Origin of the sequence: Aquimarina sediminis, from assembly GCF_002895435.1 — a bacterium.
In the GTDB taxonomy this organism is placed as follows: domain Bacteria; phylum Bacteroidota; class Bacteroidia; order Flavobacteriales; family Flavobacteriaceae; genus Aquimarina; species Aquimarina sediminis.
This window is the reverse complement of record NZ_POYJ01000006.1, coordinates 57,672-173,014: the sequence shown is the minus strand read 5'-3', so window position 1 is coordinate 173,014 and position 115,343 is coordinate 57,672. Positions and strand designations below refer to the sequence as shown.

The following is a 115,343-nucleotide window of genomic DNA, read 5'->3' as shown; positions in this document are numbered from 1 at the left end:
ATTTACCATAAAAATGCCATGGAAAAAGAGTTTGAAAGCTTAAAAGAAGGAGATACAGTAGCTGTTGCTTTTTCTAGCACGGTGAACGGTGTTTGTAAAGCTAAAGGATGCTGGATGAAAGTTGCTTTGGGAAAAGATAAAGAAACCATGGTTAAGTTTAAGGATTATGGTTTTTTTGTACCAAAAGATATTGAGAATGACACGGTGATCGTGCAAGGAAAAGCTTTTGTGAGTATGGTGTCAGTTGATGAACAGCGTCATTATGCAAGTGATGCAGGAAAGAGTGAAGAAGAAATTGCAGGTATTACCACACCTAAGAAAAGCTATTCTTTTATCGCAGATGGTGTATTGATAAAAAGGTAATGGAAGATAAAATTAGACGAGAAATTATTACTACTGCAGATGGTTCTAAAACCATTCATTTACCAGAGTTAAATGAGCAATATCATTCTAAACATGGTGCGATCAATGAAGCTAAGCATGTGTTTATTAAAAGTGGTTTATACCATACTTTGGATATACGTTCATTTAATACCATTGATATTCTTGAAATAGGTTTTGGTACAGGTTTAAATGCTTTTATAACACTTCTTGAGGGCGAAAAAATAAACCAACTCATTAACTACGTTGGAGTAGAAGCATACCCTGTAGCGATAGAAGAAGCGCTGTATATGGGATACCCAGAAGTGCTTTCGATAAAAGAAAAGGAGTCTGTTTTTGAAGATTTGCATCAGTCAATATGGGAGCAGGCAGAAAAGATTACAACAAATTTTGTACTTACTAAACGTAGACAGTTTTTTATTGATATAGAGGATAAAAATAGTTTTGATCTTATATATTTTGATGCTTTTGGTGCTAGAGTACAACCAGAATTATGGACATCTGCTATTTTTGAAAAAATGTACGAAGCTTTAAAAAAGGGTGGAGTTTTGGTAACCTATGCCGCCAAAGGAAGTGTAAGAAGAGCAATGCAAGAAGTTGGATTTATAGTAGAAAGGCTTCCTGGACCACCTGGCAAACGAGAGATGCTTAGAGCAACAAAACCTGAATAGTACTGCTTTGTTTGTTGAAATGTTTGAGAAAGTAAACCTGTGTTAAACCTATAATAAAGAAATTGCTTTTATTAGTCGATGATGGTATTTTGCATTAAATTTTAACAAAATGAAGGTTTTAATTACTGGGGCAACAGGCCTAATAGGTCAGGAGATAGTAAACCTCTGTCATTTGTCTGATATAGATGTACATTATCTTACCACCAATAAAGATAAGCTATTGTCTGAGGTTAATTATAAAGGCTATTTGTGGGATCCTAAAAATAGAATAATTGATACCGATTGTTTTGATGGAGTAGAAGTAATTATAAACCTTGTGGGAGCGACTGTTGCAAAACGATGGACTTCATCTTATAAGAAAGAGATTTTAGAAAGTAGAGTAAATGCCGCTTCACTTATTTTAGAGTCCTTGAAAGAGTCAGAGCATTCAATTCGTCATATTGTTTCTGCCAGTGCAATAGGGATATACCCAGATTCTTTTCAAAATTATTATATGGAAGATTCCCCAGAGAGAGAAACAGGTTTTCTGGGAGAAGTTGTGAGTCAATGGGAAGGAGCAGTACAGCAGTTTAGTATGATAGGTGTACATGTGACCTTACTCCGTATAGGCTTAGTTTTGTCTAAAAAAGGAGGCGCGTTTCCTGAGATGCTTAAACCTATCAAACAGGGTATGGGAGCCTTTTTAGGGAATGGCAAGCAGTGGCAAAGCTGGATTCATATACAAGACTTGGCACGTATGTTTATGTTTGTGATAGCTGAAGAGTTGACAGGGGTTTTTAATGCCGTAGCTCCTAATCCCGTTTCTAGTAAAAAGCTAATGTCAACAATGGCAAAAAAATTAAATAAAAAAATTATGCTGCCAAATGTGCCAAGGTTTGTTATGAAATTGGTGTTGGGAGAGATGCATACGTTATTGTTTTCGAGTCAAAGAGTTTGTAGTGACAGTATCGTTTCTTTGGGGTTTGAGTTTGATTTTGATAATGTAGTTCTGGCAATGGATGCACTTATAGATAAACATGATAAATAAAAAAACCGATACCCTAGGTATCGGTTTAAAAATATGTTTAATGATAAAAGAAATACGATATTAAGCTTTGTTAGCTTTAACACTTATCTTTAACTCAATGTCATCATTGATAAATTTATCACCTAGATTTTCAAAAACAGACTTTGATCCATAGTTTACACCCCAATCAGTACGGTTAATAGTGAAAGATTCAGTGCTTAGTGTCATAACGTTACCTTCAACAGATGTAGTCGCAGGGAAAGAAATGTTTTTCTTGATCTCTTTAATGGTTAAGTTTCCTTCAATAAAAGTTTTCCCTTCTTTTTCTGATATTCCGGTTACTTCAAAAACAGCTCTAGGAAATTTTGCAACATTAAAGAAATGATCTTCTTTTCCTTCACCTTCACCTTTAAGGTGTCCTTCTAGCCCCGCTTTTTCATCTCCTTCAACGTCTAATACAGTAATAGAAGTCATATCGACAACAAAAGATCCACTTTCTACTACTCCTTCTTTTACTTCAAGTGTACCACTAGATAGTTTTAAAGTTCCGTTGTGTTTTTCTGTTGGTTTTGATCCGATCCATTCTATTGAGCTAGATGCTACATCTACAACATATTTAACAGCTTCTACTGGAGCTTCTTTTACTTCTTCCGCCGTAGTGGCTTCTGTTTCGTTCTTTTTTTCTCCTTTACAAGAATAAGCCGATATTACAAGTGCCGCAAGAGCAAATGCGCTAATAAATTTGATTTTCATAGATTCTTAGTTTTATAGTTTAAAAATGTTTTCAAAAATATTTTTTTTGCCAGAAGAATACTCTTAAATATATATTAAAAAAATGCAATGACATTATGACATTAAATCAAAAATGGCAGTACTTTTGCTTATTCAAAATGAAAACGTATAAAAGGTACGAGTTACATGAGTAAGAAAAATAAAAATACTGAAGATGTAAAAGATCAGGTAGAAGAAGTACTTGATACTCCTGTTGAGGAAACAGAGAAAGAAGTGATAGATGTAGAAACCCAGCTTAAGGAAGAGCTTGAAAAGGAAAAAGATAAGTTTTTAAGGCTTTTCGCTGAGTTTGAGAACTATAAAAAACGAACTTCTAGAGAGCGTTTAGAGTTATTCAAGACAGCAAGTCAGGATGTAATACAATCAATGTTGCCAGTATTGGATGATTTTGACAGAGCAACCAAGGAAATTGAAAAGTCTGAAGATAAAGACTTAATCAAAGGAGTAGAGTTGATCCATAATAAATTAAAGGAAACTTTAAAAAGCAAAGGGTTGTCAGAAGTAGAGGTATCTGCAGGAGATGTTTTTAATGCAGATAATCATGAAGCAATTACACAAATCCCTGCTCCTAGTGATGATTTGAAAGGTAAAATTGTAGATGTTATCGAAAAAGGATATGCTCTTGGTGATAAGGTAATTCGTTTTCCAAAAGTTGTTACTGGTCAATAAAAAATTATGAAGGAAGATTTTTACGACATATTAGGTTTAAGTAAAGGTGCAACAGCTGCTGAGATAAAGAAAGCTTATCGTAAGAAAGCTATAGAGTTTCACCCTGACAAAAACCCGGGAGATAAAACTGCTGAGGAAAAGTTTAAAAAAGCAGCCGAAGCATATGAAATTTTAAGCGATCCAGATAAAAAAGCTCGATACGATCAGTATGGACACCAGGCTTTTGAAGGTGGCGGCGGCTTTGGCGGCGGTGGAATGAATATGGACGATATATTCAGTCAGTTTGGTGATATTTTTGGCGGTGGCGGTTTTGGTGGTTTCGGCGGTTTTGGCGGAGGCGGAAGACAGCGAAGAGCTAAAGGAAGTAATCTACGTATCCATGTGAAGCTTACCTTAGAGGAGATTGCAAATGGTGTAGAGAAAAGGATAAAAGTAAAACGAAAAATCCAAGCATCAGGGACTACCTATAAAACATGTAGTACTTGTAATGGTAGTGGGCAAGTTACCAGAATTACAAATACAATTCTTGGAAGAATGCAAACTTCTGCGCCGTGTACAGCTTGTGGAGGATCGGGGCAAATAATAGATCACAAACCTGCAGGAGCAGATGCCCAAGGATTAAAAGTGGTAGAAGAAACCGTTAGTATAAAGATTCCGGCTGGAGTTGAAGACGGTATGCAACTTAAGGTTTCTGGTAAAGGTAATGAAGCTCCTGGAGATGGTATTGCTGGAGATCTTTTGGTCGCTATTGAAGAACAAGAACATGCAGAGTTACAAAGAGAAGGTAATAACCTGCATTATGATCTGTATATTAGTTTTTCTGAAGCAGCACTAGGTGCATCCAGAGAAATTGATACAGTGTCAGGAAAAGTCCGTATAAAGATTGAAGAAGGTGTGCAAAGTGGTAAAATCTTAAGATTAAGAGGTAAGGGTATTCCTAGTCTTAATGGTTACGGAAAAGGAGACCTTTTAGTACATGTTAATGTATGGACACCAAAAACATTAAATAAAGAACAACGAGAATTTTTTGAAAAAATGACTAAAGATGATCATTTTAGACCAAATCCTGATAGTGGAGAAAAGTCATTTTTTGAGAAAGTAAAAGACATGTTTTCGTAATAAAATTAGATGATTTTGAACATTATGAATCATTTAAAGCTATTAACGTTTGATTAAGAAAAATTCGTATATTTGAAACATCACTAGCGCATTTAGTGATAATTTTTCTTTTTCATAGCAATTTTTTTCCCATCCTTAATACACGTATTTAGGGTGGGTTTTGTTTTTTTGAGGTTTTGATTTTTGAGAATTTGTAAAAAAAGTAAAAGCTATTTTTCTTTTATTAATGTTAACATAATTAGTATAAGTTTTTAAGTTTTCGTATCATTCGGGTTTCATATAAACCACAATTATATTTTACTATCTATGGCTAATCTTTTAGAGGTACAGCAAGCCACAAAACGATTTGGAAATTTTACTGCATTACATGATGTATCGATTCAGGTACCTAAAGGAAGTATCTTTGGATTACTAGGACCTAATGGTGCCGGTAAAACCACTTTGATTAGGATTGTTAACCAAATTACCCTACCAGACGAAGGAAGTGTATATCTGGATAATGAATTTTTAAAACCTGAACACATTAAAGATATTGGTTACCTGCCAGAAGAAAGAGGTCTATATAAATCTATGAAAGTTGGTGAGCAAGCATTGTATCTTGCTCAACTCAAGGGGCTTAGTAAATCAGAGGCTAAAGAGCGGTTAAAGTATTGGTTTGAAAAATTTGATATCATACATTGGTGGGACAAAAAAATTCAGGAACTATCCAAAGGAATGGCGCAGAAAGTGCAATTTATAGTTACGGTGTTGCATAAACCAAAACTATTAATATTTGATGAGCCATTTAGCGGATTTGATCCTATTAATGCCAATGTTATCAAAGATGAAATCTTACATTTAAGAGATGAAGGAGCTACAGTAATATTCTCAACACATAGGATGGAAAGTGTAGAAGAATTGTGTGATCATATAGCGTTAATTAATAAATCCAAAAAGATATTAGATGGTAAAGTTACTGATATCAAAAGAGCATATAAGTCCAATACTTTTGAAGTAGGAATTTTGGCAGAGAACAATAACGAATTATATACTGATCTACAGACTAAGTTTGTTGATGTTGTACCTGCAGACTTTAAAGCTATTGATGACCAATTGAAGATGAAAATAACCTTGGGCAATAGTACTTCCTCAAATGAATTATTGCAATATTTATCCAATAAAGGACAAATCCTGAGATTTAATGAAGTAATACCTACAGTAAACGAGATATTTATAAAAACCATTACAGATATAGAGAATGAGTAACCTAAAATTAATTATAAAAAGAGAGTTCTTAGCTCGTATTCGTAATAGAACGTTTATAGTAATGACTTTTTTAAGTCCTTTGATCATGGTAGGAATGATCTCATTAATTGCGTGGCTTACTACTCTAAACAACGACGAGGTTCGAAAAGTAGCGGTTTTTGATGAAACCGGAATGTTTAATACAGATTTTGAGGACTCTGAAGATGTAAATTATATTGATTATAGTAAGTTAACGCTAAATGATGCAAAGGATTCTGTGGTACTTAAAAAACTACATGGATTACTCTATATACCCAAAAAAAATACGAATAAGGAATTAGCTTCATCAATACAGTTCTATGCAGATGAAGCTCCAAATATTTCTATTCTTAACAAAATAGAGAAAATTATTGGAGGTAAATTAACAGATCAGAACTTTAAGGAAAAGGGATTGGATCTTGTTGTTATAGAAAAAGCTAAAACCAAAGTTAATATCCAAATAGAAAATTTCTCTGGAGAAAAAACTTCAAAAATGTCTAATTATGTAAAGATGATTTTTGGAGGTGTAGCAGGGTATTTTCTAATGATGTTTATTATCATTTATGGTAATATGGTAATGCGCTCTGTGATCGAAGAAAAATCTAACCGTATTATAGAAATTATTATTTCTTCGGTAAAGCCACTACAACTTATGATGGGGAAAATTCTGGGAACCTCTTTTGCCGGAATACTTCAGTTTGTTATATGGGTAATTTTGGGAGCAGTATTACTCACTGTAGCAACATCAGTTTTTGGTGTTGATCCACAACCAGCAGGAGTTGATCAATCATTGGTGTTACAAGATGAGAATCAACAAGAAATACAGCTAATACTTCAAGATATTATAAAACTTCCTTTAGGAACACTAGTCTTATCATTTTTTATCTATTTTGTAGGAGGATATTTTTTGTATAGCTCAATTTATGCTGCAATTGGAGCGGCAGTTGATAGCGAAACAGATTCGCAACAGTTTATGTTGCCAATTATTTTACCGTTAATGCTAGGGATTTATGTGGGATTCTTTTCGGTTATAGAAAATCCTCATGGCACAGTTTCGGTAATATTTTCTATGATTCCTTTGACCTCTCCAATAGTAATGTTAATGCGAATACCATTTGGAGTGCCCTGGTGGGAAGTAGTTATTTCTATGCTTTTATTAATAGGAAGTATTATCTTTATTACTTGGGTTGCGGCAAAGATTTATCGTATTGGGATACTTATGTATGGGAAAAAACCAAGTTATAAGGAGCTTTTTAAGTGGATAAAATATTAAAACCATGATTCAGGAAGAAATAACAGAACAGGTTAAAGAAGTAATTCAAAAAAACGTTTGGGGTACTATCCAGGATTTTTTGAGTTATGAAATTTTTCATTTTGGCGATGACAAACACCCTATTATACTAACCGTAGGCTTATTACTTTTTGTAATTGTTATTCTTTTGATGACTTCATTTTTACTGAAGTTTTTTAGAAGGATTGTTTCCCGAAAACTCGATAAAGGAGACAGACAAAAATTTGAGTCTGTATTTTCATTCTCAAAATACTTTGTTTATCTCATAGTTGTCTTTTTTACTTTAGATAGTATTGGTTTTAATATTACTGCAATATTTGCAGCATCTGCAGCATTACTAGTAGGTGTAGGTCTTGCATTACAAACATTTATTCAAGATATTTTATCGGGCATTTTTATTTTTGTCGACAAGACAGTACATGTTGGCGACATTATAGAGTTAGATGGTAAAGTTGGAAGAATAGAAGAGATAAAATTGAGAACGACAAGGGCGGTAACTATAGATAATAAAGTTTTGATTATTCCTAATCATAAATACTTGTCCTCCATATTATATAACTGGACTCAAAACGGAACAGTAACTAGAGAGTCTGTAACTGTAGGAGTAGCATACGGAAGCGATGTAGAGTTGGTCAGAGAGTTGCTTACCAAGGCTGCGTTATCCAATAAGAATGTATTAAAGGAACCTGCCCCTTTAGTTCTTTTTACAGATTTTGCCGATAGCTCATTAAATTTTAAATTAATTTTTAGTATCAATGATAGTTTTCAAGCAATAATGCCGCAAAGTGAAATACGATTCGAAATTAATCGTTTGTTTAGAGAACACAATGTTAATATCCCTTTTCCGCAAAGAGAAGTTACTATTGTAAAAAAGTAAACTAAAGACATAAGAACAGGTATTACATATAAGCCCCTTATCCTAAAAAAGACAACGCTACTAGCTGTGGTAGTATTTCTGTGTACTTATGGCATAATAAAATCGCAAAGTACCAATTTGGCTAGAATCGAATATGCATATATACCTCAAGCTGATAGTGATAATGTATATAGTCGCTTTCGATTTTCTGCTAATTATCCCATTAAAATGGATGATAAAGGAACCTATTTTGTGGTAGGCACACAATATAGATTTAATAATTTACAGATTGAAGATGAACTGGGAATAGATAAAGAAGGTCTGGAAGGTTTTCATACTATAGGGGTAGAATTAGGGTATACTTTTAAAATGAAAAACAATTGGCGATTTGGGACTAAAATAGGAGTAGGGATTTCATCCAATTTTGAAGAATCAGGTGTAGAAGGAGATGATTTTAGGTATAGAGGGTCTTTATATTTTGTAAAAACATATAAGGGAAGACAAGAACCTAAAATGGCTCGTTTAATTGTAGGGGTGCAATATACAAATCCTGCAAGTTTGAATTTTCCACTACCTATTATTAATTATTTTAAGAGATTTCACCCAAGTTGGTCATATGCTATAGGAACACCTAAAACAAACATTAAATATTTTTTTAATGATAAGAGCACACTGCAGGCGTTTGTGGGTCTGGATAGATTTTATGGTAACTTACAGAAGAATAAGGTGTTCGTAGATAAAAATGGAGAAACTAAAGTAGTAGCAAATGCATCGATGCTTAATGTTATGGGAGCATTAGGATATGAGTATTATTTTACGGAACACTTATTGTTCTATACATATGCAGGATATACATTAAGTAATGAAATTCGTTTACGAAATGGCAATCAAGAGAGTGTACTAACCGTCAATGATGGTAATACCTTCTATTTTCGAGGCGGAATAAAATTAAAAATATAAATGGCAAAAATATTAGTAATAGAAGACGAAGCGGCGATCAGAAGAGTTTTGGTAAAAATTTTATCTGAAGAAAATAATAAATATGAAGTTTTTGAAGCTGAAGATGGACTTGTCGGAATAGAAAAAATAAAGGCAGATGATTACGACCTTGTACTTTGTGATATCAAAATGCCAAAGATGGATGGAGTAGAGGTGTTAGAAGCCATAAAAAAGATTAAACCCGAGATTCCTATTGTTATGATTTCTGGTCATGGAGATTTGGATACTGCCGTAAATACAATGCGATTAGGAGCCTTTGATTATATATCCAAACCACCTGATTTAAATCGATTACTCAATACAGTACGTAACGCTTTAGATAGAAAAGAACTGGTAGTAGAAAATAAAATGCTTAAGAAAAAGGTTTCCAAAAATTATGAAATGATTGGAGAATCAAAAGCTATTTCTGATATCAAAAATATTATCGAAAAGGTTGCAGCTACTGATGCAAGAGTTTTGATTACAGGACCCAATGGAACAGGAAAGGAACTTGTAGCTCACTGGATTCACCAAAAAAGCGAACGTTCAAAAGGAGCTATGATAGAGGTAAATTGTGCTGCAATACCTGGAGAATTAATAGAAAGTGAACTTTTTGGTCATGTAAAAGGAGCGTTTACGTCTGCTAATAAAGATCGAGCAGGTAAATTTGAAGCTGCTAACGGAGGTACTATATTTCTTGACGAAATTGGTGATATGAGCCTCTCTGCCCAAGCAAAAGTACTTAGAGCATTGCAAGAAAATAAAATCCAAAGAGTTGGTAGTGATAAAGATATCAAAGTAGATGTACGTGTAGTTGCAGCAACAAATAAGGATCTGAAAAAAGAAATTGCAGAGAATAGATTTAGAGAAGATTTGTATCATAGATTAGCGGTAATATTAATAAAAGTACCGGCTCTGAATGATAGAAGAGATGATATTCCTTTACTTATAAAATATTTCTCAAAGAAAATCTCAGTCGAACAAGGGTCTCCTGTTAAGAAGTTTTCTGACAAGGCTATAAAACAACTACAACAATATGACTGGACAGGTAATATTAGAGAGCTACGTAATGTTATAGAACGTTTGATCATTTTGGGAGGCAAAGAAGTGAGTGTAGAGGATGTTAAGCTTTTTGCGGCAAAGTAAGAAGAGTAGATTTACTTTATGTATTTAGAATAGCATTGCAGAAGGTTTTTTTGTAATTATCTATACCGCTTTTACGACAAATAGCAGATATACCCCAAACAATGAAAAGAGTTTTGTTTTTAATAGTATTGCTGTGCAATTTCTATATGTCCTTTGCTCAATATGATCCAGGTGCTACAAATTATGGCTTGGTAGCGGCAAAAAGTTTTGCATTAGAGAATGAGTTGGCGATAGGTGGTAGAGTTGAGTATGCATTTAATTGTTATACTACATTTATGGGCGAGTACAATCGCACATTTGCCTTAGGAGCAGATAAAGAGTACGAAGGGTTTAATGAATTGGCATTGGGAGTAAATTTGATTCTGTTTAATTGGTATCCTACAACGATAACTGCCGGGATGGGATATGTAGGAAACGACTCTAGCATTTTTAGAGATATTGAAGACGAGGCTTTTCTTGGATTTAGTACAGGGAACTTTAATCATGGAGCTCAGATCAAAATAAGAGCATTACATCAGATCTCTACGCCAGTACACATTTTTGCAGAGTTAAATGTTAAAAGTTTGGGAAGAAGATATGATACTTTCTTGATTGGGTTTAGTTATGATTTCTACGGTAGATAAGCTCATATCCCGTTTTTAAGAATTATATATCCTTACTATGTTTTGTTAAAAACACACCTATCATTTGTGTAATGTTAAACTACTTTTTTACAAGACCAAAACTTTAGTATCTTTCGGATGACAACATAAATCATAGTATGAAGAAGATAAATCATGAAGATTTTAAAGTGTCTAAGGCTATAGAATTATCCAAAATACCTACCACTTTTGATCTTGACGAAAAAGAAAATAAAATAGAGAACGAGCTAGAAGAAGTTCGAGAAAAGCTGGGAAAACTTCAGGATACTTTATATGCGCATGGTAAATACGCAGTATTGGTTTGCCTGCAAGGAATGGATACAGCCGGTAAAGATAGTTTGATAAGAGAAGTGTTTAAAGATTTTAATACACGTGGAATTATTGTACATAGTTTTAAAGTGCCTACACCGCTAGAGTTAGGGCATGATTATCTCTGGAGGCACTATATTGCCTTGCCACAACGAGGCAAATTTGGGGTCTTTAACAGAACACATTATGAAAATGTTTTAGTAACAAGGGTACATCCCGAATATATAATGGGGGAGAATATTCCTCATATTAATTCAACAGAAGATATTAACGATGCGTTTTGGGATCAGCGTTTTGAGCAGATTCGAAATTTTGAAAAGCACATTTCCGAAAACGGAACTTTAATCTATAAGTTCTATTTGCACTTGTCAAAAGAAGAACAAAAAAACAGATTACTACGCAGATTGGAAAAAAAAGAAAAAAACTGGAAGTTCTCTGCAGGAGATTTAAAAGAAAGAAAACTCTGGGATCAATATCAATTATGTTATCAGGATGCGATAAATAGAACATCATTATCACATGCACCATGGTATGTGATACCGGCAGATAATAAACCAGCTGCTAGGTACATTGTAGCCAAAACGTTATATGATACTTTAAAAGAATATGATGACATACAAGAACCTGAATTAGATACTAAAACAAAAGCTAATTTAGATTTGTATAAACAAGAATTAGAAAACGAATAAAAAGAGTAAAAAAACTAACTATGTTTAAAAAAATAATTATCCCTGTCATCTTTGCCATTTTATCCTTTGATGGGGTAGCACAGAATACCGCCAAAGAAGATGTTACAATATTAAAAAAGATATACGATACTTCTCTGCTTAATGGTAAGAGTTATGAATGGTTGGATTACTTATCTAATCAGATTGGGGGAAGGTTGTCTGGGTCTGTTAATGCACAATTGGCAGTAGAATGGGGAGAAAAAGAATTAAAGAAACTAGGGATAGATAAAGTTTGGCTTCAGCCTGTTATGGTACCTAAATGGACTCGGGGAGTAACAGAGTTTGCCTATATAGAAACAGGACCAGGAGTTACAACAAATGTACCTATATGTGCGTTAGGAGGGTCTGTACCTACACTTATTGGGGGTATTAAAGCACCAATAGTTGAAGTACAAGGATTAGAAGATCTGAAAAAACTAGGAGAAGATCAGGTTAAAGGAAAAATAGTGTTTTATAACCGTCCAATGCAAGCTGATCTTATTGAGACATTTAGAGCATATGGAGGATGCGTGGATCAACGATATTCTGGAGCAGCCGAAGCAGCCAAATTTGGTGCTGTTGGAGTAATTGTACGCTCTATGAATCTTAGATTAGATGATTACCCGCATACAGGCGCTATGAGTTACGGAGATCTTAAAGATTCGCAGAAGATTCCTGCTGCCGCGATTAGTACCAATGGAGCTGATTTATTAAGTTCTATGCTAAAATTAAACCCCAAGATTAAATTTCATATCAATATGAACTGCCGTACCTGGAAAGATGTACAATCCTATAATGTTATTGGAGAAATTACAGGAAGTGAATTTCCAAACGAATATATGGTAGTTGGCGGGCATCTGGATTCATGGGATCTTGGAGATGGTTCGCATGATGATGGAGCAGGAATCGTGCAATCTATGGAAGTATTACGATTATTTAAAGAAATTGGATATAAACCCAAGCGATCTATCCGTGTGGTCATGTTTATGAATGAAGAAAATGGACTAAGAGGAGGAAAAAAATATGCCAAGGTTGCCAAAGATAAAGGAGAAAATCATGTCTTTGCATTAGAGAGTGACGCAGGAGGGTTCACTCCCAGAGGCTTTTCTTTTGACTGTAATGATGCCAATTTTGCTCAGGTAGAGAGTTGGAAACCTCTTTTTGAACCTTACCTGATTCATTCTTTTACTAGAGGCGGAGGAGGAGCCGATATTGGACCTCTAAAAAAAGAAGGAATGGTTTTGTCTGGATTACGACCAGATTCACAGCGATATTTTGTTCATCATCATGCCAAAAATGATACATTTGATGCTGTGAATAAGCGAGAACTAGAATTAGGAGCCGCTACAATGGCTAGCTTGGTATACCTTTTTGATAAATACGGAATCAAGTAACAATACCTTTTTGGAAATTACTTGTTATATAAAACAGGTTTTTAAAATAATAACTTATTCTAAAATACCCCGGGAGTTAATTACTCTCGGGTTTTCTTTTTTATTTGAGATTTTAATTTGATTAATGCATGCTTTGGATGTTATAGAAAATATTCTTCTTTTAGAAAAAATTTAAATAACCGATTATAACGTTAAAAATACGATAAGAATCACTTAATTTATGATGGTTCTAATACCTTTGCGTCTTCAAAATTATAAAATGCTACAGCAGTACACCAAAGAGTTTCGATATAACCTAAAATTAGCCGCTCCAGTGATGATGGGCATGCTAGGGCACACCTTTGTTGGGTTAATCGATAATATCATGGTGGGACAATTAGGAACAGCAGAGTTGGCTGCTGTATCTCTGGGCAATAGTTTTATGTTTATAGCAATGTCTTTTGGGATAGGTTTTTCTACTGCAATTACCCCATTAGTTGCAGAAGCAGATGGAGAGAATAATTTTGTAAATGGTAAGTCAGCATTCAAGCATGGTTTGGTTTTATGTACCACACTGGGAGTTGTATTGTTTTTACTGATATTGCTTGCCAAGCCACTTATGTATCTTATGAAACAGCCCACAGAAGTGGTTGAATTGGCAATTCCGTATCTTGACCTGGTTGCTTTTTCGTTAATTCCTTTAGTGAGTTTTCAGGCATTAAAACAATTTTCAGATGGGTTGTCAATGACCAAATACCCGATGTACGCTACATTAGTTGCAAATTTGGTTAACGTTATTCTTAACTACGTGTTGATTTTTGGGAAATTTGGATTTCCAGAGATGGGAATAGTGGGGGCGGCTGTAGGTACACTTGCTTCGAGATTGGTGATGGTTATATTTTTATGGTTATTTCTTAAAAACAAAGAAAAATCGAATCCTTATGTTACTAAGATCAAGTTTTTTACTTTGGAAAAAGGGATGATAAATAAAATTATTGCATTGGGCTTCCCTTCTTCGTTACAAATGTTTTTTGAAGTTGCCATTTTCACGGCAGCCATATGGTTATCCGGGATTTTGGGCAAAAACCCGCAGGCAGCAAATCAAATAGCTTTAAACCTAGCCTCAATGACATTTATGGTTGCTATGGGATTGAGTGTCGCAGCGATGGTTAGAGTGGGTAATCAAAAAGGACTTCAGCATTTTAGAGATTTAAGAAGGATTGCTATTTCGATTTTTTTACTTACTTTTTTGATAGAAGCTGCTTTTGCACTGTTTTTTATTCTGTTTAATAAACTATTACCTCAGATTTATCTTGATGTAGATGTAAAGGATGTCACAAATCTAACAGATAATACCGAAGTAATTACTATTGCAGCCAAATTATTAATCATTGCGGCACTATTTCAGATTTCCGACGGAATACAAGTTACCGTACTAGGAGCTTTACGTGGTCTTCAGGATGTTAAAATCCCAACACTGATTACATTTATAGCGTATTGGATTGTAGGTTTTCCGATTAGTTATTATCTAGGGTTGCATACCGAATATAAAAGTGCTGGAATTTGGATTGGGCTGCTAGCCGGTCTTACGGTCTCTGCGCTATTATTATATGCAAGATTTAATCATTTAACAAAAGCTTTAATTCGCGAAAATAAAATTCAATAGCTTTGATTTTTCAGCAATGGCAGGGTTTTTGAACTGTTTTTGAAAAATTAAAGAAAGATAGGATACCATTTTTAGACTTATAGCGTTTATTTGGTATTAACTAATAATTAACTATCTTTCCAAAAAAACAGATTACAAAAAATGAGAGTCCCAAATTCTAAATTTTGTCTACTGCTTATTGTTTTTATCGTATTAAGTACTCAAAGTAGTAGAGGTCAATATTTCACCCATAGCCAAAAACAAAACCTTATACCTAATCCGAGCTTTGAATCTATTAACCCAGCTATTAAGAGATTGGATATGGAGATGCGAAATTTTGGAATTATCAAGGATTGGAAAGCTGCAATAAACTCTCCAGATGCGCATCACCCGAAATTAGAAGATATCAGATTTATACACAAAGCTCCTAATTTTTTGAAACAGTTTGGAGCACAAGAACCCAGAACTGGAGAAGGGAAAGTAGGAATGTATATTGCCGGGGGTGCCTACAAGGAAGGGGTAACCGCAAAATTGAAACAACCATTAACCAAGGGAAAGTACTATTATTTTCATATGTATGTTTCTTTGGCTGAAGGGATTTCAAATTCTTGTACATCATCTATAGGTTCTTACTTTACGGCAAGAAGCCCAAAAATAACAGAAACTTCAAAATTTCCTTTACACATAGAATCTTCAAAAATGATTTGTGATACCAAAGGGTGGGCAAAAGTATGTGGAGTATATAGAGCAAAAGGAACCGAAAAGTACCTCTCTCTGGGATATTTCTCTGATAGCCCAAAAGGAAAATCTGTAAAAGGAACTGGTTTTGATACTGCCTATTATTTTGTTGATGATGTTTTATTGATGGAAATGAGAGATCCAAAAAACCTTGTTCCTAATCAAATTTGTAATATGGCACTTGATTTTTCTCCTGTAGAGTTTTTGGTAGGAGAAAGCGAAGCGTATAAAGAAATTCAAAAAGAATTGGATACTTATATTCAGTATGTAACCATATTTAAAGTAAATTCAGTTAAAATTATTGGTCATGCAGATGATGCAGGCTCATCTTTTGAAAATGAAATTATGTCGGCCATGAGAGCCAGTAATGTAAAAAAATACTTTGTGGAGAAGGGTATAGACGAATCTTTGATAGAAGTTTTATATGAAGGTGATACTAAACCAATAGTTACTTCTGATTCTAATCTGGACCCTGAATCGAATAACAGAGTAGAAATTAAAATTGAATAGTAGATACATCATAATTCTATGGTTTACCTAAGAAAAGATAGTACCTTTGAGACTTTGTAATTTTTAAGTATTCATTATGGACTTTCCAAAATTCTTATTAGGGGATAATACTGATTATCCAGATGCTATTTTTGTAATTCATACCGAGTTTCCCAGATTTATTATTAATCTGCAAAACGATGAGGTAGAATGGCTTGAAGAGTTTGATAAAAGTGAAGAAAAAGAATTACTCGAAGAGTCAGAGAAACTTTTTCAATCTGCTAATGACTTTTATGATCGAGAAATAGAACGCTACGACGGTTAATGTATTTAAATCTTAGAAATGGAAGAACTTATACAATTTGACAAAGATCTTTTTTTATATCTCAATAATCTAGGGAACACTTCATGGGATGGGTTTTGGTTATTTATGACCAATAAATTTTATCAGATACCATTATATGCTCTTTTACTGTTCTTTTTTTATAAATATTATGGGGTTAGGGGTACGATCATTACTTTGGTGGTGGTAGCATTATTGATTACTGCAACAGATCAATTATCTAACCTGTTTAAAAATGTACTCTTTATGAGACCACGCCCTTGTAGAGCTGATGGCGTAGCAGAGTTTGCTAGGATTAAAGCAGAACGATGTGGGAGACATGGGTATTTTTCTGGTCATGCAGCAAGCTCTATGGCATTAGCCTTTTTTATAGGATTAAGCTTGAGGAAATACTTAAAGTATATTTTTCCTTTTATGGTGATATGGTCAATTACTGTGGGGTATAGTAGAATCTATCTGGGAGTACATTATCCAGGAGATGTAGTTACTGGTATGGCGATTGGTATTTTGTTAGGATTCGGAGCATTTAGACTGCATAGATTTTTAGTAAAAAAGTATGGAACAGTTGCTGAATAATATTTTTCTTTTGAAAAGAAATCTTTTACTTCTGACTTATATAAGACTTCTAAAAAACTCTCTTTTTCTTCTTTTTACCAAAAAGGCGTTTAAAAAAGTTATCTCTTTTTTCGGGTTTACAGTTCAGGTCTTTTAAAATCTGTTCTGGTATTTTCTCAAATTTACTTTTGGTATAAACATCAAAAGTAGTGTCCTTATTCATTTTTTGATATAGCTTGGCAAAAATCGGTAGGGCAGTATTAGCTCCCTGACCCAATGCGGTAGTTTTAAAACCTATATTGTAATTGTCATTTCCTACCCAGGTCACGGTTACTAATTTTGGTGTAATGCCAATAAACCATCCATCTTTATTATCTTGGGTGGTTCCTGTTTTGCCGGCGATTTCATTCTTGAGCTTGTAGGTTGTTCTTAAACGAGTAGCAGTACCTTCATCGACGGTAGATTTCATCATTTTTAATATGACTTGTCTGGTATAGTCACTATAGGCAGAGGAATCTGCTATACGAGGCTCAAAAGAGGCTATAAGCTTACCGTGTTTATCTTCGATTTTTGAAATATAATAGGGTTTTACACTTTTTCCTTTATTGACATAACTGGCATAGGCTCCCGCCAATTCTTTTAATTTGATACCATCTGTACCCAGTGCCATCGCAGGTTCTTCAGAAAGGGGAGTAGTCACTCCCAATTTTTTTACTTGATCTACTACAGTAGGTATCCCCACTTCGTTTAAAACCTTTACAGCAATGGTATTTACAGAGTTACTTAATGCTTTTTCGAGTGTAAAATTAAGATGAGGATCATTTTGTATTGAAGCATTTTTGGGAGTCCAGTTTTTCAAATTGGTATAGGTAATCTCTTTGGTAGAAAAATATGAACATGGTTTCATCCCGTTTTCTATAGCCGCTGTATATACAAAAGGCTTAAAGGTAGATCCGACCTGCCGCTCACTTTGAGAAACATGATCATATTTAAAATACCGATAGTCAATACCTCCAATGTATACTTTTACAGCCCCTGTCGTAGGCTCGATAGCTATCATTCCTGTGTTTAAAAACTTTAGGTAGTGTTGGATACTATCAAGAGAAGATGCTTTTTGGGTGATATTGTTATTCCATTCAAATAATTCAAGATTCTTTTTGATCGAAAGAGAATCTTCGATTTGAGTTTCGGTAAGACCTTGCTCTTTATATACATTATAGATGGTAAGGTTTTTTATAGCATTTTGTACGAGAGCTTGATCATTTTTCCATGGGGCATCGGTACCATAGGATTTTTCATATTGTTCTTGTAATACTGGCATATGTTCTTTCATAGCTTCTTCGGCAAGAGATTGCATTTTGTAGTCCAGAGTAGTATGTACAATTAAACCATCGTTATAGATATCATAGAGGGTACTATCCGGTTTTTTATACTTTTCTAAAATTTGGGAAAGTTCTTTTTTGACTTCTTCTCTAAAATAAGGAGCCAATCCTAGATCGTGATTAAAGTATTGGTAATCCAAGGTAATGGGGTGGCTCATTGCCTGATTAGAACGATGAGGACTGATATATTGGTATTTTACCATTTGTTGAAGGACAACATCTCTTCTTAATTGGCTTCGTTCTCTAAAAAGTCTGGGATTATAGCTATGATTTGCTTTTAGTGTTCCGATGAGTGTGGCAGCTTCAGAGAGTGTTAACTGGTATGTGGATTTGTTAAAGAATTTACGTGAGGCACTTTCAATCCCATAGGTATTATCAGAAAAAGGAACTGTGTTAAAATATAAGGTAAGGATTTCTTCCTTAGAATATATATCTTCTATCCTTTTTGCAATAAAGGATTCTTTTAATTTATTGATTACCGTACTAAACAGGCGATACTTTTTTCTACCAAATAGATTTTTTGCTAATTGTAGGGTTATGGTACTCCCTCCACCAGAGGATTTATCCTGTAATAAAATGGTTTTAAAAAAAACTCGTAACAAACTTGTGTTATCTACACCATCGTGCTCATAAAACCGTACATCTTCGGTAGCTATAAGTGCATCTATTAGATGCTGAGGTAGATCTTTGTAGGTTATGGGTTGTCTGTCATAGATATAATATTTACCAATTAGATGACCATCTTTGTCAAGTACCTGTGTAGCCTCAGCTTGTTTTAATGAGCTTAATTCTTCTTTACTGGGGAGTTTTCCAAAAAAACCAAAATAAATACTAAGGTAGAAGCAGATGCCTGTACATATGAATCCAATCAAAATAAAAACAGACCATTTTACCCCCCTTTTTTGTAATAATGTCTTTATCATAATCATAATACCGACTTACATAACGTTGAAAAACCCATATTATTTGGAAAGGTGTGTTTCTTGTTTTTTTATAAAGTCTTTAATAAACAATCCAATCATAGCAACCATTAATAATGCAAACGGTAAGGAGGTGATAATGAGTAATTTTTGCATGGCGATTAAGACATTAATATCGGTTCTGGAATTTCCTAATAAAACAATACCTACCGAAAAGATAACGAGTATAATACTCCATAAAAGACGATGTTTTTTTGAGGGTTCTTGTTTACCATTATCCGTAAACATGCTTAAGACAAAAATGGCAGAATCTAGTGATGTGATCAAAAAACTTATTAATAAAAGAATAGTGAGAGTATTAATAAACCCCTGAAAAGGGTAATTTTCAAAAAAGATAAATATAGAGCTAAATACGTTATCAAATTGACATTGATATTCACCAATATTTTCGATAATCAAAAAAGCAGATTCTCCAAATGTGGTAAACCAGAAGAAAGTACCTAGAGAGGGTACAAGAAGTACACCTATTATAATTTCTCTAATTGTGCGCCCTTTTGAGATTCGAGCAATAAAAATACCTGTAAAAGGCGCCCAGGCAAGCCAAAAAGCCCAATAATAATAAGTCCAATCTGTTAAGAATACTTCACCAGGATTATATTTGCCATATGCCAGACTCAACGGAATAAAATCAATAATATATTGATATAATGAAGCAAAAAACCGAGTTGTAATCGACAAAATATCACTTTGCAGGAATACAAAAAATAAAAGACCTATGGTTATATAAATATTCCAGGTAGAAATAATCTTAATGCCCTTGTTGACACCTCTATAAACAGAGATAAATGCTAAGATCGAAATAATGATAAGCATGATAATAGTGCCTTTAAGACCAAAATCTATATTAAATAAATGATTTAATCCACCTTCTATTTGCGTAGTTCCTAATCCAATGGCAGCGACCAGACCAAATACTGTGGTAAGAATAGCTAGGATATCGATACTACCGAGGATAGTGGTACTAATTTTCTTATTATTGACCAAGTGCTCTATAGAAGAAAAAGCACTACTGGACAGTACCTTTTTTGATTGTATAAATAAGTAGTACCCCACGGTAATGGCAAAGACGGCATAAAATGCCCAGGCAGTAAAGCCCCATTGATAGAAAGTGTATTCTAAAGCTATTGTTGCTGCATCAGCTCCATTATCGATAGGAGGATTATATCTCATAAATACAGGTTCTTGCACAGCACGTAGTAATATTCCTGCTCCCATTCCTGCACTGTATAACATAGAGATCCAGGCAAGTCTCGAAAACTGTGGTCGATCAGTTACTTTACCAAGCCGCCTTTTTCCCCAGGAAGAAAAAGCCATAACCATAAGAAGTAAGACACATGCCAACCCCAGCCATAAGTAAAATCTACCGAATAGTTGACGAATATAAACCGAAAAAGACTCAATCCCTTCATAGGTTTCTAGCGTAAAAAAGTATAAGAAAAAAGAAAAGAAAATTAATATCCCTAAAGAAATATACAGTAAGCTATTTTTCTTAAAGTCGACCTTCATATAGAATCTTTTATGCTCTTTTGATTATAATTATAAATGTCTTAAAAAGTTTTGAGAATAGTTTAGGATAGATGAGAAACTTCTAATTTTTAACAAGTAAAAAATCGAAAAAATAATTATTTTTTTAAATAGGATTTCAAAAAGTTTCAATTTTTTTATTTAGCTTGTAATGACAAATTACTCAGTGAAATAATTATATGCTCAATTGATAATTACCTGGGATAAACTGCTATATCCTAAGGCTTATAATAGAAAATGATACCATTTAGTATGATATACTAAATGTAGATAATGTTTGTGCTACTAACTATTAAACCTATATGCTCATGAGAAGAGTAATTGTTGATTACAAAAAATTGAATAAGAATATTTTAAATCTTCTTGTAGAAAAATTTCCTGACGGATATAATGATAACGATATCATTTCATTTAGAAACCAGCATAACGAAGCTATTGAAGCTGTAGAAGTAAAGACAGAAGATACTATTTATCTGGTTAAGATTAGCAAACGACTGGCCGATACGATGCAAAATTTTGAAGATGACGATGAAGATGATAATGATAATACTACTGCAGAAATCCCTGTTCCCGTAGACTCTGAGGATATTAATGGGAATGACAAGTGATACGTAGTGTCTTTATAGGTATATTTTGTTATTTGATAGATTATGCAACAATGGATTACATTACTGCAACGTCAGGTTATTTTACCGCAATGTAAGTTTACTTCGCTGCAATGTCAGGTTACATCACCATAATGTCAGGTTATATTATCACAACGTAAGGTAACGTTGTAGTAATGTATGGTTATATCACAGCAATGTCAGGTTACTTTACCTCAATGTTAGTTTATATTGCTACAATGTTAGGTTGTATTGGTGTAATGTAAGGTTACGCCACAATACACTTAAATAGAAAAAGTTTTTAATTGTGCTTATATCTACTTATATATCTTTGTTATACAGAATTATCTTAACATGACTCTAACTAATGATATATTAAGTAGTGTTAATCTCTTCAACGAACCAAAACTTCGAGAAGAAATTATGGCAAACTGCGAGCTAAAAACATTTGATAAGGATGAAGTAATTGTGAGAGAAGGGCAATTTGTAAAGGTGGTTCCTATTGTAGTAACTGGGGTAATAAGGGTATTTCAGACAAAGGAAGATAGAGAGATACTTTTGTATTATGTCAAACCAAAGCAAACCTGTATGATGTCATTATCTGCTAGTTTTTTCAATGATAAGAGCCCTTCTCAGGCTGTGGCGGTTGAAAAAACTGAAGCTTTGATTGTGCCCACAAGATATATAGCGCAATGGCAAAAAGAATATTCATCATGGAATGATTTTGTAATCAGAACATTTAGAAACAGGTATGATGAATTGTTAAATACATTTAAGAGTGTTGCCTTTGATCATGTTGATAAAAGAGTTTTGAGATATCTTGAATCCAAAGTTTTAAAGCAGCCAGATAATATGATAAGAATATCACATCAAGAACTTGCCAATGAGTTGGGAACAACAAGAGTAGTGATATCTAGAATCCTTAAACAGTTTGAACTTGATAAAAAAGTTAAACTTTATCGCGGATCGATAGAAATACTATCTACATTTCTCCTTATGTATCTTTTGATACCGTTTTGACTATTACTTATGAATTTACTTTGTATTGTAATTATAAAACAATACAAAAATGAGTTCAAAAGTATTAGTAACAGAGATAGAATTTGAAAAAACATCTACCCAGAAACTTCTAGAGCTTCTTCCAGAAGATAAACTCGATTGGCAACCCCATCCTAAAGCAATGACTCTAGGACAGCTTGCTTTTCATGTTGCAACAATTCCTGGGAGAATTGCAAAATTTGCAAATGACGGTATAACGTCGGCAGAAATACTAATAGAACATCCTTTATCAAAAAATAAGGAAGATATTGTAGGTAATTTTAACGAAAGTATTAAGAGCGCGTTAGAAATATTAAATGCTACTACTACCGATTGGGATTCCAAAAATTGGTCTTGTATGCTCGGAGAAAAAGAAATTATAAATTGGTCAAGACCAACATTATTACGTTTTTTGATGCTTAATCACTGGTATCATCACAGAGGACAATTAAGCACGTATTTAAGAATTCTAGGTGTAGAAATACCTTCGATATATGGCCCTTCAGCTGATGAAAACCCTTTTGCGTAATCCTATGATAAAAGTGAATTCTTTGGTTTTGATAGCATGGAGTATGATAGGAGTCTTTGGGGATTATGTGTAAAAAGTGATATTTACAGAATATTTAATTTAAAGGAGATCATTATCCCAATAGTGATCTCCCATTAACATTTTTTAAGGTTTTGCTATCCTCTCTAATCCTTCCCACAAGATTTTTAAATTAAAAAGTGCATTTTTTTCACTTTTATCAAAGCATAAATCTGTATGATATAAAGCAAAATCATGAATCATTTTTAATGATTTTATGAAATTATCAATTCCATGAAATTGGATATAATCAAAAAAATCTTCCTGAGTAGAAGTTAAAGGTGTTGAAGTTTTTGATTCAACTGAATCATTGACCGTTTTCAAGTGATTACCATTTTGGTAACTGTTTTGACCATTCTGTGTTGACATAAGAATTTGAATTATGGTTAATAAAAAGAAGGAAGGTCACCGTCAACACATTCCAAGCAATGCTTAGATTGGTCTCGGGACTTGCACCCGTATGCCTTCCCAATATCTTTTGTTTAAACCGATTTTGATTTTTTCGCATTGCGATTATTAAAATGTGTTGACGATCCAAATATACAATTTATCATAAAAAGAATATAACATGATCATCGTAAATAGAACATTTGTCGTTACCAAAAGTTTAGTGCTTTTAAGTACTGTGTCAAGACAAGTTTTGATGTTTCAAGTATTTGTTTTGGCTTGGTGCAAACGCAAATGATTATCGCTTTTTTTACCTTAGTGAAATAGTTATAAGTACTTTCTTTAATGACCAGGGTAACAATTATGAGGTTCGAGACATATACTTATCATAAAAAAAACTTAGAATGACCGATAAGGTTATTAACCCATCTATAGACTATGTTACGTTATAATTTTAAGAATATATTCAAGGCTCGCGGGATTGATAAGCCATACGCATATTTAGTCAATGCCGGATTTTCGTCTCGATTGGCAAGTAGTATGAATAGAAACGAAGTAAAAGTATTACGTCTGGATACTTTGGAGAAGGTATGTTTGACTCTTAATTGTACACCAAATGATCTTTTAGAATGGCATCCTGATCCAAACCAAAAAAATACCAAAAACTGTGCTTTACAGACTATTAAAGCAAAAGATGCATCCTATGCCACCAGGCTTAACAAGTTACTTCTTGACCTACCATTGAATCAAATTACAGAAATCGAAAACTTTATCGAAAAACAAAAAAAAGGTAATCCCAAAGAATAGAAAGTATATGTCAAATATATTTTTTGTTAAAAAATACGGAGTTAAAAGCTTTATGGTTTGAATAATTTTAATAGTTTTAACAAAAACTTCATAGATATGTTAGTTGGTGTTGTGTTGAGGTTTTTATTATGAGTAGAGTTTTTTGACCTGATATAAGTACTTGTATACCGTCTAAACATGCTCTAAGGGGATATTCTTATAAGTAAGGAAAATATAGATGAAGTATTTCAAATACTACTTGCTTCTATTTTTTGTTGGGATACATATATATGGACAGGAGCCTGCCGAAAAATATGATCATATTTTTATAGTACCAGAATTCTTGTTAGGTAAAACAATGGAAGCAAATACTGGTTTCCCTAAATCGAAGCTTCAAAAATCTTTTTTCGTTAGCCTCGGAAGCTATAATAATACAATAGATAAGCAATGGACCATTGGATTGAGTGCTCCAAAAACTGGTGTTTCTTTTGGAATAACAGATTTTGGAAATTCTGAAAAAATTGGCATGGCCTATGTATTGATGCCTTATATTGAAACAGGGCTGTTTAGAAAAAAATCTAGTAGATGGAATTTGAATGTTGGTATAGGCGCAGCATACATTGATACACAATTTGACCCAGAGCTTAACCCTCTTAATCAGGCGGTAACTACAAGATTTAATTGGTTTTTTAGGTCATTTTTTTATTATGATCTATTGAAAAGGCAATCGGTAAACTGGCGCTTGGGACTTGGATATACTCATTACTCTAACGGTCATACAAGACTACCTAATCAAGGGTTAAATTCTTTTTTGTTTAGCTTATCATCAAGTATAGGACGAGAACCAGACAATTTTGAAGAACAAATAAAAAAGAAAAGGCAAGATAAGAATAGATATTCCCAGTTATATTTTTCTTTAAGAACAGGTATCGGGCAAAATGTTCTTTCTCGTGTTTTTAATGATAAAAGAGAAGTGTATTCTGTAGCGGCTTCTTCTGGCAAGATTATTAATAGAAATTTTAAGTTTGGAGCAGGGTTTTATTATCGGTTTTATGAGCATTATTATAATTATATTAATGAGAATCTAGAACTTGTACAGGATCAATATTCTTTTTTTAGAGAAAATCCATATCGATATGCTACAAATTTTGGTTTTTTCACCACTGCCGAGCTTTTTATAGGACATGTAGGGATAGAGTTTGATATAGGTATAAATATTTACAAACCTTTTTATAAAGTGGATTGGCAACTTAGTCAGGGATATTTTTATAACAATGAATATGTTAGGTTAGGAGAGCTAAACTCATATTATAAAGTAAAACAAACTGTTTCTAGTAGGTTAGGGGTAAAATATTATCTTTTTAATTCGTACAAGTTGTATAAAAACAATCTCTTTCTTGGTGTGCATATTAATTCGAATTTAGGGCAGGCAGATTTTTCTGAACTTAGTCTAGGCTATGTGTATCGATTTAACCTGAAAAAACATAAAAAAGAAGAATTATAGATCATCCAAAGGAGGACTATTTCAAGTTAAGGATACACAAATCTAATGTATAGTTTTTTAAAATTTGAATATCAACTTATCGTAAGATAAAAACTGCTGGTCTATAGTAGTTTTCTTTTCAACGGAATATCTCTTCGTCAGGAAGAAATCCTACTTACTTTTGAGATATAAACCTCAAAAAAACCTATTATGAAAACCGGAATTATTATACCTTGTAACAATAAAGATAAGAGTTTTGATATCACTGTGTTTCTAAATTTTATACAAAAAGAAAATGATTTTCATTTATGTTTTGTAAACGACGGGAGCAAAAATAAATCCATAGATAAATTAGAAAATATTCAATCTTCTTATCCTCATAAAACCAGTATTATCAATATTAAGAAGAATTCTGCAAAAGCTGCAGCAGTAAGAGCAGGAGCTAAATATCTACAGAATAGAAACGACATAAGACTTGTAGAGTTGCCTTTGTAGTTTTTAGAACAGAGGGCTAACTTTATAAGAACAAGGTTTTTATGGAAATATAGCTAATGTTATTCAGTGTTTTTACGTTTTTTGTTTAAATCCAATAGGTGCCTAGCAGCTGCAAAAGGAGTGATTTTGTGTTGTTGTACGGCTTCGATCTTTGAATCCAAAATAGCTTTAACTTCTGGGTTATTATAAAAAGAACTCTTCAATTGTTCTTCTATAGTTTGTAACAACCAGAATTTGTTTTGTTGGATTCTGTTTTTGTTAAAGAATCCATTTTCAGAAGTGATTTTCAGGAATTTCATAATCATTCCCCAGATATCATTGATGCCGTTACCCTCTAGCGCACTACAGGTTAATACTTCTGGAGACCAATCGTTTTCTGAAAGAGGATAAAGATGTAGGGCTTTTCTAAACTGATTTTTAGCTTTTTGGGCACGCAGCAAATTATCACCATCAGCCTTGTTGATTACCAAAGCATCAGCCATCTCGATGATACCTCTCTTAATACCTTGTAATTCATCACCTGCACCTGCTAGTTTTAGCAATAAGAAAAAATCTACCATACTGTGCACTGCAGTTTCACTCTGACCTACGCCTACTGTTTCAATAATAATTACATCATATCCAGCTGCCTCACATAGGATAATAGACTCTCGGGTTTTTTGGGCAACACCCCCCAGAGATTTACCAGAAGGAGAAGGGCGTATAAAAGCTTCTGTAGACCTTACCAAAGATTCCATACGGGTCTTATCTCCTAAGATACTTCCGTGAGAGATCGTACTACTGGGATCTACTGCTAAAACAGCTACTTTTTTCCCTTGTTCTATTAATAGATTACCCAAAGCCTCGATAAAAGTACTTTTACCAACTCCAGGAACTCCCGTTATTCCTATTCGTATAGAGTTATTGGCATATGGGAGACACTTCTCGATAAGTTGTTGCGCTTTTTTTGTGTGATTCTTCTGGGCACTTTCTATAAGTGTAATCCCCTTGCTTAATGCAGCTGTATCCTTGGCAATAATCGCCTTAAAAATAGTGTCGATTAAGATTTCTTTTTGCTGTAATTTTTTAAACCGATTAATCGCTTGATTACTGGTGTTAGGCGGTACTTTTGAAGAAGGGTTGGTATGTTTGGTAGAATCTTTTGGCACAGAATTACTTTATGACAAAGTTATAAATTCATTTTAGAAACCTATAAAAATTATAGGATATGTAATGTATAGAGAATATTCCCTATAACTTAATAGGAATTGCAATAGCTGTTCTATCCCACGCAAGATACAATATGGTAAAGTCATTGGCATTTTCAAAATAGATAGAAAACTGCTCTACTATATTTAATAATGGTTGCGTGGGGACTTCAACAACAAGGGCGTCATATGTCGCGTCTCGTTTTGAAGTGCCGTCCATATGTACTCCCCAATCGTATTCTTTAGTATTAAAAATTACTTTCCACGACTTAGGATTAGGAATGGTCCATAATGAATACGTACCGGCTTTTAATATTGTACCATCAACAAGAACATCTTTATCGGTCGTAAATGTAGTGGGTTCATTGGCTCCTGTTCTCCAAACCTCATTATATGGAACTAAATCTCCAAAAATTTCTCTATTGTTTTTATAAGGTCTATTGTAGAACACAGAAAAAGTAGCATCTTTTGCGGTATGAGTAATTGTTTCTTCTGGACTATGCTTTTTGGTGTTTTGTTTCATAAAATAGATTCCTGCAAATCCAATTACTACTAGCCCTAATAAAATAAGAGCTGTTCGTTTTAAGAGTTTTGGCATCATGTTTTTTTTAGTTTTAAATATAACCCTTTTAAGGCTTAGGTACGTGTTTAAAGATTCATAAAATAATAGTCTTTAACTACAACAAATATTACAGATACTTCTTATCTACATATTAAGAATGCAATCACTTTGATAATAAAGCAGTTAAAGAAAAGTTTTTAAATGTTAATTCTTTGGTTTTCAGTATTTTGTTGATTAGGTACGATTTTTATGCATAATTTTGCAACAAGGAATATTTGTTTACGTCTATATAAATGAATACCATTTAAAACTGTTTTAAATATTAATCACTAACCCAAATAAAAGAAAGTTTGTTACAAAGCGAGCTAATAGAACAATGTAGAACTAACGATCGTAGAGCGCAGATGAAACTCTATAATAAGTACTGTGACGGTATGTATTATGTAGCATTGCGTTTTCTTAAAGATCCATTTGAGGCAGAGGAGGCTATGCAGGAATCTTTCATTAAGGCATTTACTAGACTTCATCAATTTACAGGAGATGTAACTTTTGGAGCTTGGCTTAAACGAATTGTAATTAATAAAAGCATTGATATGCTTAAAGCTAAGAAAATGAATATGGTTGCGATTAATGAACAAGTTATGACTACGGTTGAAGAACAGAATGACTGGTCAGTATCAGATTCTGTGACAGTAGATGAAGTAAAAAAGGCAATTGAAAAATTACCAGAAAAATATAAATATGCAGTAATGCTCTTTTTGATAGAAGGGTATGATCATAATGAGATTAGTGAAATCTTGGATATTACACCCGTTTCTTCAAGAACATTAGTGCATAGAGGAAAAAAACAACTACAAGAACAATTAAAACACCTGAGAGATGGCACAGGATATTAGAGAGCTATTGAAACAAGATAAACGGATTCCTTCTGAGCAAATAAATGAAGGACATCAACAACGGTTTATGTCTAGGCTAGAAAAAGAACTTCCTAAAAGAAATAGGAGTTCTACATACAACTGGCTTAAAATTGCCGCAAGTGTGGTTGTAATTTTTTCTGTATCCCTATTAACTTATAATCAGTTTGATAGTAATAAGGTAGAAGGAACAGAAGTGGTAAATGTTGATAATACAGTGAAGAACTCTACTGTATTACTAAATAAACAATCTTCGCCGTTGGCAGAAATATCTCCACAATACGAAACATATGAAAATAATATGTTGACTAGTATAAAGGTGCAATTATCAAAAATTACTATTGATGATACGAATAGAGAGTTAGTTGAAGGATTTATGGCAAGATTAGATAATTTGGATAAAGAGTATCAGCGACTTAATAAAGAATTGATTGATGTAGGACCAAATGTGCAAAGTGTAGAAGCTATGATGGAGAATCTGAAAATAAGATTATCTCTTTTAAATAGATTAAAAAATAGACTAAAAGAATTAGAGAGTATTGAAAATGAAAATTACAATGAGATACAAGCTTAATATTGTTGCACTAAGTGTACTCTGTACGGGAGTATTTGCTCAGGAAAAACAAAATAAATTAAGCGAACAACTTGCAGTAAATGATGATGTTGTAGTTACTCTTAATACGAGTCATACCAATATTATTTTTGAAACCTGGAATAAAAATACGGTAGAAGTAGAAGCTTATTTGGAGGGAGACCCTTCTAACGAAAATAGTAAGCGAATATTAGAAAGCTGGCAAGTAAATCTAACAGGAAATGATAAAGAAGTAATTATAAATTCTACTGCAGGTAATTTATGGAGTAGAAAAGTAACTGCTTCTAATGTTAGAATGGGTAGAAATGATTTGCAAGAATTAAGTAGATTAGAACCTGCTATAGCAGATATGTTAGGTCCTCTTATGGAGAATATTACAAAAAATCCTATGCCTAGTGCACTATCTGATAATCTTTCTAATGTAAACTATAGTAATGGAAGTAGTGCTCAAAAAGATGAGAAGTATATTCAACAATGGGAGAGTCAAATACGAGATAAATTTAATGATGATGTAAATAAGGAGAAACAAAAATGGGCAAAACAGTTTGAAAACAACGCTACAAAAGTACCATCAGGTAAGATGGAGATTCATTTAGAGACATGGGGAGAGCAATATGGTAAAAAAATGGATGCCTGGGCAGCTCAACTTGTAAAAGATGTAGAAAATCAACAAGATGGAGCCACTAATGTAACCGTTTATAGATATACAACAAGTAAAATAAATACCAAAGGTACTAGTAAAGTTATAAAAGTACATATGCCTGTAGAAGCCAGATTAAGACTTAATATACGCCACGGTGATGTACAATTGGCAGAAAAATCTAAAAATGTAAGAGCATCTTTGTCACATACTAAGCTCTCTGCGAATATTATTGATGGAGATCAAACTTTTATAAAAGCTTCTTATTCCCCTGTTTTTGTTCGTCAATGGAATAATGGTAGGTTGGTTGTAAATTATGTTAAGAATTGTAGAATACAAAATGCAAAAAACCTTCTTGTTAATGCTGATTCTAGTAATATTTTTATACAACAACTGGATGAAAATGGAGCAATTTCAGCAAGTTTTGGAGTAATTAATATAGCTAATCTAGGAGAGTCTTTTTCTACATTGGATCTAGTCGTTCAAAACAGCGATTTTAAATTAAATTTACCTGAGACAGCATTTAATTTGTCATATAGTGGAGCACAAAGCATAATTTCTTTACCCAAAACTCTCGAAATAAATACCAGAAAAAACTTTGGAAATGTTTTTGTTAATGGATTCCAAAATACGAGAAGTACAGATAAAATGATTACAATTAACGCTAAATATAGTGAAGTTGTATTAAGTAATAAATAAGTTTTTGTTCATAGTAATATAGTGTTAATTATAGAAAAGCTCTATCGGTAAAACTGATAGGGCTTTTTTAGTTTATGTTGATTATTGTAATATGAATTTTATTAATCTGATTAACAGGTTTTTGTTTTTCGAAAGAGTGAGTTTTATATAAAATTGTTACCAAATGTATTTGGGGAAATTTACTCTCTAGACATTTTTTTCTGTTTTATTCAACGAAGGGTAAAACGTAAGAAGAATACAGGATTAGTCTCTTAATCCAGTTAATCATGCCTTTTATCTGTTTTTCTTAACGTTTTGTAAATGTAAATAATTGATTTTTAGGGAATTAACGTTAAATAAATGAAAATTTAACGTTTTTTGTGTCTTTTATCGAAAATCGAAAACACTTGATCTAAAAGTCTGGTTTTTAATTTGTTTAACTATAATTATGTAATATTATTGTGTGGGAAAACCGTAATAAAGTACACAAAGGATGAGATTGATGACATTTTTTTTCAGTTTATTTTTAATTCTAAATAGTTATGCAAATGACTTAGACCAATCTTTAGAAGTAGAGATGGAAGGTCTTACAGTTATGGTTGTAGATTTTCAGGAAGGAGATAAAATTAAATTATTTGAAGTAGAGAGTGGTGATCATATTTTGTCTAAGACTCATGGAGAGATAGATTTAAGTCAATTGCCTATGGGATCATACTTACTTGAAAATAGTGAAGGGAGATCTGTAGTTATTGTTCGTCTAGAAGAAGGAATTGATATTCAAGGGGTGTTAGAAAATACAGAGAGTGAGTTTGTTGTAGAAAATGATAATGAGATTACTTATAGACCTGCAGAAATTAGTGTAGAACAAGAGTTTATTCATTATTATGAAAATGCAGAGACTAATCTTTTGGCAATTACAAGAGAAGGAGACTTTGTTACTGTAGATGAATTTGAGGAAGGAGATAAGATTAAATTGTTTGAAGTAAAGAATACAGTACACATATTGTCAAAAACAACAAATGTTATAGATCTTAGTCAATTACCAGTTGGTGTTTATGTACTAGAGAACAATAGAGGAGAATCTGTTGTTATTGAAAAATATGTAGATAGCGATGATCTTGTTGCAGATATGTAAAAAAAATAATATCAAATAAAAAAAGGTCTTTCTAGCTAGAAAGACCTTTTTTTGTTGTGTGAGTTTAGTGTTATTTATCCAGGTTTTTAGTCATATTAAAACCAGTAAACAACCCAATACCTGCCATTAAAAAGATGGTGCCAGGAAAAGCTATACTGTCTTCTACTCCTAAGGTGTAATGTAGAATCCCTGCTATAAAAATTCCTGTCCCTATTCCCATTAATAACAATGAAAAATTTAGAAACACAATTTTCCAGATAGGAGTTACTCTTTTTTCCTTGCTACTGTAAAAAATTGATGCATCTGCCCCTTTTTCTATCAAGGCCATACGTTCTTTATTTCTTGAAGAAATAAACAAATAAAAAATTCCAAAAATACATCCAAAAATTGCAGGTATAATAATAATTTCTGCTCCCATGTTTTTTAATTTAAAAGATTAATACTGTTCGTTTTCTTATTAAGACGAGCAATGATTTGAGACGGTTACAAAAATGATAAAAAAAATAATTGTACTTTTTATTAGTATTTATGTAACCGATAATTACCTAGTATCGTCATATGAAAGAATGAACCATCAATCAGATCAATATTATATTACCCAGGTGTTAGAGGGAAAAGTGAATGCTTTTTCGGTGTTAGTAGAACGCTATCAGGGCTTGGTTTATACTGTAGTATATCGTATGCTTAAAAATAAGGAGCAAGCAGAAGAGGTTGCACAAGATAGTTTTATTAAAGCATTTAAGTCTCTGAGTAAGTATCGCGGAGATGCCAAGTTTTCTACTTGGCTATATACCATCGCATATCGCAAAAGCCTAGATGCAATAAAAGTAAGTAAGCGAATGATAACTTCTGAACTTATTGAAGAAGTTAGTGAAGGAGAAATAGAGCGGGTGAGTGACGCTTTAAATTATTTACAAGAAAAAGAAAGAAAAAAAATTATTTCAGATAGCATCTTGAAACTTCCCGAAGAAGAAGCGGCTATTGTTACACTTTATTACTTTGAAGAGAAAAGTGTAAAAGAAATAGTAGAAATTGTAGGTTTAACAGCAGATAATGTGAAAATTAAACTATATCGTAGCAGAAAAAAACTATATTCGATATTAGGGCAGCACATTTTGCCAGAAATTAGTAATAAAAATGGAAGAGCAATATAAGGATATTAAGTATTTGGTTAAAGAAGCTGGGGTAGATCAGCCTTCTTCTGGGTTTATGAAAGCTGTGATGAATCAGATCGAAGTTTCTGAAGGACAACAAGTGAAGGCATATAAACCTTTGATTTCTAATAAAAATTGGCTTGTTATTGGGGTGATAACACTTATTTTGGTTGGGGTAATACCATTTTTACCAGATAATAAAGAGTCTTTTTTTACAGTAATTGATTTTTCTTTTTTTGATAAAGTGAACCTTCAAAACCCATTTTCTGATTTCACTTTTCATAAATCAACTATTTATGGTATTCTATTTCTTGCAATTTTGTTTTTTGTTCAAATACCAATATTGAAAAGAAGAATTGACAAGGATTATTCTCTATAGTTACTAGCCAGTATTATTGGTTTTTTACTTCATATGACTAAATGTAAATGCGATTGTCTGAGGGTTTATAGGATAATCAATTCTTTTTGTAAAACTACTTTTGATCTATAGTAATTATTGTCTTTTTTGAGTGATATTGAAGATTTTTTTACAATTATAAGTTGCTTAAAAGAACTTGATAAAGAATTCAAAATTATTTTTTAGCAAAACTCTAAATAAAAATCAAAATTGGTACTGTTAAACAGTAAGCTACGTCTTGGTATACTTATTTGGGTGGACTTATATACTGACAAAGGTCATATTTCTTGGGTGTAGTCTAAAATACTTTTGCGTTGCAAATCAACAAGAACCTCTCCTGAGTATTGGTGTAAAAAGCATACTCAATTACTTGTTGTTTGTTAAAAATAATAAACCATTAAATCTACCCAGATGAAAAGTAAAACACCCTCTTTTAAGTTTGTAATAATGTTATTTGCAATAGGATTAATACATATGAATTCGCCACAACTATATTCACAAAAAAGTAATGAATATGGATCACTATCATTTAATAATGCTATTAATGTTTCGGGTAAACAGCGAATGCTTACTCAAAAAATATCTAAAGCATATTTGTATCTACTTAATAATACTAATGATGCGCAAGCAAAAAGAGATCTACTGTCAAGTCAAATAGTTTTTGAAGAGCAAAACCGTGTTCTTATACAAAACTGTAAGTTCAAAGAAACTACTAGCCGATTAGTAAAAGTAAATGAGTTATGGAAAAGTTTTAAAAACCTTATTGATGATCAACCAAATTATGATAACGCAAAAAAGATAATAGATACAAATACAGATTTGTTAAAAGCGACAAACGATGTTGTAGTATCCATCATTTCCGAATCTAGAAATTCAATTCAAAATAGTCAAGATGGTATTGAGAAGTCTAGCACAATAGAAGATATATTAGAGTTAGAAAGTTTAATAAATATTTCAGGAAGACAAAGGATGTTGGCTCAACGCTTAGCATTTTATTATTATGCAAATAGAGTAGAACTTAAAAATAAAAACTCTAGCCAAATGCTTAGTAATGTTTTTCATGAATTGGATGGAGCTATTAATAAATTACTAATATCCAAGTTTAATACTCCTAAAATTGATGAGAAGATAGGATTAGCATTTTCTAAGTGGAATGCTATTAAGAAAAATACTAGTAAGCTAACCAATCAAGAGTTTGAAGAAGCAGAAGTGTATAAAATGAGTAATGAGTTAACCAAAGTATTTAATGAGATAACGTTGTTGTACGAAAGAATAAATATATAGCATGTTTCTATGTATTTAATGAAGTGATATAAAAACAAAACCTGAAGTAACTACTTCAGGTTTTGTTTTTATATATAAAGGAATAATTTTTTTAATCATTGGTAAGCACCCATTCTCCTTTTTCAATTAAAGGAATGGCTTGCTTGTATTTTACAACTTTGTTCTCTCCGCTCATTATATGTTTGATAGTAACTTTATCATTACGACCAATTTTTGGTTGCTCTCGAACAATAGTTTCTGTGACTTGAGGTTTTCCTTGCGTTTGCCCTGCAGCTCTATTTTGAGCAGCACGCTCATCCATATTCGGGATTTCCTCTTTTGATGTTTCTAGCTTTTCCTTTCTTCTTACTTGTCGAGCTTCAGAAATATCCTGAGTATTACCCGTAGGCAATTCTCCCTTAAATAAGAATGAAATTACATCTTTATTAACCTCTTCGATCATTGCTTTAAATAGCTCGAAAGCTTCAAATTTATAAATAAGCAAAGGATCTTTTTGTTCATGAACAGCTAGTTGAACACTTTGTTTTAATTCATCCATCTTACGAAGGTGTGTTTTCCAAGCATCATCAATAATGGCAAGCGTGATGTTTTTTTCGAAATCTGTAATTAATTGCTTTCCTTCAGATTCATATGCTTTTTGTAAATCTGTAGCAACATTTATACTTTTTACTCCATCTGTAAACGGTACCAGAATCCTTTCATAGTTACTAGAAGGATCTTCATGTACTTGTTTAATTATTGGATACGCAGTTTCAGCATTACGTTTCATTTTGTTTTGATAATGCTCATAAGCCACTTTGTATACTTCTCCTGCAATTTTTAAAGTATCTCCCTTTTCAAATTCTGCTTCAGAAATAGGGCTGCTCATAGAAAAATAGCGAATTAATTCAAATTCGAAATTTTTAAAGTCTTGAGTCATTTTGTTTCCTTCTGTAATGACTTCTACTGTATCGTATATCATATTGGCGATATCCACACGAAGACGCTCTCCAAACAATGCATGGTAACGACGTTTGTAGACTACTTCACGTTGTGCATTCATTACGTCATCGTACTCCAGAAGTCGTTTACGCACACCAAAGTTGTTTTCTTCTACTTTTTTCTGAGCTCTTTCGATAGACTTAGAGATCATAGAATGTTGTATCACTTCTCCTTCTTTTAGTCCCATTCTATCCATCATTTTGGCAATACGCTCAGAGCCAAATAGACGCATCAGGTTGTCTTCTAGGGATACATAGAACTGAGAGCTTCCTGGATCTCCTTGACGACCAGCACGACCACGTAATTGTCTGTCAACACGACGAGAATCATGGCGTTCTGTACCAACGATTGCTAATCCTCCTGCAGCTTTTACTTCGTCTGATAGTTTTATATCAGTACCACGTCCAGCCATATTGGTAGCAATTGTTACTACACCGGCATTACCAGCTTCGGCAACAATATCAGCCTCTTTTTTATGAAGTTTTGCATTAAGTACATTATGCGGTACTTTACGAATAGTAAGCATTCGTCCTAGCAATTCTGATATTTCTACAGAGGTAGTACCTATCAATACCGGTCTTCCTGCGCGAGATAGTTCTGTAACTTCTTCTATTACTGCATTGTATTTTTCTCGTTTAGTTTTGTATACGAGATCTTCTCTGTCGTGTCTGGCAATAGGTCGGTTGGTAGGTATTTCTACTACGTCTAATTTGTAGATTTCCCAAAGCTCACCTGCTTCGGTAACAGCTGTTCCTGTCATTCCCGAAAGCTTACCATACATACGGAAATAATTCTGAAGTGTAACTGTAGCAAATGTTTGGGTGGCATCTTCGATCTTTACATTTTCTTTAGCTTCGATAGCCTGATGTAATCCATCACTGTATCGACGCCCATCCATGATACGACCCGTTTGCTCATCTACGATTTTTACCTTATTATCCATTACAACATATTCTACATCTTTTTCGAATAATGAATACGCTTTTAGTAATTGACGTAGTGTATGGATACGTTCACTTTTTACGCTATAGTCTCTAAAAAGATCTTCTTTCTTTTCGGCTTCTTCTTCTTTGGATAACCCTCCGCCTTCAATTTTAGCGATTTCCATACCAATTTGGGGTAGGACAAAGAAATCAGGGTCATCCTTTCCAGAAAGGTATTCTACACCTTTATCGGTAAGATCGATCTGGTTATTTTTTTCTTCTATAACATAGTACAAGTCCGCATCAATCTTATGCATTTCGCGGTTGTTGTCCTGCATATAAAAGTTTTCTGTTTTTTGAAGTAATTGTTTTACCCCTTCTTCACTTAAAAACTTGATTAATGCTTTGTTTTTTGGGATTCCTCTATAAACTTGTAATAATTTAAAGCCCCCTTCTTTACTATCTCCTTCTTTAATCAATTTTTTAGCTTCGGCTAAAACGGTGGTAAGGTATTTTTGTTGTACCGAAACGATATCACTAATTTTTGGTTTTAATTGATCGAATTCATGTATATCTCCTTTTGGAATAGGTCCAGAAATAATTAAAGGTGTACGAGCATCGTCAATTAATACAGAATCTACTTCATCAATAATAGCATAATTATGTGGGCGTTGTACCAGATCTTCGGGTGCATGAGACATATTATCCCTTAGGTAGTCAAAACCAAATTCGTTATTAGTACCATAGGTAATATCTGCATTATAGGCAGCTCTACGTTCTTCAGAGTTTGGTCTGTGATTATCGATACAATCTACAGTCAGACCATGAAACTGAAAAATAGGAGCCATCCATTCGCTATCACGACGAGCCAGGTAATCGTTTACCGTAACTAAGTGAACACCATTACCAGAAAGTGCATTAAGATATACAGGAAGTGTTGCTACTAGAGTTTTTCCTTCTCCAGTTTGCATTTCGGCTACTTTACCTTCGTGCAGTGTAATACCTCCAACAAGTTGAACATCATAATGAATCATGTCCCATTTTACTTCTTTACCCGCGGCGTCCCAACTTGTTGCCCATATTGCTTTTTCTCCATCGAGTGTAATATGATCTCTGGTACCAGAAAGTTCTCTATCATATGCAGAAGCTGTAACTTCGATAGACTGGTTGTTAGCAAAACGTGTTGCTGTTTCTTTTACTACGGCAAAAGCTTCAGGAAGGATATCATTTAAAGCTTTTTCTGTAGTTTTATAAGCCTCTTCTTTTAAAGAGTCTATTTCACTATAGATATCTTCTTTTTTGTCTATATCCTCTGTGATATTAGCTTGTTCTTTAAGAGTTTCTATCTTAGAGTTAATTTCGGCGCGAGCTTCATTTATTCTATCTTTAAATTCAATAGTTTTAGCTCGTAATTCATCATTCGAAAGACCTTTAAGCGCTGTTTCTGCCTTTTTTATCAATTCGACTTTTGGCTGAATTTCTTTTATATCTTTTTTGGACTTATCTCCAACAAATACTTTTAATACAGAATCTAAAATTCCCATAATATATGGTTGTGTGTTTAATGAGATTTAATTTCAAAATGAAATTAACTGATCTTACCTTTTTTCAAGGCAATACTCGAGTAAGACTCCAATGTATGGACTCTACAAGTTATCTCATGACCTAAAGTGGTCATATTATACAATGTTTTGTGCAAAGTTACTAGCCTAAAAAAAGCGACGTAATTTACGCAAAAAAAAAGCCTCTTGCGAGACTTTTGATACTATTTGATTTATTTAATATTCATCCTCATTCCAAAGATAATCCTCATCTGTAGGATAATCTGGCCATATTTCCTCTATAGAATCATATGAATCTCCTTCATCTTCAATTGCTTGTAGGTTTTCTACAACCTCTAAAGGCGCTCCAGTACGAATAGCGTAATCAATTAATTCGTCTTTTGTAGCTGGCCAGGGCGCATCACTTAAATAAGATGCTAATTCTAAAGTCCAATACATATGTTTACTGGTTTAATTTTTTGCAAAAATAATTTTTTAGTTTAAAAAGTCAAGTAAAAAATTAATTATTTAGACAATAATTATAAGAACGTGATTTTTTTTGTTATCATTTATAAACTTAGCAGTAATTTAAGAAATTAAGAATTTTTTTTAGGAATCCATTCAATTTCATCTGCTTTTAAATCGTGGGACAACTTTCGTGCCAGTACAAAAAGATAGTCAGATAGTCTGTTTAAATACTGTAATGTAAACTCCTCAAAAGGCGTTATTTCATGCAGTGCAGTAGCCAAACGCTCTGCCCTTCGGCATACACAGCGAGCAATGTGACAGAATGACACAGTTTGATGCCCTCCTGGTAATACAAAATGTGTCATAGGAGGTAAGGATTCATTCATTTTGTCGATTTCTTTCTCTAAAAGTTCAATGTCCTCTATATTGATTGTTGGTATATTCAATCTTTTTTCACCATTTTTTAAAATGGCTTTTTCGGGATCAGTTGCCAAGACAGCTCCAACCGTAAAAAGTTTATCTTGTATATTGATTAATGTGTTTTTGGTAATGTTATCCACTTTTTGATCTCTAATTAGACCAATATGAGAGTTTAATTCGTCAACAGTACCATAACTATCGATACGAATATGATGTTTAGGGACTCGGGTGCCTCCAAATAGAGCAGTAGTTCCTTTGTCTCCAGTCTTTGTATATATTTTCATTTACATTTTATACTTTAAGAATGTTTCTTCTTTTTCTTTTTGAAGTAATTCTTCCTGTAATTGCGCTCATCGCGATTATAAAGTTTGTTTTTATTCTTTTTGGTATTTAACGAAACAAAAACAAAAAGGATAGCAATTGCTATTACCATTAAAATTAGCTGGGTTTCTTCAGAAAGAGCTTCTAGCATTGTTTTACTTTTGAAGTAAAAATAACAAAAAAAGCTTTCAACTGCATAGTAAAGATTATAGTAGTATTTATAAAGAGGTCTACATTAAAAATGCTAAATTTGTGGCATAATGGAATTTTCTTCAAAATTATTGGAAAACGCAGTTTATGAAATGTCTCAATTACCTGGGATAGGAAAACGCACTGCATTACGCTTAGTGCTGCATTTACTTAGGCAACCTCAAACGCAAACAGAGCATTTGACGAAAGCTTTAGGAGTACTTCGTAAGGATATAAAGTTTTGTAAAACGTGCCATAGTATTAGTGATGTAGATACTTGTGAGATATGTAGTAACCCTAACCGAAATAGAGAGATTATCTGTGTTGTTGAAGATATACGTGATGTGATGGCTATAGAAAGTACAGGGCAATATCGAGGTTTATATCATGTTTTAGGTGGGAAAATAAGTCCACTAGATGGTGTGGGACCACAAGAACTAAATATAAGTTCTCTTGTCGAAAAGGCTAAATCAGGTGTGATTAAAGAATTGATATTTGCATTAAGTGCTACCATGGAGGGAGATACTACTAATTTTTATATATATAAACAATTAGAAGGAGTAGATATAAAAACCTCTACTATAGCAAGAGGTATTGGAGTTAATGATGAATTGGAATATGCAGATGAGATCACGTTAGGAAGGAGTATACTTAATCGAATTCCTTTTGAAAATGCTTTAAAAAGTTCGTAGTCAAAACGTGATTATTGATTCGGTTGATTGCTAAAAACTATTTTTAAATAAATTTTAATAGATAAAAACTAATTTTTAAGGTGAATTTTAATTAAATTCGCAAAAAATATAACTTATAAACACTTTTTATTAAGGATATGGCAAAATTTGAGCTTAAACTTCCAAAAATGGGTGAGAGTGTTGCAGAAGCAACAATAACAACTTGGTTAAAAGAGGTTGGAGATACTATCGAATTGGATGATGCAGTAGTTGAAATTGCAACAGATAAAGTTGACAGTGAAGTACCTAGTGAGGTTGAAGGTGTATTGATCGAAAAACTTTTTGAAGTTGATGATGTGGTACAAGTAGGTCAGGTTATAGCTGTAATAGAAACCGAAGGAGAAGGAGCTGTAGATTCAACTCCGCAAGAAACGACCGCTGTAATAGAGGAAGCTCCTAAAGAAGCAGTTGTAATTGAAGAACAAATAGTAGAGACTACGGAAGCAGTAGGAAGTACCACTGATTTTTCTGGAAGTAGTAGGTTTTACTCTCCATTAGTAAAGAATATAGCAACTGCAGAGAATGTTACGTTAGATGAGCTTGAAGCAATTTCGGGAACTGGTAAAGATGGTCGCGTTACCAAAAATGATATTTTACAATTCGTAGAGGATCGTAAGAATGGAAAAGTTGAGTATAAACCTGTAGAATCTGTACCAGCAATAAAAACGGTTGAAAAGCCTGCTGCAGTTACTAAAAAACAAGAAGTTTCAAAAGCTTCGCCAGTAGTAGCCTCTGGAGAAGATGAGATTATAGAAATGACCAGAATGGGTAAGCTTATTGCTCATCATATGGTTGAATCTGTGCAAACTTCTGCTCATGTACAATCTTTTATCGAGGCTGATGTAACTAACATATGGAACTGGAGAAAGAAGGTTAAAGGAGATTTTATGAAGAGAGAAGGAGAAAACCTTACGTTTACTCCTATATTTATGGAAGCCGTTGCTAAAGCGATAAAAGACTTTCCGATGATGAATATCTCTGTCTCTGGAGATACAATCGTTAAAAAGAAAAATATAAACCTAGGTATGGCAGCCGCATTGCCAGATGGTAATTTGATTGTTCCAGTGATCAAAAATGCAGACCAGCTTAATCTGGTTGGCATGACCAAAGCTGTCAATGATTTGGCAAACAGAGCCCGTAATAACGCTCTGAAACCAGATGATATACAAGGTGGTACCTATACAGTAACCAATGTAGGAACATTTGGTAGTATTATGGGAACACCAATTATCAACCAGCCACAAGTTGGGATTTTGGCTCTGGGGGCAATTAGAAAAGTTCCTGCTGTAATAGAAACACCAGAAGGAGACTTTATAGGTATTCGATACAAGATGTTTTTATCCCACTCTTATGATCATAGAGTTGTAAATGGAGCACTGGGGGGACAGTTCGTTCAGCGTGTAAAAGATTACTTAGAAGCTTGGGATGTGAATAGAGAATTTTAAAGTTATATTTCTCATAATGAGATCATAAAAGCCACAGCAAAATTTGTTGTGGTTTTTTTTATAATTTCAAAATTGAAGTAGAAAATCATATTAAAGAAGAAGGACATTTAAAAGATATACCTGGTACAAAAGAGGTAGAGGAAAACGGTATTTTTTTAGGAGAAATGGATGCTAAATTATAGCAAAAAGTTGAGGAATTAACACTTTATGCTATCCAACAACAAAAAGAAATAGAAGAGTTAAGGTCTTTAGTTAAAAAGTTGATTGAAACTAAGAAATAAAAAAATATACCGAAAGATTATATTGCCATCTAGATAGGATATGTAAATTAAACCCTGTCTATTGTTTCAATTCCTATGAGAGCGAACCCTCATAGGAATTGGTGTTTAGTAGAGATAGTAAACTATATTTTCACCTTCTATTTTTATAATGCATTACATTTAGATGTTCTAATTCTTCATTTATAATCAGATTGTAAGTGTAGTGGGATGCTACATCTGTTAACGGAATTAAAATTAACATTTGCACCCTGCTTTTTGCAGGGATGCTTTTTATAATTGGTCGTTGAGCACTTCTTCGATACCCGATTGGATTTGCTTTTCTTCTACAAGAAAAATAGATTTTTCTTGAGCAGAGCTTGTGGAATAAAAAAGGAAGATAATTATAGAAAGAAAGATTTTCATTATAGTTATTTTACTCAATTTTTGATGAATTAACCTTTTTAAATTGTTGTATGTATAAGTTTTATGTTGTAAAAAGAATATTTCATGTGTTGGTATAGATTTGTTTGTGTTTTGTTAAAGTAAAAAAATGAAATAGTTGCTATATAATTTTGTTAGTCAAGTCTAACTTTATAAGTTTGCGTTGTAAAACAAAAAGTCAGTTATGAAGTTTAAGTTTGAGACAACTACTATTATTTTTCTTCTAATTATAACCTTCACTTCTCAAGTGTCTTGTGCTCAAATGGGTGCAGTGCATGGTACAATTAAAGTAGATGGTAGCGTTCAGGAGTTAGCAACCGTTAATGTGTCAACAAGTACTCCTCTTGGTGGGGTTACAAATACTAAGGGTTGTTTTCGTATAGAAGATATTCCTTTTGGTACATACGTGGTAACTGCTTCTTATATGGGGTACGAAAATCAAAGTAAAACTGTTACCATAGATGGTCAAAATGAAAATATAGAGCTCACATTTGACCTTAATGAGAATTTAAACACTCTTAACGAAATTGTAGTTACGGGAACCAAAACTTACAAAAGGCAAACAGATTCTCCTGTAATTGTTAATTTAATAAATAACCAAACTTTAGATGATGTGCAAGCTTGTAACTTATCTGAAGGATTAAAATTTCAACCAGGATTGAGAGTGGAGACAGATTGTCAAACCTGCAATTATACACAATTGCGTATGAATGGGCTCGCTGGTGGTTATTCTCAAATATTGATTAATGGTCGTCCGATATTCAGTCCGTTAACCGGGCTGTATGGGCTGGAGCAATTACCTGCAAATATGATCGATCGTATAGAAGTTGTTCGCGGGGGTGGATCCTCATTATATGGATCAAGTGCAATTGGAGGAACAGTAAATGTAATTACTAAGATACCTAAAAAGAACTCATATGAACTAAATTCATTTTATCAAAATATAAACGGAAAGAGTGATGATGTGGTTTTTAGTGGAAATGCATCTTTAGTTTCTGAAGAGGTAAACTCTGGAGTCTCCTTCTTTTTTAACCATAGAGAGCGAGAGCTATATGATCATAATAGCGATAATTTTTCTGAAATCCCTGAGCTCGAAAATACTTCTTTTGGAACCAATGTCTTCTTTTTGCCTAGTGATAATCAAAAATTAGAAATTAACATTAGTAACTTAAACGAGTTTCGCTATGGTGGAGAAATGGTAGAAACAGTAGCTCACCTTACTCAGCAGTCAGAAGAAAGAACACATAACGTATGGATGGGGAGTGCTGATTATCAAATTAATTTTAATAATGATGATTCCTCTTTTATTACATATGCAGCTTGGCAAAATACTAAACGTAAGCATTATACAGGTATTTTTCCTGATGATCCAGATGAGGTACAAGCGCATATTGAAAATCCACCATATGGAACATCAAATACAACAACCTTGCAAGGGGGATTTCAACTAAATCATAAATTGTATAATTTCATAAAAGGAACTAACACACTTACATTAGGAGGTGAGTATGTTGTAGATGATGTTTTGGATGAAATTTCTTCTTATAATTATTTGATTGATCAAACGACCAAGGATTTGGGAGTGTTTTTGCAAAGCGATTGGGAGATACTTCCTTCTTTGACATTACTATCTGGGGTTAGAATGGATGTTCATAATCTAGTAGATGAACTGGTTTTGAGCCCAAGGGCATCTTTATTGTATAAATATAAAACTAATACACAATTTAGGATAAGTTATGGTACTGGTTTTAGGGCGCCACAAGCTTTTGACACAGATTTACATATAGCATTTGCAGGAGGAGGAGTATCTCGTGTATCTTTATCACCAGAATTATTGCCAGAAAAATCTCAAAGTTATAGTGCTTCAATTAACTATGATAAGCCCATGGAGCATTTTATCGCAGGATTTACTTTTGAAGGTTTTAGAACCCGTTTAAATGATGCATTCTTCCTACAGCCTATAGGAGAAGATAACTTCGGAGAACTTTTTGAAAAACAAAATGGACAGGGAGCAACAATACAAGGGGTAACATTAGAACTAAGGGCAAATTATGACAAAAAGATTCAGTTGGAAACGGGTTTTACTTTACAGACTAGTAAATTTGATGAAAAAGTTCAATATATAGATGGATTAGAAGGGTTAAGAGAATTTATCAGAACTCCACGTGATTATGGATTCGCAACCTTGTCAATAACCCCGAACAAGAAGTTTAATGCCAGTATAAACTATGTCTATACTGGAGAAATGAAAGTTCCACATTTTGCAGGTGCTCCAAATCAATTAGTTGATGAAATAATAACTTCTAAGCCATTTTCTGAAGTAAGTGCAAAAGTTGGATATACTTTTGATTTTTTCAAATTTGGATCTAAAATTGGCATATATGGAGGAGTTAAAAATATCTTCAATGAATACCAAGAAAACTTTGATATAGGAAAAAATAGAGATAGTAATTTTGTTTTTGGACCATCTCTGCCAAGAACGATTTATTTTGGAATAAAACTAATCTCAAAATAATGAGGTTAGGTTGCTTCATGCAGCATTTCTACTTTGAAATTGTTATGTAGTGTGCTTGGTTATAGAGTTTCAGGAAATACAAAGAAATTAGATAGATCAGATAAAATTAACCCCTAAACAGGAAAAAGCGATCCTTTATGTTTTCAATCTCAGAGTTTTTATTTGTTATAATATAATCTATAGCTTTAGTAGTAAACTTTTTGCCTTTTTTTGTTAAGGAAACTATGTCATCGTCGATTTTGATCATATTGTTTTTTAGGGCTAGGTCAAGAACGGATTTAGATTGTACTTTTTGCCAGTTGATATGTTCGTTCAAGTGTTTTACATGTCGTTCTTCTTTTTCTTTGTGATTGCTTAAGTGTAATAAAAAAGTAAGCAGAGAAACCTCGATTCGTTGTTGTTTTTGACGATATAATACAGAAAACAAACCTTTGTTTGGGGCAAATAGATATACTGCTAAAAAAACTAGTCCAAGTACCGTTGTCATTGATCCGGATATTGAGCTGTCAATCGCATGAGCCACCCAATATCCTGTAATTGCGCTACTCACGCCAAAGAATACAGATAGTGATAACATTTTTTTTAGATCGTTTGTTAATAGGTATGCAGTGGCTGCGGGAGCGATCATTAAAGCGATAACCAAAATTGCTCCAACGGCATCAAAAGCTCCTACAGTAGTGATGGATGATACTGTCATTAATCCATAGTGTATTACAACAGGAGAAAGTCCTAGTGCAGATGCTAAACCTGCATCAAATGTGCTAACTTTTAGTTCCTTAAAAAAGGTAAATAATAACCCTAAAGTAATTAGTAGTATAGTACCGATAATCCATAAAGATTTTGGACCTAGGTCCGTGCCTCCCATGATAAGACGGTCAAAAGGGGCAAAAGCAAGTTCTCCTAATAATACCGCGTCAACATCCAAGTGTACATCATTGGCATTTTGCGCAATTAGAATAATGCCAATACTAAACAAAGCAGGGAAAACCAGACCTATGGCAGTATCTTCTTTTACTAAGCCTGTTTTTTGAATAAATTCTACTAAAATTACAGTTATGACTCCACTAGCTGCAGCAAGAATGATTAATAATGGTGATGATAAATCATGGGTGATAAAAAAACCAATAACAATACCAGGTAAGATAGAATGACTTATTGCATCTGTGATTAATGCCATTTTGCGTAATACCAAAAATGTACCTGGAATAGCGCATGCAATCGCTACCATACTGGCAATTAACTGTATTTCGATCTGTGCATTACTCATTTCCTTCTTCTTTGGTTAATTGATTATAGAGATTAGAGGCAGTGTGGTATCCTGATTCTGTCATAGACCACATGTTGCCTTGTATTTTGACATAGTCTTTGTTTTCTAATTTTTGAAGTGATTTTCGGGTAAACCCCTGAAAATTATTTAAAATTTTAATCGCATGAGGGTGAGTAATATCCTGGTGAGTCTTTACGATATTGTACATAAAAGATAATGTTTTATGTAATTGAAGATCGTTTCTGTTTTTTCTAAAGCGTATTTCTCGAAATAGTAACCCTCGTCCTGGCGAAAAGATAAAAGAGAATAAAACAAATACACTGGCAACAAGAACGATTACAGGACCTGTAGATAGGTTGTTATGGCTAGCACTAATTGCTGTGCCAAAAACTCCGGAAAAAGCACCAAATACTGCTGCTAGAATAACCATTACAGCAAGGTTGTTAGTCCATTGCCTTGCCGCAGCGGCTGGAGCTAATAGCATAGCGCTCATTAATACTACACCGACCGTTTGTAACCCTAATACTATGGCAATTACAATAAAAGTGGTGATCAGAATATCTAAGAATCTGGTGTTAAAGCCTAATGTTTTAGTGTAATCTGCATCGAATAGTAGTAATTTGAGTTCTTTCCAGAATAACAATAGTGTGATTAAGCTAATTCCTGTAACAATAACCATTAACCACACATCACTCTCCAGAAGTGTAGCTGCTTGTCCAAAAAGATAACTTTCTAAACCAGCTTGATTAGCATTAGGCAATTTTTGGATATAGGTTAGTAATAGCATTCCAAAACCAAAAAACAAAGATAATATTAGACCTAGTGCTGTATCAGATTTAAGGTGTGTTTTACTGGTTATACCTCGAATCCAGAAAGTGCCTATTAAGCCACTTATTAATGCTCCTAACAAAAAAGCAGAACTATTTTTGGTGCCTATGATTATAAAGGCAATAGCAATACCAGGTAGTGCAGCATGAGAAATGGCATCGCCTAATAAGCTTTGCTTGCGCAATACAGCAAAACTTCCAAGCATGCCGCAGATGGCTCCAAGAACGGCTGTACCTAGTGTAATAGTTCGAAGCGTATAATCCGTAAAGACAAGTTCGATATATTCTTTTACATCCATTGTTGTTAATTGGTTGTTATCAATCTAATTACCCAGCACTTATTGCTGAACACTAACCTTATAATTAATTCCGTAGGTTTTTGTTAAGTTGTCGTCATTAAAAATATCTTTTACCGGACCAGTAGCAATCTTTTTTACATTTAAAAAGGTTACCCAATCAAAATACTCGGGGACAGTCTGTAAATCATGATGAACGACAATTACTGTTTTTCCTGCTTTTCTTAATTCTTTTAAAATATTGATGATTGCTTTTTCTGTGGTGGCATCTACTCCTTGAAAAGGCTCGTCCATAAAGTAGATAGATGCGTTTTGTACCAACGCTCTGGCTAAAAAAATACGTTGTTGCTGCCCTCCTGAGAGTTGACTTATCTGTCTATTTTTGAAGGCTAGCATTCCTACTTTTTCTAAGGCTTCAAGTGAGGCTTTTTTTTCTTTTTGTCCAGGTCTTTTGATCCATCCCAGGCTTCCATAGGTTCCCATCATTACTACATCTAGGGCGGTTGTAGGAAAGTCCCAATCTACACTTCCTTTTTGGGGCACGTAGGCAACCAGAGACCTTTGCTTTTTGTATGGCTTTCCATAGATTTGGATACTACCAGCAATAGGCTTGATGATGTCTAAAATCGACTTAATAAGAGTAGATTTTCCTGCTCCATTTGGTCCCACAATGGCCATTAAAACACCTTCAGGTATGCTAAGGTCAATATCCCATAATACTGGTTTGTAATTGTAGGCTACAGTGAGATCATCTATTTGAACTGCAATTTTGTTATTCATTATCTGAGTGCATTTACAATGGTATTTACATTATGTCTAAACATTCCGATATAAGTACCTTCTTTTGTTCCCTTATTGCCAAGTGCATCAGAAAATAGCGTTCCTCCGATGGTAACTTCGTGACCTTTGGATTTTACAGCAGCTTGCAAAGCTTCTATAGTGCGTTTAGGAACAGAAGTTTCTACAAAGATGGCTTTTACCTTGTTTTCAATAATAAAGTTAGCTAGTTTTTGAACATCTTGCACTCCTGCTTCGGTTGCTGTAGATAACCCTTGTAGACCAACTACATTAAAATCATAAGCTTTTCCAAAATAACTAAAGGCATCATGGGCAGTAACCAAGATTCGTTTTTCTTTGGGTAAAGTTGTTATAGTGTTTTTTAATTCTGTCTCTAATTTTTCAAGTTGTGCTAAATACGACTTTCCATTAGCTTCAAAAGCTTCAGCGTTTTTAGGATCTATTGTTTTTAGCTGATCTATAACAAATCTGGTAATGGTTTTCCAGTTTTTGACACTAAACCATATATGAGGATCATAATTAGAGGCAAAATAATCAGAACCAATTAATATGTTCTTATCTAAGCTCTCTCCAATGGCAATGGTCTGGATATCTTGATGTTTCATTTTTTCAAATACTTCTACTAATTTTCCTTCAAGATGTAAGCCGTTATAGAAAATTACATCAGCGTTTACTAGTTTAGAAACATCACCTTCACTGGCTTTATATAGGTGAGGGTCTACCCCGCTACCCATTAACCCTTTGACTTCAATTAAATTACCACCAATGTTTTTAACCAAATCCGTAATCATAGAAGTGGTAGTGATTACATCGAGTTTTTGATTCTTACTTTTCACCTCTTTTTTGCAAGAGATTATTGAGGTGATAAGTATAGATAGTATAAAAAAATTTCTGATCATTTTTTTTAAAATTTAATTTGATAGTCATGCATTTATTATGGTACTTAATAACAAAATTTGTTGATCGGTTAACTCTAACTTTTCATGCCTTACGATATAAAATTACTTCTCGAATATAGACTGCTTATATTTTTGAGGCAATTGACTTGGATGCTTTTGAATAAGTTAATATTTAACTCTGTATAGATACCTGCTTTGTTCATGGTATTGGGTTTGTAAACAAGCAAAAGTAGATCGTTAACTTTTAGAGAGGAATCTATTAATGGGGTTACTAGTCTATTTAGAAAACTTGATTTTTCGTTTGAATCATCACTGGTAAGGAAAAACCCAAAATTTGTTAACATCCCTTTTGTTTTTATAATCTCTTTTTTCTTAATAGTTAATAATAATTTACTTGTGATGCGATCATTATTCTTTAATATGATTTCTGCAAAATTTCATATTCTCTCCAGCCCAAATTTGTCTATTATCTAATAAAAGAGTAGTCCAAAGGCTACTGTCTTTTTTGTAAGGGTGTCTACGTGCTATGTACGTACCTTTTGATAGATAGAATCGACTGTTCTGTTTTATCAGATTAGTTTATAGTTATAGCCTATTAACTGTTTCTCAATAAATAACAGCTTTTATACTTAAATACATAAATCAGTATTCAAAAGAGTTCCCTTTAATTCTATTAGGTTTAGTATTTTTGCTTTGTTTATTACCACAAAATTAAAAAAGTAAGCTATGACTAACAAATTAAATTTGAATAATTTAACAAAAAGTGAAGAGGATTATTTAAAAGCCTTGTTTCAGCTACTTATTGATGATAACTCTTCCAAAGTGGGTAATAATCAACTGGCAGACTATCTTAAGGTTTCTCCTGCTTCAACAAATAACATGATCAAAAAGCTTAAAGCAAAAAAATATGTGGTAAGTGAGAAGTACGGTAAGTTGGATTTAACTGAAGAAGGAAGAGTTATTGCTGTTCGTTTAATTCGTAAACATAGGTTATGGGAAACTTTTTTATGTAATTACCTCAATTTTACCTGGGATGAAGTTCATGAGGTAGCAGAGCAATTAGAGCATATTAAATCTCGTAAATTAATTGATGAATTAGATCGGTATATGGACTTTCCGAAAAAAGACCCTCACGGAGAAGTGATTCCTAGTGCAGATGGAGAATATTATGTTGTGCCAAAAATAACACTTTCCTCATTGTCAGAGGGAGATGTTTGTCAGCTTGTAGCAGTAGATGATGGTTCTGTTAATTTTTTGAAATATGTATCAGAGATAGGTTTGGCATTAAGTAGTGAGATAAAAATTATAGAAGTTAGAGAATTTGACCAGTCTATTCGCATTCAGTTTAATGAAACTATAGAAACGGTTACAAGAAAATTTGCGGATAATGTATTCGTAAAGAAGGTTGTATAGTTTTTGTAAATGTTAAAATAGAGTTAGTCTATAAGAATGTTAAAGAATAGCAGTTATCTTTGAGTATCACAGAATCAATTTATGGAGCTTAATTTAAAAAAACCGATATGTTTTTTTGATCTTGAAACAACCGGTGTAAACATTTCTAAAGATCGAATTGTAGAAATTTCTATTCTAAAAATATTTCCCAACGGTACTCAGGAGAGTAAAACTTGGTTGGTTAACCCCGAGATGCCAATCCCTCCGGAGACTACTGCAGTGCATGGTATCGATGATGATAAAGTAGCTAATGAGCCTACTTTTAAAAAATTAGCAAGTAAGGTCAGCGAAATGATAAAAGGCTGTGACCTAGGAGGGTTTAACTCTAATAGATTTGATATTCCACTATTAGCAGAAGAGTTATTGAGAGCAGGCTTGGATTTTGATATGAAAAATACTGTTGCAGTTGATGTTCAAACTATTTATCATAAAATGGAAAAAAGAACATTGTCTGCCGCATATAAGTTTTATTGCGATAAAGATTTGACAGATGCCCATTCTGCAGAAGCAGATACACTAGCTACTTTTGAAGTATTAAAAGCACAATTGGATAAGTATCCAGAATTAGAAAACGATACTAAGTTTTTGGCAGAATTTAGTTCAAGAAAACAGTTTGCTGATTTTGCAGGTTTTATAGCATATGATGAGAATGGAAAAGAAGTTTTTTCGTTTGGAAAACACAAAGGTAAGTTGGTTGAACAGATAATGGAAGAGGAACCAGGGTATTTTGGGTGGATCCAAAATGCAGATTTTCCATTGTATACTAAAAAGGTTCTTACGGCAATCAGGCTGCGTAGATTAAATAATAGTTTAAATTTGTAATTACTATTTTATTTATTTTATACCATGAAGCTTATTTGCATAGGTCGAAATTATACTGATCATATTGAAGAATTAGAGAACGAAAGACCAGAAGATCCTGTGGTTTTTATGAAACCAGACACTTCTATATTGTTAAAAAAACAACCGTTTTTTATCCCTGATTTTTCAGATGATATACATCATGAAGTCGAGGTTTTGGTAAAAATAAGTAAGGTAGGGAAACATATTGATAAAAAATTTGCTCACAAATATTATGATCAATTAAGTTTGGGGATAGATTTTACAGCCCGTGATTTACAGACTAAACTCAAAGAAAAGGGGCTGCCATGGGAAAAAGCCAAAGCCTTTGATGGTGCCGCAGTAGTGGGGAAGTGGGTGTCCAAAAAAGAATATGAAAACATTAATGATATAGATTTTTGTTTAGAAAAGAATGAAGATGTGGTTCAGAAAGGGAATACCTCATTTATGTTATGGAAGATTGATGAATTAATAGAATATGTGTCAAAATATTTTACTTTAAAGATTGGAGATATTATATTTACAGGTACACCAGCAGGTGTTGGAGTTGTAAAACCTAATGATATTTTGACTGGGTATATAAATAACCAACAATTTTTTTCAATAAAAGTAAAGTAAATGAGCAAAGGATATAGTTTAAAAAATGTTAATGAACTATCAGGAGGCGATAACGAGTTTATAGCTGTACTGGTGCAAACTTTTCTAGAGGAGATACCACCTGATCTTGATAGTATGGTTCAGGCTGTGAATGCTGATAATCCTCAGATGGCATATCAGTATGCTCATAAGATGAAACCTAATCTTCAATTATTTGATATTGATCTTTTATCACAAATTAAACAGATAGAAGCTTGGTCAAAAACTAATAAAGCAAAAGAACAAATTATCCCTGTTTTAGATCAAATAGTATCTACAGTAAATGGAGCTCTTGAAGAGTTGAAAGCAGATTTTAGTTAGAATATGCTTGCAGAAATAATAACGATAGGGGATGAGATTTTAATCGGTCAAGTTATTGATTCTAATTCTGCCTTTATAGGGAAGGAGCTCAATGAAATAGGTATAGATGTGTATCAAATTACATCTATTAAAGATGATAAGCAGCATATTCTTAGTGCATTAGAAGAAGCGCGTAGTAGGGTAGATGTAGTTTTGGTAACTGGTGGTCTGGGGCCTACTAATGATGATATTACTAAACATACAATTTGTGAGTATTTTGATGATACATTAGTGCAAAATGATGAAGTGCTTGAGCATGTTGAAAAACTATTTGCAAAATATGTTTCTACTCCAATTTCTGATGTAAATAGACAACAAGCACTTGTTCCTAGTACGTCTACAGTTCTCATGAATCTTTATGGTACTGCTCCAGGAATGTGGCTTGAAAAAGAGAATAAGGTATTTGTATCTATGCCAGGAGTTCCGTATGAAATGAAGGGGTTGATGAGGGGAGAGGTGCTTCCAAGGTTACAAAAAAGATTTAATAGACCTTATATTGTTCATAAAACAATACTTACCTATGGCATGGGTGAGAGTGCACTTGCCGAAAAGATTGAAGACTGGGAAACAAGCTTACCTTCTTTTATTAAGCTAGCATATCTGCCAAATTTTGGAAGTGTAAGATTACGTCTTTCAGGTCGCGGTGTAGATAAAAGGCTTCTGGATGAAACCATAGAAGCAAAAATAGTTGTATTAAAAAGCCTGATTGGTGATATTATTATAGGTTATGAGGATGGTGAAACTATAGAAACTAGAATTGGTAAATTATTGGTTGAACAATCCAAAACTATTGCTGTAGCAGAAAGTTGCACAGGAGGAAAAATTGCAGAATCATTTACTGCTAATGCAGGAGTATCTTCGTATTTTAATGGAGGAGTAGTTGTGTATGCCACGCAATCCAAAATTGATATATTGGGAATAGATGAAAGTGTGATAAAAAAGTATACAGTAACCAGTGCTCAAGTAGCAGAAGCTATGGCACTGTCTGTAAAAGAAAAATTTAAATCTGATTATGCTATTGCTACTACTGGTAATGCAGGTCCTTCAAAAGGGGATGGAGATGTTGAGGTAGGAACAGTTTTTATTGCAATAGCAACTCCGAGTAGAGTTTTTTCAAAAAAGTTTCTATTCAGTAACCTTAGAGAACGAACCATTGGTAATGCAGTAAACAAGTCTTTTGAGCTTCTTCTTAATGAGTTGTTAAGCTTGTGACAATAAGTTGTAATGAGTAAGGTAAAGTAATAAGGACTCCTTGTAATGTATTATCAGGAGAGATGGTATATGTCAATACTACTTGTCTTAGGAAACATATGTTTTTATCGACAGCAATACACACTTCAACGATTATCCACTTTTTTTAACGATAATTTAAAGTAGTTTTACAGTATTCAAATAAGGATAACTATAAAAATAAATAAAACGTTATTGTAAATAAATAGTCATAATTAGATAACTGATTTAGGTTAATTTACAGATAGATAATTGGGCTACAAAAATAAGTGTTTGAATAATTGGTTTATAAGTGTTAAAAGGGAGAGATCGATGAGCAAATTTGCTCATCGATTTTGTTTGTTATAAAATGGGATTGGTGTAAAAAGGAAAACTATGTAAAGTTTATGTATATTGGTCGTTTATAATTATCGGACTAATGTGTATTGAATAATCAGAATTGTATTATCTGAGTTGTCTGATTTTAAAGAAGATGTACTCATAAACTTTTGAATTATGTAAAGCCCGTATTTTTTGTTTTTTTGCAGCATGTATTTCAAAGAAAAAAAAGAATAAAAAATTACTAAACTATTATTGGTAGTTCGGTAAATAATTCGTTAATTTGCACCCTGTTTTGAAATAACACCAAAATTAAGAAGAGATGTCAAGAGTTTGCGAGCTTACGGGTAAAAAAGCAATGGTAGGAAACAATGTTTCTCACGCGATGAATAAAACTAAACGTAAATTTAATGCTAATTTAATTAAAAAGCGTTTTTACATTCCAGAAGAAGATCGTTGGGTAACACTTAAGGTGTCAACAGCAGCGTTAAAAAATATAAATAAAAACGGAATCTCTGCGGTTTTAAAAGAAGCAAGAGCAAAAGGATTTATTAAGTAAATAACTTTCCTTTTTAAAAGATACTTACAATGGCAAAGAAAGGTAACAGAGTACAAGTAATCTTAGAATGTACAGAGCATAAAGCTACTGGTAAACCAGGTACATCAAGATATATTACAACTAAGAACAAAAAGAACACTCCTGATAGAATAGAATTAAAGAAGTTTAATCCTATCTTGAAGAAAATGACTGTTCATAAAGAAATAAAATAATAAGAGATGGCAAAGAAATCGGTAGCATCGTTACAAACAGGGTCAAAGAGATTAACTAAAGCCATAAAAATGGTAAAATCTCCAAAAACAGGAGCCTATACTTTTGTAGAATCAATTATGGCGCCAGAGGCGGTTAATGATTTTTTAAAGAAAAAGTAATTCCGTACAAGATATTTTAAAAAGAAGCCGTTTCAATCATATTGGAATGGCTCTTTCTTTTTATATTTAAACAATATAACTAACCGGTTAGTATTTAATTTTTAGCATATAGAATAGTACAGATGGGGCTTTTTAAAAATATATTTTCTTCAGAAAAAAAAGAAACACTTGATAAAGGATTAGAGAAGTCTAAAACTAATTTTTTTTCAAAGTTAAGTAAGGCGGTTGCGGGAAAATCCAAAGTAGATGATGATGTATTAGATGACCTAGAAGAAATATTGGTCACTAGTGATGTTGGAGTAAAAACTACTATTAAGATTATAGAGCGTATAGAAAACCGTGTAGCAAAGGATAAGTACCTTGGGACGGATGAATTGAATCAAATCTTAAGAGAGGAGATAGCGGGTTTACTTTCTGAAACTAATGTAGGAGAGGCTACAGATTTTGAGATTCCTAAAGGTAAAAAGCCTTACGTTTTAATGGTAGTTGGGGTAAATGGTGTTGGGAAAACCACTACCATAGGTAAGCTAGCATACCAGTTAAAAAACAAAGGGTTAAATGTGGTACTTGGTGCGGCAGACACATTTAGAGCTGCAGCAATTGATCAACTTCAGGTTTGGGCAGATCGTGTTGATATTCCTATTATAAAACAAGATATGGGTAGTGATCCAGCTTCTGTGGCTTTTGATACGTTACAATCGGGGGTAAACCAAGACGCAGATGTTGTAATTATAGATACGGCAGGTAGATTACATAATAAGATCAATTTAATGAATGAATTGACAAAAGTAAAACGAGTAATGCAAAAAGTGATAGGAGATGCTCCTCATGATGTATTATTGGTTTTGGATGGTTCTACTGGGCAAAATGCTTTTGAGCAAGCAAAACAGTTTACGGCGGCTACAGAGGTAACATCATTAGCAGTAACCAAATTGGATGGTACAGCCAAAGGTGGAGTAGTTATAGGAATTAGTGATCAATTTAAAATTCCGGTAAAATATATAGGTGTTGGAGAAGGTATAGAAGACCTTCAGGTATTTAATAAGTATGAATTTGTAGATTCATTTTTTAAATAGCATTTGTTATAGAATTGTTAAAAAAAGGTGTTGAGAATTATTCTCAACACCTTTTTTTATACTTTCAGCAGCTGCAAAGTATTTAAAAACATACTATTATGAGAAAAACACTTAGTCTTTTGGTTTTGATATTTCTTTTTATTTCATGTAAAAAACAAAAAGAAACACATACAAATCAGAATTCAGAGATTCAGCCTAAAGTAGTTTGGCAGCCCTATGATGAAACAGAAGACCTTGCCGCTACGCAAAGGCTTGAAAACACTAGAATGCATCTAAAATTAGTGAATTCTAAGGTGTTGGATAAGAATAGTATTTGGAAAGCATTAGAAACCGAACTTAGATTTTTTTCGGAAGAGAATTATAATGAGTTAAAAGATCTTATTCTCGAGCAAAATATACCTACCATTCAACAAAATATAAAAGATGGTAAATTAACCTATGAAGAGCTTACTCTTTTTTATATCTATCGTATTAGAAAGTATGAAAGTGATAATAGCTTATCGCTAAATTCTGTAATTTCTCTTAATCCTAAGGTAGTCGAACAAGCCAGAGTATTGGATAAAATTGATAAAAAAAATATAAATATATACTCGGTATACGGAATGCCAGTTTTGTTAAAAGATAATATTGGAACAGAATGGATGAATACAACCGCTGGAGCAATTGCTTTAGAGGATAATAATGCCAAAAATGCCTTTATTACAGAGCAACTATTGAATAAAAAGGCATTAATTCTAGGCAAAGCAAACTTGAGTGAATGGGCGTATTTTTTATGTTCAGGTTGCCCGGTTGGTTATAGTGCTATAGGGGGGCAAACACTTAATCCTTATGGTAGAATGATTTTTGAAACTGGTGGATCAAGTTCTGGGAGTGGAGTGACAGTAGCTGTAAACTTTTGTGTTGCATCAATAGGTACAGAAACCAGTGGTTCTATTTTGTCACCTTCTAGTCAAAATTCTGTGGTAGGGTTGAAGCCAACAATTGGGGTGTTGAGTAGAACCGGTATTGTTCCAATTTCGAGTACCTTAGACACTCCGGGACCTATGACGAAAAATGTGATAGATAATGCAATCTTACTAGACGCAATAATTGGTGTAGACAAAAATGATTCGGTATCTGTAGCTGTACAAGAAAATTTTGTAACCGAGCTGAAGAAGGGATCATTAAAAGAAAAACGCTTTGGAGTAATTAAAGGACTTTTGGAAGATTCTGTTTATAAAATAGCTGTTGAAAAAATAAGTAAATCAGGAGGAGTGATTGTAGAAATTGAACCTGAGCAAGAGCAATTACCAGGTTTTCTAAATATCTTGAATATAGATATGAGAAATGATCTTCCGGATTATATTAATACCCAAGCAGGGAATGATGTCACTATCAAAGGTATAGAAGATGTGATCGCTTTTAACTTAGAAGACACATTGATAAGAATCCCATATGGTCAGCAATTATTTCATGGTATTGTTTCAGATAGTACTAGTGCAAAAGAATTGAACGTTATAAAAGAGAATCTAAAGGTGATAGCTCGCAAGTATTTTGATTCGTATTTGGATAATCTTCAATTGGATGCAGTATTATCTATAAATAATTATCATGCTGGGTATGCGGCTGTTGCAAAATATCCTGCGATTACTGTTCCTATGGGGTATACTGAGCAAGGAGAACCAAGGGGGCTTACTTTTATAGCTAAGCCTTTTTCTGAATCTAAATTGCTACAATTGGCGTATGCGTATGAAAAAGCTACAAAAGAAAGAAAAATACCTACCCTGTACAAATAGTCTTGGAAATACAAAATGTTAAAAAAGAAAACCTCTAAAAATATGTAGCTATTTTTAGAGGTAATTTAAGGTTTAGCAGTGTTTTCGGCTATACCTCCCCTTCTTCAACGAGTTATAAAACTGTTACTGTATTTCAATACAATTATTTCCCATTTATAATTTGTTATTGAATTTTACTTAAAAAAATATAAGTCAAAAAAATACAGTACGTAATTATTAAAACTCCTCCGATTAATATTTTATTTTTTAAAACCATAGCTCTATAATTTTGTTTGGGACCCTTTTATTATTGCGTTATAATTTTTTGAAGAATAGCTCGTCTTTGCTGATTCCGTCATTATCTTTTTCATCTAACATAATTCTATTATCCTGTACCTTTTTAACATTCCAATTACTTTTATTAAGCTTATCTAATGGAGGTTGTGTTCCAAAATCTAGGTTTGCATTTATAGTTCCATCAGCAAGAGTGATCGTGGACCAGCTTCCAGTTGTTATTTCATTGGTAGAAGTGTTTTCAACTGATATGGAGCCATTTTCTAAGAAAGTGAAGATGAAATCTTTATAATTTTTAGTCTCATTACTTTGATTGTCCTTGTATTTTTGAACCTCCCAACTGCCATTAATAATTGTTTGTGCAAACAAATCGGTAGTGGTATCTCCATCGTTACAATCATCTATAGTATCTTCAATAATCTGTTGTAAATTGTCTATGTCATTTACTATAATTTCTGTATCGTCAGAAAAAATAACTGTGATAGGAAATTTTATACTAGTAATATCTTCTTCTTTTAAATTTTTAAGAAATAAAAAAAGTTCTTTATCATTATTAAAAGATAGTACTTGTATAAGTTCACTTTCAGAATCAAAAACCGAAACCGAGAAAGGGTACTTAAAGTCTATACATTCAAGGTTTTCATCTGTAGGACTGCAGCTGTTATTTATGTTTTCTAACTCGGTTTCGTTTTCCACAGAAATTTCTGTGTAATCCATTAAAATAAGCGTTACAGGGTAAATAATTTCTAATTCATCAATATCATTGTCAAATTCCATAAAAATGTCTTCAATCACTTGAAAATCTGCAACAGAACTAACCAATACTTCTGATCCATTGGCAATAACAGTAATAGGTAATTTTACTGTAAAACATGTAGAATTATCTATTATATTATCTATAGATCCATCATTCATAGAAACCTTAGACATCAAACTGGCTATTTTTGAATCAGGTTTAATGACTTGATTTTCATCTGCCTCAACGATCAAGTCAGATTCGTTTCTGCAAGATGATAAAGCGATCATCATAACTACTAGGGGCAAAAAAAATAAAATATTGCTTTTTGATGTGTTCATATTGATGTTTTAGAAAACCTTGTATTATAAAAACAACTAACTTTTAAAAATCCCTTTAAATATTTTATTTTTTTTTATTTATATCTAATGTTTTGAATTTCTTAAAGGTAAATTGCAATAGTCATGGGTAAATTATAGTTTATAAAATTATATAAAAAAAAGAGACCATCTTTTACCTGATGACCCCTTCTTTACTACTAAAAACAAAACTTTAAAATAAACCCCTGATGTCCTAGAATAATAATATTACGTATGAGAAATTTAATCTATTTTTCAGAGGTTTATGTATACTGTGTTCCAAACACTAGTTATTTTTTTTATTTACATTTAAATGATTGTTAATTTGAAAGAAATCATAAACAATAGCACACAATATACTATCATTAGAATGATATAAATTAAGATTTTGTGTGTAGGAATTATTTTAAAAAGATTTCTCATAATTTTGGGATTTATTTATTGAATCCGAATTTATCTCATCTGCTCAAAAAACAATTCATCTTTACTGATACCTTGTTCTTTGCTATACTCAAGCATTATTCGGGTGTTTTTTATTTGTTTAACATTCCATTTACGGTTTAATTTGTGTAAAGGTTCTTCATTGTTAAAATCAAGAGATATGTCTAATCCACCTTCTGCTTTTGTAGATATAGACCATGTGCCATTGGTAATACTGCTGTCACTGTTATTGGTTGTTATAACAGTACCATCTTCAGAGAAATCAAATATGTAATCTAAATAATTGTTAGTTTCATTATTTTGATTGTCTTTGTACTTCTGTATTTTTAAAGTTTTATTGATGATAACCTGTGTGAAGTATTCTTCTGTAAGATCGTTTTCATCACAATCATTTTTTGCCTTTTCAATATTGTTTTCGAGATCTTCAAGATCAACAATGCTGATTTCTGTACCATCAGAAAGTACTACTGTAATAGGAAAGTCTATATTTGCGATATCTTTTGGGTCAAGACTTTGGATAAATTGATAAAACTCTTTATCTGAATTTAAGATATACGTGTCAATTAACTCGTTATTAAAGTTAAAAGCCGAAACTGAAAATGGATATTGAAAATCAATACATTCGATATCTTCATCATCACTTCCATCATTGTTGCTACAATTTTTAGTTAGTTCTTTTAATTGGTTGTTATTTTCAATGATAGTTTCAGAAAAATCATTTGAAATAAGGGTTATAGGAAAAATAATATCCAATTTGTCGACATCATTATCAAATTCCATAAAAATATGCTTAATGATTCTAAAATCCTTTGGGATGTTAATAATCTCTTCAGATCCATTTACAATCAAAGTAACTGGTAATTTTATAGTCGAGCAAGTTAACTTGTCAATTATATTATCTATAGATCCATCATTCATAGAAATCTTTGATATTAAGTTTGCTACCTTCGAATTGGATTTAAGAATTTGCTCAGCAGGAGCCTTTATGTGGATATCAGAATCATTTCGGCAAGAAAATAAAATGATTATTGTAATCACGGGTATAAGAAGTAGATTAAAAATCTTTTGATTTTTCATAGGTTTATTTTCGTCGTGTCTTATGATATAAAAACAACTAACGTTTAAAAATCCCTTTATTTATTCTGTATTTTTTTACATTTACTAAAAAAAGAAACTTTTCATGCCCGAAAAATTACATAAGAATGTTTGTGATGATAATATTTTTTCTGTGATCTATAGGGAGTATTCACATGATTTACTTAAATACCTTTACTATAAGTTTGGCGAGTCTTGTGATCCAAGAGATAAGGTACAGGATGCTTTTGTGAAATTATTAGATAAATGTAAAGAAGTGCCCCCCGATAGTGCTAAAGGGTTTTTGTTTAAAGTAGCTAGTAATATGATGCTTAATGAAATAAAGCATCAAAAGGTAGTTTTAAAGTATAAAAAAATCAAACCAAAAGAATATACCAATGAATCTCCAGAATTTGTTCTTGAGGAAAAGGAATTTCTGAAAAAATATCAAAAAGCACTAAGTCTTTTGACAGAAGATCAGAGAGTTGCTTTCTTGCTAAATAAAGTTGAAGGAAAAAAACAGGCAGAGATAGCAGAGATGCTTGGGACTACACGTAAAGCAATTGAGAATAGGGTGTATATGGCATATAATAACTTAAAAAAATCAATTGGAGAACTAAAATAAATCAAAATATAAAAGGGAAAACAGTTTCTAAGTTGTTATACTATTAAAGAAAGACTAGAAAATGAATAAAGAGTATCTAATAAAAAAGTGGCTGGCAGATGAGTTAACAGAAGTTGAAAAAAAAGCTTTTGAAGAATTAGATGATTATGATTTTCATATCAAAATGCTACAAGGAGCTAAGCAATTCAAAGCCCCAGATACTTATGATGTTGAAGGTTTGGATGAAGTTTATTCAAAGCATCATACTCAAAAGCAAAATACAACAAAACGTATAGGGCTAAATAACTCATGGCTAAGAATTGCAGCTACAGTAATTGTTATATTGGGTATTACCTCTCTTTTATTTTTGTCAAAAGATACAGTTGTTAATACTTCAATAGGAGAAAAAATAGCTATAAACCTTCCAGATGGTTCTGAAGTGATGTTAAATTCGATGTCTTCACTTAGTTATAACAAAAATCGATGGGATAAAATAAGAAAGGTTAATCTTGAAGGAGAGGCATTTTTTAAAGTGTCCAAAGGAAATAGATTTGATGTAGTAACGCCTTTTGGTAATATCACTGTACTTGGTACTCAGTTTAATGTGAAAAATCGAGAAAACTATTTTGAAGTTACTTGTTTTGAAGGGCTGGTAAGTGTATCTAAAGAAAATAACGGATATACTAAAAACATCCCGGCAGGTAGCTCTTTTAAGGTAGTAAACGATGTAATATCATTTGAGAAGAATTTGAATTCTTTTCCTTCATGGACTACTAATAAAAGTAGTTTTAAAAGTGTTCCGTTTAAAGAAGTTATAGAAGAGTTCAGGAGGCAATATGATGTAACGTTTTCTTTTGATAACATAGATCTTCAACGTATTTTTACTGGTGGTTTTGTACACAATAGTTTACAAGATGGTTTAAATTCTATAACTTTACCATTAGACTTAAGCTATACAATTGACACATCTAACCACATCACAATTCAAAAACTTAAAAAGTGATATAAAAGCTATTGGCCTTGTGGTCTTGTTGCTTTCTAATTTTTGTATAGAAGTTTATGCACAAGACAGGCAAGAAAAACAACTTCTGATCACCATAATTTCTGATATCGAAAAACAATTCCCTTTTCAATTTACCTATGCAAATGATATTATTGAAAATGTAAAGGTTGTACCTCCGCAAAAAGACCAAACATTTGAAGAAGCACTAGCTTATCTTGAAAAAGAAACTGGTCTTGTTTTTACGATCCTCGCTAATAATTTTGTTTCAATAAATAAAAGAAATACTTTATTGACAATTTGTGGGAAAATTGAAAAAGCTGCTACAGGAGAGCCAATTCAAGAAGCAACCATATCTGGTGGAGATATGTCTGTAATAAGTGATGAGAGAGGGTATTTTGAATTAAATGTTAGGGAAGGAGAAAAAATAAATATTGATTATTTTGGTTATAAAAGCCTAACTCTTTCGGTTGAATTATTTCAAAATAATCAATGCCCGATTATCTCTATGGAATTAGAAATAATCGATTTGGAAGAGATAGTTCTCAAAAATTACATCACAAAAGGAATAAGTAAGACAAATAAAGGAGGTTTTAAAATAGATTATTCAGATTTTGGGATTCTTCCTGGACTTATTGAAGCCGATGTTTTACAAACGATACAAGCATTACCTGGAGTGCAAAGTGTAGATGAAACGGTTTCTAATATAAATATTAGAGGTGGTACACATGATCAAAATTTGATTCTATGGGATGGGATAAAGATGTATCAATCAGGGCATTTTTTTGGATTGATTTCTGTTTTTAACCCCAATATAACTTCAAAAGCGACTTTGATAAAAAATGGCAGTAATGTAGAGTATACTGATGGAGTATCTGGTACAATAGTAATGAATTCTGAGGAAGAGGTCAATACTAATTTTTCTGCTAGTGTAGGAGTAAATATGATAAATGCAGATGCTTTTGCAGATATTCCAACAGGCAAAAACTCTTCACTACAAATTTCTTCAAGAAAATCGATTAACGAATTCATAGAAACACCTACATATTCAAGGTATTTTGATAGAATATCGCAGGGTAGCGAATTAGATCCCAATGTTCAGGAATCGTTAAACTCAGATATTAATTTTGACTTTTATGATGCTATTTTCAGGTGGAACTATGATGTTTCGAACAAAGACAGGGTTAGAGTTAATTTTTTGGCAATAAATAATGATTTGATTTTTACCGAAAGTACTTTGGTAAACTCAGAGCCTATTTCTCGACAAAGCAGTATTAAACAAAGAAGTATTGCAGGGGGAGTTTGGTATCAAAGAGATTGGAATGAGAAGCTTAGGTCTTCTTTTCAGGTCTACGAAACGGATTATGAATTAAAATCTATAAATGCAAATCTCGAACAAGGACAGCGATTTTTACAAAAAAATATGGTATCAGAAACAGGTGCCAAATTAAATACATTTTATAGCCTAAATAAAAATATTACCCTTCAAAACGGATACCAATTTATAGAAACTGGAATTACTAATTTAAACGATGTAGATAGCCCAGTTTTTATTGAAGAAACAACTAGAGTTACAAGAATTCATGGAGTATTTTCTCAGGCAAATTATAGAACAGAGGACAAAGCAACCTTTTTTAGTTTTGGCATACGATACACCTATAATGATAAACTTAATACCAGTTATATTGAACCCAGAGTCAATTACAATCAAAAACTTGGTAGGTATATTCATTTAGAAGTGCTAGGAGAGTATAAGCATCAAAATACGTCTCAAATTATTAATTTTCAGAATGATTTTTTAGGTATAGAAAAGCGAAGATGGGTTTTGGCTAATGGTGTAGATATACCTGTAATAAAAAGCAAGCAGGCATCTGTTGGATTACAGTATAAACGGAAGAAATGGTTAATAACCGCTGAAGGATATTATAAAACTGTAAAAGGGATAACAGCAAAAAGTCAGGGGTTTCAAAATCAATATGAATTTAAAAAATCAATAGGAAACTATAGTGTAAAGGGATTGGAGCTTTTAATCAATAAGAGGTTTGAAAATATCAGTACGTGGTTGAGTTATTCATATGCAAATAATGAGTATGATTTTAATGATTTTGTAGAGAAAAAATTTCCTAATAATATTGATGTTGCACATGTTGTAACATGGGGGGGATCCTATTCATTTTTGGGTTTTAAGATTTCAACAGGTCTTAACTGGAACTCTGGATTACCAACAACAAGACCGTTGCAGTCAATGCCGGTTATCGATGAGCAAATTAACTATAATAATGCAAATAGTAGTAGCTTACAAGAATACTTTAGATTAGATTTTTCTGCTGTATATGACTTTAATATAACTAAAAAAGTAAAAGCGCACACCGGAGTATCTGTATGGAATATTACCAATAATAAGAATATAATCAATAATCATTACTCTTTGAATCAAGAGAATACTCCTCAGGAAATCATTAAATCTACCTTAGGAGTAACACCCAATGTTACTTTTAGGGTTTTGCTGTAATATGTAGTATTTAATGTTTGTTTCTCTTTATAGTTGTAAAATCTATAGAGATATCGAATTTATACCTTATACTTTGGTTAATCCTCGTATCTTTGCACACCTTTATTCAAAAGATATGAGAACAAAGACATTAAAAAAGAATAAAATCAATGTGGTTACATTAGGATGCAGTAAAAATGTATATGATAGTGAGGTGTTGATGGGGCAGTTAAAAGCTAACAATAAAGAAGTTGTTCATGAAGAAGAAGGAAATATTGTAGTTATTAATACCTGTGGTTTTATAGCTAATGCAAAGGAAGAGTCGGTAAATACCATTTTGGAGTATGTACAGAAAAAGGAAGATGGAGCAGTGGATAAGATCTTTGTTACAGGATGTTTGTCAGAACGATATAAACCAGATCTGGAAGAAGAAATCCCAGATGTAGATCAATATTTTGGTACTACAGAACTTCCGGGATTATTAAAAGCTCTGGGAGCAGATTATAAACATGAATTAATTGGAGAACGGTTAACGACTACTCCAAAAAATTATGCATATCTAAAAATAGCAGAAGGGTGTGATAGACCTTGTTCCTTTTGTGCAATTCCTTTGATGAGAGGCAAACATAAGTCAACGCCAATAGAAGATCTGGTAATCGAAGCAGAGAAACTAGCAGCAGATGGTGTTAAAGAACTGGTTTTGATAGCTCAGGATTTAACATACTATGGATTAGATTTATATAAAGAAAGAAAACTTGCTGATTTATTGAAAGAATTAGTAAAAGTAGACGGTATAGAATGGATACGCTTACATTATGCTTTTCCTACTGGATTTCCTATGGAAGTACTTGAGGTGATGAAAAAAGAATCCAAAGTATGTAATTATATAGATATACCTCTCCAGCATATAGCAGATCCTGTATTAAAATCAATGCGTCGTGGTACCACTAAGGCAAAAACAACAAAACTCCTAAAAGAATTCAGAGAAGCCGTTCCTGATATGACTATTCGTACAACACTTATTGTGGGATATCCGGGTGAAACTCAAGAAGATTTTGAAACTCTAAAGGATTGGGTAAAAGAAATGCGTTTTGAGCGTTTAGGGTGTTTTACATATTCGCACGAAGAAAATACATCTGCCTATAATCTTGAAGATGATGTCCCAGAGGAAGTAAAGATGGAACGAGCTAATAAAATTATGGAAATCCAATCGCAAATCTCATGGGAGCTTAACCAACAAAAAATAGGAAAAGAATTTAAAGTAGTTATTGATCGTAAAGAAGGGAATTACTTTGTAGGTCGTACAGAGTTTGATTCTCCTGATGTCGATAACGAAGTACTGATTGATGCTTCTAAACATTATCTTAAAACAGGTGATTTTACCAAAGTAAAAATACACAAAGCAGAAGATTTTGATCTATATGGAGAGCCTTTATGAATCAAAACTATGTAAAGAGTTTTTGTGCGAGTAGTGGTTAATCGTTTTTTCTAATTTCTCTACCGTTAAAGGCTTCTTGATATACATATTTATTTCGGGAATTTTCTTTGCAGTTTTTTCATCATCAGGGTTAGCACTTGTAGTAAGGATAGCTATAATAATTTTTTCTTTTTTTACAGAAGACAATTTTTTGTATTCATCAATAAAACTCCATCCATCCATTCCGGGCATATTGATGTCTAAAAATATAATACCTGGTCTAGGAAACTTATCAGCAGATTTACAGCACATTGTTTTTAAATAATTCAATGCTGCAGGACCATTATGATTCACTTTTATAGGCACATCAATATCGCAACGTTTAATAACTCTTTTATTAATAAAATTAGTAATCTTATCGTCGTCAATTAAAATAATACAGTCTAAGCCAGTAACTTTTCTCATTTTAGCTTTGTTTTAAGTTAATAGTAAAATAAAATATACTTCCTTTTTTTTGGGTTGATTCTACCCAGATATCCCCGTCATGTAATTCTATAATTTTTTTACAATGAGATAACCCTATTCCAGTTCCAGGGTACTCTTCATTAGAATGTAATTGCTGGAAAATTGTAAAGATTTTGCTAGCAAATTTCATGTCAATTCCAATACCGTTATCTTCAATTTTAAATAGCCATGCTCGTGATTTTTTTTGAGCAGAAATTTTGATAATAGGAGTTTTGTCTTTTCTTCTAAACTTAATTGCATTATTTATTAGGTTTTGAAACAATAATCGCAATTCTGTTTTATATCCGGATAACGTTGGTAATTCAGCTATTTTGAACTGAGCTGTTGCCTCTTTAATAGATAGATCTAAATCTTTAAGCACCGTTTTTACCAGCTCATTGCAATCAATCTGTTCTAATTTTGATTTTTGTCCTAAACGGCTATACTCCAATAAAGCGGTTATGAGCTCTTTCATTCGCTCTGTAGATTCTTGAAGAAAAGCAAGAGAATCGTGCCCGTTTTCATCTAATTCATTACCATAATCTTCAATTAATATTTCTATTAAACCAGCAATCGATTTCAAGGGTTCTTGTAAATCATGAGAAGCTATAAATGTAAATTGTTCAAGTTCTTTGTTTTTGTTTTCTAATTTTTTAGTGTATAATCTCGAAGCTTCTTCTGCTTTTTTTCTTTCGGTAATATCGATTATAGATGCTAGCACCATTTTTCCTTCATGAGTTTCAATAGGGTTTAGCCCTATTTCTACCGGGAATTTGTTTTTTTCTTTATCAATAGCATACAAATCTTTTCCCATTCCCATGGGGCGCATTTTTGAATTCTTAGAATAATTTTTTCGATATCCAGGGTGATGACTTTTTATTTCATCCGGAATTAGAATTTCTATTTTTTGATTTAATAATTCTTGACGAGGATATTTAAATAGTTTTTCGGTTTGAGTATTGACAAGTTTTATGACTCCATTTTGATCAACTAAAACCATGGCATTTGGAGTAGATTCAACAACTAACTTAAAATGCTTCTCAGCTTTTTTGCGTTCAGTGATATCAATTATTGATGCCAAAACCAAATTTCCGTCTACTGTAACGATAGGATTGAGACCTATTTCTACAGGAAACTCTGTTTTATCTTTTTTTAAAGCATATAACTCCCGACCTGCACCCATCATACGTGATTGAGGGTTTTTAAAAAAGTGTTGCAGAAATCTGGGATGATGCTCTTTGAATTTACCTGGAATTAGAACTTCTATTCTTTGACCAATTAACTCGGTTCTTTTATATTGAAACAAATCTTCAACATATGCATTCGTATATGCAATTTTTCCTTTTTCATTAACTAATATTAAGGCATTAGGAGAAGCATCAACCATAACTTGAAAAGTAAGTTCATTATGCTTATAAGAAGATTCACTTGTATTCATCAAACTAGTTTAAATTTTAATTATAAAACTGACTAAAAACTATTTTGACATTTGACAATGGCAGGAAAGATAATTCCTTGGTTATACTAAGATAGTGAAAAGAATAAAAATAAAATATAGTGAATTCAAATTTATAGTAGAATAAAAGGGGATTTGATATAGTTGATACTATTTGATTTTTGAAGTACTATATTCATTTGGTAGATACAAAAAAAAAGAAGCCCATTTTTATGGGCTTCTTAAAGAATCAATGCGCTCTTTTATTTTGGGGCAATTCTAATAATCTCATAAGAGAAAATTATATTTTTAAGAGATTTATTTTAGTTTAAACCTCCGTCAGTTTCATTGTATTCATCAATGATTTTATCTTGCTCAATAGCCGGAGCAGGAGTATCTTGAGGAATAGTCTCTTCAGGAGAACTGCTTTCATCAAATGATTCAGCTTCACATGAAAATAGGACAATAACAATTGCAAGTAGAAATGGTAGTTTTTTGATCATCGCTTAAAATTTTATTTTTTTCGTTTTAATCGGCGGCAAATGTATTTAAAAAAACAACACAAAATTTTATTTTTTATAATTAACTTGTTGAAAATTAAGGTATTCTAAGCTTTTTGATTGAGAATTATTCAATGAGTTTAAGGGATAATTTTGGGATTTTTCAATGCTCCCTTGTTGTGACTTCTTTTTCTTTAATTTTTACCTCTATTTTTTGAATTATTGCGAATTCGTAGATATATAAAATTTGATGATATGGTAAAATAAACGACTTTTAGAATGGTTTAATTAGTATATGTTTAATAAAAAATATGTTTTATTGGTAATTATGTATTTTTATAGATAATATAAAGAAAGGGGTATCATAGATTTCAGGATTAAAAAACAATTTGATAATACTGTTATTAACTTAAATACAAGGTTGATTGACTATTTAAGTTAGTCTCATTAAAAAGCATTTAAATATTGTCAGATTTGTAAAAAAAATATTCATACGTTTTTATAATGATGTCTTGATGCGTATCTATTTCAAAAGGATTGACATCTATAAAGAACAAAAAGTTTATGGATTAAGGATTGCTGGTAAAATATAGGATTCCATTATTTTTTCAGGTTGCCAATATCTTCCATTTCTAAAATTACCTGAAGTGATAACGGCTACAACATCCAACTCAGGCATAACAAAAATATACTGCCCACCTGCACCACGTGCTTCGATAGATTTTACTCTTTTACCTTTCACTTCGTATGTTTTATGCCACCATAGATAACCATATTCATTTTTATCGTTAGTATTGGATAAGACATGATGTTTTTTAAACGATTCTTCTATCCATTTTTCTGAGATAAGTCTAGTGTTATTCCAGATGCCTTTATCAAGATATAATTGACCAAATTTGAGCATATCTCTGGAGGTTAAATACATTCCTCCACCAAAATAGGGTCTTCCTAATTCATTATTCTGAATCACATAATTGGTAATGCCTAGAGGCGAAAGTAATTTTTGATCCATAAACAGCTCCAAAGGAGTAGTAAGAGAGTTATTAAGAGCAACACCTAGTAAAAAAGGATTAGCAGAACCATAGTTCGAAACACTACCGGGATCATAGATCATAGGAGCTTCTAAGACTGTTTTTAACCAATTTTGCGATTGTTGATAATTGTTTTCTGAAGCAATAGAATTACGATCAATCCCAAAATCAATCGCATCTATGCCAGAACTCATAGTTAGTAAATGGGTTAGACTAATCTTTGATTTGATAGAATCTTTTGTGTATTGATATTGTTTAGGGATGTAATTATAAATACTTTGATCCACATCTTCAATTATTTTGTGATCAATTGCAATACCAATCATAGCAGATGAAATACTTTTAGAAGCTGATCGTTGATCATGAGAGATATTTTGATTATAAGAATAAAAGTAGTTTTCATAAACTATTTTCTTTTCTTTGGCTACTAGAACACTGTGCACATGAGTAAGTGATTTTTTTTGAATACTATCCTCCATACTATTCAAAATGCTGCGATTTATAGTATAGGAATTTAAATCAGCTATTTCCCAGCCATCATTAGATGTAAAGTTTTTATTGGTTACATCAGAAATTGGTTTTGCTGTTCCTATTTCCCATTCGCCTTGTGACTTTTTAAAAGAAACAGTTGTTATTTTTTTTTCAGCAAGTATAATGCTCATTTTGATCGTTTCAGGTTCTAATTTTCCTTCAAACCGAAGCCCAGTTTTAAAATCAATAAATGAGATGGTATCTTCTTTTTTTCTAAAATTGGTGCACCATGTTCCTGTGAAACGTTGATCTCCAAAAAAAGGATAAGCTTCAAAACGATCACCTTCTATATTTTCAACACTTAAGAACATAGATTGGGATATGAGTTCACCTACCATGAGAATATTCCATTCTCCAGTATATATATTATTTTTTACGTTTTTAAGTAAAAGATGATAGCTAAGTATGCCTGAAGTTAAAAAACCATTGATATTGTTTTTTTTATCATCAATTGTACCTCTGAATTTTAGATTGCCAGGTAAATCAAATGAGATATGCTTTTTAGATTTTGATTCGACTACCTTATCTATGATATAATTATGATTAGAGATTTTGAGTCGATAGTTTTGATGGCTCAGAGGTTCAATGGTAACTGTAAAATTGAAAGTGTTTTTATCATCAATTATGCCTTCCCATTGTCCTTTGTATGAGCTTATATCGGCTTGAGAATAGATGGTGTGAAAAGCTAATATTAGTGTTCCTAAAAATAATCCTAAATTGTGATTCATTGTTTTTTATGCAAAGATTAAATCTTTTGAATTTTTAAAATTGTATAAAATTAACATTGAAGTAGTTTTTTTCTATATTTTTCAGATGTTATATCATAAACACTCTCGAAGATCTTTGTTACCATAAATAAGATTCTTTTTGAAATAGCGAAAGAGGGTTTTTTGAGAGGGGGTTTTGGTTTTTATGCTTGTTAAGAATAATTACTCGAATGCTATAATCTCCAAATAAAAATACACACATACCAATTCATTGGGTATATGTGTATTTTATTTATGTATTGTTTTTTTTAAGATTTAGGAACCGGAAATCCTCTATCTTTCATTAAAGCTTCAATCTTAGCATCACGTCCTCTAAATTTTCTATATGCCTCAGCAGGGTCTATAGCATTACGAGGGGCAAAGAGGTATTTTACCAATTTGGCAGCAACTTCTTTATCATAAAATCCTCCAGGTGCTTCGGCAAAAGCCTCTGCAGCATCAGAGGTAAGTACATCTGCCCACATATATCCGTAATAGGCAGTTGCATATCCTTCGCCAGAGAATACATGACCAAAATGCGGAGTACGATGACGCATAACCAATTCATTTGGCATGTTTAATTCTGCTAAAGTCTCTTTTTCGAATTTGTCTACATCAATATTTGTAGGATCCGCAATGTGAAATTTCATATCCATTAAGGCTGAGGCTAGATACTCTGTGGTAGCAAACCCTTGGTTAAAGGTAGCGGCTTTTTTGATTTTGTCAACCAGTGCTTTAGGCATTGGTTTTCCTGTTTCGTAGTGCACTAGATAATTGTCGATTACTTTATCTGTCGATAACCAGCGTTCTAATAATTGAGATTGAAATTCTGTATAGTCACGCACCCCGCCATTAAGAGTAGGATATCTCACCTCTGAAGCGAAGAAGTGTAAAGCGTGACCAAATTCATGGAAAAAAGTTGTAGCGTCATCCCAAGATACTAGAACAGCTTCTCCTGGTGCTGGTTTTACAAAATTAGAATTGTTAGATGCTAGTACATTTCTTTTCCCATCAAAAGTAGTATGACTTCTATAGGTATTTGCCCAAGCTCCAGATCTTTTTCCAGTTCTGGCAAATGGATCAAGATACCAAAGCCCTATATGGTCTCCAGAAGTAAGGTCATTTACTTCCCAAACTTTTACATCCTCATGAAAAACAGGAACTTTACCATCTTCAATGGGAGTGAATTTAAAATTAAACAATTCACCAGCTACAAAAAACATGGCTTCTCTTAATTTATCTAATTGAAGATATTGTTTTACTTCATCAGAATCAAGATCATATTTTTTCTTTCTTACTTTTTCTGCATAGTAGCGATAATCCCATGGCTCGATAGTAATGTTATCCCCATTTGCATTGGCTACAGCTTGCATATCAGCAACTTCTTCTTTTACTCTGGCAATTGCTGCCGGCCATACGGCATTCATTAACTTCATTGCATTTTCAGGGTTCTTGGCCATACGGTTTTGTAATCTCCAATCGGCATAATTTTCATACCCCAGTAATGCGACACGCTCTTTTCTTAATTTTAGGATTTTAGCAATATTTTCGTTATTGTCTTTGTCATCTCCATTGTCACCCCGAGAGTAGTAATTTTTCCATACTTTTTCTCGTATTGTGCGCTCGTTAGAATAGGTGAGAAAAGGATCCATTGAAGATCTGGTATTAGTTATTGCATATTTTCCTTCGTGTCCTTTATCTGTAGCTGCTTTTGCATACGCTTTGATTAAAGGATCAGATAAGCCGCTTAGCTGATCTTTAGTAAGATAGGTTACGTATCCTTCTTCATCTGCCAAAACATTATTAGAAAAATTAGTGTATAAACCTGATAACTCTTTATTGATAGCTGCATAGCGTTTCTTTTTTTCTTCGTCTAGCTCTGCACCATTCATAGCAAATGACTCATATGTAAGTTGTACTACACGTTGTTGATCTTCTTCTAAAGGAGTTTTTAGTGAATTATCATAAACAGTTTTGATGCGCTGAAATAGTTTTTGATTTTGTGATATTTTAGAATTAAAATCAGAAAGTATGGGAGCCATTTCTTTTTGAACTTCTCTAAATTCTGGAGAAGACATATTGCCACTTAAGATACCATAGTATGTAAATACACGGTTAAGTTCTGCTCCTGCTCTTTCTAAAGCAACAATGGTGTTGTCAAATGTGGGGGGCTCTGGATTATTGGCTATATCATCTATTTCTCGAAGATTGAGCTCCATTCCTTTTTCTAGAGCTGGTTTCACATCGGTTACGCTCATTTTATCAAAAGCTGGAGTACCTCCATAAGGACCAGTCCATTCTTTTAATAAAATATTTGCGGTCTCTTCTGTTTCGGTTACCGTTTCCACAGTTTCTTTCTTTTGATTACAACTGGAAAAAAGCACAATGGCAGATAATGTCATTGTCTTAAAAGCTGTTGAGAGTTGTGACTTAATCATGGTTATTTAATTTAAATTCTAAATTTATTGTTATTTGCAAAGAAGATAGCATTTACAAAGAAAAGCTTCCCGTTTTCCCAGAAGGATCTAAACAAAGGGTTGTCTACCATATAAATAATACTTCCATTACCTATTCTTGTTTCGCCAAAAATGAGTGAGTTGCCCAAACCTTTTAGAGCATCGTTACCAGCAAACCCTGACACTTTTTGTTGTTGCTCTATGTATGCTACATTATATCCGTTTTTTAAGAATTTTAAAGAATCACTTCCTAGTTTCAAACTAAAGTATGTATCGTTATACCCAAAAGCCATTGGATGAGACGAATCTACTTTGGTTTTAAAAATACTTCCTGTAATAAAATCTGTTACACTTGCACGTTCTCGTTGATCATAAGGGGTTAGGTTACCAATAGAATCTTTTTCCTTTTTATCAGATTTATTTTTTTTGAGATCAAACCCTTCTTTATCAACAAATGTATTTACTGCATTGGCAAGAGCAATTATTTTTCCTCCTTGACTGACCCATTCTTTTAATTTATTCAAAATGTTTTTGTCAAAATACCCATCGTAATACCCATTTGGTAGTATGAGAACATCATATTGATTAAGATTTATGTTTTTAAAATATTTAGTATCTATTGATGTCGTAGGAAATTTAAGTTGCTGTTCAAAGAAATACCAAATTTCACCATAGCTCAAAGAAGAAGTGTAGTCACCTTTAAGGACTGCGATTTTTTGATTGTTGATCAGTTTTACGTCTGGAGAGCCAAAGTCTACACCTTTGGTTGCAAAACTGGTTGAAGAAGTATATAATTTTCGGTTATGCTTATTCGCAATATCGACAACTTCTGTATCATAGTTTTTATTCTTACGATTATCACTTTTGGTAATGATAAGGCTTCCTTTTTTAAAATTTTCTGAGCCATTACTAAAATCTTTCTCACTAAAACGGACTCTAATATTATGTTTTAGTAAATCAGCCATAAAGGCAGCATCGTTTATACTATTCCATTTGGCAATATAGCCTGGACCATTAGGGTTTATTGTGTTATTAAAGGTGTTTTCTTTTCTGTTTCCATCGGTAGAAACCAGTGTAGTAGAAGCGATAGCATCTAATCCATAGGCATGAGGAACACTCCAGGCAGTAATATCATAGGTGAGGGGATCATTTAGTTTGGCATCAGGTTCAAAAAGTACTTTTACCATTTTACCTTTGGGTTGGTTTGTACTTACAACTAGTGCTCCTTTTGCATTCATACTCCCTTGCTTATTTTCTTTAAAACTAAAACCAGATACCTTTGCAGCATTGGTAAACCCATATTTAATTTGATGTTTGTCTAGTAAGCTTGTTAAGGAGTTAATTTTATCAGCTTCTCCTTTTAGGACATAACTTTTGTATTTCTGATTAGAATTGGTAAAGAATTTTTTAAACTCAGTATTAAGTTTTACGGCTTGTTGAGATGATATTTCTACAGTAGATAACCCTGTTGTAGTATGATGTAAGGCTCTGTCTTTTAAGGTTAGAATATAACCTTCATCAGTTTGAATACCTAAACCTGCCCGACCATGTCCTGCTTGTTCATAGGTCATTCCGATAGCTCCCATAAAAGTAGGATAGGTATCTCCGTAGCTAGGATATAGTAGATCAAAACGTTCTCGGGTAAAAAACAACCATCCTTCCGCATCAAAATATCTAGCATGATTTTTTCCGATTTGAGTCTGAAAATCTTTCTGCCACGGCGTTATAATTTCATGAAAAGGCTCTGCAGCAGGAGCAAAATAATATGGTTCATTAATCCCTTGTTCATGAAAATCTACATGTATATGAGGCATCCAGTCATTATATATTTTTAATCGTTGTCGAGACTCCACCTGAGTTGCCCAAGCCCAATCACGATTAAGATCAAATAGATAGTGATTTGGTCTTCCTCCTGGCCAAGGTTCATTGTGCTCTGAGGCAGATTGATCAGTCTGATATGGAGTGGCTTTTACTTGGTTGTACCAATTTACATAGCGGTCACGTCCATCTGGGTTGATACAGGGATCTATGATAACCACTGTATTTTGTAACCAAGCAGTTTTGTTTGTGATCAGTTCATAAACAGTTTTCATGGCAGCCTCAGTACCAGATGCTTCATTACCATGGACATTATAACTTAACCAAACTATTGCAATTTCAGGATTAGAAGTACCCTCAGCAAGACCAATATTTTTTAGATTATCAAGCCTTATGTTTTCAATATTTTTTAAATTCTCTTCAGAAGAGACTATTGCATATGTTAATGACCTACGTTCGTTTGTTTTTCCGTACGTATGATAAGTGACCATATTGGAGTGATTGGCAATATGGTTAAAATAATTTACAACATCTGCATGGCGTGTAAATTGGTCACCAATGTTATATCCTAAAAATTCTGAAGGAGATTGTAAATTGTTTTGAGAGTAAGTTAAGCATGTCGTTACGACAAAAAGTGAGATGATTAGTTTTTTCATTGACTGAAGAATTCATTTTAAAATGGTAAAATACCGAGTTATCTTTAGGATATAATCTGTATTAACTAAAATTTAGGATTTGAAATAATCTATAACTAAGAAAAGTATGATTTGAAAGCTTTTTAACTATAAAATGGAGCTTAATATTAAAAAAAATATAAAAAAATAAATGAAATGACAATCTGATGTATATTTAACCTCTCAAAAAAAATGTTTATGCCCAGTGACTGTATTCCGTTTCGTGATACGAATTATTTTTCATCTCTGATTTGTGACTATTTGGATCAAAAACCCGAATTGAAACCATTTTATAATCGTTTTCCTAAAATAGAAAACTTTAAAGATCAAATTAAAGAAAAAGAAGAATCATTCCCTGATCAGAATAGAGAAGTACTGGTGCAAGCATTAAGGAAGCAGTATAATTCTACCGTTTGTTCTGATCGTACTTATGAAAATATAAAATCATTAGAGAAATCAACAACTTTTACTGTTGTTACAGGGCACCAACTAAACCTTTTTACAGGGCCATTATATTTTTTGTATAAAATAATTTCAACAATAAACCTTACTAAAATTTTAAAAGAGAAGTACCCTGATTATGATTTTGTTCCTGTGTATTGGATGGCAACAGAAGATCATGATTTTGAAGAGATTAATTATTTTAATCTTTTTGGGAAAAAAATACGTTGGAATAAAGAGGATGGTGGAGCTGTAGGAATTTTTGATACAGAAGGGTTAGATAAAGTTTTTGAGATTTTTTCTTCTGAAATAGGGGTAGGAAAAAATGCAGAACAGCTTAAATCTTTGTTTAAAGAAGCTTATCTACAGCATACTAATCTTGCTGAAGCTACGCGATATTTGGCTAATGAGTTATTTAAGGAATATGGGCTAGTTATTGTAGATGGAGATGATAGAGAGTTAAAAAGGATGTTTATTCCATTTGTAGAAAAGGAATTAACAATGCAAGCTGCATATACTAATGTATTACCTAAGGCAAAAAAATTAGAAGCAGAAGGATATAAGGTACAGGTAAACCCCCGAGAAATTAATTTGTTTTACTTGGGAGAAGGGCTACGAGAAAGGATTGTCAAAAAAGAAGAAAAATATTATGTAAACGAAACAGAAATCTCCTGGAGCGAAAGTGAAATCCTAAAAGAGCTCGGTACATCTCCAGAAAAATTTAGTCCTAATGTAATGATGCGCCCTTTGTATCAAGAAGTTATTTTACCTAATCTCTGCTATATTGGAGGAGGGGGAGAGCTGGCATATTGGTTGGAGCTGAAAGATTATTTTAAAGAAATGCAGGTTGCTTTTCCAATGTTATTACTACGTAATTCAGTTTTGATACAAACCAAAAAACAGGCAGAAAAAATAGAGAAACTTAATGTGTCAGATATAGAGTTGTTTTTAAAACAACACGAATTAATAAATAGAAAAGTACGCAGGATATCTAATATTGATATTAATTTTGATCCTCAACGCAAATATTTAAAAGAACAGTTTGAAGTGATGTATGAGCTGGCTAACCAGACAGATGTTACTTTTTATAAGGCAGTAAAAGCCCAAGAGGTAAAACAACTTAAGGGATTAAAAACTTTAGAAAAACGATTACTCAAAGCTCAAAGGCGTAAGTTAAGTGACCATGTAAAACGATTGACAACGTTACAAAATGAACTTTTTCCAAATCAGAGCTTACAAGAGCGTAATCAAAACTTTACAGAACTTTATTTGGAATATGGTGCCTCGCTAATTCCAATGTTAGTTGAGTATTTAGATCCGTTAAAGGGCGAGTTTTTGATTCTAAAGAATTAATAGGTGATTTTTTTTGTATTGCGTAAATGTAAATGATGTTATATAAGTATAATTTTAATCATATATTCATTCTGGTTTTGTAGTTAAACAAGTTCTTTTTTAATCCAGTTAGGATTTTTAATCCACTTGGTGCTTTTGATCCAGCTGCCTTGAGCTTCATTTTTCTTTCTATAGGGATCCGTGTGTTTTCTTATAAATTCTAGAATAGAGATTGTAAGAGCTTCATTTTTTTTAGGGAATTTAGAATTAGGTGTCTTACTTTTAAATATTGGGTTGTCAGCTGTTTTTGTGGTAATAGAAGGGAATGATGGATTAGAGATTTTTGTAGAATATTCGGTGTTGTTTGCAAAACATTTGGGATTAGAAAGAAGGATAAGTATTATAAAAAGTTTAAAAGTAAAAAAGTTCATCACAATTGGGGTTTAAGAGGTTTATGGGATAAATTTAAAACGATTTAACTGCTTATAATATTAATATCGATAGAAAACAATTAAGTGACGATGAGTGGTTGTTTTGCTTAGATGGAGGATTCAGGATTTTTATCAAATCTATAGTTGTAAAATACTATTAAAAAAATAATGAATGAATCAAATGAATTGGTGGTGTAAGCATTCTATTGTGGAGATATCAGTTTAGATATTTATAGAAACAGGGATAGTATTTTAAGATCAAGATGTAAAATAGGTACTTCTCCAGCTGTTATTTTCCTTTTTAAAGAGCACACGTGTGTGATCTGGTCTTTTTAAACGAAGATATTCAATATGATACGGACTCAATGTTATTACAGAAAAAGAGTGTTTTCTTTCTAGGTAGTCTATAGAAGCAGTATTTTTGGTTTCTTTCTCCAGAAGTACTTGTGAGGTATACTCTTTTTTTAATTTTTTAGGAACTTGCCTCCACATAGATTGTAATATTTTATCATTTGTGATGATTTCGGCTTTGGCAAGGAGAGAGACCTGAAGAGACCTTTCTGTATCAGAAAATAATAGGCTAACTGAGTTATCTTTACTAATATGTGTGATTTTTTTAGACCTTTTATCAGTATATATGGTCAGGTTTAACATTTCATCAATCTTACGTAGTACAACAGTTCTCATTCTGGGGTTGCCATCAATATCAGATGTTGCTAAGGTGAAATGCCTAAAAGGGTGACTAGAAATATCAATCGCATTTTTAAAATCGTTTATAATAGAAGAAAAGATAATTCTTGTCATAGAATATTTTTTCTTAAAGTTACATGATTTTATACGGGTTAACAAAAGTTAAAAACGTAGAATAATTGCTGTGAAAATGTAAGTATATAGGTTTTTTTTTACAGAAGTATAAAGCTCAGTAAAAATGAATTAGAAATATTATTGAAAATTATTCCAAAAAAGGATTTCGGGGGTTATAATTTAATTTTATTTTTGCCTATGCAAAACAACGTACTTATTTTAGATTTTGGATCGCAATATACTCAACTCATCGCAAGAAGGGTGAGAGAGTTAAATATGTATTGCGAAATACACCCTTTTAATAACCTACCAGAAAACGTATCAGATTTTAAGGCAGTAATCCTATCAGGTTCGCCTTTCTCTGTTAGAGGAGAAGATGCTCCACATCCGGATTTATCAGAGATTAGAGGTAAGAAACCTCTGCTAGCGGTCTGTTATGGAGCTCAATACCTGGCTCATTTTAGCGGAGGAGAAGTTGCTCCTTCTAATACGAGAGAATATGGTAGAGCAAATTTATCTTTTGTAGAGAAAGATGAGCAGTTTTTCGAAAACATTGCAATAGGCTCTCAAGTATGGATGAGTCATAGTGATACTATAAAAAAATTACCTACAGGAGCAGTACGGTTAGCAAGTACAAATGATGTAGAGAATGCAGCATATAGAATCGAAAATGAAGATACTTATGCTATTCAATTTCATCCCGAAGTATATCATTCTACAGATGGAAAAAAACTTCTGGAAAACTTTTTGATCAAAATTGCAGATGTAACTCCCGATTGGACTCCCGATTCTTTTGTAGATGCTACGGTAGCTGACCTTAAAGCTAAGCTAGGAAATGATAAAGTAGTGTTAGGTTTAAGTGGTGGTGTGGACTCTACAGTTGCGGCTGTATTATTGCATAAAGCTATAGGAGAAAACCTGCACTGTATTTTTGTAAATAACGGATTACTTCGAAAAAATGAATTCTCTTCTGTATTAAAACAATACGAAGGTATGGGGCTTAATGTAAAAGGTGTAGATGCTTCGGCACGCTTTTTGGATGCTCTTGCAGGAGAAAGTGACCCAGAAGGGAAACGAAAAATTATTGGAAAGATTTTTATTGAAGTTTTTGATGATGAAGCGCATAAAATAGATAATGCAAAATGGTTAGGACAAGGTACAATTTATCCAGACGTTATTGAGTCAGTATCGGTTAACGGACCTTCTGCAACCATCAAATCTCATCATAATGTAGGGGGATTACCCGATTTTATGAAACTAGAAGTAGTCGAACCATTACGTATGCTATTTAAAGATGAGGTGCGTAGAGTTGGAGCTTCGATGGGACTTGATCCAGAATTATTAGGAAGACATCCTTTTCCTGGCCCAGGATTGGCAATACGTATTTTGGGAGATATTACTCCAGAGAAAGTTAATATATTACAAGAGGTTGATGCTATTTTTATAAATGGACTGAAAGAAAGTGGATTGTATAATAAAGTATGGCAAGCCGGTGCAATTTTGTTGCCAGTACAAAGTGTTGGTGTAATGGGAGATGAGCGAACCTATGAAAATTGCGTTGCTTTAAGAGCTGTAGAAAGTACAGATGGAATGACAGCAGATTGGGTAAACCTTCCATACGAATTTCTACAAAAAACTTCTAATACAATAATAAACAGAGTAAAAGGCGTTAATAGAGTAGTATATGATATTAGTTCTAAGCCTCCCGCAACGATAGAATGGGAATGATTGGATTTAGTTGAATTAGGAATTAAGGGGAATAAAAAAATAAATTAGATAAATACATGAAAAAGTTTTTATTGATCTTTTTGTTGTTGATCATGTCAGGATCAATTTATGCACAGCAATATAAAAGTCATAAGGTAGAAAAAGGAGAAAATGTATATAGAATAGCAAAACGATACAATGTAACTCCTGAAGCTATATACAAAATAAATCCAACAGCAAAAAGTGGAATTAATGAAGGTGAGATTTTGGCTATCCCAGTGATAGATGATCAAGAATATAAAACACATGTCGTAGAAAAAGATGACACGGTATATAGTTTATCTAAAAAATATAATATAAGTACAGAGACTATCTATTTACTTAATCCAGAAGCAGACAAAGGTATAAATATTGGTCAAATTCTTAATGTAGGTAAAATTGATAAAGAAAAAAACATTCCTATTGATGGTGTTTCCGAAGTTGGGAAAAATAAAATACTAGATAGTTTAAAAGCAGTTCCCCAAGAACGAAAAATTGTGCGGTTTATAACGCACAAAGTAAGAAAAAAAGAAACCTTGTATGGTATCGCTAAAACTTACAAAATTACGGTTGAGGATATAAAGAAGAATAATAAAAGACTATATTCTGAACAAATTAAGAAGAAAGACAAATTAAGAATACCCGTCTTTGCAGATGACTCTTCAAACAATCAAGTAATCGATGGTGGAGCTAATACCAGATTGTCTACGACAACCAGATATACTATCCAGCCAAAAGATACTAAGTATGGTATCGCTAGAAGGCATGGGATTACTACAGGTGAGTTAGAAAAACTTAATCCTAATATGGGGACTGGTTTTCCTGTTGGAATGCAAATTACGGTTCCTACTACGGTTTTTGTTTCTTTAAAAGATGCTGTACAGCCAGGTTTTGAGTTGTATGAGGTTAAGCCAAAGGAAACTATTTTTCGTATCTTACACCGTACTGGTATCTCCTCTGATTCATTGTTTAAAATGAATCCATATTTAAGAGATGGTTTGAAAGCCGGAATGGTTATTACAATCCCGAAAGATACCCTAACTGTTGTTACAGGTTTAACTAAAGAAAATTATATTGATTTGGGGAATAACCTATATAATTTTTCTCCGAAAAAGGTAGCGATTATGTTGCCTTTTAGTTTAGATGCTTTAAATTTTGATGCAAGAAAAGAAACAGAAGGATATCTTAAAAGCAAGCAAAGCCTTCGGATTGCATTAGATCTCTATAGTGGAATTCTGATAGCCGTAGATTCTGCAAAAACTAAAGGGATTACCACAGAACTTAATGTTTTTGATACTCAAAAAGGTAATAATAAGGATTATCTTAAAAAGATAGTTAATGAAAATGATTTTGATAGCACAGATGTAGTAATTGGTCCTTTGTATCAGACTAATGCAGAGGTTGTTGCATCTGAACTAAAAAAATACAACACACCAGTATTTTCACCTGCTTCGAGAAAAGAATCAGATTTGTATGATAATTTTTTTCAGACAAGACCGACAAATGTAGTATTGCAGGATAAGATAATCTCTTTTGTAGAAAAGGATTCTACAGATAAGAATATTATAATTATTGTTCAGCAAGGAACAAAGTATAAAGAAATTAAAGAAAAATTAGTCGCCAAATTTCCTGAAGCCAAGATTGCTAGGATTGAAAAAGGAAATTATCTTTATGAAGTGAGACTTAATAAAGTGCTAAGTAAAAATAAACCTAATTGGGTTTTTCTGGAGTCAAATGATGTTGCTATGATAAGTAATGTTATCCCATTGCTTAATGCTAAGCTAGAGGATTATGATATTACTCTGTTTACTTCTGATAAGAACAATGCCTTCGATAATGATAATATCAAAAATGAACACTTGTCTAAATTACATATGCATTATCCATCTGTAGATAAAGAGTTTGATGATAAAGGGATTGAGGAAGAAGAGGTGAAAATTACGCCATTTGCAAAAAAGTATAAAGAAAAATATGGAGTTGATCCTAATAATTGGGCTATCCGAGGCTTTGATATAGCATATGATGTTTTGATGAGATTAGGAACTGCAGACGACCTTTATCACTCTGCTTCTTTTGAAGGGACTACAGAGTATGTCGAGAACAAATTTAGGTATTCCAAAAAACTCATAGGAGGGTATCATAATAACGCTGCTTACCTTATTAAATTTGATGATGATCTAAAATTGACCTTAGTCGAATAATTTTTTTTTAAATTTCAATAAACATTGTTATATTAGGCTAATATTTAGAGAAAAAAGATTAAATATAAGGTGTATTAGTATTGTAATTTGGGAATATTTCTAATACTATGTAAAAACATATATTAATAGATAAAAAAAAAAGTTTTTTTTATATATCTTTGATATTGTTCAGGTTGCCTTTTTTTAGTTTTTTTTTAATTAGGGATCTCTGGCATTATAATTGTTTAGGGAAACATAGGAAAATGAATTAGGGATAGATTCTGTAAGTTGTGTATGGTTAAAAGTGCATATGTCATCTTTAGAAACTATAATAAAAGCTGTTTTGTAGAGTGCTAACAATATTTGCCCCATATTGTATCTTTTAGCACCTGTAATAGGCAAGGATATAACTTTTATTTGGGCATAATTGTTTGCAATTATGAGTAAGTGTATTACTATTATTTTATTTTTATTTATTGCCAATACCAATGGTTATGTAGGTAAGTTCTCGTATACAGAAAGAAGTGAATTGGATTGGTCTGATTTTAGAGGGAAACCAGATCATAATAGTACTTATGATTCGGCTGTTAATACAGGAATTACTTATCAATGGTCGTATGGTAAAGATAAAGGAGAGATCGAATTAAATTATCAGGTAGATAGCTTTTGCTACCCTTCTTTGTCATGGGTTAAAAGAGGACAAATGTCAGATAGCCTTCTTTCACACGAGCAGTTGCATTTTGATATCTCTGAATTACATGCCAGAATAATGCGAAAGAGATTAAAAGAATATAAGGCAGGAAAAAATATAAGAAGAGATCTTAATAAGATGTATAAGTTAGTTGAAAGAATGAGAATAAATATGCAAGAAAGATATGATGAAGAGACAGATCATTCAAGAAATCAAGAGGCTCAAAAAAAGTGGGAAAAAAAGGTAGAAACCTTAATGTGGTATTATAGAGGTTTTACTAAATAATATTCTTTTCAGAACACATGGAAATCCAAATCCAAAAGGATTTTTTAATCAAGTTAGCACATACCAAAATGCCTTTTGGTAAATATAAAGACCGATATCTTATTGATCTTCCAGAGTACTATATTGTATGGTATCATAATAAAGGCTTCCCTAAAGGAGTGTTGGGGCAACAACTACAAACAGTATACGAATTAAAGCTTAATGGGTTAGAGTACTTAATTAGAAATATTAAGAAAATGTAGTCATAGCTTTTTGTTTTATATTCCCTAAACATGTTCTTTTTTAATCTAGTACTATATGGCTTTCTGAGTACTAATTTTTGTCACCTACTTTCGTGTGTTTGTAATCTGTTATGAGTATAAAAGATTTTTAGATTGAATAAAAAAACGCCAGATTTTAATCTGGCGCTATGTATGTTTACATATACAATATTTTAAGAAGCTGATTCAGCGATCTCAGAAAATATATCTACATCAACTTGATTTTTAATTAAATCTTCAAATGTCTCTCGTTTACGAATCAGATGTGCTTTTCCTTCATGCCATAGTACCTCTGCTGGGCGATAACGTGAATTGTAATTACTCGACATAGAATAACAATAGGCACCAGCATTTTTAAAAGCAATGGTGTCACCTTCATTAATCTCAGGAATTCTTCGGTTTGTAGCAAAAGTATCAGTTTCGCAAACATATCCTACTACAGAATAAAATCGCTCTTTTCCGTTTGGATTAGAGATGTTTATAATATCATGGTGCGCATTGTAAAACATAGGGCGGATTAAGTGGTTGAAACCACTATCAATCCCAGCAAAAACAGTAGAAGTAGTCTGTTTAATAACATTTACTTTAGCTAAAAAGTACCCTGCTTCACTTACCAGAAATTTACCAGGTTCAAAACCAAGTATTAACTCTTTACCATATTCTTTGCAAAAAGCATTAAATCGTTTGGTCATCTTATTGCCAAATTCTTCGATATTAGTTTCAATATCTCCTGATTTGTAAGGTACTTTAAAACCACTTCCAAAATCAATAAAATCAAGATTTTTGAAATTCATTGCGGTTTCAAAAAGTATTTCGCATGCTCGTAAAAATACTTCGATATCTAAGATATCACTACCTGTGTGCATGTGTATTCCGTTAATACGCATTCCTGTATTCTCTACAATTCTTAGAATATGAGGAATTTGATGAATTGATATGCCGAATTTACTGTCTATATGACCAACTGATATTTTACTGTTTCCTCCTGCCATCACATGTGGATTCATACGAATACATACTGGGATATTAGGGTGTTTTGTGCCAAATTGCTCAAGAATAGAAAGGTTGTCAATATTTATTTGAACACCTAAAGCAGCCACTTCTTCTATTTCTTCAAGTGAAACTCCATTGGGAGTGAAAACAATATTATTTGGTTTAGCGCCAGCTTTGAGACCTAGTTGAACTTCTTGAATAGAAACAGTATCTAGTCCCGCACCTAATGAATTCATTAGCTTTAAAACAGCAATATTCGATAACGCCTTAACAGCATAGTTAAGTTTGAGCTGTTTGACTTTCTTAAATGCGTCTGTTAGACGATTATACTGTGAAGTAATTTTTGAGGAGTCATACACATATATAGGACTTCCGTACTCTTTTGAAATTGCTAATAAATTTTCATTTTCCATCGTGTCACAAATTTAAGCCTACGAAATTATCAATAAAATTAGAGATATTGATGTCTTGCAAAGAAAAAATCTATCACTAAAGTAGATTTTTAGACTATTAACTTGTTTTTAAGGTGTATAAACATCGTTTATTTAGTATTTTTAATAAAAAAACATGTTACCTCTTTTTCCATTAAAAACAGTTGTTTATCCAGGAGAGCGTTTACCATTACATATCTTTGAAAAAAGATATCAACAGCTAATTAATGACTGTGAGAAGGATGGTGTTTTGTTTGGGATACCTACTTATATTGATGAAAAATTGGATTATGGTACTGAGATAAAACTTCAAAAAATTGCAAAGAGATACCCAAAGGGAGAAAAAGATATTGTATGTATAGGGACCAGAATTTTTAGAATCAAAAAGTTTTATCAACAATTCCCTGGTAAACTTTATGCAGCAGGAGATGTTGAGTTTTTAAAAGATGATGAAGGTAGTGAAGAAGAATTGCAAGAAGAATTGCTTAGGAATATCGCAATTTTATATATAGAACTTACTATAGACAACCCTCCTATATTTAGTATTCCATTTGTGAGTTATCAAGTAGCTCATAAGATTGGTTTGGCGTTGCATCAGGAGTACCATTTGTTAAAGCTCCGAAACGAATCAGAAAGGTTAAGTTACCTTATAAAGCATCTTAAAGTTACGATCCCTATTGTAAGAGAGATGAATAGGGCTAAAGCGGTTATTAAGATGAATGGACATTTTAAGAACTTCGATCCTTTAGATTTTGAAGACTTTAGGTTGTAAAATTGGCATAGTAAGATAAGGATAGGTTGCTGTCTTTATGAGGGAGTTTGCCTAATAAAAAGAAGCTAACTTTTTTTACCACAAAAGATTGGCACAGTAACTTCACTTTTCATATTTTTGGAACTCCTAAAAAAGGCAAAAAAAAACATTATGAATTTACACGAGTATCAGGGTAAAGAGATATTAAACAGCTTTGGGGTGCGTATTCAGCGTGGTATTGTAGCGCAAAACGCAAATGAGGCTGTAGCAGCGGCAAAACAACTTACTGCAGAAACGGGGACAGGATGGCATGTGATTAAAGCACAAGTTCATGCTGGAGGACGAGGAAAAGGTGGTGGAGTTAAGTTAGCTAAAAACCTTCAGGAAGTAGAAGAAATTGCAGGACAGATTATCGGAATGAATTTAATCACTCCTCAAACTTCTGCTGAAGGGAAAAAAGTACACCAAGTATTAGTTGCAGAAGATGTGTATTATCCTGGAGATAGTGAACCGGATGAATTTTATATGTCTGTGTTGCTAAATCGTACTTCAGGACGTAACATGATTATGTATTCTACAGAAGGTGGAATGGACATTGAAACTGTTGCAGAAGAAACTCCACACTTGATTTTTACAGAAGAAGTGGATCCTGCAGTTGGATTACTTCCTTTTCAAGCAAGACGTGTAGCATTTAATTTGGGATTAAGTGGTGCTGCGTTTAAGGAGATGACAAAATTTGTAATGGCATTATATACTGCTTATGTTAAATCTGATGCTTCTTTATTCGAAATCAACCCTGTTCTTAAGACTAGTGATAGTAAGATTATGGCGGTGGATGCCAAGGTAACTTTGGATGATAATGCACTTTATCGTCATAAGAACTATGTAGATATGCGTGATATTCGAGAGGAAAACCCAATCGAAGTTGAAGCAAAAGAAGTTGGACTTAACTATGTAGATCTAGATGGTAATGTAGGTTGTATGGTAAATGGTGCAGGTCTTGCAATGGCTACAATGGATTTGATTAAGCAAGCAGGTGGAGAACCAGCAAATTTCCTTGATGTAGGAGGTACTGCAGATGCAAAACGTGTAGAAACGGCATTTAGAATTATTTTAAAAGATCCTAATGTTAAAGCTATTCTTATTAATATTTTTGGAGGTATCGTACGTTGTGATAGAGTAGCGCAAGGTGTGGTAGATGCATATAAAAATATGGGTGACGCAATAAAAGTGCCTATTATCGTTCGTTTGCAAGGAACTAATGCAGATATAGCAAAAGAGCTTATTGACAATAGTGGATTAGATGTGCAAAGTGCGGTTCAGTTTCAAGAAGCAGCTGACAAAGTACAAGCTGTATTGGCATAATGAGCTAATAAGTTTTTATTATAGATATATGAGAAGCGATCTTACTTTGGGTCGCTTCTTTTTTTTGTGTAAGTTGTAAAAAAAAACAGACTCATGAAGAGTAGGGTAGAAGAAATAGTTTTAAGATTGGATATGAACCCTCATCCTGAAGGAGGGTATTATAAAGAAGTGTATAGAAGTAAGCAGGTTATTCCAAAAAATGTTTTAGGAAAAAAGTTTACCGGAGAGCGTTGCTGTTGTACGGCAATCTATTTTCTTCTTACTTCAGATAATTTTTCGGCATTTCATAAAATTAACCAAGACGAGATATGGCATTATTATGAGGGCTCCTCATTATATGTTCATGTAATCGATCCTGCCGGAAATTATAGTAAATATAGTGTGGGAATAAACTTAGATATAGGTGAGTCCCCACAACTAGTAGTGCCTGCTGATTGTTGGTTTGCTTCCGAAGTAAAAAATAAGGATAGTTATTCTTTAGTTGGATGTACAGTGTCGCCTGGATTTGACTTTGATGATTTTGAATTGGCAGATAGAGGAGATCTGATTCAAAAATATCCTGATTGCAAAGATATTATTACTCGTTTAACTAGAGATCAGTAATTCTATGTTCCAACAATGTAATTAATACTTACTGTTGCTAAATCAGAATTTGGGAATTTAGAAAAGTATTTGTCATCACTTTGTAATCCTACTTCTTTAATAACCTTTAGGAAAGAATTGATTTCCAAAATATACTGATCAGAAAACCCGTGAGTAGCATCATATGCAGTAGCTGCAGTTTTGCCAAGATTTTTTGCAGTTAGTTCTGGAGGGATAGTATGAAGTTCTATAACAATTAACCCGAATTTGGAGATATGAGGCGCCCATTTCTTAAAATGATCCTTTAGATTGCGTTCAACATTGTTGTTAAGCAAACGTTTTCCGCGATAGGCAAATGCACCTGTGGATTGACTAGGAGAGTTCAGTTGCGAATTTGGTTCGCTCCATATTCTGTTATGGTCTAAGAATGTTCTTACTGATAATAGGTCTTTTAATTCGATATTGTAATTTTCTTTTAGGTCATTTTGAAGCAAATCGGGGTCGCTAATATCTCCCCAAATTACTTTTGCCCAGATGTCCGCTTGTATTAAGTTAGCTCTGGTAACTTTTAGGGCGGCTTTATTGTAATCTGCTCCTACTAAAAATAGAGGGTAATCATCGAGATGTTTTCCGCGCAGGGTTTTGGATTCGATAACTTCAAACAGGTGAATTAGAAAAGCACCATTGCCACATCCCATGTCCAAAATCCCTTTGGGTTGTTCGTCTAGTGGTCTATTAAAAAGGCTGATAATGATTTCATCGATTTTTTTAAAATAAGAAGCGTGTGCTCCTCCACTTCCCCAAACATTCATTTCGCGATCTACATGTGTTTCAGTGTCGGTTTGTGTATCCCATAGTACATTTGAATTGCCAAATAAAAGAGAATTCATTTGTCTGAACATAGGAATGTAAGAAACCGTAACGCCATATGCAGAGGCTCTTTTTGCAAAAAACAAACCCTTATTAGTAAAAGTGTAATGGTTATTCGATTTACTGAACCAGCCTAGGTGGCACAAAAAGGTTAAGATGGTATCAAAACTTTTAGGAAACTTATGATATTCATCTGCACTAAAAGAAGCTTCCATAAAATATTTATGAAACATACCTCCCATACCAAGATGTACAGTAGTGGGGCCAACCAAAATACCTTCAATATGCTTAAGGATTTGATTTTGAACTACAGTGTTCTCAGAAGTAGAATGTAAACCGAAACGATTTTTATACTTTTCAAACAACTGTTCGAGTTTATGAAAAGGTTCTTGTTCAAATTTTCTAGGGTGAAATTTACCAGAAAACTCTAGTAAATCAACTACCTCTTTATATAGATAAAAATGGTCAAAGGCTAATTTGGAATTCTTGTTGGTTTTTATAGTTACTTTTCCATCGATTGTATTGTAATCCAACCATCCCTGGGCACTGAGAATTCGCAAAGCAACATTTAGATATCCTTCATTAGCATTACAGGAGTCAGCAATTTGAGAAATTGATGATTCTTCATGATCAATTAGATATTGAGTTACCTTGTTTTTAAATAAAGAGTAAGCAACGGGTGCTACAGCTATTCCATCCAAATGACGGAAAAGTTCTTCTCTATATTGCTTTTTTTCTGCAGTTGTAAGCATAAATGCGTAATTAAGTGGTTGTTGGGTATGAGTAATTATATTGTTCCAACCAAATTAAGCATTTATTTCGAAGTAAAAAATGTTAGTTAGTATTCTTGTTTTTGGGTGTAACCTCTTTTTTAGGGGGCATAGGTCCTCTTAAGTGAATTATTAATCCATTTAAAAAATTACGAAGGATCTGATCTCCACACTCCATGTATTTTGGATGACTTTCATTTCTAAAAAAGGCACCAAGCTCACTTTTACTTACTTTAAAATCTACTAGTTTGCAGATTTTTATAATATCATCGTCACGTAATTTGTGCGCAACTCTAAGTTTTTTGAAAATATCATTGTTTGTTAAACCCATGGTGCAAAGGTATATCTTTTGAGCGAAAAATGAGAGTAAAATCTGAAGTTGAATCAAATGAAGAAGTATTAATTTATTACTTTCGACAAAAAAAAGTAATAGACTTATGTATAACAGAGAGGAAAAATTAAGTTTGCTTTCAGAAATGATACAATTTGCAAAAGCTGATAAAAAATTTAAAGAAGAAGAGTATAATTTTATTTTGGCTGTAGCTTTGCAGCTTGAAGTTACAAAGGATGAGGTAGATATTTTGGTAGAAAAAGGAGTGGAAAAAACAAATTTACAATCCGAGTCTCAACGTATTCTTCAGTTTCATAGATTGGTGTTACTTATGAATGTTGATCAGGAGACTTCTCAATTAGAAATTCAAAAAATTAAAGAAATGGGATTGCATATGGGGTTGCGACCAGAAGCAATAGATATGGTTCTTGAAAAAATGTATGAATATCCAAATAAAGTAATTCCGCCTCAAGAGTTAATTGCCATATTTACCAGATTTTATAATTGATAGAAAGGTAAAACATTAAATAAAGTATAAGAAGCTCGTAAAGAAAATTTACGGGCTTTTGTTTTTGTGAGCTTTTGTCATCTAAAAAAAACGGTTTAATGACATTTTGACATTATTACAAAATAAAACAACGACAAAATGTCATTAAAATAGCAATGGAACTCAAATTGATACATACTCATTGAAATTAAAATTTAGGATAACCTTTAAAAAAAAATAAAATGAGTTTAATAAAAAAAACAGACAGATTACCATTTCTTTTAGATGATTTTTTCTCTACAGATTGGCTTGGGGGGACAACCAATGTAAGTAAAATAGGATTTAATACTCCTGCTGTAAATGTAAAAGAAACAGATAATGATTATACCGTAGAACTTGCATCTCCGGGGCTTGTCAAAGAAGATTTTAATATAGAACTAGATAATGATACGCTTACTATTTCTGCTAGTTCTAAATCAGAAAATGACACTAAAGAAGATAATGGTAAGTATACTAGAAAAGAATTTAGCTATAGTACCTTCAAACGATCTTTTAGTTTGCCAGATACTGTAGATTCTACAAGAATAGAAGCTTCTTATGAAAATGGAATATTATTGATTTCAATACCTAAAAAAGAAGAAGCAAAAGTACAACCCAAGAGATTGATTGATATTTTATAATTTGATTTGGTTTTTGTTTAGTTATTGATTTAAGCACCCTTTTTTAATAAAGGGTGTTTTTTTTGTATTTATATGATAACTAGCTCTTTTAGGTTGTGGTCATTAGCTAATATTTTTTTTATTCATAAATAAATTGTATTATTGTGATATCAAAATGATATTATTATGAAAAACGAAAATGAAATAAAAGCGAATAATGGTTATGTAGTATTGGGTATATTGTTGTTAGTAATAATCGCAATGGTAATAGGGATTATTATGACAGAGAACCCCGCTTTTTTGCTTTTAATAGCTGTAATATTATTAATGGTGAAAGGCTTTTTTATAGTCAACCCGAATAGTTCTAAAGTAATGGTACTTTTTGGGGCGTATAAAGGAACAATAAAGAATAATGGTTTCTTTTGGGCTAACCCTTTTTATCTCAAGCAAAAAATATCTTTACGAGCTAGAAATTTTTATAGCGAACGGGTAAAAGTGAATGATAAGATTGGTAATCCAATTTTGATTAATGTAATTTTGGTGTGGAAAGTAAAGGATACCTATAAAGCAGCTTTTGATGTAGATCATTATGAAGAATTTGTGAGAGTGCAAACCGATGCGGCGGTAAGAAAACTTGCAGGTTCTTATCCTTATGATAATTTTGCTGATGGTAAACATGAAGTGACATTATTATCAGGAATGCATGAGGTAAATGAAGCTTTAGAAAATGAAATCACCGAGCGTTTGGCTATTGCAGGAATAGAAGTAATGGAGGCAAGAATAGGATATTTGGCTTATGCTCCCGAAATTGCAAGCGCTATGTTAAAAAGACAACAGGCAGTAGCAATTGTAGCTGCTCGAAAAAAAATAGTCGAAGGAGCCGTTGGGATGGTAGAAGATGCATTATCCAAACTATCAGAAGATGATATAATTGATTTTGATGAAGATAAAAAAGCTTCTATGGTAAGTAATTTGATGGTTGTTTTATGTGGTGATAAAGAAGCAACTCCTGTTATAAATACAGGGACATTACATTCGTAATATATGAGTAAGAAAAAATCATTTGTTCTTAGAATAGACCCTGAAACTTTCAAGTTGATTGAAAAATGGGCAGATGATGAATTTCGAAGTGTTAATGGACAATTAGAATGGATGATTCACAAAAGCCTTAAAGATGCAAAGCGATTGAAATCTAAGAAAAAACCAGACAATCTCAAGGAAGATTAATTGCAGTAAAAGAAGTGTCAGTAATAACTCTGTCTATAAATTTGCGTTTTGATTTACAACGAACTTGTGCTTGATTCTGCGTACCAGATAATAAGCAACTATAAGATTTGGTACCCAGCACAACCAGGCTACTATTCTATAAGCGACGATAAAATCACCAATAGACATAACAAGAAAAGGGAGCCATATTCTAAGAGTGACAGCTGCAAAACATGCAGCGTAGCTGTAATACATCATTGTTTGATGTAGGTGAATCTTCAAGGTTTTGGCGTACCAAAACGCTATAGATGTAGTATACATCCATAGTATTGCTAAGGCAATAAAACCGAGAGATGATATAACTCCGCCAGTTGCAAAGAAACCAATGTAAATTCCAGAAATACCACTTATTAGAACAGTTAAAACATAGATTTTCCCTATTGTTTTATGCAGCTTTGGTTTAGAACTCCTTATGTTATCATTAAACTGAATCCAGCCAATTAGTAGTGCAATCCCACCTGGTATTATATGACTATAGAAGGAGATGTTCCAAATTACACTAGATAGTATTTCAATATTTTTGGAAAAAAACAATCCAAACTCAGAAAGATTAAAAAGATAGGCAAGAGGGTACAGACCAATTACTATACTTAGTAAAGAAAAAATGATTTGGATAATTTTTTTCATGGTTAAGTAACTACAGATCTAACCATTTTTTAAAATTAGAAGTTCGTTCTCTAGAAACAATAACTTGATTCTCATTGACAGGGTTTAACTTTAATAATAATCGGCTATTAAAATAACTATGGATTTCTATCACGGCTTTTACCGATACCATAAATTTTCTATTGATTCTAAAAAAATGAACTGGATCCAGGATATCTTCCAGTTGATCTATTGTGTATTCTATGGGGTATTGTTTACTTGTATGTGAATGTAAAAAGATGACTCCTTCATGAGATTTAAAATATGCAATATCATCTACATTGAATGTATTAAACTGATTTCCGACCTTAACCATGAAACGTCGTTTATATTCTTTTGCGAATAAGTTTTTAATATGTTTCAGCTTATCTTCACTCATTGCCAGACTACTTCCCGTAATGTTTTTTCGATATTTGGATAGTGCACTATTCAAATCTTTTTTATCTATAGGTTTGAGAAGGTAATCTAATCCATTGTACTTAAAACCTCTGATAGCATATTCATTATACGCTGTTGTGAATATTACTGGGGGATGATCTTCTAAGCTATCCAATATATCAAACCCATATCCATCATTTAATTGAATATCCAGGAATATAAGATCGGGTAACGGGTTATTTCTAAACCAATCGCGTCCATTCTCAACAGAAGTGATTTGACCTGCAATTTCTATTTCTGGAGCTAATTCCTTTATAAGGTTAGCTAAACGCCTGGAAGCTATATTTTCATCTTCAACAATTACTGCTGTCATATCAGGAAGCTTTTGTCATTGCTATTTCTTTAATATCCTTTGATAACAGAGGTAGAGCAACTTTAAAGTAACCATTTTCTGTTTCAATCTTTACTTCTTTATTGGTATAAAAAGAATATCTGTTTTTTATATTTTGTAGCCCTAATTGTGTTGATGCTTCTTTTTGCTTCCGTAAGTGGAGATTGTTTTGCACTATTATAGAATTAGTATCTGTGGCAATAATACTAATTTCGAGAGGCTTTTCTTTAGAATAATAATTATGTTTTATAGCGTTTTCTACAAGCATTTGTAGAGATAAGGTCGGGATAACAAATTCTTTTGGGTCGATAGATATATGTGTGGTAATACATAAAGCTCCTTCATGCCGTACATTCATCATAAATATAAAAGAGTCCAAAAAACTTAGTTCTTTTTCTAAACTTACAAGATCCTCTTCACGATTATCCAGAATATATCGATAGCAAGTAGCTAATCTTGATACAAAATCAGAGGCAAGATCTCTATCTTCATACATCAAAGAGGTAAGTGTATTTAAGCTATTAAATAAAAAATGAGGGCTGATTTGGTTTTTTAGCGATTTATATTTTGAAGTCATAGCCTCTTTTTTCAGCTTATCCATTCTATTCTCCATCTCTTTTTTCTGTTTTAGAGAATAATAAAAAAGATTATAAATGATAACAACAAAAGCTAATAGAATAGCTCTAATGAAATCTATCCTAAACAATAACCAAGGAGTGTCAACATTAATTTCACAGAGCTGATTGAATTCAAAAATCCCTAAATAATATATAAGAGCAGCAACAGGTAGAAACATTGCCATGTTTATGGTAATGATTTTTATCCCATTATTTAGGTCAAGAGTCTTATCTCTAGAAGATCTTATTTCTTTTCTTATAAGCCAGTCATTGGTTTCCCAAACAAACATTAAAAGAAAAAAAGCACTGCAATAATAGAAGATACTTGTAGGATCAATCGTAGTGATGGTATCACCATGATTTACAGTTGATTTAACAAGGAAATAGATTACGTTAACAACAAAAAAACGCAACAAGAATTTCTTTAAATATGCTTTTGATATTAAACTCATACTACATATAGCTCTTTTGGGTATAGTGTCTGTAAATATACATAACAGATATGCAATAATCATTTGTAGGTGTTTTGAATTGTCAGATTAGAAGTTGAACTGCCTTAAATGGTATTTAATTCGGAAAAATACACTAGTGATTTCATTTAATACTATTCAAATTCATTTTTGACATTTCAATGGTAAAAATGTCAATTAAAAATTTTTAGCTTTTGTTAGTACAAAAGAAACAACAGATTTGAGCAAAATCATTAATCAAATTATGAAAAAAATCACATTTGTATTTATTGTTGTACTGGGATACATCGCAAGTGCACAAACAGGAACTATTAAAGGTTTTGTAATCGATAAACAATCAGAAACTCCATTGCCGGGAGCTACAATCGAATTATTAAACGTAGAACAAGCTATCGGGGTAATTACCGATATGGATGGTTATTTTACTCTGGAGAATGTACCATTGGGACGCCAAATGATACGCGTAAGTTTTATTGGGTTTGAATCCATAACACTACCCAATATTGTAGTGACTTCAGGAAAGGATGCTGCGGTTAATGTATCATTAACAGAAGCATTTGACCGGCTGGATGAAGTTATTATAACTTCAGAAACAAGCAAGGCTCAAGCTATTAATAAGTTGACATCTGTTTCAGCCCGACAATTTGGGGTTGAAGAAGTTACCCGCTTTTCTGGTGGTAGAAGTGATGTAGGTAGGTTAGCAGCAAATTTTGCAGGAGTATCGTCTCCAGATGATAGTAGAAATGATATCGTTATACGAGGTAATTCTCCTGTAGGACTGTTATGGAGATTAGAAGGAGTACCTATTCCTAGTCCTAATCATTTTTCGACTATTGGAACTACTGGTGGTCCAGTTTCTGCACTTAACCCTAATCTATTAAAAAATTCGGATTTTATTACTTCAGCATTTCCATCAGAGTATGGTAATGCAATAGGAGGGGTTTTTGATCTTGGATTTCGAAAAGGTAATATAGATACTTATGAATTTACGGGTCAGGTAGGTGTTTTTAGTGGTTTGGAAGCAATGGCTGAGGGACCTTTAGGAAAAAATAAAGGTTCGTTTTTGGTCTCAGGAAGATACTCTATGGCTAGCATACTAGGAATTGGTGCAGGAGGGACATCGGCGACACCTAATTATTATGATCTCTCTTTTAATGTAGATTTTGGAAAAAGCAAACTAGGGAACTTTTCACTATTTGGAATTGTTGGTTTTTCGGATATCGAATTCTTAGGAGATGATATTGAAGAGGATGACCTGTTTGCTGCAGAGGACGAGAATTCATATGTGGATTCTGGATTTGGAGTAATTGGGTTGAAACATCAGATTAGTATCGGCTCCAATTCATTTTTAAGAACAATAGCTGCAGGTTCTTTTACCCAAAATGAGTTTCAGGAAGATCGATTTATAGATAAAGACACTTCACAAGAACGCATCATAACATATACAGAAGCTGATAATACCGAATCTCGTTTTACATTTTCTACTCTTTTTAACTCTAAGTTAAGTAGTAAAAGTACATTGCGAACAGGAGTGTTAATAGAAAATTTTGGAGTAGAATCGGTACAACGTGATCGAGAAAAACAACCTGATAATAATGGGGATGGAGACCCGGATCTATTTACCTTTACTGATATTGACGAAAACCTGAATATTATTCAGCCGTATATTCAGGGGCAGTTTAGACTAACTAAGAGATTGACTCTTAATGCAGGTGTGCATGGCCAATATGGTAGTTTGAATGAACAATTGGTATTAGAACCCAGAGCAGGTCTGGCATATAAAGCGAGCCAAAATCATCGTTTTAGTTTTGGATTTGGATTGCATCACCAACCAGTTTCTTTGCCTTTGTTGTTTTTAAATGAAGAAATCAATGGACAACTAGTTCAAACCAATAAGGATTTAGATTTTGTAAGAAGTACCCATTATGTGTTGGGATATGATGTAAGAATTAGTAAAGGATGGAGAGGTAAAGTCGAAGTGTATTATCAAGATATTGACAACGCTGCTGTAGAGCCTTTTTCTTCTAGTTACTCATCTCTGACCGAAGGTGCAAATTTTGGATTTGAAAACGACCGGGTATCATTAGTTAATGAAGGTACAGGGTATAATCAAGGGATAGAATTGACTTTAGAGAAATTTTTTAGTGATGGGTATTATGGATTATTAACCACTTCACTATTCGAAAGTAAATATAAAGGTAGCGACGGGATAGAGCGTAACACACCTTTTAATAATGGATATGTAGTAAACCTTCTTGCAGGAAAAGAATTTAAAATTGGTAAAGCAAAGAAAAATGTATTATTTTTTGATACCAAGCTTACTGTATCGGGAGGTAGATACTACACGCCAGTTAATCTGGAAGCATCTCAGGCAGCAGGATACGAGATTTTACGAGAAGATTTAGCATTTAGTGAGCAAAATGACGATTATTTTAGATGGGATGTCAAGTTTGGTTATAAAATTAATAGTAAGTCAAAAAAACGTTCGCATCAGTTTTATCTTGATTTTCAAAATGTGACTAACAATGAAAACATTTTTACACGTCGATATAATCGTTTGACCAACAGGGTGGATCAGATAGATCAAATAGGTTTTTTTCCTGATTTTGGATATCGTTTTCAGTTTTAATAAAAAAAATATTCTGAGAGATAAATGAATACCCCGACCTTGGGTTGTTTAGATGTTTGTTGAAAACCCGGATTACGCATTAGATTTTCTAAAGCTTAATCCGGGTTAAAACATTAATCATATGACTGATACTTTTCTTATATGTATATGATAAATTACACATACTCAAGACAAGTTTTATCTACCTTCTATCAAATATGTATTATTTTTTCCTCAATAAAAACATCTAATTCATGTTGTAGTGATTTGGTAATTTTTTCATCCTCTATCCATGTATGTATATCACCCAAATAGTGCATGCCCAGATAGTTTGCAGTCTCTATAAATGGCATGGTAAAACCTTCTTTTAACTCAGCATCAGAACCGCAACTTATCATTCCCATAGTTTTACCGCGTAGTTGTCGACCTATTTCTTTTTCTATCTTTAGACAATCTGTTATGCGATCCATAAAATTTTTCAGTATTCCGCTCATGGCGTACCAGTATACTGGTGTAGCAAAAATGATGATGTCATAAGTTTCGACAATGTTTTTCATTAGGGGAATAAAATCATCATCTTGATTTTTAAATTCATAGTCAAAAGCACCTATGTTTTTTGATTTTAAATCGATGATATCAAATCCGGTTTTTTCTTGTATATAGGTAATAATCTTATTAGTGTTTCCATTGCTTTTAGAACTTCCTTGTAGTAGTACTCCTTTTCCTTTCATTTTTTCTTACTTAGTTGAAGGACAAAGCTATTTTATTTGATTCGTAAATCAAATAAGGGGTAAATTTTACCCTATTCTAATTGATTGCCAAATGAGGTAAGAACGTCAAAAACAGAAGACAGTTTACTGCCCAAAGGGGTTATTGAATATTCTGTCTTTTTAGGATATTGATTAAAGTCTTTTTTTTGGATTAAACCATCGTCTATCATTTCCTTTAACTGCTGAGTTAATGCCCTTTTTGAAGCTTCGGGTAACCCTTCCTGTATATCTTTTAGTCTAATTGTTCTTTTTAAAAGTTCACTTAAGATGGCGGGTTTCCATTTACCAGAAATAACCAGTAAAGCCTTCTCGACAGCACAGTCGTTTTTTATAGGTGTTTTACGTTGATACGAACTCATTTTTGTAAAGTGATTACATATTAAAAAGATAGAAGCATCTATACCATAGACTTATTGCAATATGATGATTTTTCAAAATCTCTGATGTTTATAGAAATAATCGGAACATCGGGAAACATCTCTTTGAGCGTTTTCACTATTTTTTTAGAAAGATCCGCTTTTTGAGTTTCATTTCTACCTTCCATAATATTACCAAATACATGAATAAAATCATCCTGAGTGTTACCTATAGTATAATATTTAAAAGGGTTGATTCTTACTTTAATATCTCCCTTACTAAAAAGCTCGGTGGATTTGGCAGTATCATACACTGCTTGAATGATTTCCTGAGGTGATTTTAATTGAATAATATGATCAGAACAATCTAATACAAAGTGTGGCATATTTTCTTGTAAAGATAAGTATTGATATAGAAGTTTTGAGTCTTTTTTTGTATAAACTGATCTCTGGTGTTTTTAATAACTTATCAATATTTTCTGTAGTTCTTTAAGGTTCTCTGTTATACCTAAATATTTCTTGTGACCCTCCCATACCTTCTGTCATCCATCAGGATTTTCTGTGATATGTACATATTTCTTGTGACCGATCCATATCTTCTGTAGCTTCTCCATAATCTCTGTGATGTGTAAATATTTCTTGTGGTTCATAAATATTCTCTGCGGCTTATAAATAGTTACTGTTGCGAGATAAAGAGTTACTGTAACTCATAATGTAATTATTTTTTGTCAACACTAATAAATATAGTAATACAATAATGATGAGGTAACAAAATAAGATCATCATCGTCTTATTTGTATAACTATTCACACCATCATGCCAAAATTACTATTGTACCTGAGTTTTGTATTGTTTTTATGTATTTCCTGCACTACAGAGAATAAAGATAAAACGTCACAATTACCTACATCGACTCAAGAAGCCAATCAAAATATTATACTAGAAAAAAAGTTGGTAGCGTATGCCGATGAAGAGCTACTCCAGAGGTTTCCAGCCTTAAATCATGTGTCGGTTTATGATATTACTTATCTCAGTGATAATTTAAAGGTAAAAGGGTTTTTGATCACGCCTAAAAAAGAAGGGAATTATCCTTGTGTTATTTTTAATAGAGGAGGGAATAGGGAGCATGGTGTGTTTACTAATAAAATAATACCAAAAACGGGACTGGTAGAGCTGGCTCATCAAGGGTTTGTAGTGATTGGCAGTCATTATCGCGGAAATGCTGGGGGTGAAGGACAAGAAGAGTTTGGAGGTAAAGATATCAATGATGTACTTAATTTGATTCCTGCCTTAGAAGAAATTTATACAGCCGATACTAAGAATATAGGAATGTACGGATGGAGTCGTGGTGGCATGATGACCTATCAGGCGCTTACTAAAACAAATGCTATAAAAGCAGCTGCAGTAGGCGGTGCATTATCTGATGCATTCGAATGTATTAAAGATAGACCCAAAATGGAATCGAGAGTATTCTCAGAACTTATTCCTAATTATAGCCAAAACAGACAAGAAGAATTAGAAAAACGATCAGCAGTATATTGGGTAGAGAAATTCCCCAAAAATGTTCCTATATTACTAATGCATGGTAATTCTGATGGTAAAGTAAAACCATCACAATCGCTTAAGTTAGCCTCGGCATTTGATACACATCGTATTCCTTTTCGTTTAATAATGTTTGAAGGAGAAGATCATATCATTAGAGGAAAAAGAAAAGAAGTAAATCAGCATGTCATTGATTGGTTTGGTCGGTACCTTAGAGAAGACGCGCCAACTCCTGATATGGAGTATCGCTAGAGCCAAATAAAGTGTAAGTGATGGTGGATTCAAAGCATTACTGGTATAATTATTTTTTTTTGAATAATCAGACCGTCAATATAGGTATTCGAAATATAATATATCTTTTACCAGAGGTAGTAGGTTAAATGTGTTTTCTATAAGTTATTCTCAAAATAGGTTTCTATTTGGGTCATTTTATTTTCTTTTTCCTGATCAGATAACCAACTTGCTTTAAAACTATTTTTAACCAAATCAGTGATTTGTCTTTTTGAAAGCTGCAATGCTTTTGCAACTTCCAAGTAGTTCTCATTCATATACCCACCAAAATAGGCAGGGTCATCAGAGTTGAGCGTAACTAATAAATTTTTATCCAACATTTCTATTAATGGATAATCTCTTAAATCATGTATTACATTTAGCTCCAGATTTGATAAAGGACAGAGTGTAAGTGGTATCTGTGTATCGGCTAATTGTTTTACTAATTCAGGATCATCCAGACAACGGTTACCATGATCGATACGGGTTACTTTTAACAGATTGATAGCCTCCCAGATATATTCTGCTGGTCCCTCTTCTCCAGCATGGGCTACAGTGATAAACCCTTCGTCTCTTGCTTTGGCAAAAACACGCTCGAATTTTGAAGGAGGATTACCCACTTCTGAAGAATCCAAACCAACGCCACTAATCCACTCTTTATAAGGTAAAGCTTGCTCCAATGTATTAAAAGCAGAAGCTTCATCGAGATGTCTTAAAAAAGACATGATTAATTTATAAGTGATCCCAAGTTTTTCTTTACCATCTTCTAATGCACGATATATCCCTTTGATAACAGTATCAAAAGAAATTCCTCGATCAGTATGGGTCTGAGGGTCAAAAAATATCTCTACATGTACCACATTTTGTGAATGCACCTTGGTAAGGTATGCCCAGGTAAGCTCATAAAAATCTTCTTCCTCGATCAATACATTAGCCCCTGCGTAGTAGATATCCAGGAATTCCTGAAGGTTATTAAAACTATATGCACTTTTTAACTCATCAACGGTAGCGTACTTAATTTGTTTATGATTTCTTTTTGCAATTTTAAACATCAATTCAGGTTCGAATGTACCTTCGATATGTAAATGAAGTTCTGTTTTAGGGATGTCTTCAATAAATTTTTCAATTGAAATAGTACTCATAATAATCATGTTCTTTTAATAGTACCCTATCAGGACGGGTACTATAATTATATTGCAAAAAAGTTATACTTTTTGATCTTGTATTTTATCTTGTAGCATTTTGATTTCGTCACGTAGTCGGGCTGCGGTCATAAAATCTAACTCTTTGGCTGCTTTTTCCATTTCTTTGCGCACATTTCTCACACGGGTTTCTAGTTGTTCCTTGGTATAATATGCAGTTTCTTCTTCGGCAGCTTTTAATGTCGGGGCATTTTCAAAAGTATACGGCTCTACCTTTTTGCCAGCCAAAGCGTTATCAAAAGATTTTTTAATTGCGGTGGGTGTAATACCATGTTTGGTATTATAAGCTATTTGTTTTTCCCTTCTGTATTCTGTATCATCAATGGTCTTTTGCATACTATCAGTAATTTTATCAGCATACATAATTGCTTTGCCATTTACATTTCTCGCTGCCCTACCTACTGTTTGTACTAATGACCGTTTGTTTCTCAAAAAGCCTTCTTTATCAGCATCGAGAATTGCTACCAATGAGACTTCTGGCAGATCTAATCCTTCACGTAATAAATTTACTCCAATTAATACATCAAAAAGACCTTTTCTCAAATCCTGCATTATTTCTACTCGTTCTAATGTATCTACATCACTATGGATGTATCGGCAACGTATATTAATTCTGGTAAGATATTTGGTTAACTCTTCTGCCATTCTTTTGGTAAGGGTGGTTACCAGAATTCGCTCATCTATATCAATTCGTTTTTGCATCTCTTCGATCAGATCATCAATTTGATTGAGACTAGGGCGAACTTCTATTACAGGATCTAATAATCCTGTTGGTCTAATAATTTGTTCTACATAAGTTCCTTCGCTTTTTTGTAGCTCATAATCTGCCGGGGTAGCACTGATGTATATTACTTGGTTTTGTATAGCTTCGAGTTCTTCAAACTTTAAGGGTCTGTTATCCATTGCTGCAGGAAGTCTAAAACCGTATTCTACCAGGTTTTCTTTCCGGGACCGATCACCACCATACATCGCGTGTGTTTGCGGTATAGTTACGTGGCTTTCATCTACAATCATTAAATAATCATCAGGAAAATAATCCAGTAAGCAGAATGGTCTTGTACCAGGATTTCTGCCATCGAGATATCGTGAGTAATTCTCAATACCAGAACAATAACCAAGTTCTTTGATCATCTCCAGGTCAAAATTGGTACGTTCTTCCAGTCGTTTGGCTTCTAACGGTTTTCCGATTTCTTTAAAATATTCGACCTGTTTTCCCAAGTCTAGCGCAATTTGATCAATTGCGTTATGTAATACTTCGGGAGAAGTCACAAACATATTAGCAGGATAGATGGTTAACTGGTCATATTTTTCTATAACAGCATTGGTTTGTACGTCAAAGGATTCAATCTCTTCGATCTCATCTCCAAAGAAATGTACTCTAAATGCGTCATCAGCATAGCTAGGAAAAATGTCTACAGTGTCTCCTTTGATTCTAAAATTACCATGTTTAAATTCTGCTTCGGTTCTTGAGTATAAGCTTTGTACCAGGCTGTGTAATAAAGCCGTTCTAGATATGAATTGACCTGCCTGTATAGAGATTACATTCTTCTTAAATTCTACAGGATTACCAATACCATATAAACAGGAAACAGAAGCAACAACCAGGACATCTCTTCTTCCCGAAAGAAGAGAAGAAGTTGCACTAAGGCGTAGCTTTTCGATTTCATCATTAATAGATAAATCTTTTTCAATATAGGTTCCTGATGTAGGAATATAAGCTTCTGGTTGATAATAATCATAATAGGAAACAAAATACTCTACAGCGTTCTTAGGAAAAAACTGCTTAAACTCAGAATAGAGCTGAGCTGCTAACGTTTTGTTATGAGCTAGTATTAAGGTTGGCCGTTGTACACTTTCAATTACATTGGCGGCAGTAAAGGTTTTTCCCGACCCTGTTACCCCAAGTAGGGTTTGGTATTTTTCATTAGATTCAATTCCATTGGCTAATTGTTTTATAGCTTCTGGTTGATCTCCTGTGGGTTTAAATTTTGATTCTAATTCGAACTTCATGTATCTTTTTCTTTTTCACAATAAAGATACTGAACTCATCTTGACTTTTTTTATTCAACCAAAAATTTATGATTTTGTTTTCGGAAGAAAATCTCTTTTATACTGTATTGTGATCCTGCAGCACAAAAAAGGGGCAAAATGCATAGAAAAATGATTGTGCAGACTGTACAGGTAAATCAAGATAAGTTCAGTATTGTTATATTAGGTGTACATGATATCGGGTTATTTTAATTTTTTACTACCTTTTTTATCATTGATTCATAGCTAGTCAAAATTATTTTAACATAATAAATACCATTGGTCATATCTGAAATATCAATATGTGGCGTTCTGGCTTTTTTTATTTTTTTTCCTAGTACATTATAAATGATAGTACTGTGGAATATTTCCGGATCTATTGTTATATCAAAAACGCCAGTAGTAGGATTTGGTATGATTAAGATATCATTGTCTTCATCTTCATCTCCGTCTCCGTCTTCATCTCCGTCACCATCTCCATCTCCGTCACCATCACCGTTTCCATCACCATCACCATCTCCACCATCTTGATTATATTCGAAAGCACCTATGTCTATGGTATTGGTGATGACTTTGTCTATAAAAGATTGGTGTTCTTTATATTCTGAAGATAAATCATGATTTGGAAGTAAGATGCTGGGAAGGGCATCACCAGAATCAATAAGTGTAGCATTTTGGAGTGGTCTGAAATTTTGATTATCAAAATCACTAAATAAAGGTTCTTCTTCTGTAATATTATTACCCTGATCATTTACGGTACCATTTGGAGAGCTGCAATGGCAGTTTTTCCATCCTGTTTTTAACCAATTATGATGTAGATTAAGCGTTCCGTTATTACTGATCATTGCAAAATTGTTTCCGGAAGCAGAGGAGTATATTATGTTGTTAAATACATTTGCTGTTTCATCATTGGTTGATAAAGAGATAAGAGTTGTTGTACTAGTTCTTGTGGATATGATTGTATTGTTATAAAAATACAAATTACCTTTACGATAATCTACTATATCACCGCTATCTCCTCCATAATGAACTATTTGAGAGTTTCCTGCTTCGGCGGGTTCTATTAGTATATTACCATAGGCATGTGTGGTATTGTAGGAGGAGTGATTTACCAAAACCTGTGAGTCTTCGGCATCTACCAAATCTAATTGCCTGTTACCTCCTTCGATCCAATTATAGCGTACTACCAGTCCTGCTGATCTGTCTTTTAGGTTGTTACCTCTGGCGCCTTCTCTTAAGGAACCTAGTCTATTGTATTGATATGTGATCCCTATAGCTGCAGTATATGTGTTATGCTGATAGATGCTTCCCACGATACCATTATCATAGAGATGATTTTTTTCTATTAGGATGTTTTCGGTATTTCCATTATTAGCTCCAATAAACAAACCATTTCCAGAATCGTGCAATGTGCAGTTTCTTATGATAAGATTTGCGGCTTTTTCTACATAAATAGCAGAGGCATTATCGGCATAAGTTTCTGTTTGATTGTTTTCATTGGTATATTGATATGGAGGTCTTCCTGACCTTATTTCGAGATTTTCGATAGTAATATAACTTGGTAAACCATCAGCTGGGGTATTTGATCCTCCAATTTTAATTACTCCTCTTTGGTCATTCCAAAAATTAACGCCGTCTACGGTTACGGCTCCATTACCATCAATTACAGGTTGTTGTCCTTCTGGACCATTGACTCCTATAATCTCTATACGGTTTTCTTCCGTTCCTTGTCGGTTGATTACCCATTTTTCTTTATAAGGAGTTTCTCTCCAATGGATATAGACACGATCTCCTGGTTGTAATGTAGCCCATGGTACTTCAGAAATTGTAGCTAGACTTTGATTTGGTCCCACATGATAATCTGTAAATGGAGAAGGGCTACCTTCTTTTTTGTATATCCTATAGTTATTAGCCTCACTAGTAACATAGAGTGTTTTGTTAGCGTCTACGGTAAGTCCTTCGTGCTGACTTGTATCATCAAGTGCGAGTTCTCCATGAATTGTCCCGTTGACATCTACATCAACAATTTTATGGCTTTCGTGGCTTAAAATCCATAACCTACCTGTGGTATCATCAAAATAGACAGCGGATAGGTCATTCATTATGCCTCCTCCAAATACTGTTTGAGCATCAAAAGGAATTTCTGGAGTTACAGTAATATTATCACTAGTTGCAGGTTTGTCTATTTTATATATTTTTCTCGGAGATTTTTCTTTAACGATATAAAATATTTGATTAGTAGCATCATAGGCAATTCCTTCGGGTCCAACATTTCCTGCAGGATCATCAAAGGTTATCACTTGAAAATCACTGGACTTAATTGAAGTTGTACTTGAGTCTATGATGCCAATATAAAACCTGGAAGCTTCGTTAACGATAGCAAATTCATTATTCCCCAGATATACAATGTCTTCTGCATCTCCAAATCCAGAAAAAGAAATGGTGCGCAATAGGTTAAAATTTATATCTGCTTCCCAAATTCTTCCTCCACTATTTTGAATTAAAAAAAACGTGTTACTCTCTGGTACCCATGTGATACCAGACAGATCGTTACTTATATAGTTGATAGGCGTGAGTGATGTTGTAGATTGGTAAGATGATATCTCTGAAGATTGACCATAGGTATTAAAATTCAAGAAAGATATGAATAGAATGATAAAGAGAAGAGGTTTGTTTTTTTCTTTAAGGAGGGCTATTAGGTTTTTCATTTTAATAGAGTTTTCTTTGCGTGTGCTAAGTTTTGTTGGTTTATTTCTTACTAAGGAATACAATCCTATAATTGATAAACAAAACGCTATAAACTGTAAATTAGATTTTAATCTGCTTAGGCATTTTAAAATCTTATAGCACTGGAATCTATTTAAATGTTCAATATTCTGTTGTCTTTTAATTTAGTAATTGTAGTGTTACCTTTCAAAGAAAACATGTTTGCGTAGCTCTATCTCATGACAAAGTTTCTAACATATAAGGGACAAAATATATATGTTTGTGACTAACGTATAAATATCAGGAGTTTTGGAGTTTTTTGAACCCCTGTTTTCCGTGATTTCAGATACCCCTGAAAACAGGGGTAAGATTGTATAGTTATGAGTTCAAAGAGCTGTGTTTTTTATCTGAAAAGATTAAAAATGGTAAGTTCGACAGCATCTAGTTTTACCTGATGAGAGAAAAACTTCCTGTAATAATTCTACCGTCTTCTAATTCTACCCTAAACCAATACTCACTTGATGGCATTACTTTACCATTAAGAGTTCCATCCCATCCTGGAGTACCTGCTCCAAGTTGTTTTAGAAGTTTGCCATATCGATCATAAATAAATATTAAAGAACCAGACATAATTTGTGCAGATATTCCTTTTACATTCCAGGTCTCATGAAATCCATCACCATTGGGAGTGAAATATTTGGGAAACCCAATAACCGAGATGTCTTGAATGGTTATAGGTAAGCATCCATTTTTATCTCTTATATGTATTCTATGAAATCCGGGAGGGACATTAGAAAAAGTTGACTCATCTTGATATGAACTTACAATTCCATTTAACTCTATTGCATATTCATAGTCACCTAAACCATTTGAATTAATGGTAACGGTATTGTTTTCTCTGGCGTCATTGATCTCAATAGATTCAATAGTGGCACTACCAGATGGTACTACTTCTACTGTTCTTGATTTAGAACATCCAGTTATGGTGTTTGTAACCTGTGCTGTATAGATACCTGGCTGACTTGCTAAAATAGTCTGAGTAGTTTCGTTAGTTGACCATAAGAATGAAAAATTCGTGGCATTAGTATTAAGAGGTAAACCAGAATCTATTTCAATATTTGTTTGGTTTTGACATAAGAAATATTGGACTTCTGTTTCAATATCGGGTAAGGGATTAAGAAATAATTGCACTTGATTAATGCCAAAACACTGATTAAGATTTTCTACTCTTGCAAATACGATATCTTGTCCCTGTGTTAGAGGTGTGCTGTTTATGGTAGTCGTTATAGGGTTAGATTCACTCAACGCATCATCAATAGTTTGATAATAGGTAACGATCAAACCAGGTGTGGCTATGCCCCGAAGTATTTGCGAATCGGCTAATGAAAGATCAAACTCACGAAATCCATCTTCTGTTCCATCATCATCGCATTGCCTTAATATGGCATCGTTAGCAGATGTAACACTTACTTCAAGATCTAAAGTTGAGATTCTAAAACACCCGCTGTTATCATTAGTAATACGAGTAAATAATTGTTGATTAATAGTAGTGTTTTGGTACGTTATTGTATTTGTTATTGTTGGTGTTCCGGCATTAGCAGATACAAGATCTTCAAAAAATAATACGGTTCTATTTGCAGCGCCCCCAGTAATTTGTGTAATAGCTTGATTAAGATTAAAAAGTGTAATACCATCTGTGGAGTCTAGATATTCATCGCACTGTATTAAAGATGTAGGATTGCCTACGGGTAAAGAATCTACTTCCAAATTAAGTTGAACAACAGTAATCGAATTTACACAAGGATGTGAAGGAAGATGTTGAGCTCTAACAAAAATCGTTTGAGGATTAGAAGTATTTGTAAAAGGTGTGTTTTTATCTATAACTCCAGTTCCTGCATTGGCATTTGCCAAAGTGGGATGGTATGTTATGATATAATTAACGGGATCTAATCCATTAAGGATTTCATTGTCTTTATCTCTAAGTAAAAAGGAAACAAAGCCATTAGTATCATCACCATCATTGTCATTGTCACAAACCGTTAATGGAGTAGGGGTAGCTATAAGCGGTCCTGGAATAGTAATTAATTGAAATGTATCTGTAATGAAACATCCAGAAATCGTATTTTCTATACGCACATATATTGTTTCATTATTTTGAGTGCTTAAATATGGGCTGGTTAAGGCAGCATTATTGATACTGGCATTTTCTTCTGTAGTGTGATAAGAAATGACAGTATTCGTTTGTGTTCCTAATATGATAGGTGTATTACTATCTAAGTTAAAATTTGTTCTTCCATCTGTAGAGTCTCCTACAGCATCACATTCCGTAAGATCCAAAGGTGTAGTTGTACTAGCCGTATTTATAGGGCTATCCGGCAGTATTGCAGTACCAGTAAATTCGAGATCAAAACCTCCATTCTGAGAGAAATTATCAATTAGAATGAAGTATTCTTCTCCTGCCAAAGCATCTATAGCTCTTACAAATCCATTTCCTTGATCACCAGGTCCTTCACTTAGATCTGTTTCTGTGTCATTAAGTCCGGTTACGGTAGGTACACTTGCAGCAGGAGGATTTGTAGAAGAACATCTAATTGAACTTCCTAAACTTGTACAGGTGACATTAGGTCCATAAACAGCAAAATCATAATCTTCATCCGCATTTGTAGATTCTGGAGTTATCGTAAATGCCAGTGTTCCAGATTGCACAATATTAACTCTTAACCATAAACTCTGACTTTCTGCAAAATTACAGTCAGGAGGGTTATTACCAGATATTGCAAAATCATTAATACCTGTACCATTAGAGTTTAGCTCCAAATTAGTGTCTCCACAAACTATCACAGCATTAGTACAATCGGTAGGCTCATTTTGAGAATGACCGATAAAAAATATAGAAATAAGAAATATAGTAGAAAGTAATTTTTTTTTCATCTAGGGCTTTTAAATTGTCGGTCAATATACTAATAAAAAGCTTAGTATTGTGCGTAAAACAGAAGAGCTGTATTGTTATCGAATAAGAGAGAAACTGCCAGTAAGAATCCTGCCATCATCTAGCTCTACTCGGAACCAATATTCGCTAGAAGGCAATTGTTTTCCATTAAATGTTCCGTCCCATCCTGGTGTTCCGGCTCTAAGCTGTTTTAGGAGTTTACCATAACGATTATAAATATATATTAAAGAATTTGACATAATCTGAGTGGATATACCCTCTACATTCCACGTTTCATGAAACCCATCACCATTGGGGGTAAAATATTTGGGAAATCCAACCACAGAGATATCCTGAGTTACTATCGGAAGACATCCGTTTTTATCTCGTACAAATAGGCTGTGAAATCCGGGAGGTACATTAGTAAAAGTGGGCTCATCTTGATAAGAACTTACTATTCCCTCTATTTCTATTGCGTATTCATAATTACCTAAACCTTCTGCATTAATGGTAACGGTATTATTATCCCTAGCATCGTTTATATCTATTGATTGTATAGTTGCAATACTAGATGCAATAACTTCTACTGTTCTTATTCTGGTACATCCGGTCAATATGTTGGTTACCTCAGTTGTATATGTTCCTGGTTGATTAACAAAAATAGCTTGTGTGGTTTCATTAGTGGACCATAAGGTTGTAAAATCATCAGGATTATTATTGGGTAATATTCCTGCATCTATTTCAATATTTATTTGATTTTGGCATAGAAAATATTCTGCTTCAGGTTCAATATCAGGTAAAGGAATAACAAACAAACGGATAGCACTAATACCAAAACACTCTCCACCATTTTCTTCGGCTTTAGCATAAATAATATCATCTCCCTGAGAGTTTTGAGTAAGATTTGCATAAGAGGTAATTGGGTTTCTGTTTAATAATGCATCTTCGGTGTTTTCATAATAACTAATTGTTAATCCAGATGTCGTTACCCCTGATAACACTTGCTGGGTTGCCTGATTTAGGTCAAAAATTGTAAAACCGTCCTCCGTACCATCGTCATCACAAACTCTTAACTCTACATCGTTTATCTGGGCGGAGCTTACTTGTAGTGTAAGTGTAGTAAGGCTGTAACAGTCTGTATTGTCATTATTAATTACTCGTACATGTATTTGTTGATTATTTTGATTGTTTTCAAAAGCTTCAATATTTGTTATTGCAGGGTTTCCTGCCTGAGCTGAAGCTAAATCGGTAAAGAATTGAATGGTGTAATTAGCATTTCCTCCAGTTAGTTGACTTTCGGCATTGTTTAAATTAAATAGGGTGATATTATCACCAATAGTTTGATATGCATCGCATTGTACTAATGTAGCCGGGAAGGCGTTAGGGGTTTCAAAAAAGATCGCATTAGCTACTCCAATCAGAGGACAACTACCATCATTAAGATCTACCTCGAGTCTATAGTTTGCGGCTGTGGTGATATCTAAAAAATGAGTGACATTTGCTATTTGAACATCGTCTACAAACCAAGTATACGTAGCTCCCGGAGTATTTTGATGCGATAACCTATAGGTGTCACCCTCACACAGGGTAAGGTTTACGTCATTTGGATTTCCATTATTAATAATATCAATGTTTTGCGCAAAGATTGACTGAATAAACGGTGGGAGCCCAAGGAGGGCACCTCTGGAGCCATCTGTGTTCACTAATATTGCTTTTTCATTATAGATGATAGTGGGGGCTAGCGCTTCGGGGTTTTCAATAGCTCCCAGGTAATCTCCTTTTTGAGTATTAAAATCATATAAGGTTCTATAAATCTTACCATCAGGACCAAGTTGTATTGCTCCTGCACTAAAAGAAAAAGTATCTTGATTATTCGCATTACTAATTCTGGTACCGCTCGCCGAAATTTGATTGTCCGGTAATGATAAGTCATACTGCATTATATAGCTTTGTCCATTTCCTGCATCTCCAATATCCAAAGTAGCATATAGTCTCTCACCACTTTGTGAGAATTCTATTCCATAAGGAGAATCACCATTACTTAGTTCAATTTCGTTACTAACATTTCCAGTAGTATTATCAAAATTATAAAGCAAAACTTTTCCTGGTCCATTACCACCAGCCACCGTGGCAAAACCAAAATGTGCAACAGCTAATTTATTACCTTCTGGAGAGGCTTTTATATATCCTAAGGCATTACGTCGATATCCGGACAGGGGAACAGTGACCCCGATTTGTGAAGTAACAGGAGTGGGATTAACACCGGTTTGATCAACTTTAAAAGCATAGAACGTATCTACAAAATGAGTTATTATCCAAAAAGAATCACAGTCATCACTTTTTACAGCAGTAATTTTTTCTGAACATTTATATAGGCTTTCTAAGTTGTTGGAAGTATTATAAGTAACTAAGGGTAGGTTTTTTTGACCTGTGACTACGGCTCCATTTCCTCCATTCATAGACATATCTACTATTGAATACATAAATCCATCGTTTACACCATCTCCATCAAATGTGTTAGGGTCACTATCGGCATTATCATGATGAGGTTCATCAACCGTAAAAATGATGTAAATGTTGGGTGTATTTGGCTGGGGAACAATTAATGCAGATGAGGTACTGGATGGGTCTCCCTTTAATCCAGTACCATTTTGCATAATATTATGAAGACGATCCCACACGGTAATCCCATCTGTATAGAATAGTAAATTCCCGGTGGCGTCAGATATTGTTGTACATCCTTCTAAAGTACTTACTCGACCATTGGTAAGTGCGGTGGGAGGAGTTGTGTTAAAGCTTACTCCTGCATTTAGACCAAAATACCAGTTATTAGCTTCTCCTTGACCAAGCAATGATGATTGGTAAAATAAAAGTGTAAAAAGAAGAATATATGTACATCTCATGCTGTTAGCTCTGAGAGCCAAAGATATTATAAATCTCTCTTTTTAAGTAATCTGTATGAAAGATTAAGAAATATAACAGTCCAGACGAGTACTATTACGATTTCATACCAATGTACAGCGTAGTCTTTTTGGAACGATTCTCCTAACTGATTTGCAGCAGATTGGATAAAGTTTAATCTCGTAAAAGGTTCATTGATTAAATTGTTCATTGATTCTAAAGGAAAGAATTGTACAATTTGATCAGCGATTTCGGTTCCTTTAAATAGTTTAAACTTCAGCAATGCATAAACAATATTTTCTATAATCCACCAAATAAATAGGAATCCAAGAGCAAAAGCTGATCGCTTTACAAAAATCCCCAGAAACATACAGAACGCAAAGAATCCTATTAATTTAATGAAGTAAGCCAATATATATTCTAAATCTGAAACTATAATCGAAAACTCATTATAATCAGAGAAGCTTATTCCTAAGATAAGGGAAACTATAAATAAAAATAGAGTAGAAATTAAAGCAAAAACACCAACAGTTAGGAATTTTGAAGCTATAAATTCTTTTTTACTCAATCCATCAATTAGATTTTGTTTTAGGGTTCTATGGCTGTATTCATTAGCCATCATAGAAACAATAACAATGGCTAGAAAAAGTTTTGACCAGGAGGCGATATAAGTATTAAAATGCCAGATATACGGAAAGTTAAAGATGCCTTGATCTGCAATTCTAAATTTGACACCGGCAAAATTAAATTCTATAGACGCAATTAATGCGATAAAAGTTATCAGTACAAAATAAGTAATGGATATAACCTTTGCGGCTTTATTATATCTTAATTTTTGAAATTCTATATTGAGTAGTCTTAACATGGCTTTAGTTTAAATTGTTGGTTAATTGTAAGAATTGTTCTTCGAGGCTTTCTTTTCGTTTTACAATGTGTGTGAGAACGATTCCTTCATTAAATAGTTGCCTGTTTAGACTTTCTGCGTCTAATTCATTTGTCAAAAATGCTGTGATTTTACCATCTTCTTCTTTAAAGCTTTTAAAATCATTGTGTTTAGATAACCATTCCTTTAAAACTGAATTTTGATTGCTTTTAAGTTCAAAAAAGCCATAACTAGCATTCATTTCGTCAACACGACCAGAATATAGTTTTACTCCTTTTCTAATAATTACTACATGACTACATACTTTCTCAACTTCATCAAGAAGATGAGATGCTAATAGAATTGTAGTTCCCTGCGATGCAATTTTCTTGATGATCTCTCGAATCTGATGTATCCCTTGAGGATCTAATCCATTAGTAGGTTCATCCAGAATAAGAATCTCTGGATCATTTAGTAAGGCAGAAGCAATAGCTAATCGTTGTTTCATTCCTAATGAAAAAGTCCTGAATTTACTGTCTTTACGATCTAATAATCCTACTATTTCTAATTTTTCTTCAATTTTATGACTAGGAACGTCTTTAATCTGGCACACCAATTTTAAATTTTGAGCAGCAGTCATATATGGATAAAAGTTAGGGCGCTCGATAATTGCACCAACTTTTTTAAGAGCATTATGAGTGGATGTATTACCATCAAACCAGGTAAAATTACCAGAAGTTTTATTTACAACATTTAGTACAATACCCAAGGTGGTTGATTTACCACTTCCATTAGGACCAAGGATACCGTAGACATTTCCTTTTTTTATGGTAAAAGAAAGATCTTTGACAGCAGTGATTGGTCCAAACTTTTTCGTGAGGTTATTTAAGGTTAGTATATTTTCCAATTGCGATTGTTTTTGGCGGTTATATAAAACAAGACGACAAGTACGTGATTTTGTTACAAATCTTATAGAATTTTGAAGGTTTATATTTTTGTTTTGGAGTAAAGACTTTGTTTTAGATAAAAGCTTATTATTTATAATGTGTTAGATCTAATTTTACAATTTTGAAATTTGTAAATTGCTTTTTTAGAGAAAGCCGATATGGAAGAAAAATTAATGTCGAAAAAAAAACCTACGTACCCAATAAATGATAAACTGGATACGTACTTAAAAGAGTGTAATCGAAAAATTAAGATTCCTGTATTTTACGATGACTTGCTGAGGTTCTCTGGTTCGATAGTTGTATATGATAGTAATGATGAAGATACATTGTGGGTTCGTGTATATTATGAAGAGCATGAAAGGGTTGAGATAGAATCTAGCTTAAAAAAGGTGTATACCATTCTTCATTCTGATGGAAATGAGGATGCTATAGAATTTTTGAATATTGATGCGATAGACTATTGTACATTTGGAAACTCAAAACCTTTTAGGATAAAAGTTAGAAACATTCTTAATGATAACTATACCTATATTTATGTTAAGAAAGCTGATGCATCGCGTATTTATGGGTTAGAACTAGAGCATATGTTTTCTCCTAACCGCATTAATTTCTTAGTTTATAAAAATACATTGATTGAAGAGCATATTGCAGGGATTCCTGGGGATGTATTTATCAAAGATTTTTTACCTGATTTAAGTGATCAGGCTAAGTCTCAAATAGCCAAAGAATTTGTTAAATTTAATGAACGATGTCAAATGAGATTGTTGGGGGATATGAGATCCTATAACTATGTGATTATACCCATTCATGATTTTGACCATGTAGAATATAAGATAAGAGCAATTGATTTTGATCAGCAGTGTTATGAAGGGAAATTGAAAGTGTATCAACCACAATTTTTTAAGGAAAACTTTGATATGGTTGCTATTGTAATGAGTAAATTACAGCCTAGTTCTATTGAGCAATATAAAAAAGAAGAGCGATCAATTTTGGCAAAACGAGTATTAACATCAAGGTCGCGTTATGAAACTTTGGTAGAATGCATGTGTGAAGACCGCATTTCTACAGAAGAAAATTTGAAAGAATTACGTGAGCATTTATATAATTTTACGTTAGATCTTCAGTTTAGACGTAGTCAATCTATGGGTGAAGTCCTTAAAACAGCAATGGATTTTGTGCGACGTAATTATGAAAATGTAAATATGAAACGGCTACTGGATGGAGATTAAAGTTGGA

104 protein-coding genes (1 of these 104 only partly in view) are annotated in these 115,343 nt (G+C 33.1%); 62 read left to right on the top strand and 42 right to left on the bottom strand.

Annotated elements, in window-relative coordinates:
* The 3 genes from C1X07_RS14700 to C1X07_RS14690 all read left to right on the top strand — a co-directional run.
* Window positions 1-363, top strand: the 3' portion of a protein-coding gene (locus C1X07_RS14700) for a DUF4920 domain-containing protein (RefSeq protein WP_103070789.1). The gene continues 144 nt to the left of window position 1, outside the view; the window shows 363 of its 507 coding nt (coding positions 145-507); the start codon falls outside the window, past its left edge; its stop codon occupies window positions 361-363.
* An 11-nt stretch (window positions 364-374) separates the two neighbouring features.
* A complete protein-coding gene (gene mnmD / locus C1X07_RS14695) occupies window positions 375-1,052 on the top strand; it encodes a tRNA (5-methylaminomethyl-2-thiouridine)(34)-methyltransferase MnmD (RefSeq protein WP_103070902.1) in 678 nt (225 codons plus the stop codon).
* A gap of 109 nt (window positions 1,053-1,161) precedes the next feature.
* Window positions 1,162-2,079 carry a TIGR01777 family oxidoreductase gene (locus C1X07_RS14690; protein ID WP_103070788.1) on the top strand — a complete coding sequence of 306 codons (918 nt, stop codon included), beginning with the start codon at window positions 1,162-1,164 and terminating at the stop codon, window positions 2,077-2,079.
* 60 nt (window positions 2,080-2,139) lie between these two features.
* Here C1X07_RS14690 and C1X07_RS14685 read toward each other — a convergent pair whose 3' ends face one another.
* The gene (locus tag C1X07_RS14685; RefSeq protein ID WP_103070787.1) at window positions 2,140-2,811 is read right to left on the bottom strand and encodes a YceI family protein; all 672 of its coding nucleotides are present in this window, start codon (window positions 2,809-2,811) and stop codon (window positions 2,140-2,142) included.
* Window positions 2,812-2,976: 165 nt separating this feature from the next.
* Here C1X07_RS14685 and C1X07_RS14680 point away from each other — a divergent pair, with 165 nt between their 5' ends.
* From C1X07_RS14680 to C1X07_RS14615, 14 genes are all read left to right on the top strand, one after another.
* Window positions 2,977-3,519, top strand: a complete 543-nt coding sequence (locus C1X07_RS14680) for a nucleotide exchange factor GrpE (RefSeq protein WP_103070786.1) — start codon at window positions 2,977-2,979, stop codon at window positions 3,517-3,519.
* 6 nt (window positions 3,520-3,525) lie between these two features.
* On the top strand, window positions 3,526-4,638 hold the full coding sequence (gene dnaJ, locus C1X07_RS14675; RefSeq protein WP_103070785.1) for a molecular chaperone DnaJ: 1,113 nt from the start codon (window positions 3,526-3,528) through the stop codon (window positions 4,636-4,638).
* Window positions 4,639-4,944: 306 nt separating this feature from the next.
* Window positions 4,945-5,883: an ABC transporter ATP-binding protein gene (locus tag C1X07_RS14670; RefSeq protein ID WP_103070784.1), complete on the top strand. Its 939-nt coding sequence runs from the start codon at window positions 4,945-4,947 to the stop codon at window positions 5,881-5,883.
* Window positions 5,876-7,174 (top strand): ABC transporter permease, encoded by a 1,299-nt coding sequence (locus tag C1X07_RS14665; protein WP_103070783.1) that lies wholly within the window; start codon window positions 5,876-5,878, stop codon window positions 7,172-7,174. Before C1X07_RS14670 ends, C1X07_RS14665 begins: the two co-directional genes overlap by 8 nt.
* Window positions 7,175-7,178: 4 nt before the next feature.
* Complete coding sequence (locus tag C1X07_RS14660; RefSeq protein ID WP_103070782.1) at window positions 7,179-8,069, top strand: mechanosensitive ion channel family protein; 891 nt, start codon at window positions 7,179-7,181, stop codon at window positions 8,067-8,069.
* Between the two features lie 117 nt (window positions 8,070-8,186).
* Entirely contained in the window at window positions 8,187-9,008 is an 822-nt protein-coding gene (locus C1X07_RS14655) for a DUF6268 family outer membrane beta-barrel protein (protein WP_241507266.1), read from the top strand.
* Window positions 9,009-10,172, top strand: a complete 1,164-nt coding sequence (locus C1X07_RS14650) for a sigma-54-dependent transcriptional regulator (RefSeq protein WP_103070780.1) — start codon at window positions 9,009-9,011, stop codon at window positions 10,170-10,172.
* Window positions 10,173-10,273: 101 nt separating this feature from the next.
* Window positions 10,274-10,795 carry a hypothetical protein gene (locus C1X07_RS14645; protein ID WP_128755285.1) on the top strand — a complete coding sequence of 174 codons (522 nt, stop codon included), beginning with the start codon at window positions 10,274-10,276 and terminating at the stop codon, window positions 10,793-10,795.
* Between the two features lie 137 nt (window positions 10,796-10,932).
* Window positions 10,933-11,811: a PPK2 family polyphosphate kinase gene (locus C1X07_RS14640; RefSeq protein WP_103070778.1), complete on the top strand. Its 879-nt coding sequence runs from the start codon at window positions 10,933-10,935 to the stop codon at window positions 11,809-11,811.
* A 20-nt stretch (window positions 11,812-11,831) separates the two neighbouring features.
* Complete coding sequence (locus C1X07_RS14635) at window positions 11,832-13,223, top strand: M20/M25/M40 family metallo-hydrolase (protein ID WP_103070777.1); 1,392 nt, start codon at window positions 11,832-11,834, stop codon at window positions 13,221-13,223.
* A 259-nt stretch (window positions 13,224-13,482) separates the two neighbouring features.
* A complete protein-coding gene (locus tag C1X07_RS14630; RefSeq protein ID WP_103070776.1) occupies window positions 13,483-14,868 on the top strand; it encodes an MATE family efflux transporter in 1,386 nt (461 codons plus the stop codon).
* Window positions 14,869-15,009: 141 nt separating this feature from the next.
* Window positions 15,010-16,095 (top strand): OmpA family protein, encoded by a 1,086-nt coding sequence (locus C1X07_RS14625; protein ID WP_103070775.1) that lies wholly within the window; start codon window positions 15,010-15,012, stop codon window positions 16,093-16,095.
* Between the two features lie 76 nt (window positions 16,096-16,171).
* Window positions 16,172-16,399: a hypothetical protein gene (locus C1X07_RS14620; RefSeq protein WP_103070774.1), complete on the top strand. Its 228-nt coding sequence runs from the start codon at window positions 16,172-16,174 to the stop codon at window positions 16,397-16,399.
* Window positions 16,400-16,417: 18 nt separating this feature from the next.
* Entirely contained in the window at window positions 16,418-16,993 is a 576-nt protein-coding gene (locus C1X07_RS14615; protein ID WP_103070773.1) for a phosphatase PAP2 family protein, read from the top strand.
* A 49-nt stretch (window positions 16,994-17,042) separates the two neighbouring features.
* On the opposite strand, the gene C1X07_RS14610 is transcribed toward C1X07_RS14615, so the two are convergent.
* Both C1X07_RS14610 and C1X07_RS14605 read right to left on the bottom strand, forming a co-directional pair.
* A complete protein-coding gene (locus C1X07_RS14610) occupies window positions 17,043-19,277 on the bottom strand; it encodes a transglycosylase domain-containing protein (protein ID WP_103070901.1) in 2,235 nt (744 codons plus the stop codon).
* Between the two features lie 39 nt (window positions 19,278-19,316).
* The gene (locus tag C1X07_RS14605) at window positions 19,317-20,840 is read right to left on the bottom strand and encodes a BCCT family transporter (protein ID WP_103070772.1); all 1,524 of its coding nucleotides are present in this window, start codon (window positions 20,838-20,840) and stop codon (window positions 19,317-19,319) included.
* Between the two features lie 326 nt (window positions 20,841-21,166).
* Between C1X07_RS14605 and C1X07_RS14600 the strand changes: the two genes are divergently transcribed.
* The 3 genes from C1X07_RS14600 to C1X07_RS14590 all read left to right on the top strand — a co-directional run bounded on the left by C1X07_RS14600 (window position 21,167) and on the right by C1X07_RS14590 (window position 23,030).
* Window positions 21,167-21,466, top strand: coding sequence for a hypothetical protein (locus C1X07_RS14600; protein ID WP_103070771.1), 300 nt, complete (start codon window positions 21,167-21,169; stop codon window positions 21,464-21,466).
* Window positions 21,467-21,817: 351 nt separating this feature from the next.
* Entirely contained in the window at window positions 21,818-22,483 is a 666-nt protein-coding gene (locus C1X07_RS14595; RefSeq protein WP_103070770.1) for a Crp/Fnr family transcriptional regulator, read from the top strand.
* A gap of 49 nt (window positions 22,484-22,532) precedes the next feature.
* Window positions 22,533-23,030 carry a DinB family protein gene (locus tag C1X07_RS14590; protein ID WP_103070769.1) on the top strand — a complete coding sequence of 166 codons (498 nt, stop codon included), beginning with the start codon at window positions 22,533-22,535 and terminating at the stop codon, window positions 23,028-23,030.
* Window positions 23,031-23,174: 144 nt separating this feature from the next.
* Here C1X07_RS14590 and C1X07_RS14585 read toward each other — a convergent pair whose 3' ends face one another.
* A complete protein-coding gene (locus C1X07_RS14585) occupies window positions 23,175-23,456 on the bottom strand; it encodes a hypothetical protein (protein ID WP_103070768.1) in 282 nt (93 codons plus the stop codon).
* Window positions 23,457-23,912: 456 nt separating this feature from the next.
* Here C1X07_RS14585 and C1X07_RS14580 point away from each other — a divergent pair, with 456 nt between their 5' ends.
* From C1X07_RS14580 to C1X07_RS14570, 3 genes are all read left to right on the top strand, one after another.
* Window positions 23,913-24,281, top strand: coding sequence for a helix-turn-helix domain-containing protein (locus C1X07_RS14580; protein ID WP_103070767.1), 369 nt, complete (start codon window positions 23,913-23,915; stop codon window positions 24,279-24,281).
* A gap of 217 nt (window positions 24,282-24,498) precedes the next feature.
* The gene (locus tag C1X07_RS14575) at window positions 24,499-25,764 is read left to right on the top strand and encodes an acyloxyacyl hydrolase (RefSeq protein WP_103070766.1); all 1,266 of its coding nucleotides are present in this window, start codon (window positions 24,499-24,501) and stop codon (window positions 25,762-25,764) included.
* A gap of 189 nt (window positions 25,765-25,953) precedes the next feature.
* Window positions 25,954-26,238: a glycosyltransferase gene (locus tag C1X07_RS14570; RefSeq protein WP_103070765.1), complete on the top strand. Its 285-nt coding sequence runs from the start codon at window positions 25,954-25,956 to the stop codon at window positions 26,236-26,238.
* 59 nt (window positions 26,239-26,297) lie between these two features.
* Here the strand turns inward: C1X07_RS14570 and meaB are convergent, their stop codons facing one another.
* Complete coding sequence (meaB, locus tag C1X07_RS14565; RefSeq protein ID WP_103070764.1) at window positions 26,298-27,386, bottom strand: methylmalonyl Co-A mutase-associated GTPase MeaB; 1,089 nt, start codon at window positions 27,384-27,386, stop codon at window positions 26,298-26,300.
* An 82-nt stretch (window positions 27,387-27,468) separates the two neighbouring features.
* Window positions 27,469-28,026 carry a DUF2911 domain-containing protein gene (locus C1X07_RS14560; RefSeq protein WP_241507265.1) on the bottom strand — a complete coding sequence of 186 codons (558 nt, stop codon included), beginning with the start codon at window positions 28,024-28,026 and terminating at the stop codon, window positions 27,469-27,471.
* 365 nt (window positions 28,027-28,391) lie between these two features.
* Here C1X07_RS14560 and C1X07_RS14555 point away from each other — a divergent pair, with 365 nt between their 5' ends.
* The 4 genes from C1X07_RS14555 (at window position 28,392) to C1X07_RS14540 (ending at window position 31,946) form a co-directional block, all read left to right on the top strand.
* The gene (locus C1X07_RS14555; RefSeq protein ID WP_103070900.1) at window positions 28,392-28,883 is read left to right on the top strand and encodes an RNA polymerase sigma factor; all 492 of its coding nucleotides are present in this window, start codon (window positions 28,392-28,394) and stop codon (window positions 28,881-28,883) included.
* Window positions 28,867-29,475, top strand: coding sequence for a hypothetical protein (locus C1X07_RS14550; protein WP_103070762.1), 609 nt, complete (start codon window positions 28,867-28,869; stop codon window positions 29,473-29,475). Before C1X07_RS14555 ends, C1X07_RS14550 begins: the two co-directional genes overlap by 17 nt.
* Window positions 29,459-30,832, top strand: coding sequence for a hypothetical protein (locus C1X07_RS14545; RefSeq protein WP_128755284.1), 1,374 nt, complete (start codon window positions 29,459-29,461; stop codon window positions 30,830-30,832). Before C1X07_RS14550 ends, C1X07_RS14545 begins: the two co-directional genes overlap by 17 nt.
* Window positions 30,833-31,313: 481 nt before the next feature.
* Window positions 31,314-31,946, top strand: coding sequence for a hypothetical protein (locus C1X07_RS14540; RefSeq protein ID WP_128755283.1), 633 nt, complete (start codon window positions 31,314-31,316; stop codon window positions 31,944-31,946).
* A 70-nt stretch (window positions 31,947-32,016) separates the two neighbouring features.
* Here C1X07_RS14540 and C1X07_RS14535 read toward each other — a convergent pair whose 3' ends face one another.
* Window positions 32,017-32,364, bottom strand: coding sequence for a DUF6249 domain-containing protein (locus C1X07_RS14535; RefSeq protein WP_103070759.1), 348 nt, complete (start codon window positions 32,362-32,364; stop codon window positions 32,017-32,019).
* Between the two features lie 73 nt (window positions 32,365-32,437).
* On the opposite strand from C1X07_RS14535, the gene C1X07_RS14530 reads away from it, so the two are divergent.
* From C1X07_RS14530 to C1X07_RS14520, 3 genes are all read left to right on the top strand, one after another.
* Window positions 32,438-33,100 (top strand): RNA polymerase sigma factor, encoded by a 663-nt coding sequence (locus C1X07_RS14530; protein ID WP_241507264.1) that lies wholly within the window; start codon window positions 32,438-32,440, stop codon window positions 33,098-33,100.
* Window positions 33,084-33,479 carry a hypothetical protein gene (locus tag C1X07_RS14525; RefSeq protein WP_103070758.1) on the top strand — a complete coding sequence of 132 codons (396 nt, stop codon included), beginning with the start codon at window positions 33,084-33,086 and terminating at the stop codon, window positions 33,477-33,479. Before C1X07_RS14530 ends, C1X07_RS14525 begins: the two co-directional genes overlap by 17 nt.
* Window positions 33,480-33,908: 429 nt before the next feature.
* Entirely contained in the window at window positions 33,909-34,781 is an 873-nt protein-coding gene (locus tag C1X07_RS14520) for a type IV pili methyl-accepting chemotaxis transducer N-terminal domain-containing protein (RefSeq protein ID WP_103070757.1), read from the top strand.
* Window positions 34,782-34,872: 91 nt separating this feature from the next.
* Here C1X07_RS14520 and secA read toward each other — a convergent pair whose 3' ends face one another.
* The 4 genes from secA to C1X07_RS25040 all read right to left on the bottom strand — a co-directional run bounded on the left by secA (window position 34,873) and on the right by C1X07_RS25040 (window position 39,586).
* Complete coding sequence (gene secA, locus C1X07_RS14515; RefSeq protein WP_103070756.1) at window positions 34,873-38,229, bottom strand: preprotein translocase subunit SecA; 3,357 nt, start codon at window positions 38,227-38,229, stop codon at window positions 34,873-34,875.
* Window positions 38,230-38,463: 234 nt separating this feature from the next.
* Window positions 38,464-38,685: a DUF2795 domain-containing protein gene (locus tag C1X07_RS14510; protein WP_008272287.1), complete on the bottom strand. Its 222-nt coding sequence runs from the start codon at window positions 38,683-38,685 to the stop codon at window positions 38,464-38,466.
* A 137-nt stretch (window positions 38,686-38,822) separates the two neighbouring features.
* On the bottom strand, window positions 38,823-39,398 hold the full coding sequence (locus C1X07_RS14505; RefSeq protein WP_103070755.1) for a cob(I)yrinic acid a,c-diamide adenosyltransferase: 576 nt from the start codon (window positions 39,396-39,398) through the stop codon (window positions 38,823-38,825).
* Between the two features lie 14 nt (window positions 39,399-39,412).
* Complete coding sequence (locus C1X07_RS25040; RefSeq protein ID WP_164914169.1) at window positions 39,413-39,586, bottom strand: hypothetical protein; 174 nt, start codon at window positions 39,584-39,586, stop codon at window positions 39,413-39,415.
* 109 nt (window positions 39,587-39,695) lie between these two features.
* Between C1X07_RS25040 and recR the strand changes: the two genes are divergently transcribed.
* From recR to C1X07_RS14490, 3 genes are all read left to right on the top strand, one after another.
* Window positions 39,696-40,316: a recombination mediator RecR gene (recR, locus tag C1X07_RS14500; RefSeq protein WP_103070754.1), complete on the top strand. Its 621-nt coding sequence runs from the start codon at window positions 39,696-39,698 to the stop codon at window positions 40,314-40,316.
* Window positions 40,317-40,453: 137 nt separating this feature from the next.
* Window positions 40,454-41,800, top strand: a complete 1,347-nt coding sequence (locus tag C1X07_RS14495; protein ID WP_103070753.1) for a dihydrolipoamide acetyltransferase family protein — start codon at window positions 40,454-40,456, stop codon at window positions 41,798-41,800.
* An 885-nt stretch (window positions 41,801-42,685) separates the two neighbouring features.
* On the top strand, window positions 42,686-45,016 hold the full coding sequence (locus C1X07_RS14490; protein WP_241507263.1) for a TonB-dependent receptor: 2,331 nt from the start codon (window positions 42,686-42,688) through the stop codon (window positions 45,014-45,016).
* A 106-nt stretch (window positions 45,017-45,122) separates the two neighbouring features.
* Here C1X07_RS14490 and C1X07_RS14485 read toward each other — a convergent pair whose 3' ends face one another.
* The 4 genes from C1X07_RS14485 to C1X07_RS14470 are packed head-to-tail and all read right to left on the bottom strand — an operon-like array spanning window position 45,123 to window position 49,103.
* Entirely contained in the window at window positions 45,123-46,283 is a 1,161-nt protein-coding gene (locus C1X07_RS14485; RefSeq protein WP_103070752.1) for a metal ABC transporter permease, read from the bottom strand.
* The gene (locus tag C1X07_RS14480) at window positions 46,276-47,409 is read right to left on the bottom strand and encodes a metal ABC transporter permease (protein ID WP_103070751.1); all 1,134 of its coding nucleotides are present in this window, start codon (window positions 47,407-47,409) and stop codon (window positions 46,276-46,278) included. The genes C1X07_RS14485 and C1X07_RS14480 overlap by 8 nt, the downstream gene beginning before the upstream one ends.
* Window positions 47,410-47,448: 39 nt before the next feature.
* The gene (locus C1X07_RS14475) at window positions 47,449-48,186 is read right to left on the bottom strand and encodes a metal ABC transporter ATP-binding protein (protein WP_103070750.1); all 738 of its coding nucleotides are present in this window, start codon (window positions 48,184-48,186) and stop codon (window positions 47,449-47,451) included.
* Window positions 48,186-49,103, bottom strand: a complete 918-nt coding sequence (locus C1X07_RS14470; protein WP_103070749.1) for a metal ABC transporter solute-binding protein, Zn/Mn family — start codon at window positions 49,101-49,103, stop codon at window positions 48,186-48,188. Before C1X07_RS14470 ends, C1X07_RS14475 begins: the two co-directional genes overlap by 1 nt.
* A gap of 726 nt (window positions 49,104-49,829) precedes the next feature.
* Between C1X07_RS14470 and C1X07_RS14465 the strand changes: the two genes are divergently transcribed.
* From C1X07_RS14465 to C1X07_RS14420, 10 genes are all read left to right on the top strand, one after another.
* Entirely contained in the window at window positions 49,830-50,516 is a 687-nt protein-coding gene (locus C1X07_RS14465; protein WP_103070748.1) for a metal-dependent transcriptional regulator, read from the top strand.
* A gap of 81 nt (window positions 50,517-50,597) precedes the next feature.
* Entirely contained in the window at window positions 50,598-51,377 is a 780-nt protein-coding gene (locus tag C1X07_RS14460; RefSeq protein ID WP_103070747.1) for a 3'-5' exonuclease, read from the top strand.
* 24 nt (window positions 51,378-51,401) lie between these two features.
* On the top strand, window positions 51,402-52,013 hold the full coding sequence (locus C1X07_RS14455; RefSeq protein WP_103070746.1) for a fumarylacetoacetate hydrolase family protein: 612 nt from the start codon (window positions 51,402-51,404) through the stop codon (window positions 52,011-52,013).
* A complete protein-coding gene (locus tag C1X07_RS14450) occupies window positions 52,014-52,352 on the top strand; it encodes an Hpt domain-containing protein (protein WP_103070745.1) in 339 nt (112 codons plus the stop codon).
* Between the two features lie 3 nt (window positions 52,353-52,355).
* On the top strand, window positions 52,356-53,603 hold the full coding sequence (locus tag C1X07_RS14445; RefSeq protein WP_103070744.1) for a CinA family nicotinamide mononucleotide deamidase-related protein: 1,248 nt from the start codon (window positions 52,356-52,358) through the stop codon (window positions 53,601-53,603).
* 658 nt (window positions 53,604-54,261) lie between these two features.
* Window positions 54,262-54,498: a 50S ribosomal protein L28 gene (gene rpmB, locus C1X07_RS14440; protein WP_103070743.1), complete on the top strand. Its 237-nt coding sequence runs from the start codon at window positions 54,262-54,264 to the stop codon at window positions 54,496-54,498.
* A gap of 29 nt (window positions 54,499-54,527) precedes the next feature.
* The gene (rpmG, locus tag C1X07_RS14435; RefSeq protein WP_103070742.1) at window positions 54,528-54,710 is read left to right on the top strand and encodes a 50S ribosomal protein L33; all 183 of its coding nucleotides are present in this window, start codon (window positions 54,528-54,530) and stop codon (window positions 54,708-54,710) included.
* Window positions 54,711-54,716: 6 nt separating this feature from the next.
* On the top strand, window positions 54,717-54,869 hold the full coding sequence (locus C1X07_RS14430; RefSeq protein WP_101449883.1) for a DUF4295 domain-containing protein: 153 nt from the start codon (window positions 54,717-54,719) through the stop codon (window positions 54,867-54,869).
* A 122-nt stretch (window positions 54,870-54,991) separates the two neighbouring features.
* Entirely contained in the window at window positions 54,992-55,945 is a 954-nt protein-coding gene (gene ftsY / locus C1X07_RS14425) for a signal recognition particle-docking protein FtsY (protein WP_103070741.1), read from the top strand.
* 98 nt (window positions 55,946-56,043) lie between these two features.
* Entirely contained in the window at window positions 56,044-57,720 is a 1,677-nt protein-coding gene (locus C1X07_RS14420; protein ID WP_103070740.1) for an amidase family protein, read from the top strand.
* A gap of 294 nt (window positions 57,721-58,014) precedes the next feature.
* Here C1X07_RS14420 and C1X07_RS14415 read toward each other — a convergent pair whose 3' ends face one another.
* The gene (locus C1X07_RS14415) at window positions 58,015-59,070 is read right to left on the bottom strand and encodes a hypothetical protein (protein WP_128755282.1); all 1,056 of its coding nucleotides are present in this window, start codon (window positions 59,068-59,070) and stop codon (window positions 58,015-58,017) included.
* 471 nt (window positions 59,071-59,541) lie between these two features.
* A complete protein-coding gene (locus tag C1X07_RS14410) occupies window positions 59,542-60,606 on the bottom strand; it encodes a hypothetical protein (protein WP_103070738.1) in 1,065 nt (354 codons plus the stop codon).
* Between the two features lie 103 nt (window positions 60,607-60,709).
* Here C1X07_RS14410 and C1X07_RS14405 point away from each other — a divergent pair, with 103 nt between their 5' ends.
* The 4 genes from C1X07_RS14405 (at window position 60,710) to rimO (ending at window position 66,136) form a co-directional block, all read left to right on the top strand.
* A complete protein-coding gene (locus tag C1X07_RS14405; RefSeq protein WP_103070737.1) occupies window positions 60,710-61,228 on the top strand; it encodes an RNA polymerase sigma factor in 519 nt (172 codons plus the stop codon).
* Window positions 61,229-61,289: 61 nt separating this feature from the next.
* Window positions 61,290-62,210 (top strand): FecR family protein, encoded by a 921-nt coding sequence (locus C1X07_RS14400; RefSeq protein WP_103070736.1) that lies wholly within the window; start codon window positions 61,290-61,292, stop codon window positions 62,208-62,210.
* Window positions 62,167-64,719, top strand: a complete 2,553-nt coding sequence (locus tag C1X07_RS14395; protein ID WP_103070735.1) for a TonB-dependent receptor — start codon at window positions 62,167-62,169, stop codon at window positions 64,717-64,719. Before C1X07_RS14400 ends, C1X07_RS14395 begins: the two co-directional genes overlap by 44 nt.
* 115 nt (window positions 64,720-64,834) lie before the next feature.
* Window positions 64,835-66,136: a 30S ribosomal protein S12 methylthiotransferase RimO gene (gene rimO, locus C1X07_RS14390; RefSeq protein WP_103070897.1), complete on the top strand. Its 1,302-nt coding sequence runs from the start codon at window positions 64,835-64,837 to the stop codon at window positions 66,134-66,136.
* Here the strand turns inward: rimO and C1X07_RS14385 are convergent.
* The 6 genes from C1X07_RS14385 to C1X07_RS14360 all read right to left on the bottom strand — a co-directional run bounded on the left by C1X07_RS14385 (window position 66,131) and on the right by C1X07_RS14360 (window position 75,792).
* Complete coding sequence (locus C1X07_RS14385) at window positions 66,131-66,580, bottom strand: response regulator (protein ID WP_103070734.1); 450 nt, start codon at window positions 66,578-66,580, stop codon at window positions 66,131-66,133. The genes rimO and C1X07_RS14385 overlap by 6 nt on opposite strands.
* 1 nt (window position 66,581) lies before the next feature.
* A complete protein-coding gene (locus tag C1X07_RS14380) occupies window positions 66,582-68,057 on the bottom strand; it encodes a PAS domain-containing sensor histidine kinase (protein ID WP_103070733.1) in 1,476 nt (491 codons plus the stop codon).
* Between the two features lie 320 nt (window positions 68,058-68,377).
* Window positions 68,378-68,557, bottom strand: coding sequence for a hypothetical protein (locus tag C1X07_RS14375; protein WP_103070732.1), 180 nt, complete (start codon window positions 68,555-68,557; stop codon window positions 68,378-68,380).
* Window positions 68,558-69,116: 559 nt separating this feature from the next.
* A complete protein-coding gene (locus C1X07_RS14370) occupies window positions 69,117-70,844 on the bottom strand; it encodes a serine hydrolase domain-containing protein (RefSeq protein WP_103070731.1) in 1,728 nt (575 codons plus the stop codon).
* Between the two features lie 287 nt (window positions 70,845-71,131).
* Window positions 71,132-73,300, bottom strand: a complete 2,169-nt coding sequence (locus C1X07_RS14365) for a M3 family metallopeptidase (protein ID WP_103070730.1) — start codon at window positions 73,298-73,300, stop codon at window positions 71,132-71,134.
* Window positions 73,301-73,311: 11 nt separating this feature from the next.
* Window positions 73,312-75,792 carry a M14 metallopeptidase family protein gene (locus tag C1X07_RS14360; RefSeq protein ID WP_103070729.1) on the bottom strand — a complete coding sequence of 827 codons (2,481 nt, stop codon included), beginning with the start codon at window positions 75,790-75,792 and terminating at the stop codon, window positions 73,312-73,314.
* Between the two features lie 216 nt (window positions 75,793-76,008).
* Between C1X07_RS14360 and bshC the strand changes: the two genes are divergently transcribed.
* Window positions 76,009-77,604 carry a bacillithiol biosynthesis cysteine-adding enzyme BshC gene (gene bshC, locus C1X07_RS14355; RefSeq protein WP_103070728.1) on the top strand — a complete coding sequence of 532 codons (1,596 nt, stop codon included), beginning with the start codon at window positions 76,009-76,011 and terminating at the stop codon, window positions 77,602-77,604.
* An 83-nt stretch (window positions 77,605-77,687) separates the two neighbouring features.
* Here the strand turns inward: bshC and C1X07_RS14350 are convergent, their stop codons facing one another.
* Both C1X07_RS14350 and C1X07_RS14345 read right to left on the bottom strand, forming a co-directional pair.
* Window positions 77,688-78,014 carry a hypothetical protein gene (locus C1X07_RS14350; protein WP_103070727.1) on the bottom strand — a complete coding sequence of 109 codons (327 nt, stop codon included), beginning with the start codon at window positions 78,012-78,014 and terminating at the stop codon, window positions 77,688-77,690.
* Window positions 78,015-78,272: 258 nt separating this feature from the next.
* Window positions 78,273-78,818, bottom strand: coding sequence for a pyridoxamine 5'-phosphate oxidase family protein (locus C1X07_RS14345; RefSeq protein ID WP_103070726.1), 546 nt, complete (start codon window positions 78,816-78,818; stop codon window positions 78,273-78,275).
* A 198-nt stretch (window positions 78,819-79,016) separates the two neighbouring features.
* On the opposite strand from C1X07_RS14345, the gene guaA reads away from it, so the two are divergent.
* On the top strand, window positions 79,017-80,546 hold the full coding sequence (gene guaA, locus C1X07_RS14340) for a glutamine-hydrolyzing GMP synthase (protein ID WP_103070725.1): 1,530 nt from the start codon (window positions 79,017-79,019) through the stop codon (window positions 80,544-80,546).
* A gap of 56 nt (window positions 80,547-80,602) precedes the next feature.
* Window positions 80,603-82,765 (top strand): LysM peptidoglycan-binding domain-containing protein, encoded by a 2,163-nt coding sequence (locus tag C1X07_RS14335; protein ID WP_103070724.1) that lies wholly within the window; start codon window positions 80,603-80,605, stop codon window positions 82,763-82,765.
* A gap of 198 nt (window positions 82,766-82,963) precedes the next feature.
* Here C1X07_RS14335 and C1X07_RS25035 read toward each other — a convergent pair whose 3' ends face one another.
* Complete coding sequence (locus tag C1X07_RS25035) at window positions 82,964-83,116, bottom strand: hypothetical protein (protein WP_164914168.1); 153 nt, start codon at window positions 83,114-83,116, stop codon at window positions 82,964-82,966.
* A gap of 67 nt (window positions 83,117-83,183) precedes the next feature.
* Here C1X07_RS25035 and C1X07_RS14330 point away from each other — a divergent pair, with 67 nt between their 5' ends.
* On the top strand, window positions 83,184-83,720 hold the full coding sequence (locus C1X07_RS14330) for a DUF922 domain-containing protein (protein WP_103070723.1): 537 nt from the start codon (window positions 83,184-83,186) through the stop codon (window positions 83,718-83,720).
* 17 nt (window positions 83,721-83,737) lie between these two features.
* Entirely contained in the window at window positions 83,738-83,962 is a 225-nt protein-coding gene (locus C1X07_RS14325; RefSeq protein WP_103070722.1) for a DUF3820 family protein, read from the top strand.
* A gap of 191 nt (window positions 83,963-84,153) precedes the next feature.
* Here C1X07_RS14325 and lysA read toward each other — a convergent pair whose 3' ends face one another.
* Window positions 84,154-85,386: a diaminopimelate decarboxylase gene (gene lysA / locus C1X07_RS14320; protein WP_103070721.1), complete on the bottom strand. Its 1,233-nt coding sequence runs from the start codon at window positions 85,384-85,386 to the stop codon at window positions 84,154-84,156.
* Between the two features lie 154 nt (window positions 85,387-85,540).
* On the opposite strand from lysA, the gene C1X07_RS14315 reads away from it, so the two are divergent.
* The 3 genes from C1X07_RS14315 to C1X07_RS14305 all read left to right on the top strand — a co-directional run bounded on the left by C1X07_RS14315 (window position 85,541) and on the right by C1X07_RS14305 (window position 88,123).
* Window positions 85,541-86,176: an LON peptidase substrate-binding domain-containing protein gene (locus C1X07_RS14315; protein WP_103070720.1), complete on the top strand. Its 636-nt coding sequence runs from the start codon at window positions 85,541-85,543 to the stop codon at window positions 86,174-86,176.
* 150 nt (window positions 86,177-86,326) lie between these two features.
* Window positions 86,327-87,520, top strand: a complete 1,194-nt coding sequence (gene sucC, locus C1X07_RS14310; protein ID WP_103070719.1) for an ADP-forming succinate--CoA ligase subunit beta — start codon at window positions 86,327-86,329, stop codon at window positions 87,518-87,520.
* 93 nt (window positions 87,521-87,613) lie between these two features.
* Window positions 87,614-88,123: a cupin domain-containing protein gene (locus C1X07_RS14305; protein WP_103070718.1), complete on the top strand. Its 510-nt coding sequence runs from the start codon at window positions 87,614-87,616 to the stop codon at window positions 88,121-88,123.
* A 2-nt stretch (window positions 88,124-88,125) separates the two neighbouring features.
* Here C1X07_RS14305 and C1X07_RS14300 read toward each other — a convergent pair whose 3' ends face one another.
* Together C1X07_RS14300 and C1X07_RS14295 are read right to left on the bottom strand one after the other, a co-directional pair.
* Complete coding sequence (locus C1X07_RS14300) at window positions 88,126-89,724, bottom strand: class I SAM-dependent methyltransferase (protein ID WP_103070717.1); 1,599 nt, start codon at window positions 89,722-89,724, stop codon at window positions 88,126-88,128.
* 82 nt (window positions 89,725-89,806) lie between these two features.
* Window positions 89,807-90,073 carry a DUF1456 family protein gene (locus tag C1X07_RS14295; protein ID WP_103070716.1) on the bottom strand — a complete coding sequence of 89 codons (267 nt, stop codon included), beginning with the start codon at window positions 90,071-90,073 and terminating at the stop codon, window positions 89,807-89,809.
* 106 nt (window positions 90,074-90,179) lie between these two features.
* Between C1X07_RS14295 and C1X07_RS14290 the strand changes: the two genes are divergently transcribed.
* From C1X07_RS14290 to C1X07_RS14275, 4 genes are all read left to right on the top strand, one after another.
* The gene (locus tag C1X07_RS14290; RefSeq protein ID WP_103070715.1) at window positions 90,180-90,581 is read left to right on the top strand and encodes a hypothetical protein; all 402 of its coding nucleotides are present in this window, start codon (window positions 90,180-90,182) and stop codon (window positions 90,579-90,581) included.
* Window positions 90,582-90,802: 221 nt separating this feature from the next.
* On the top strand, window positions 90,803-91,240 hold the full coding sequence (locus C1X07_RS14285; RefSeq protein WP_103070714.1) for an Hsp20/alpha crystallin family protein: 438 nt from the start codon (window positions 90,803-90,805) through the stop codon (window positions 91,238-91,240).
* Between the two features lie 165 nt (window positions 91,241-91,405).
* A complete protein-coding gene (locus C1X07_RS14280) occupies window positions 91,406-92,260 on the top strand; it encodes an SPFH domain-containing protein (protein WP_103070713.1) in 855 nt (284 codons plus the stop codon).
* Window positions 92,261-92,263: 3 nt separating this feature from the next.
* Window positions 92,264-92,446 (top strand): Arc family DNA binding domain-containing protein, encoded by a 183-nt coding sequence (locus tag C1X07_RS14275; protein WP_103070712.1) that lies wholly within the window; start codon window positions 92,264-92,266, stop codon window positions 92,444-92,446.
* Window positions 92,447-92,479: 33 nt separating this feature from the next.
* Here C1X07_RS14275 and C1X07_RS14270 read toward each other — a convergent pair whose 3' ends face one another.
* From C1X07_RS14270 to C1X07_RS14260, 3 genes are read right to left on the bottom strand one after another with little or no spacing between them, the layout of a single operon-like run.
* Window positions 92,480-93,112: a DUF2306 domain-containing protein gene (locus C1X07_RS14270; protein ID WP_103070711.1), complete on the bottom strand. Its 633-nt coding sequence runs from the start codon at window positions 93,110-93,112 to the stop codon at window positions 92,480-92,482.
* Window positions 93,113-93,122: 10 nt separating this feature from the next.
* The gene (locus C1X07_RS14265; RefSeq protein ID WP_103070710.1) at window positions 93,123-93,881 is read right to left on the bottom strand and encodes a LytR/AlgR family response regulator transcription factor; all 759 of its coding nucleotides are present in this window, start codon (window positions 93,879-93,881) and stop codon (window positions 93,123-93,125) included.
* 1 nt (window position 93,882) lies between these two features.
* Complete coding sequence (locus tag C1X07_RS14260; RefSeq protein WP_164914167.1) at window positions 93,883-94,968, bottom strand: sensor histidine kinase; 1,086 nt, start codon at window positions 94,966-94,968, stop codon at window positions 93,883-93,885.
* A 262-nt stretch (window positions 94,969-95,230) separates the two neighbouring features.
* Between C1X07_RS14260 and C1X07_RS14255 the strand changes: the two genes are divergently transcribed.
* Complete coding sequence (locus tag C1X07_RS14255; protein ID WP_103070708.1) at window positions 95,231-97,615, top strand: TonB-dependent receptor; 2,385 nt, start codon at window positions 95,231-95,233, stop codon at window positions 97,613-97,615.
* A 191-nt stretch (window positions 97,616-97,806) separates the two neighbouring features.
* Here the strand turns inward: C1X07_RS14255 and C1X07_RS14250 are convergent, their stop codons facing one another.
* The 3 genes from C1X07_RS14250 to C1X07_RS14240 form a co-directional block, all read right to left on the bottom strand.
* Complete coding sequence (locus tag C1X07_RS14250) at window positions 97,807-98,325, bottom strand: flavodoxin family protein (RefSeq protein WP_103070707.1); 519 nt, start codon at window positions 98,323-98,325, stop codon at window positions 97,807-97,809.
* A gap of 71 nt (window positions 98,326-98,396) precedes the next feature.
* Entirely contained in the window at window positions 98,397-98,723 is a 327-nt protein-coding gene (locus C1X07_RS14245; protein WP_103070706.1) for a winged helix-turn-helix transcriptional regulator, read from the bottom strand.
* A gap of 38 nt (window positions 98,724-98,761) precedes the next feature.
* A complete protein-coding gene (locus C1X07_RS14240; RefSeq protein ID WP_103070705.1) occupies window positions 98,762-99,106 on the bottom strand; it encodes a 5-carboxymethyl-2-hydroxymuconate Delta-isomerase in 345 nt (114 codons plus the stop codon).
* Between the two features lie 430 nt (window positions 99,107-99,536).
* Here C1X07_RS14240 and C1X07_RS14235 point away from each other — a divergent pair, with 430 nt between their 5' ends.
* Entirely contained in the window at window positions 99,537-100,514 is a 978-nt protein-coding gene (locus C1X07_RS14235) for an alpha/beta hydrolase family protein (RefSeq protein ID WP_103070704.1), read from the top strand.
* Window positions 100,515-100,651: 137 nt separating this feature from the next.
* Here the strand turns inward: C1X07_RS14235 and C1X07_RS14230 are convergent, their stop codons facing one another.
* The 7 genes from C1X07_RS14230 to C1X07_RS14200 all read right to left on the bottom strand — a co-directional run bounded on the left by C1X07_RS14230 (window position 100,652) and on the right by C1X07_RS14200 (window position 114,067).
* Window positions 100,652-101,674 carry an adenosine deaminase gene (locus C1X07_RS14230; RefSeq protein ID WP_103070896.1) on the bottom strand — a complete coding sequence of 341 codons (1,023 nt, stop codon included), beginning with the start codon at window positions 101,672-101,674 and terminating at the stop codon, window positions 100,652-100,654.
* A gap of 63 nt (window positions 101,675-101,737) precedes the next feature.
* Window positions 101,738-103,744, bottom strand: a complete 2,007-nt coding sequence (uvrB, locus tag C1X07_RS14225; protein ID WP_103070703.1) for an excinuclease ABC subunit UvrB — start codon at window positions 103,742-103,744, stop codon at window positions 101,738-101,740.
* 227 nt (window positions 103,745-103,971) lie between these two features.
* Window positions 103,972-106,470 carry an SdiA-regulated domain-containing protein gene (locus tag C1X07_RS14220; protein WP_128755281.1) on the bottom strand — a complete coding sequence of 833 codons (2,499 nt, stop codon included), beginning with the start codon at window positions 106,468-106,470 and terminating at the stop codon, window positions 103,972-103,974.
* A gap of 445 nt (window positions 106,471-106,915) precedes the next feature.
* Window positions 106,916-109,399, bottom strand: a complete 2,484-nt coding sequence (locus tag C1X07_RS14215; protein ID WP_103070701.1) for a T9SS type B sorting domain-containing protein — start codon at window positions 109,397-109,399, stop codon at window positions 106,916-106,918.
* 75 nt (window positions 109,400-109,474) lie between these two features.
* The gene (locus C1X07_RS14210; RefSeq protein WP_103070700.1) at window positions 109,475-112,300 is read right to left on the bottom strand and encodes a T9SS type B sorting domain-containing protein; all 2,826 of its coding nucleotides are present in this window, start codon (window positions 112,298-112,300) and stop codon (window positions 109,475-109,477) included.
* A 26-nt stretch (window positions 112,301-112,326) separates the two neighbouring features.
* Window positions 112,327-113,163, bottom strand: a complete 837-nt coding sequence (locus tag C1X07_RS14205) for an ABC transporter permease (protein WP_103070699.1) — start codon at window positions 113,161-113,163, stop codon at window positions 112,327-112,329.
* A 4-nt stretch (window positions 113,164-113,167) separates the two neighbouring features.
* Entirely contained in the window at window positions 113,168-114,067 is a 900-nt protein-coding gene (locus tag C1X07_RS14200; protein ID WP_103070698.1) for an ABC transporter ATP-binding protein, read from the bottom strand.
* A 198-nt stretch (window positions 114,068-114,265) separates the two neighbouring features.
* Here C1X07_RS14200 and C1X07_RS14195 point away from each other — a divergent pair, with 198 nt between their 5' ends.
* A complete protein-coding gene (locus tag C1X07_RS14195) occupies window positions 114,266-115,336 on the top strand; it encodes a hypothetical protein (protein ID WP_103070697.1) in 1,071 nt (356 codons plus the stop codon).
* Window positions 115,337-115,343 lie beyond the last annotated feature (7 nt).

Excerpts from the sequence above, each read along its gene's own strand:
- C1X07_RS14690 (WP_103070788.1), top strand. The coding sequence starts at position 1,162 with ATGAAGGTTTTAATTACTGGGGCAACAGGCCTAATAGGTCAGGAGATA.
- C1X07_RS14685 (WP_103070787.1), bottom strand. The coding sequence starts at position 2,811 with ATGAAAATCAAATTTATTAGCGCATTTGCTCTTGCGGCACTTGTAATA.
- C1X07_RS14680 (WP_103070786.1), top strand. The coding sequence starts at position 2,977 with ATGAGTAAGAAAAATAAAAATACTGAAGATGTAAAAGATCAGGTAGAA.
- dnaJ (WP_103070785.1), top strand. The coding sequence starts at position 3,526 with ATGAAGGAAGATTTTTACGACATATTAGGTTTAAGTAAAGGTGCAACA.
- C1X07_RS14670 (WP_103070784.1), top strand. The coding sequence starts at position 4,945 with ATGGCTAATCTTTTAGAGGTACAGCAAGCCACAAAACGATTTGGAAAT.
- C1X07_RS14665 (WP_103070783.1), top strand. The coding sequence starts at position 5,876 with ATGAGTAACCTAAAATTAATTATAAAAAGAGAGTTCTTAGCTCGTATT.
- C1X07_RS14660 (WP_103070782.1), top strand. The coding sequence starts at position 7,179 with ATGATTCAGGAAGAAATAACAGAACAGGTTAAAGAAGTAATTCAAAAA.
- C1X07_RS14650 (WP_103070780.1), top strand. The coding sequence starts at position 9,009 with ATGGCAAAAATATTAGTAATAGAAGACGAAGCGGCGATCAGAAGAGTT.
- C1X07_RS14645 (WP_128755285.1), top strand. The coding sequence starts at position 10,274 with ATGAAAAGAGTTTTGTTTTTAATAGTATTGCTGTGCAATTTCTATATG.
- C1X07_RS14640 (WP_103070778.1), top strand. The coding sequence starts at position 10,933 with ATGAAGAAGATAAATCATGAAGATTTTAAAGTGTCTAAGGCTATAGAA.
- C1X07_RS14635 (WP_103070777.1), top strand. The coding sequence starts at position 11,832 with ATGTTTAAAAAAATAATTATCCCTGTCATCTTTGCCATTTTATCCTTT.
- C1X07_RS14630 (WP_103070776.1), top strand. The coding sequence starts at position 13,483 with ATGCTACAGCAGTACACCAAAGAGTTTCGATATAACCTAAAATTAGCC.
- C1X07_RS14625 (WP_103070775.1), top strand. The coding sequence starts at position 15,010 with ATGAGAGTCCCAAATTCTAAATTTTGTCTACTGCTTATTGTTTTTATC.
- C1X07_RS14620 (WP_103070774.1), top strand. The coding sequence starts at position 16,172 with ATGGACTTTCCAAAATTCTTATTAGGGGATAATACTGATTATCCAGAT.
- C1X07_RS14615 (WP_103070773.1), top strand. The coding sequence starts at position 16,418 with ATGGAAGAACTTATACAATTTGACAAAGATCTTTTTTTATATCTCAAT.
- C1X07_RS14610 (WP_103070901.1), bottom strand. The coding sequence starts at position 19,277 with ATGATAAAGACATTATTACAAAAAAGGGGGGTAAAATGGTCTGTTTTT.
- C1X07_RS14605 (WP_103070772.1), bottom strand. The coding sequence starts at position 20,840 with ATGAAGGTCGACTTTAAGAAAAATAGCTTACTGTATATTTCTTTAGGG.
- C1X07_RS14600 (WP_103070771.1), top strand. The coding sequence starts at position 21,167 with ATGAGAAGAGTAATTGTTGATTACAAAAAATTGAATAAGAATATTTTA.
- C1X07_RS14595 (WP_103070770.1), top strand. The coding sequence starts at position 21,818 with ATGACTCTAACTAATGATATATTAAGTAGTGTTAATCTCTTCAACGAA.
- C1X07_RS14590 (WP_103070769.1), top strand. The coding sequence starts at position 22,533 with ATGAGTTCAAAAGTATTAGTAACAGAGATAGAATTTGAAAAAACATCT.
- C1X07_RS14585 (WP_103070768.1), bottom strand. The coding sequence starts at position 23,456 with ATGTCAACACAGAATGGTCAAAACAGTTACCAAAATGGTAATCACTTG.
- C1X07_RS14580 (WP_103070767.1), top strand. The coding sequence starts at position 23,913 with ATGTTACGTTATAATTTTAAGAATATATTCAAGGCTCGCGGGATTGAT.
- C1X07_RS14575 (WP_103070766.1), top strand. The coding sequence starts at position 24,499 with ATGAAGTATTTCAAATACTACTTGCTTCTATTTTTTGTTGGGATACAT.
- C1X07_RS14570 (WP_103070765.1), top strand. The coding sequence starts at position 25,954 with ATGAAAACCGGAATTATTATACCTTGTAACAATAAAGATAAGAGTTTT.
- C1X07_RS14560 (WP_241507265.1), bottom strand. The coding sequence starts at position 28,026 with ATGATGCCAAAACTCTTAAAACGAACAGCTCTTATTTTATTAGGGCTA.
- C1X07_RS14555 (WP_103070900.1), top strand. The coding sequence starts at position 28,392 with ATGAAACTCTATAATAAGTACTGTGACGGTATGTATTATGTAGCATTG.
- C1X07_RS14550 (WP_103070762.1), top strand. The coding sequence starts at position 28,867 with ATGGCACAGGATATTAGAGAGCTATTGAAACAAGATAAACGGATTCCT.
- C1X07_RS14545 (WP_128755284.1), top strand. The coding sequence starts at position 29,459 with ATGAGATACAAGCTTAATATTGTTGCACTAAGTGTACTCTGTACGGGA.
- C1X07_RS14540 (WP_128755283.1), top strand. The coding sequence starts at position 31,314 with ATGACATTTTTTTTCAGTTTATTTTTAATTCTAAATAGTTATGCAAAT.
- C1X07_RS14535 (WP_103070759.1), bottom strand. The coding sequence starts at position 32,364 with ATGGGAGCAGAAATTATTATTATACCTGCAATTTTTGGATGTATTTTT.
- C1X07_RS14530 (WP_241507264.1), top strand. The coding sequence starts at position 32,438 with ATGATAAAAAAAATAATTGTACTTTTTATTAGTATTTATGTAACCGAT.
- C1X07_RS14525 (WP_103070758.1), top strand. The coding sequence starts at position 33,084 with ATGGAAGAGCAATATAAGGATATTAAGTATTTGGTTAAAGAAGCTGGG.
- C1X07_RS14520 (WP_103070757.1), top strand. The coding sequence starts at position 33,909 with ATGAAAAGTAAAACACCCTCTTTTAAGTTTGTAATAATGTTATTTGCA.
- secA (WP_103070756.1), bottom strand. The coding sequence starts at position 38,229 with ATGGGAATTTTAGATTCTGTATTAAAAGTATTTGTTGGAGATAAGTCC.
- C1X07_RS14510 (WP_008272287.1), bottom strand. The coding sequence starts at position 38,685 with ATGTATTGGACTTTAGAATTAGCATCTTATTTAAGTGATGCGCCCTGG.
- C1X07_RS14505 (WP_103070755.1), bottom strand. The coding sequence starts at position 39,398 with ATGAAAATATATACAAAGACTGGAGACAAAGGAACTACTGCTCTATTT.
- C1X07_RS25040 (WP_164914169.1), bottom strand. The coding sequence starts at position 39,586 with ATGCTAGAAGCTCTTTCTGAAGAAACCCAGCTAATTTTAATGGTAATA.
- recR (WP_103070754.1), top strand. The coding sequence starts at position 39,696 with ATGGAATTTTCTTCAAAATTATTGGAAAACGCAGTTTATGAAATGTCT.
- C1X07_RS14495 (WP_103070753.1), top strand. The coding sequence starts at position 40,454 with ATGGCAAAATTTGAGCTTAAACTTCCAAAAATGGGTGAGAGTGTTGCA.
- C1X07_RS14490 (WP_241507263.1), top strand. The coding sequence starts at position 42,686 with ATGAAGTTTAAGTTTGAGACAACTACTATTATTTTTCTTCTAATTATA.
- C1X07_RS14485 (WP_103070752.1), bottom strand. The coding sequence starts at position 46,283 with ATGAGTAATGCACAGATCGAAATACAGTTAATTGCCAGTATGGTAGCG.
- C1X07_RS14480 (WP_103070751.1), bottom strand. The coding sequence starts at position 47,409 with ATGGATGTAAAAGAATATATCGAACTTGTCTTTACGGATTATACGCTT.
- C1X07_RS14475 (WP_103070750.1), bottom strand. The coding sequence starts at position 48,186 with ATGAATAACAAAATTGCAGTTCAAATAGATGATCTCACTGTAGCCTAC.
- C1X07_RS14470 (WP_103070749.1), bottom strand. The coding sequence starts at position 49,103 with ATGATCAGAAATTTTTTTATACTATCTATACTTATCACCTCAATAATC.
- C1X07_RS14465 (WP_103070748.1), top strand. The coding sequence starts at position 49,830 with ATGACTAACAAATTAAATTTGAATAATTTAACAAAAAGTGAAGAGGAT.
- C1X07_RS14460 (WP_103070747.1), top strand. The coding sequence starts at position 50,598 with ATGGAGCTTAATTTAAAAAAACCGATATGTTTTTTTGATCTTGAAACA.
- C1X07_RS14455 (WP_103070746.1), top strand. The coding sequence starts at position 51,402 with ATGAAGCTTATTTGCATAGGTCGAAATTATACTGATCATATTGAAGAA.
- C1X07_RS14450 (WP_103070745.1), top strand. The coding sequence starts at position 52,014 with ATGAGCAAAGGATATAGTTTAAAAAATGTTAATGAACTATCAGGAGGC.
- C1X07_RS14445 (WP_103070744.1), top strand. The coding sequence starts at position 52,356 with ATGCTTGCAGAAATAATAACGATAGGGGATGAGATTTTAATCGGTCAA.
- rpmB (WP_103070743.1), top strand. The coding sequence starts at position 54,262 with ATGTCAAGAGTTTGCGAGCTTACGGGTAAAAAAGCAATGGTAGGAAAC.
- rpmG (WP_103070742.1), top strand. The coding sequence starts at position 54,528 with ATGGCAAAGAAAGGTAACAGAGTACAAGTAATCTTAGAATGTACAGAG.
- C1X07_RS14430 (WP_101449883.1), top strand. The coding sequence starts at position 54,717 with ATGGCAAAGAAATCGGTAGCATCGTTACAAACAGGGTCAAAGAGATTA.
- ftsY (WP_103070741.1), top strand. The coding sequence starts at position 54,992 with ATGGGGCTTTTTAAAAATATATTTTCTTCAGAAAAAAAAGAAACACTT.
- C1X07_RS14420 (WP_103070740.1), top strand. The coding sequence starts at position 56,044 with ATGAGAAAAACACTTAGTCTTTTGGTTTTGATATTTCTTTTTATTTCA.
- C1X07_RS14415 (WP_128755282.1), bottom strand. The coding sequence starts at position 59,070 with ATGAACACATCAAAAAGCAATATTTTATTTTTTTTGCCCCTAGTAGTT.
- C1X07_RS14410 (WP_103070738.1), bottom strand. The coding sequence starts at position 60,606 with ATGAAAAATCAAAAGATTTTTAATCTACTTCTTATACCCGTGATTACA.
- C1X07_RS14405 (WP_103070737.1), top strand. The coding sequence starts at position 60,710 with ATGCCCGAAAAATTACATAAGAATGTTTGTGATGATAATATTTTTTCT.
- C1X07_RS14400 (WP_103070736.1), top strand. The coding sequence starts at position 61,290 with ATGAATAAAGAGTATCTAATAAAAAAGTGGCTGGCAGATGAGTTAACA.
- rimO (WP_103070897.1), top strand. The coding sequence starts at position 64,835 with ATGAGAACAAAGACATTAAAAAAGAATAAAATCAATGTGGTTACATTA.
- C1X07_RS14385 (WP_103070734.1), bottom strand. The coding sequence starts at position 66,580 with ATGAGAAAAGTTACTGGCTTAGACTGTATTATTTTAATTGACGACGAT.
- C1X07_RS14380 (WP_103070733.1), bottom strand. The coding sequence starts at position 68,057 with ATGAATACAAGTGAATCTTCTTATAAGCATAATGAACTTACTTTTCAA.
- C1X07_RS14375 (WP_103070732.1), bottom strand. The coding sequence starts at position 68,557 with ATGATCAAAAAACTACCATTTCTACTTGCAATTGTTATTGTCCTATTT.
- C1X07_RS14370 (WP_103070731.1), bottom strand. The coding sequence starts at position 70,844 with ATGAATCACAATTTAGGATTATTTTTAGGAACACTAATATTAGCTTTT.
- C1X07_RS14365 (WP_103070730.1), bottom strand. The coding sequence starts at position 73,300 with ATGATTAAGTCACAACTCTCAACAGCTTTTAAGACAATGACATTATCT.
- C1X07_RS14360 (WP_103070729.1), bottom strand. The coding sequence starts at position 75,792 with ATGAAAAAACTAATCATCTCACTTTTTGTCGTAACGACATGCTTAACT.
- bshC (WP_103070728.1), top strand. The coding sequence starts at position 76,009 with ATGCCCAGTGACTGTATTCCGTTTCGTGATACGAATTATTTTTCATCT.
- C1X07_RS14350 (WP_103070727.1), bottom strand. The coding sequence starts at position 78,014 with ATGAACTTTTTTACTTTTAAACTTTTTATAATACTTATCCTTCTTTCT.
- C1X07_RS14345 (WP_103070726.1), bottom strand. The coding sequence starts at position 78,818 with ATGACAAGAATTATCTTTTCTTCTATTATAAACGATTTTAAAAATGCG.
- guaA (WP_103070725.1), top strand. The coding sequence starts at position 79,017 with ATGCAAAACAACGTACTTATTTTAGATTTTGGATCGCAATATACTCAA.
- C1X07_RS14335 (WP_103070724.1), top strand. The coding sequence starts at position 80,603 with ATGAAAAAGTTTTTATTGATCTTTTTGTTGTTGATCATGTCAGGATCA.
- C1X07_RS25035 (WP_164914168.1), bottom strand. The coding sequence starts at position 83,116 with ATGGGGCAAATATTGTTAGCACTCTACAAAACAGCTTTTATTATAGTT.
- C1X07_RS14330 (WP_103070723.1), top strand. The coding sequence starts at position 83,184 with ATGAGTAAGTGTATTACTATTATTTTATTTTTATTTATTGCCAATACC.
- C1X07_RS14325 (WP_103070722.1), top strand. The coding sequence starts at position 83,738 with ATGGAAATCCAAATCCAAAAGGATTTTTTAATCAAGTTAGCACATACC.
- lysA (WP_103070721.1), bottom strand. The coding sequence starts at position 85,386 with ATGGAAAATGAAAATTTATTAGCAATTTCAAAAGAGTACGGAAGTCCT.
- C1X07_RS14315 (WP_103070720.1), top strand. The coding sequence starts at position 85,541 with ATGTTACCTCTTTTTCCATTAAAAACAGTTGTTTATCCAGGAGAGCGT.
- sucC (WP_103070719.1), top strand. The coding sequence starts at position 86,327 with ATGAATTTACACGAGTATCAGGGTAAAGAGATATTAAACAGCTTTGGG.
- C1X07_RS14305 (WP_103070718.1), top strand. The coding sequence starts at position 87,614 with ATGAAGAGTAGGGTAGAAGAAATAGTTTTAAGATTGGATATGAACCCT.
- C1X07_RS14300 (WP_103070717.1), bottom strand. The coding sequence starts at position 89,724 with ATGCTTACAACTGCAGAAAAAAAGCAATATAGAGAAGAACTTTTCCGT.
- C1X07_RS14295 (WP_103070716.1), bottom strand. The coding sequence starts at position 90,073 with ATGGGTTTAACAAACAATGATATTTTCAAAAAACTTAGAGTTGCGCAC.
- C1X07_RS14290 (WP_103070715.1), top strand. The coding sequence starts at position 90,180 with ATGTATAACAGAGAGGAAAAATTAAGTTTGCTTTCAGAAATGATACAA.
- C1X07_RS14285 (WP_103070714.1), top strand. The coding sequence starts at position 90,803 with ATGAGTTTAATAAAAAAAACAGACAGATTACCATTTCTTTTAGATGAT.
- C1X07_RS14280 (WP_103070713.1), top strand. The coding sequence starts at position 91,406 with ATGAAAAACGAAAATGAAATAAAAGCGAATAATGGTTATGTAGTATTG.
- C1X07_RS14275 (WP_103070712.1), top strand. The coding sequence starts at position 92,264 with ATGAGTAAGAAAAAATCATTTGTTCTTAGAATAGACCCTGAAACTTTC.
- C1X07_RS14270 (WP_103070711.1), bottom strand. The coding sequence starts at position 93,112 with ATGAAAAAAATTATCCAAATCATTTTTTCTTTACTAAGTATAGTAATT.
- C1X07_RS14265 (WP_103070710.1), bottom strand. The coding sequence starts at position 93,881 with ATGACAGCAGTAATTGTTGAAGATGAAAATATAGCTTCCAGGCGTTTA.
- C1X07_RS14260 (WP_164914167.1), bottom strand. The coding sequence starts at position 94,968 with ATGAGTTTAATATCAAAAGCATATTTAAAGAAATTCTTGTTGCGTTTT.
- C1X07_RS14255 (WP_103070708.1), top strand. The coding sequence starts at position 95,231 with ATGAAAAAAATCACATTTGTATTTATTGTTGTACTGGGATACATCGCA.
- C1X07_RS14250 (WP_103070707.1), bottom strand. The coding sequence starts at position 98,325 with ATGAAAGGAAAAGGAGTACTACTACAAGGAAGTTCTAAAAGCAATGGA.
- C1X07_RS14245 (WP_103070706.1), bottom strand. The coding sequence starts at position 98,723 with ATGAGTTCGTATCAACGTAAAACACCTATAAAAAACGACTGTGCTGTC.
- C1X07_RS14240 (WP_103070705.1), bottom strand. The coding sequence starts at position 99,106 with ATGCCACACTTTGTATTAGATTGTTCTGATCATATTATTCAATTAAAA.
- C1X07_RS14235 (WP_103070704.1), top strand. The coding sequence starts at position 99,537 with ATGCCAAAATTACTATTGTACCTGAGTTTTGTATTGTTTTTATGTATT.
- C1X07_RS14230 (WP_103070896.1), bottom strand. The coding sequence starts at position 101,674 with ATGAGTACTATTTCAATTGAAAAATTTATTGAAGACATCCCTAAAACA.
- uvrB (WP_103070703.1), bottom strand. The coding sequence starts at position 103,744 with ATGAAGTTCGAATTAGAATCAAAATTTAAACCCACAGGAGATCAACCA.
- C1X07_RS14220 (WP_128755281.1), bottom strand. The coding sequence starts at position 106,470 with ATGAAAAACCTAATAGCCCTCCTTAAAGAAAAAAACAAACCTCTTCTC.
- C1X07_RS14215 (WP_103070701.1), bottom strand. The coding sequence starts at position 109,399 with ATGAAAAAAAAATTACTTTCTACTATATTTCTTATTTCTATATTTTTT.
- C1X07_RS14210 (WP_103070700.1), bottom strand. The coding sequence starts at position 112,300 with ATGAGATGTACATATATTCTTCTTTTTACACTTTTATTTTACCAATCA.
- C1X07_RS14205 (WP_103070699.1), bottom strand. The coding sequence starts at position 113,163 with ATGTTAAGACTACTCAATATAGAATTTCAAAAATTAAGATATAATAAA.
- C1X07_RS14195 (WP_103070697.1), top strand. The coding sequence starts at position 114,266 with ATGGAAGAAAAATTAATGTCGAAAAAAAAACCTACGTACCCAATAAAT.